Genomic DNA, 108735 nt, shown 5'->3' on the forward strand with positions numbered 1-108735 from the left:
GATGATGGCCTTGGTGTTGTCCCAGTCGCCGCGCTTGCGGGCGGATTCCAATCGCCACGACTGCTGGCCGTAGAGATTGGTGAAGATGCGGTCTTTGTCCTGAAGCATGGGGCTGGCTCCGCCTCAGTCGTCATTCCCGCCAGCCGAAGCTGCGGGATTGAAAGTGGTGAGAGTGGTGGCGCCGCCCTGCGGCTCGGACGAAAGCCGGCCGTTCTGCGGGCCGGGCTTGGGCGTCTCGCCGCGTTTCAGCGCCTCGAGGATCTTGCCGGTGCTTTCCTCGTCGAGATCCTCGTAGAAATCGTCGCCGAGCTGCAGCATCGGGGCATTCACGCAGGCCCCCAGGCATTCCACCTCGATCACGGTGAACTTGCCGTCCGGCGTGGTTTCGCCCGGACCGACGCCCAGATGTTTCTTGCAGGCGCTCAGCACCTTGTCGGAACCGCGCAGCCAGCAAGGCGTGGTCGTGCAGACCTGCACGAAATGCGTGCCAACGGGGGCGAGGTTGTACATCGTATAAAAGCTGGCCACTTCCAGCACGCGGATCGCCGGCATGCCCAGCAGATCGGCGATATAGCGGATCGCGGCCTGCGGCACCCAGTTGTTGTGCTGCCGCTGGGCGATGTCGAGCAGCGGCATCACGGCGCTCTGCTGCCGGCCTTCCGGATACTTGGCGATATGCTTCTTCGCCAGCGCCATGTTTTCTGACGTGAACTCAAAGCTGGCGGGCTGCAGCTCCGGGGGTGCGATATGGACGCCACTCATCGGTCGATCTCCCCGAACACGATATCCATGTTGCCGACGATGGAGACGGCGTCGGCCAGCATGTAGCCCTTCGACATGAAGTCGGTGGCCTGCAGATGCGGGAAGCCCGGAGCGCGGATGCGGCAGCGATACGGCTTGTTCGAGCCGTCCGACACCAGATACACGCCGAACTCGCCCTTCGGCGCCTCGACGGCGGCATAAACCTCGCCCTCGGGCACGTGATAGCCTTCGGTGTAGAGCTTGAAGTGGTGGATCAGCGCTTCCATCGAGCGCTTCATCTCGCCGCGCTTGGGCGGCACTATCTTGCGATCGTCGGACGCGACCGGGCCGCCGGGCAGGTTGGCAACCACCTGCTCGATGATTTTCGCGCTCTGGCGCATTTCCTCGATGCGGCAGAGGTAACGGTCGAAGCAGTCGCCGTTCTTGCCCACCGGAATATCGAAATCGTATTTCTCGTAGCCGTCATAAGGCTGCGACTTGCGCAGATCCCAGGCGATGCCCGAACCACGCAGCATGACGCCCGAGAAACTCCAGTCCATCGCGTCCTTGGCACCGATCACGCCGATATCGACGTTGCGCTGGCGGTAGATGCGGTTCTCGGTCAGCAGACCCTCGATATCATCGATCACCTTCAGCATGCGCGGCAGGTATTTGACGATATCCTCGGCCATGCCCTTGGGCAGGTCCTGGTGCACGCCGCCGGGCCGGAAATAGGCGGCATGCATGCGGGCGCCGGAAACGCCCTCGTAGAATTCCATCAGCTTCTCGCGTTCCTCGAACCCCCACAAAGCCGGCGTCATGGCGCCGCAATCGAGGGCATGCGTGGTCACGTTCAGCAGGTGGTTGAGCAGGCGGCCGATCTCGGCGAACAGCACGCGCACAGCCTGGCCGCGCGCCGGCACTTCCAGGCCCAGCAGGCGCTCGGTGGCGAGCGCGAAGGCATGCTCCTGGTTCATAGGCGCGACGTAATCCAGGCGGTCGAAATACGGCACCGCCTGCAGATAGGTTTTGTGTTCGATCAGCTTCTCGGTGCCGCGATGCAGCAGGCCGATATGCGGGTCGCAGCGCTCGACGATCTCGCCGTCGAGTTCCATGACCAGGCGAAGCACACCGTGGGCCGCCGGATGCTGCGGCCCGAAATTGACCATGTAGTTGGCAATGGAGACTTCGGCCATCTTACTTCTGCCCCTCGCCTGCCTTCTCGTCGCCCGGCAGCACGTATTTCGCGCCTTCCCACGGGCTCATGAAATCGAAGCGGCGGAATTCCTGGTTCAGCTGCACGGGCTCGTAGACCACGCGCTTCTGCGCCTCGTCGTAGCGCACCTCGACATAACCGGTGAGCGGGAAATCCTTGCGCAAAGGATGCCCCTCGAAGCCGTAATCCGACAGGATGCGGCGCAGATCCGGATGGCCGGAGAACATCACGCCGAACATGTCCCAGGTCTCGCGCTCGAACCAGTTGGCCGCCGCATAAACGCCGGTCACCGACGGCACCGGCGTCTCCTCGTCGGTGCTCACCTTGATGCGGATACGCTGGTTCAGCTTGAGGCTGAGCAGGTGGTAGACCACATCGAAGCGCTGCGGCCGCTGCGGCCAGTCGAGGCCGGTGATGTCGACCAGTTCGGCGAACTGGCAGTTGCCATCGTCGCGCAGGAAGGTCAGCACCTTGACGATACGCTCGGCCGGCACGCGGATGGTGAGTTCACCGCGCGCCACCGAGGTCTCGATCAGGTCGGCGCCCAGACCGGCCGACAGATGGTCGGCCAGGTCGCGCAGCGCCTGTTCCTGTTCGCGCAGAAGGGCCTTGGCTTCGCTCATCGCTTCAATCCCTTCAGCGGGCGATCGTGCCGGTGCGCCAGATCTTCTTCTGCAGCTGCAGAAGGCCGTAGACCAGCGCCTCGGCGGTCGGCGGACAGCCGGGGACGTAAACGTCGACCGGCACGATGCGGTCGCAACCGCGCACCACCGAATAGGAATAGTGATAGTAGCCGCCACCATTGGCGCAGCTGCCCATCGAGATCACGTAGCGCGGCTCGGCCATCTGGTCGTAGAGCTTGCGCAAGGCCGGCGCCATCTTGTTGGTCAGCGTGCCAGCCACGATCATCACGTCGGACTGGCGTGGCGAGGCCCGCGGCATCGCCCCGAACCTGTCGAGATCATAGCGCGCCATATAGGCGTGGATCATCTCGACGCCGCAGCAGGCCAGGCCGAAGGTCATCGGCCACATCGAACCGCTGCGCGCCCAGTTGGCCAGCTTGTCGAGCGTAGAGATCACCACGCCCTTGTCGGCCAGCTCGTCCGACAGATCCTTGAAGAACGCATCCTGCGAGGAACCAAGCTGCATGGCCGTATCGGTTTTCTGGGGCGCCGTCTGCATGGCGTTGCTCACTCCCATTCCAGCGCCCCCTTTTTCCACTCATAGATAAAGCCGATGGTCAGCACGCCCAGGAAGGCGAGCATGGACCAGAAGCCATAGACGCCGATCTCGCCCAGCGAGATGGCCCAGGGGAACAGGAAGGCGACTTCCAGGTCGAAGATGATGAAGAGGATGGCGACCAGGTAGAATCGCACGTCGAACTGCTTGCGGCTGTCGCCGAACGGCTCGAAGCCGCATTCGTAGGTGGAATTCTTTTCCGGGTCCGGCGCGCGCTTGGCGGCCACGAAGGGCAGCAGGGCCAGAACGGCGGCCAGCACGATGGCGAGGCCAAGGAATAGGAGTATCGGCAGATATTCCCGCAGCAGGGCGTCCACGGTCATTCCCCTCCGAAAAAAAACAAGTCTCCCCGGACTGGTCCCACCCCGCCCAAGGTCGGTGGCTGTTCTAGCCGTTTCCTTCTCGCGCTGCAACACGCTGGCCCGGCGCAAATAAATGGCAAGTCACGACGCTTTCATCGCTTTTTCTGATTGCCATCAAATAAATCACCTATCGCCGGTGGTAGCGACTCCGTCCACGGAGCGCATCGGCGCATGCCGGCGCCAAGTCGGCTGGTTTCGGGCAAACGAATCGCGTAGCCTGCATAGAGGGGTGGTAAGGCATGATGGTTGGGGGGCTCCGGTGAAGACTGCGCCGGCAAAAATAAGCGTTATCGTTTCCACATATAATTCGCCGGTTTTCCTCGAAATGGTGCTGCGCAGCCTGGCGCGGCAGCATCTCGACGGCCATACGGCCTATGAAGTCGTCGTCGCCGACGACGGCTCAGGCGGGGAAACCCGCGCATTGATTGAGCGGCTACGGCCCGAGATGCCCTGCCCGCTGCTGCATGCCTGGCAACCCGATACGGGTTTCCGCCTAGCCGAATCGCGCAACAACGCCCTGCTGCAGGCCAGCGGCGATTATGTCGTGTTCATGGACGGCGACTGCATGGTCCTGCCCGATTTCATTGCCACCCATGCCCGGCTGGCCGAGCGCGGCTGGTTCGTCGCCGGGGCACGCTGCTACATCAAGCAGGGGCAGACCCGCAAAATGCTGGCCGACCCCCTGGCCTGGACCCGCCCCGGCCGCCTGGCCTGGTTCGCCCGAGCCCTGCTTGGCGGGGCCAACCGCCCCTTCCAACTCATCAGCCTGCCAGGAAACTGGCGCCGCCATCGTCACCCTGACCGCTGGCAGAGGGTGCAGACCTGCAACCTGGCCGTCTGGCGCGACGACATAGACCGGGTGGACGGTTTCGACGCCACCTATGTCGGTCATGGCCTGGAGGATTCGGATTTCACCCTGCGGCTGCTGCGCGCCGGCCTGCGGCGCAAATCCGGCCGCTTTGCCTCGGTGGTGCTGCATCTGTGGCATCCGCGCCCCACCGGCACGCGCAGCCCGAATGTCGAACGGTTCGAAGCCCTGGTCGCCAGCGACCGCCAGCGGCCGGTGATCGGGATCAGCCACCTGGCCCCCGCCGGCAAGGAAATCGCCTGACCGCATTCATTTGAAGCAGGCAAACAAAAACCCGCTCCAAAGCATTGGGCGGGTTCCGTTTTTCCGGATTGCGCGGAAATGGCGAGAGTGACGGGACTTGAACCCGCGACCTCCGGCGTGACAGGCCGGCGCTCTAACCAACTGAGCTACACCCCCGCGGCAGGCGGCGGTTTACCCTTCGCCCCTTCCGATGTCAAGCACGGCTCCGGGCCGTCAGCGCAATTCCGGCAGATTTATGCGTGGGTGGGCTCGAAGGCCGTCAGGCCTTCCAGTTTGCCGACCAGCTTTTCGCCGGCCTGACGGGCACGGCGTTGCACCGCGCCCTGCAGCTTGCGGAAAGCCTTGGTCTCGATCTGGCGCACGCGTTCCTTGGTCACGCCCAGCCGACCGCCCAGTTCTTCCAGCGTCGCTTTCTCATCGTTGAGCATGCGCTCGACGATGATGAGCTGCTCGCGCGGGCTGAGTTCCCTCAACGATTCCGTCAGCCACACATGGCGCAGGCCGCCATCCATCTTGCTGGTGACGATTTCCTCGGGATTGGGGCCCGGATCGACCAGGAAATCCTGGAAGGCGTCGCCGCCCTCCTCGCCGCCGACGGTTTCGTTCAGCGAATGGTCGCGGGCCGCCAGGCGCTGGGCCATGTTGGTCACGTCATTCGGCGAAACCTTGAGCGCGGTGGCGATCTCGTCACGGGTGGCGTTGTCCAGCGTCAGCGTGCCGCCGCCGGCGCGTTCCAGTTTGGCGCGCAGCCAGCGCAGATTGAAGAACAGCGCCTTCTGGCCGGCCGAGGTACCGGAGCGCACGATCGACCAGTTGCGCAGCACATATTCCTGGATCGAGGAGCGAATCCACCAGGACGCATAGGTCGAAAACCGGACCCCGCGCTCGGGATCGAAGCGGTTCACGGCCAGCATCAGGCCGATATTGCCCTCCTGGATCAGGTCGGGCATCGGCAAGCCGTAATTACGGAAACGGGCGGCGGTGGCGACCACAAGACGCAGATAAGCCGTCACCAGCTTCTGCATCGCTCTTTGATCTCCATCAACGCGCCAGCGGCGCGCAAGGCTTAATTCCTCTTCCTCAGACAGCATGGCCTTGGTCATGACGGTCGAGAGGTAGCGCCGGTCGGCACTATCGAGAGTCCGGGGGGCACGCGCGATGGTCATTGTACGTCCTCCATCGACTTTCACCCTGCGCTGCACTACCATTATGTGTCGGCGACCGGGCGGGGGCTTTTGGTATCGTGTCGATACGACCAAATCCTACGCCTCGCCGCCCACCCGCCGCAAGGCTTAATAGCGAGTCGAAACAAAACTGTGATGCCTGTCACCGCACCGTCGCTCGCCACGGCCAAACAGCCGGGCACCGCTCCCCTCTCCGGCCCCTTTCCTGGTGAAAAAGACGCGCTGGCTCAAAGGGTTATCCTTCTATTGGATCGCTTGGGCCGCCTCACTCGCGAATTGCAGTTCGCCGATGGGCTGAACCCGGCCCAATGGGAAGCCCTGCGCTTCATAGCCCAGGCCAACAAATACTCCCGCTCGCCTACCGCCCTGGCCGAATATCTCGGTGCCACCAAAGGCACAGTTTCCCAGACCCTGATCGCCCTGGAAAACAAGGGCCTGATCACCCGCTGCAAAAAAACCTGCGACCGTCGCCAGGTGGACCTCTGCCTCACCGAGGCTGGCCAGGCGATGCTGGCCAAAGACCCGATGCAAACCCTTGAACAGGCCAGCCAGGAAATCGCCGAGGAACTCGGCGGCGCCATGGTAAAGGGCCTCACCCGCCTGCTGCACGACCTGCAGGCCCGCCATCAGGTGGGCGGTTTCGGCGTCTGCCAGGAATGCTCGCTGTTCTGCGTGAATTCCGGCAATGGCAGCCTGGATGCCGCGGACGGTACCTGCGGCTCGACCGGCGAAACCATCGACGGCGACGAGAAGTCGAAAATCTGCATCAATTACAAGACCGTCAGCTAGGTCGGATCGCAGGCTGCATCTCCGCCTGCCGCAGGCTTGACGTAACGTCACGGCTTGCACTGATGCCGTGTGCGACCTAGCGTTCTGGGCTGATCACAGCCTCCACAGAAAAGTCTGGGAAACGTCGCATGAAGTTCACCGGTACCGAGTCCTATGTCGCCACCAATGACCTGAAGGTGGCGGTGAATGCCGCCATCACGCTCGAGCGTCCCCTGCTGGTGAAGGGCGAGCCCGGCACCGGCAAGACCGTGCTGGCGATCGAGATCGCCAAGGCGCTGAACGCGCCGCTTCTCACCTGGCATGTGAAGTCGACCACCAAGGCCCAGCAGGGCCTGTACGAATACGATGCCGTCTCGCGCCTGCGCGACAGTCAGCTCGGTGACGAACGGGTGAAGGACATCCGCAACTACATCAAGAAGGGCAAGCTGTGGGAAGCCTTCACGGCGCCGCAGCGCCCCGTGCTGCTGATCGACGAGATCGACAAGGCCGATATCGAGTTTCCCAACGACCTGCTGCTCGAGCTCGACCGCATGGAATTCTTCGTCTACGAGACCGGCGAGACGATCAAGGCGGCCGTGCGCCCGATCCTGATCATCACCTCGAATAACGAGAAGGAACTGCCCGACGCCTTCCTGCGCCGCTGCTTCTTCCACTACATCCGCTTCCCCGAACGCGAGACGATGGAAGAAATCGTCGAAGTGCATTATCCGGGCGTGCAGAAAAACCTGGTGCGCGATGCCCTGAATGTCTTCTATGACATCCGCGAGACGCCGGGCCTGAAGAAAAAGCCTTCCACGTCGGAACTGCTCGACTGGCTCAAGCTGCTGATGGCGGAAGACCTGCCGGCCGATGCTCTGCGCACCAAGGATCAGGGCAAGCTGATCCCGCCGCTGGCCGGCGCGCTGCTCAAGAACGAGCAGGATGTGCATCTGTTCGAGCGGCTGGCCTTCATCGCCCGCCGGGAGCGTGGTTAAGCACGAGCGCGGCTAGGACATAGCCCCGCCGGGAGGATGCCATGTTCATCAATTTTTTCCTCGAATTGCGCAAGGCCAAGGTGCCCGCCACTTTGCGGGAATACCTCACGCTGATCGAGGCGATGGACAAGGGCGTGCCCGAGTATCGCGTCGAGGATTTCTACTACCTCTCCCGCTCTGCCTTGGTGAAGGACGAGCGTAATCTCGACAAGTTCGACCGCGTGTTCGGCCAGTGCTTCAACGGCCTGTCGTTTATCGGTGCCGGCAACGAAATCACGGCCGAGATTCCCGAGGAATGGCTGCGCAGGCTGGCCGAGAAGGTCCTGACCGAGGAAGAAAAAGCCCAGATCGAAGCTTTGGGTGGCTGGGACAAGCTGATGGAGACTCTCAAGAAACGCCTTGAGGAGCAGAAGGAACGCCATCAGGGCGGCAACAAGTGGATCGGCACCGCCGGCACCTCCCCCTTCGGTGCCTATGGCTACAATCCCGAGGGCGTGCGCATCGGCCAGGACAAATCGCGCAACCGCCGCGCCGTGAAGGTGTGGGACAAGCGCGAATACAAGAATCTGGACGACACCGTCGAGCTCGGCACCCGCAACATCAAGGTGGCCATGCGCCGCCTGCGCAAGTTCGCCCGCGAGGGCGCCGACCTGGAACTCGACCTGCCCGACACCATCAAGTCGACGGCGGCCAATGCCGGTTACCTCGATATCAAGATGGTGCCCGAGCGGCACAACAAGGTGAAGGTGCTGCTGCTGTTCGATATCGGCGGCTCGATGGACGACCATATCCGCGTGACCGAGGAATTGTTCTCGGCGGCCCGCGCCGAGTTCAAGCACATGGAGTTCTTCTATTTCCACAACTGCGTCTATGAGAAGCTGTGGAAGGACAACCGCCGCCGCCACAGCGAATTCCTGCCCACCTACGAGGTGCTGCGCACTTATCAGCACGAATACAAGATCATCTTCGTCGGCGATGCCACCATGAGCCCCTACGAGATCGTGCAGCCCGGCGGCAGCGTGGAGCACTGGAACGAGGAAGCCGGCGCGATCTGGCTGCAACGCCTGCTGGATGCTTATCCGAAGGCGATCTGGCTCAATCCGGTGCAGGAAAAATACTGGGACTTCACGCCTTCGGTGGGCGTGATCCGCCAGATCATGGGCCAGCGCATGTTCCCGCTCACCCTGGAAGGGTTGGAACGCGGGATGCGTGAGCTGAACCGCTGACGCGGTTCAGCTCACCCTGATCAGCGAATCCTGAATTGCCGGACCAGATCGGCCAGCTGTTCCGCCTGACCGTTCAGGGCCTGGGCCGCCGCTGAGGTTTCTTCCACCAACGCGCCGTTGCGCTGGGTCATCTCGTCCATCGAACCGACGGCGGTGTTGACCTGTTCCAGACCCGTCGCCTGCTCGCGGCTGGCGGCGGCGATTTCCGCCACGATATCACTCACCTTCTTGATGGCGGAAACGATCTCGGTCAGCGACGCGCCCGTCTGGTTCACCAGTCCGGCCCCGGTCTTCACCTGGGCGTTCGATTCCTGGATCAGCGCCTTGATCTCCTTCGAGGCGTTGGCAGAACGTTGCGCCAGGGCGCGCACCTCCTGCGCTACCACGGCGAAGCCCTTGCCGGCTTCGCCTGCCCGCGCCGCCTCCACACTGGCATTCAGCGCCAGCAGGTTGGTCTGGAAAGCGATCTCGTCGATCAGGCCCACGATGTCGGAAATCTTGCGGGCGCTTTCCTCGATCTGCGTCACCGCCGAAACCGCCTCGCGGACCACCTCGCCGCCCTTCTGGGCGGTTTCGCGCGCCGTCGTCGCCAGTTGGTTGGCGGCCTGGGCACTGTCGGCATTCTGCTTCACCGTCGTGGTGATCTCGTGCATCGATGCTGCCGTTTCTTCGATTGATGCAGCCTGGCTTTCGGTACGCTGTGCAAGATCCTGGCTTCCGGCCGAAATCTCGCCGGAAGCGCGGCTCACGGTATCGGTCGCCTCGCTGATGTGGCGCACCGTGTCGGCCAAGGTTTCGCTGGCCCGGTTCACATTGTCCTTCAGTTGTCCAAACACGCCGTGATATTCGCCTGTTACCCGGCGGGTCAGATCGCCCGATGCGATACCGGCAACGACATGCCCGACCTCATCGATGGCCTTGGCGACCGAGCCGAGCAGCACATTGATGCCCTCTCCCAGTTTTTTCATCACGCCCGCCAGCGTCGAAGTGTCGATCCGGGTGGTCAGGTTGCCTTCCGCCGCGGCAGAAACGACCTCACCCACCGACCGGTCCAGCATAGCCTCTTGCTCGGCCCGATCCCGTTCACGCTGCTGCCGTTCATTTTCGACATTGCGGCGAAGCTGCTCGTTCTCGATGCCGTTGTCCTTGAATACCTGCACGGCGCCGGCCATACCGCCGATTTCGTCAGACCGGCCGACGCCAGGAACCGCGACATCGTATTTTCCTTCAGCCAGGCTGCGCATGCAGGTCGTCATCTCGGCAATCGGCCGCAAAATCTGCCGGTTCGAAACGATGAATGCGATACCGATCAGGGCCAGCGCAATAAGGCCAACCACGACGGCAAAACCAAGTCCGATCATGCCCGTGACGGTGAGATCGTGGGCCACGGCATTTGCACGTTCGCCGGCCAGGGCCGACAGGGCCAGCACGGTATCGATGGCGGCCGTTGCCTCAGTGAACCATTGCTGTGCCGTCATTGGATAGGGTTGCCCAGCCCTGCCGGCAGCAACCACGGATTGGCGTGTTGCTGCGAACCGGTCCATCACGGCCCGCCGGGTTTCGTTTACACCTTTCACCAGCGCCGCCTCGGCCGGCATCATGGCGACCATCATGTCGAGTTCGGGCCACAGCAGGTCGATCCTGGCCTGCACGCCGGCAAGGAACGCAGCCTGTTCCGGACCAACCGGACGCCCTGCCACAATCAGGCCATTCACGTAGGCGCGTTCACGGCCAATGTTTTCCGAAATGCCCCAGGCAAGATGGGCAATGCCCTGCAACCGCTTCAGATCAAGACGAGCTGATTCCAGATCTTCCTCAACCGCACGCCGCAGCAATTGCGACATGTCGATCAGTTCCGTGAGTTGGGCGACCAGTCGCGGAGCGATTTCGGGCGATCGCTGGTCCAGCGGTTTGGCCATTTCTGCCTCGGCGGTGCGCCGCAGGGCCTCAACTGCAGCCAGCAGGGCCTGGGTCTGCGTCATCCGTTCGTCCACGGTCTTGGAATGCGGCAGCCCCTTCAGCACAGCCTGTGCTTCCCGCATCAGTGCGCTGCTTTTTTCGCGCTCTGCCCCAATCGCAGCCAAAGTCTGGCCGCTGGCAGCGGCCTGTCCGGCCAGCGCGCCATTGCTCAGTCCACGCTCGACGGCAAGGTGCTTGGCCGCGCCGATGAAGGCTGCGGCGATGGTGTTGATCTTCTCGCTGCGCCGAACATCCGAAAGTTCGCTCATCACTCCGGCGCCCAGCCAGGCTGTCAATCCAACAAGAACGAGTGAAATCACGCTCAACAAAATCATTAAACGTGCGCGAATAGTCATGCTTTCTCCCCAGCACACTTTCTGTGCATTTTAGTTAATTATTATCGATTCGATATTGTATATCCATTTTTCATACTACATCTATATGTTGAAAAAATAAAATATTGATTTTGCTTATATTATTTGGATATGCGGGGGATTTTACCGGTATCAGAAATAGAATTGCTGGCTGTTCAACCTGTGTTTTTCGGTATTTTAGTACCGCCAAATCCGCTTATTTTAAGCACAAAAAGAATAATAATTGAGCAATATCAATTTTCTTATTGCATACAATGAAGTGTAAATCTGGCGGGAATAAGGGCCCGGGGGCCCTGTCCAGGGGGAGCGTTTATACGGGGTCAGCCCACTTCGGCTGACAGCGCGTCTTTCACATCCCTGCTGCCGGGATCACGCGCCGGTTCGACGCTGTAGCCGTCGCGGGCCAGGAAACGGGCCTGCATCATCTCGACGGCATATTCCATGTTCGGCGCCGGCACATCGAACAGACGCCCCTCGATCCAGCGATGCGCCGGATGGCTGAACGAACCGGCATCCGCGCCCAGATCCGGGTTGCGCACCACGACCCGCCACGTGCGGTAACGCCGGTCTACGATATCAACCGGGGTGGCCGTATACCCTGCCGGCAAGTCTGTCTCGCGATGACGCTTGTGCAGGGCTTCCATATCCTGCTCGGCGCGCTGCACCTGGGATTGCAGGGTGGCGATATCGTCGCGCAACTGCTGCACCGCGCGCTCGCTCTCGGTGGCGGCGACTTCCAACTCGGCCTTCATGGCAATGAATTCCTCGGCGCGCAGACGCACCCTAGTCCAGGCCGCATGCGAGCGTTCGCCCAGCAGGATGATGATCATCAGCGCGATGCCGATATTGGCCGCCGCCGCCAGGATGCCGATGAATTGCGGAAGCGATATCTCAGGCATCGCCTAGCCGCAGTTTGCCGTCGAAAGGCCGGATCACCATGATTTCCGACAACGCGCCGAACGTCTTCTTGGCGCGCAGCCGGACGGCTTCTTCGTTCGGCAACCCCCAGATCACCAGCCGCGCGGCCCGCCGGCCAGGAAACGGACAGACGGTGGAGCCCGGACCGCTGAACATCTCGTGCATTTCCGGGCCGATCGCCTTCACATACCAGCCGGTCATGCGCGGTTTCGGGATGCCGATCTCGTAAACTACCATGTTGCGCGGATCGCTGAATTCCACCTCGCGCGCCATGATCGAACCATAGGCCGATTGCCGCTCGCCCAGACGCAGTTCCTGCTCGGCCTTGGCTTCCAGCAGATCGTCATACTCGACGCGGATCGTGTTGATGCGCGCCCGCGTCTGTTCGACATCGGCCGCCAGGCGGTCGAGTTCAAAACGGCCGCGCGCATAATTGAATACGTAGCGCTCCAGGCTGTTGGCCCCAAGCGAAACGGCGAAGAACATCAGCAGCGACGGCAGCAGCGCAAAAACGATATCGACGGGATCCATCCCGCGAGCCCCAGAAGTTTTCCCCTGGGGATGACTGTCGGGCAAAGGCCGGACCAAATCAACGGATCATTTGCCGGCGACTCGCCTAGGGCTGCTTTTAACCATAAATCGCAGAAAATGCCTGGAAAAGCGGCACCAATCCTAGTTCGCCGTGGGCGCGTTGGAGACGATGGCGCCAACCGCGACGATGGTGAAGCCGCGATGGCGCGGCAACAGGCGGTCCATCACCGACCGCGCCTCGGACTGGTTGACGGTGGCGACGATATAGGTGCGCCCGGAATCCCATTGGGCGGCGGGGTGATCGGCCGGCGCGCCTTCGGCCAGGGCCGGCTGGCGCGCCACGAAACGCCAGGTGGGGCCATACATGTCGCCACTGGCGATCGGCACGGTGGTATAGCGGAACGGCAGCTCGCGATTGTCGAGTTCGGCCTTGATCTTCTGTATCTCGCGCGCCAGTTCGCCGGCCTTGCCTTCCTTGTTCACCAGATCGGCCTTCTGCTCCTCCATCACGCGCTCCATATGCTGGATGCGCTCGGCCATATCCTCGTATTGGCGGCGCCGTGCCGTGGTTTCGGCAGCGGCCCGCGCCCAGCCCATGCGGCCACGGTCGATCACGATCGCAAGCGTCAGGCCGACCAGCGCAAGGATGATGATGATGGCGAGGATGGAAACGAGATCGGGCATCTTCAGGCCTCGTGCCAGAGCAGGCGTCCTTCGAAGGGCCGCACCGCCACCAGCCGCGCGCCATCGCCGGCCCAGTTCATGGCGAAGTTCTGCGCCTCGAGCTGCGCCAGCCCCCAGGTAACGAGCCGTACCTGGCGCCGGCCGCTCAGCGCTGTGGCCGTCGAGGCCAGACCTGCGAAGGGCATCTCTTTCGACGGGCCTTCCAGCTTGATGAAATAGCCCAGCGCGCCGACGGTGGGATATCCGGCCTCGGCGACGAAATTCGCGGTCACATCGGCCAGCGCCCGCTCCTGCCCCAGCAGATTGGCGCGTTCGCGTTGCAGGCCCTCGATGTGATCGTCCATGTCGGCGACCAGCACGCGCAGGCGCTCCTGCTCGCGCCGGCATTCGCCGTGACGGGTTTCCAACTGCACCGGCGACATGCCGTTGATGCTGCGCAGGTCGCCCGCGTCATGGAGATAATAGGCCATGCGCTCGATATGCGGTGCCAGACCGCCAGCAGCCAGCAGCAGCAGCAGGGCGGGAATCACCAGGATAAAGGCATCGGTCAGCGTCATGATGTCAGGATACAGGGCGGAGAACAGGGAAATTCCACAGCGAGAATCCGCCCGGTATCGTTAACCGGGCGTAAAAAAGGGGCCGGGATTGTGTCCCGGCCCCGTTCTGCACCGGACCGTCGGTCCGGGAATTTTTAACGCTTCGAGAACTGGAAGCTGCGGCGGGCCTTCGGCTTGCCGTACTTCTTGCGCTCGACCACGCGCGGATCGCGGGTCAGGAAGCCCTGGGCCTTCAGGGCCGGGCGCAGGCCCGGCTCGAAATAGGTCAGGGCCTTCGAGATGCCATGGCGCAGCGCACCGGCCTGGCCCGACAGGCCGCCGCCGACGACGGTGGCCATGATGTCGAACTGGCCGACCCGGTTGGTGACCACAAGCGGCTGCTGCAGCAGCATGCGCAGCACCGGACGGGCGAAGTAGTCGTTGCTTTCCTTGCCGTTCACGGTGAACTTGCCCGAACCGGGCTTGATCCACACGCGGGCAACCGCATCCTTGCGCTTGCCGGTGGCGTAGGCACGACCGAACTTGTCGAGCTTGCGCTCTTCACCAGTGGCCTTGGCGGCCACGGCAGCCTTGGCGGCGGCGTCGGCCTTGCTCAAATCGGCGAGTGTACGTCCCTCGGCCATGATCAGTCGTTCCTCTTGTTCTTCGGATTGAGCGCGGCGACATCCAGCTTCACCGGCTGCTGTGCCTCATGCGGATGCGTCGGGCCCTTGTAGACCTTGAGCTTGGTGAGCTGACGGCGAGCCAGCGGGCTCTCCTTCGGCAGCATGCGCTCGACGGCCTTCATTATGACGCGCTCGGGGAAACGGCCGGACAGGCTCTCGCCCACCGAACGGCCCTTGATGCCGCCCGGATGGCCGGTATGCCAGTAGAATACCTTCTGCTGTTCCTTGCGGCCGGTGACGCGCACCTTCTCGGCGTTGATCACCACGACATGATCGCCGGTATCGGCGTTCGGCGTGAAAATCGCCTTGTGCTTGCCGCGCAGACGCATGGCGATGAGCGACGCGAGGCGGCCCAGAACCAGGCCATCGGCGTCGATCAGCACCCACTTCTTGTCCACTTCGGACTCTTTGGCGTTGTAGGTCTTCATCGGACTTCCTAACGGGTAGAAATAACCGCCGGCGGACCGGCGATCGGATCGGCGCGCACTATGGCGATTTCTGGCGCGCTGTCAAACCCTTTCCACCCATATAAATCAATAGTTTATATTGCGGTATTATATTACCGCCACATCATTGCAATAAAATCAACCACTTATCTAAAATTCAGGCCTGCCCTTGGCTGCGCAATCTGCATTTTCTGCCGTCCGGCCGGTATTATCGCGCCGGCGGGATGGCGTAGGTCAGCACCGAATGGGCCACCGGCTCGTCCACCCCGGCGGAAAAAAGCCCGATCTCGATGATCGCCAGCGACTTGCCCAGCTTGAGCATGCTGGCCTCGGCCAACAGATCGCCCGGGCCAGGCTTGCGCATGAAATTGATGTTCAGATTGGTGGTGACGGCCAGCGCCACCGGACCGATGAGGCCCAGCAGCAGCAGATAGGCCGCGCAATCGGCCAGAGTCATCATGGTGGGGCCCGACACCGTGCCGCCGGGGCGCAACTGAGCTTCGCCGATCGGCATGGCCATGCGCAGGGTCATGCCGTCCCAATGCTCGATTCGCATCCGCAGCGGCGCCATCTGCGGAAATTCACGGTCCAAAAAGGCGGCCAGTTCGGCCTTGTCCATTTTCATGCTGCGGGCTCCTCCCCTCTCCCGCTTAGCATTGGCGCAAGACACGGAAAAGGGCCGTGAAATTTTTGAACACGAGGTCTTGCGGTCGGGGGCCCGGGTCGCTAGTTTGCGCGCCGCACTGATCCCAGGTAGCTCAGTGGTAGAGCAGGCGGCTGTTAACCGCCCGGTCGGGGGTTCGAATCCCTCCCTGGGAGCCATTCTTTCAAAATGGCTCACTGTTGTGCTTCAACTCCGATAAGTCCGATCTTGCCCTGTGACAGCGGTTCGGTCCATTCACCGGATCGCGCGATCGGCACCGCATCTGACGGTTGCGTCAATCGCACCCGATACAGAAAAGAAAACGCTTTCCACCGAGACAGGCGTCCTGCCGATCCAGTAAATTTTCTGGCACGGCAAAAACCTGGTTTTTGGCTTTGGGGAAATCGCAATGTTCCGGTCAATTCTTGTTCCAATCGATCTTGCCCATCCCTCAAGTTGGGAGCCGGTGCTACCCGAGGCCATCGCATTGGCCCGTCAGAATGCCGCAACCCTGACAGTGACCACTGTGGTCCGGGAAACAAGTTCGTTTTTTGAAAGCCGATATCTCGCCTTCCAGATGGAGGAAGCCGTAGCCGGGGCCCGCCGGGCTTTGGCCGCGATTGTCACACCTCTCGCGACGCAGGACCTGCCCATCCGTCAGGCCGTACGACTGGGAAATATTGGCGGCGAGATCCTTGCCGAAGCCGGCGAGTGCGGCGCCGACCTCATTGTCATGGCCTCGCATCGGCCGGAGATGAAGGACTATCTGATCGGACCAAATGCAGCCTATGTCGCGCGGCACGCGACCTGTTCGGTCCTGGTGCTTCGCCCACCGGCCCAGGCAGCGGCCGGCTGACGCCACCGCTTGATGCACCGCGCCCTGCCTGACGACCGGCTGGCCGCTTGCGGCAGAACTGGTCTTACCAGTATCGACGCTGCCGCTCGGCTCAAGCAGTTTGGCGAGAATATCGTCATCGAATCCGGCCGACATGGATTGGCCGTGCTTGCTGCCGATACGGCACGCGATCCGATGTTGTGGTTCCTGGTCGTCTCATCGCTGCTGTTCTTCTTCCTGGGCGATCATTTTGAAGCTGTCATCCTTGCTGTCGCCATCCTGCCCTTGCTGGGTATGGACGCTTTTCTGCACCTTCGCACGCAGGCCTCCAGCGAAAGTCTACACGGCCATATAGCCGATCATTGCCGGGTATGGCGCGATGAGCGCGACCAGATGGTACGAACAGCTTCCCTTGTCCCCGGCGATCTGGTGCTGCTTCAGGCGGGTGACAGCATCCCGGCCGATGGCCTGTTCGCAAGCGGAAGCAACATACAGATTGATGAATCGGCGCTGACCGGCGAAGCCTGGCCAGTGGCGAAAAAAACGCTTCCTGCCATTCTTGCCCTAAAAGGCGGTCATGGCATAGATGACGCCCATTGGGGCAAGGCCGGCACGCGGCTGCTCACCGGCGAGGCGCATCTGCTGGTGACTTTCACAGGCACGGCAACAATGTACGGGGAAATCGTCAGGCTTGCCCGGATCGGCAGCCATGCCCATACACCGCTGCAACAGGCGATCTCGAAACTGGTTGGCGTGTTGCTGGTGGCGGCCCTGGGGCTTTGCCTGCTGCTGGCGGCAGTCCGCTGGATGCAGGGCTTTGGTTTGGTCGATGCCCTTACCAGTGCGATGACACTCGCAATCGCCGCCTTGCCAGAAGAGTTCCCGGTCGTTTTCTCCTTCTTCCTTGGCGCCGGCATCTATCGTATGGCGCGACGGAACGCGTTGGTGCGCAGGGCCGTGGTGGTCGAAAGCATCGGGCGAACCACGGTGATTTGCAGCGATAAAACTGGCACGCTCACCGAAGGACGACTTCGCCTGACCGCCGCTCTGCCCGCGCAGCAGAATGGCGTGACAGAGCCACGGCTAACCGCCCTGGCGGCGCTGGCAAGCCGGTCAGAGAGCGGCGACCCCCTGGACGTCGCCATACTTGCAGCTTCGGCAACGCCGACGGAAATCAGGGTCCACAGCATCCCTTTCACGGAGGACCGGCGCCGGGAAACGGCTTTCTGCCGGGACGAAGCAGGACGGATTTTTGCCGTTACCAAAGGCGCGCCGGAGACCGTGATCGGCATGTGCCACGCGGACGCATCACTGGATATGAGCCACTGGCTGCGCATTATCGCGGGTCAGGCGGCTTTGGCGCATAAGGTGATCGCCGTTGCCGTGGCCAGGGTATCAGAAGGCATGGCTGGCGACGGCATCGCATCCGGCCAGATCTCGGATGCCAATCTGCCCTTCCGCTTTGCCGGCTTGCTGGCTTTCGAGGATCCATTGCGTCAGGGCGCCGCCGCCGCCGTGTCGGCCGCGCGTGCAGCAGGAATTCGCGTGATCATGGTCACGGGAGACCATCCGCAAACGGCCTTGGCGATAGCCGAACGGCTTGGCCTTGGCAAGCGACTGGTCGCCGCAGACAGCGACCCGACCTGGTTGACGCAGGATGTTGATATCGTTGCTCGCGCTGTTCCTGCACAAAAGCTTGATCTGGTTCGCCACCTTCAACAGCGGGGCGAGGTCGTCGCTGTTACAGGAGATGGCGTCAACGATGTGCCCGCCCTGCAGGCCGCAGACACCGGCATTGCGATGGGACAGCGCGGCACACAAAGCGCCCGGGAAATCGCATCGATCGTACTTCTGGATGACAACTTCCGCAGCATCGTCTCTGCGATTGCCGAAGGACAACAGCTGTTTCGCAATTTGCGTGCCTGTTTTGCGTGGCTCATAGCGGTCCACATCCCATTTGTGGTGACCGCCGCCCTTATCCCGCTGTTGGGATATCCGCTTCTCTACTTGCCGGTCCATATTGTCTGGCTTGAACTCATAATCCATCCAACGGCGATGCTGGCCTTCCAATTACCGGCACCGGATGGCACCGATGGCATGGCGGGGCTGAAAAAGCTTGGGGCACCAAGACGCGAGGCATTCTTCACGCCCCGGCAATGGCTCGCCATCAGCGGAGGCGGATTTCTCATCACCGCTCTTGTGTTCGGTGCCTATGCGGCCGCTCTGGCGGCGGGCCATGACGCCGGATATGCCCGGAGCATCAGCCTCGTGCTGCTCGTTCTGGGCAGCGTTGCCTGCGCCGCGATCCTTAGCGCTTTTGCGACGCAGGCAATGCGGGTGATCGCTGTGGCTGTTGCCATCTCCACGCTGGCGATAGTGTTGACGCCAGCGTTTGCGCAATCTCTGCACCTTGCTGTGTTGCACATAGACGACCTGCTTTTGACGATTGGTGCGGCGCTAGCCTCGAGCCTGCCGGCCTTCCTGATCCGCAGAACCCTGATCGCCGCCAACTAGGCAAACCTCACCGCTGTTGGCAGACTGGCTATCATCCGGACCGACGGCCCCTTCATCGAGAACAATCGCTTTGGAGAGCAATGTATCCACCGCGATGCGGCCGGCGTTCGTGCCAGCCGCATCATCGGTTCAGATATTCACGCCCTCACCAATCCCTGTACGATGCGCCGCGCCACCGGCGCGACCACCAGCACGACTGGGAAAGCCACCAGCCATGACGGCAACCAGGCCGATACCCACAAGCCGGCAAACCCGTCAACCAATCCGGCGGTGCGCAACGTGGCAATGCCCGAGACGATGAACGACATCAGGGCAGACAGCACGAAGCCGAAGACAACGGGTGCAAATCGGGGAGAGATCATCTGTGTTTTCCTTTCAGGTTTGAGAAGCCGTTCACAGCATCGCCGTCAGCCGGGCGGCGATGAAGAGTCCGGTGCCGAACACCAGATGGGTGATCAGGCTGCGCAGGCGCGACGCCGTCGGGTCGGGCATGCGCGATGAAGCGATGCCCATGCCGAAGGCCGGTTGCATCACCAGGAATGGCGCGGCCACGGTGACCAGTCCGGTCAGCAGGGCGGGCATGATCGTGGGCTCCTGTAGCCAGCCGGTGCCGAACACCGCAACAAGGCCAGCGGCAAACATGATGCCGATGGCGTAATGTGCGGCCCAGCCGATTACGGCCTCTCCCGTCACCGGCGGCGCCTTGCCGATGCCGGCATGGCGAAACTCCCCGCGCGGCAGATGTCCGAGCCAGCGGCCCACCATCCGGTAATCCAGCCCGGTCACGCCATAGACGCGCCGGAGCACAAGGCCCCACAGATCCATCGCCAGCGTGGCGCCAGCGCCGACGACGACAATACGCAACATAACCTCTGACATTTCATTCACCTTTTGCGGTTCGGTCCGGGCTTGCTTCAGCCGGGAATGGCGCTACCCTACAAATTCAAGTTCACTTGAGGTCAAGCATGCAATTGCTCGATATCGCCGAAGTTGCGCAGCGTTCCGGCCTGCCCGCCTCCGCCCTGCGCTTTTACGAGGAAAAGGGCCTGATCGTTTCGGTCGGCCGGCGCGGCCTGCGGCGCCTGTTCGAGCCGAATGTGCTGGAGCGGCTGGCCCTGATCGCCCTGGGCCGCACGGCCGGCTTCAGTCTGGAAGACATCGCCGCGATGTTCGGCCCCAATGGCAGGGTAAACATCCGGCGCGAGACACTAAACGCCAAGGCCGACGAACTGGACCGCACCATCCGGCACCTGGCCGCGATGCGGGACGGCCTGCGCCATGCCGCCGTGTGCAAGGCGCCCAGCCACATGGAATGCCCCAGTTTCCGCCGGCTGGTCCGGGTAGCCGGTGCCGGGCGACTTACCGCACCCGACAAGGGCAAACCGAACCGACGCCCCCACAAAACATAGGGGCAGAAGGGCATAGCGGCATTGTAGCGTTACATCTCTGTGCTTGCCTTTATGCAGCGGGCCCGACCAGATTTATGTCATGCTGAACGAGATCAACCTGCCTCTCATCCTGCTGGCCGCGCTGATGGCAACATCCAGCCCCGGCCCGGCCACCGTCACCATCGCCGGCACATCGATGAAAGCCGGCCGCAGATATGGCCTCGCCGTCGCCACCGGGATCAGCACCGGATCGCTGATGTGGTCGACGGCCGCCGCCTTCGGCCTCGGTGCGGTGATGCTCGCCAATGCCTGGGTGTTCGAGCTGCTGCGCTATTGCGGCGCCGGCTATCTGGTCTTCCTGGCCGTGAAATCGGCGAAGTCGGCTTTGACGCCGGGCGAGATTCAGCCCAGAGGTCTGGCGAACCCGACCTGGAAACGCGCTTATGCCGCCGGGTTGGGCCTGCATCTGACCAATCCGAAAGCGATCCTGTTCTTCGGTTCGCTCTATGCCGTGGGCGTGCCGGCCCATGCCGCGCCATCGACGCTGCTGGTCATCATCACCGCCGTGGCGGTCCAGAGCGCCCTGGTTTTCCATGGCTATGCCCTGCTGTTTTCCAGCCCGCCGGTGGCGCGCGGCTATATGCGCCTGCGCCGCTGGTTCGAGGCGACCTTCGCCCTGGCCTTTGGTTATGCCGGCGTGAAGCTGCTGACCACCCGCCTGCAGTGATCAAATATAGTCTTTTATAAACAATAAGTTATGTCTTGAAAATCGCTGCGCATCATGCATCGGCCCCGTTTTCATTAAATCCGCCGCTTTCTCCGAAAGTCATGCCGTCTACACGTTCCGGTTTGTCAAACTATCGGTTATTATGCGCGTGACACGGGAGACGGACCCCAGTGGCGGAAAACTCGCTGAACTTCATTGCTGAAACCCGACCTCCTGGCGGGCCAACCGACGGCTCGTCGCCGGAACGGCGGACGTGGAAAGTGCTGATCGTCGACGACGAGCCAGACGTCCATTCCCTAACCAAGCTGCTGCTCCGCAATTTTAACTACCGCAAACGCGGCCTCAGCTTCCTGAGCGCCTATTCCGCCACCGAGGCGCGCGACGTGATGCGCGAACATCCCGATACGGCGCTGGTGCTGCTGGATGTTGTGATGGAGACCGAGCATGCCGGGCTGGCGCTGGTCGATTACATCCGCAACGATCTGGCCAACAAGTCGACCCAGATCGTGATCCGCACCGGCCAGCCAGGCCAGGCGCCGCCGCTGACCGTGGTGTCCAACCACGGCATCAACGACTACAAGGAAAAGACCGAGATCACGCAGCAGAGCATGATCCTCACCGTGGTGAAGGCGCTGCGGCTGTACGAGGAATTCCTCCCCAGCTACATCGCGGCGGCGAAATTCGCCAGCCTGACCGACCGCGCCCGCAACGGCGCCGACGACCGCGAGCTGCTGCGCCTGCTGCGGCAGGAGGCCGATATCGGCGAGGATGGCGTATTGCCGCGTCCCAGCGAACCGGCCGATCCGCGCCTGGCCGCGCTGACTGACCGTGAGCGCGAAGTGCTGAAATGGGTCAGCCAGGGCGATTCCAACAAGGCCATCGCCATCCGCCTGGGCGTGCAGGAAGTGACCGTGAAGGCCCATCTGCGGCAGATTTTCGCCAAGCTGCAGGTGTTCAACCGCACCCAGGCCGCGTCATTGGCCCTGCGCCTGCTGGAACGCGACGCCGATACCGGCCGCTGAACCTCCATCCATCCGTCATCGGAAAAAATACCGCGCCGAACTGATCCGGCGGGCCGAATTTTGCGTATCAAATAGCGAACACTTGATACGACGTCGGCATGGCAGATTCCCGCTCCCCACTCATCCTCTGGTTCCGCCAGGACTTGCGCCTGAACGATAACCCCGCGGTGGCAGCTGCGGCCTTCTGCGGCCGGCCGGTCTTGCCGCTCTATATTCTCGACACGGCGCCGCATGCGCGCCAATTGGGCGGCGCCAGCATGTGGTGGCTGCATCATTCCCTCGCGGCGCTGGCCGCTGATCTAAAGCGGCGTTATGGCCTGGAACTGATCCTGCGGCGCGGCGATGCGGCGCAGGTCTTGCCAGCGCTGGTGCGCGAAACCGGCGCGGCGGCCGTGTACTGGAACCGCTGCTACGAGCCGGCGGCCATCACGCGCGACACGGCGCTGAAAGCCGCTCTGAAAGCCGATGGCATCGCAGCCGAAACCTTCAATGCATCGCTGCTGTTCGAACCCTGGCAGGTGAAGACGCAGACGGGCGGCTGGTTCAAGGTCTATTCGCCGTTCTGGCGCGCCTGCCGCGCTCTGCCCGCCCCCGGCGCGCCCACACGCGCGCCACAAACCTTGCATGGCTTTACCGAGCCGGTGCGCAGCGACCGGCTGGATGAGTGGCGTCTGCTGCCGCACAAGCCCGACTGGGCCGGCGGATTGCGTGCGGCCTGGCAGCCGGGCGAGGCCGGCGCAGCGAAACGCCTGCGGGATTTTCTCGATCGCGCGCTGCAGGGTTATGCCGATGGCCGCGACCGCCCCGATCATGCGCTCACTTCGCGTCTGTCGTCGCATCTGCATTTCGGTGAAATCGGGCCGCGCCAGGTCTGGCAGGCGGTGCAGATGGCCGCCGGACAAAACGGCGCGGCGGCACGCAATGCCGAGAAATTTCTAAGCGAAATCGGCTGGCGTGAATTCTCCCATCACCTGCTGTTCCATTTCCCCGACCTGCCCAAGCGCAACTTCCGCGCCGATTTCGACGCCTTCCCGTGGCAGGAGGATGCCGCGCTGCTGCGCCGCTGGCAGACGGGCCAGACAGGGTATCCCATCGTCGATGCCGGCATGCGCGAGCTGTGGCAGACCGGCTGGATGCATAACCGCGTGCGCATGATCGTCGCCTCCTTCCTGGTCAAGCACCTGCGCCAGCACTGGCGCCACGGCGAAGCCTGGTTCTGGGATACGCTGGTGGATGCCGACCTGGCAAACAACGCTGCCAGCTGGCAATGGGTGGCCGGTTCAGGTGCCGATGCCGCGCCGTATTTCCGCATCTTCAACCCGATCCTGCAGGGCGAGAAATTCGATCCCGATGGCGCCTATGTGCGCCGCTGGCTGCCCGCACTGGCGGGTCTGCCCGAGAAATACATTCACAAACCCTGGCTTGCACCGGCCACGGTGCTGCGTGATGCCGGCCTGCGGCTCGGGCAGGATTACCCGCAACCGCTGGTCGATCACGACGCTGCCAGAAAAGCGGCACTGGCGGCCTTTGCCCAGTTGCGCAATGATGACCGCCAGACAGCGGGGGCTGCATGAGCAGGCACGAAACCATCCGGCGACAGCGTATCGCCGTGATCGGCGCGGGCATCGCCGGACTGGGCGCGGCCTGGGCCCTGTCGCGCCGGCATGACGTCACCGTCTTCGAGGCGAATACCTATCCCGGCGGTCACAGCAACACCGCCGAGATCGACTATGACGGCATGCCGATCGCGGTGGATACCGGCTTCATTGTCTTCAACGACTGGAACTACCCCAACCTGACGCGGCTGTTCGCCCACCTGAAGGTGCCGGCGATCAAGAGTGACATGTCGTTCGCCGTCAGCGTTGGCGACAGTCAACGGCCCGGCCGGCTGGAATGGAGCGGCAGCAGCATCGCCACATTGTTCGCGCAGAAACGCAACCTGCTGAGTCCGCGTTTCCATCGTATGTGGCGCGACATCCTGCGCTTCAACCGTGCCGCCGTCGCCGACCTGGACTCCGGCCGCATGGCGAGCCTGAGCCTGGGCGACTATCTCGCCGCCGGACAATACGGCGAAGGCTTCATGCTGGATTACCTGCTGCCGATGGGCGCCGCGATCTGGTCCGCGCCGCTGGCCGAGATGCGGGCCTTTCCCGCCCAGACCTTCGCGCGCTTCTTCAAGAACCACGGCCTGCTCAGTATCAACGACCGGCCGCAATGGTACACCGTGCAGGGCGGCAGCCGGGAATATGTGCGCCGCCTGCTGGCCGATTCCGACATCACGCTGCGTCTCAACCGGCCGGTGCAGGCGGTGATGCGGCAGGGCGACGGCATCATGGTGGCCGGCCATGCCAATGCCGAGACTTTCGACCAGGTGGTGCTGGCCTGCCACGGCGATCAGGCGTTGCGTATGCTTGGCCATCATGCCACACCGGCCGAGCACGAGCTTCTCGGCTGCTTCCGCTTCCAGCCCAACCGGGCGGTGCTGCATCGCGATGAGAACCTGATGCCGGTGCGGCGATCGGTCTGGGCAAGCTGGAACTACCTGTCCGAACCGCGCCGCGACCTGCATCGACGCGTCGGTCTGACCTACTGGATGAACCGGCTGCAGTCGATTGACGACAGCCGACCGCTGTTCGTCACCATGAACCCGCTGCAGCCGCCGCGGCGCGACAAGGTTTTCGCCGAATTCGATTACGAACATCCGCTGTTCGACCAGGCCGCGGTTGCGGCCCAAACGCGGCTGCACGAGATCCAGGGCAAGGATCGCCTGTGGTTCTGTGGTGCCTGGTGCCGGTACGGCTTCCACGAGGATGGCTTCACGGCGGGGCTGACCGTGGCGAAGCAGCTCGGCGCCGACCTGCCCTTCGAGCCGGCGATCGACAGGCCGCTGGAGCCTGTCGCGTGAACGGCGCCGACCTTTACTGGTGCCGCGTGATGCACGAACGGCTGCTGCCGTTCCGCCACAAATTCGAATACCGCGTCTTTTCGTTGCTGCTGGATATCGACCGCCTGGGAGAACTGGATCGCGGCCTGCGGCTGTTTGGCTACAACCGCTTTGCGCTGATCGGCTTCAACGACCGCGACCACGGCCCGCGCGATGGCTCGCCATTGCGGCCCTGGGTGGAGGCGGCGCTGGCCGAATACGGCTTGCGGGATGCGGCAGCCCAGATTCGCATCTTCTGTTTCCCGCGCCTGCTCGGTTATGTGTTCAATCCGCTTAGCGTGTTCTTCTGCTACGACGCCGAGGGAAGGCTGCGCGCCACGCTGTATGAGGTGAAGAACACCTTCGGTGACCAGCATGCCTATCTGATCGACGTACCGCCGGGAAAGAACAGCGGCAAGACCGTGGACCAGAGCGTGACCAAGCGCTTCCACGTCTCGCCATTCCTGCCGCTGGAGGGGGAATACCAGTTCCGCATCCTGCCGCCGGGCGAGAAGATCGGCATCATGATTCGCCAGATCGGCCGAAGTGGCGCGCTGCAGATGATCGCCACCCAGAGCGGCCGCCGCGAGGATCTCAGCGATCACAGTCTGTTGAAGGCCTTCATCCGCCATCCGCTGATGACCGTAAAAGTCATGGCTGGCATCCACTGGGAGGCGCTGCAGCTCTGGCGCAAGGGCGCAGCCTTCTTCCGCTGGACGGCGCCGCCGCAAAAGGCCGTGTCGGCAGGAAAAAGCAAAGACGAAATCAGGGAGTCCCAAGCATGAGCGAAGCCTACGCCGAACGGCAGACCCGCCTGGACCGCGCAGCGGAAGCGGCCCTCGATGTCGCCGTCGACGCCATCGCCCATCTCCACCGCGCCGAACCGCGCCAGGCCGGCCAGGTCATGCTGCTGCGATCGGCGCAGGATGCCCTGCGACTGTCGCGCGTGCCGCGCTGGACGCGGCTGATGCTGTCGCTGGCAGCAAAGGTCAGTCATGGCAGCATCACGATCACCTTGCCCGATGGCCGCAGCCTGATGGCGCAGGGCCAGGAACCCGGCCCGGCCGCCACCCTGCATATCCGGCATCACCGCTTTGCCAAACGCCTGCTGCTGGGCGGCAATCTGGCGGTGGGTCAGGCCTATATCGATGGCGATTTCGACTGCGACGGCCTTGCCGCTCTGACCGAATGGGCCTGCCTCAACAGCGACCTCGACGCCACCCTGATGGGCAAACCCTGGCTGCGCGCCTTGCGCCGTTTTGGCTTTGCCCTTGCCGCCAATTCGCGACGCGGCAGCCGGCGCAACATTGCCTACCACTACGATCTGGGCAACGACTTCTATCGCCTGTGGCTGGACCCATCGATGACCTACTCGTCCGCCCTGTGGCACAATGGCGACGAGAGCCTGGAAGAGGCGCAACTCAACAAATACCGCCGGCTTGCTGGCGAGGTTCTGCGCCTGCAGCCGGATCAGCGTGTGCTGGAGATCGGCTGCGGCTGGGGTGGCTTTGCCTGCCTGGCGGCAAAGGAATATGGCGCCCGCGTGCATGCCGTGACGATCAGCCGCGAACAGCATGACCACGCCTGCCGCCGTGTGCAGCAGGAGGGCCTGAACGACCGCGTGCGGATCGAACTGCGCGACTATCGCGACCTGACAGAGCAGTATGATGCGGTAGCGTCGATCGAAATGATCGAGGCGGTGGGGGAGAAATACTGGCCGCTGTATTTCAGCCAGCTGCGCGACCGCCTGAATCCCGGCGGCCGAGCCGGCATCCAGGCCATCGTGATCGCGGACCGGTATTTCGAGGATTATCGCGGCACGATGGATTTCATCCAGGCTTACATCTTTCCCGGCGGCATGCTGCTGTCACCCGACACGGTGGCCCGCCAGGCCGCCGCCGCGGGTCTCGATATCGTCGATGATTTCAGCTTCGGCCGCGACTATGCCCGCACGCTGAATGACTGGCATCGCCGCTTTGAAGCGGCCTGGCCGCAGATCCGCGACGTGAAAGGCAACGGCCTGCCATTCGACGATCGCTTTCGCCGCATGTGGCGTTATTACCTGGCCTATTGCGAGGGCGGCTTCAACGCCGGCACCATTGACGTGCTGCAATACGGGTTCGAAAAACCGCTTTAGGCCAGATCGTTTCAGGAGTGTCGCAGCCGGTTGCGCACCCAGCGCACCAGCGCGCCGACGACGGGCAGCCGGGCATAGAACTGGCTGCCGGCATCCCAGTGATCGAGATGGGCCTTCACCCGGCCATCCGGCGTGAAATGCAGCTCGCTGACGCCGATGGCCTGCCAGGGCTCAGCCCCGCCGAAACGCCGCGGCGTGTAGAAGAACGTCCATTTCAGGAAAGCCTGGTCGCCTTCGCGCACCGAACCGTCGATGCGGAACTTCACGTAAGAGCAGTCGCGGAACATGTCAGCGAACAGCGTCTTCATGATCGAGCGGCCCCGCACGTCATTGAAGGGGTCGCGAAAATGCACGTCCTCGGTGACCAATGCGTCCAGTCCATCCAGAGTCTGCACTGTGATCCCGGCGAAGAAATCCGCATAGCGCTGCAAGCCGCCGGCAACTGGATCGGCCGTCATCGGGTGAATCTCCGCACCAGGGGGAAATAAGCCGCATAGGGCAGCAGCCGGAGGATTTTCAGAATCATCGCGAACTGCCATGGAAAGGCGATCTCGAAGCCGCGCTCGAAATCCAGACCGCGCCATAGCCGTTCGGCAGCCTCTTCCACCGGCATCAGGAAGGGCATCGGAAAGGTATTGCGGTCGGTCAGCGGGGTTTTGATGAAGCCCGGCGAGATCAGGCGCACCGCCACGCCGCTATTCTCCAGATCGAGCCTTAACGACTCCGCCATGTTGATCAGCGCGGCCTTGCTGGCGCCATAGGCCGACGCCAGCGGCAAACCGCCATATCCGGCCAGCGAGGCATTGATCGCCACCTGGCCGCTGTGACGAGCCAGCATGGCCGGCAGCACGGCTTCAAGTCCGTTGGCCACCGTCATCACGTTGCTGTCGAGCAGCGCGCGCACCGTCCCGGCCTTGAAAGCCTTGCCCGGCGATGGGATATGCGTGCCGGCGTTGAACACCGCCAACCGGATCGGCCCGATCTCGCCCTCGATCCGCGTCACCACATCCTGCACGGCAGCCGGATCGGTCATATCAGCCGGCATGGCGTGAAATTTGCCACCGGCGCCACGGGCTTCACCCGGAATGCTGTCCAGCGTATCGACACGGCGCGAGGTGCCGGCCACGATGGCACCCGCGCGCAGATAACGGACCGCCAATGCCCGGCCGATGCCTGATCCCGCTCCGGTGATCCAGACGATTCCCGGGGCGCTCATCGCAGGCGATACTCGACCTGCGAGCCGTCTTTGGCCCTGAATGCCGATTTCACCCAGTGCCCGTCACGGTCGTACCAGAGCGTGAGGTCGATATCGCCGGTCAGATGGAACCGGCGCGCCGGGATTTCGTCGCGGGCGGCGCTGGCCGTTTCGAAGGATTCCGGCTGCACCCGCAGATCCAGCACGCGACCGTTCTGGCTGTCCATGATGGTGTGGCGCCGCACGAAATCGCCGCGCCAGTAGCTGGTCGGCATGGTATCCGCCGGCAGCATGCCGGTGAAACGGGTGCCATTCACTTTCAGGCCGTCGCCTTCGGCCACGGCGCGCAATGTTTCCGCGTCTCCGTCGTTATCGGTGCTGGAAACCAGGCTGACCAGACGGTCGCCCCGCCATTCCTCGCGGGACTGGTGGACATACCGATACAGCGTCAAGGGACCAAAGGTTACCCGCAGGTTGATGTCGACATTCACCACGCTGCGTTCACCGTCGCGAGCGATCTCGACGCGGTGATGACCGATCCGCTCACCATTCCGGAAGACTTCGAAATCGCGGGTTTCAACCTCGGTCGCCAGCGCGGCGCCGAAGCCCGAGGTCGCGGTCAGAACCGCGACGCATAGCGCTAAGCCGACAGCCTTGCCCATTGGTTCAACACCCAGCCAAAAGAGCCGCGGAAATTCAGCGGCGCATCCGTCACGGCCAGGCAAATGCAGGGGCCGTCATTCATCGCCACCGGACGGTGTTCGGTATTGCCATCGGCGATTTCAACATCGCCGCGCGTGAAGGCGCCCCCCTCATCGGTGAAACCGCCGCTCAGCACCAGGGTCATTTCCTCGCCGCGATGGGTATGCAGCGGCATAGCCGCGCCAGGAGCGATCTTGAGCAGGCTGACCATGCCACCCCGCGCCTTGGCCACCGGCAGGGCCCAGGAATGCAGGCCAGCACCGCTCCAGCGCCAGTCGATGCGATCGATCCCGTCCCTCAGGTATTCGCGCAAGGGGGCCGGAATGCCGCCCCCCCTGCGGGCAGGTTGCGCCTTGCGAGCCGGGGCCGGCTCCTGCTCGCCCAGGCGCGCCTCGATGGCGGCGAAACCGGAGGATTTCAAGGTTTGCGGCGCTGTCTCGTCGAGCATCGCACCGGCGACCCGCTCGATGGCGGCCAGTTCGGCACGGCAATGGGGACAAAGTGACAGGTGGCAGGCCACCACCAGCGACCACGGTTCGGCCAGCGAGCCGGATGCGTAATCAAGCAGCAACTCGGCCGGAATATGATGAGTCGGCGCCTGACTCGCCGGGGGTATGGCGGATAAATCGTTCACAACCATGCTCTTTGCTAAGTCCCCGTCACTGGATTACTACATTAGGTACGCATCCGACACGAATTTGGATCACCCTTCAGACGCGTCAACCCGGCAGGCCATGGATTACTTCTTTTACGGTACTTTGTGCGACCCGGATGTCCACCGCCTGATTTTGGGCTATCGGCCCGGCCCCCGCCAGATCCGCCCCGCCAGCCTGGCCGGCTTTCGCCGCAAGGTTGCCCGCGGCCGCAGCTACCCGCTGTTGATCCGCGCTCCGGCCGGCCGGGTACAGGGCCTGCTGTTTACCCCGCACCGGCGCGGGGATGCCGAACGACTCGCGGCGTATGAAGGGCCGGAATACGTCACCCGCCGCCTGTGGGTACGCCCCCGGGGCGCCGATGGCTGCCAGCCGGCGCAGGTGTTCCTGCCCGCATCCGGCATGCTGCCGGCTGGCCTGGCGGACTGGCACCCGCAGATCTGGCGCCGCCGCGAGAAAGCCGCATTTGTTCTGTCTCTTCATCGCCAGGGTTCCATGCCATGCGCAAACCGTTAGATACCAGTCATCAGCCCTTTCCGGTCGAGGTCTCCCGCATCGACCCGGTGTTTCGGGGCCATTTGAATGTCGACGAGTTGCATCTGCGCCACGGCCTGTTCGCCGGCGGCATGAGCGACCAGATGAGCCGCGAGGTGGTCTCGCGGCGCGATGCCGTCTGCGTCATGCCTTACGATCCCAAACGTGACCAAGTCGTGCTGATCGAACAATTCCGCGCATCGGCCCTGTTCAATGGCGACCGGGCCTGGATGGTTGAGGCCGTCGCCGGCCTGATCGAGGATGGCGAAACCATCGAGGATGTCGCGCGCCGCGAATTGAAAGAGGAAAGCGGGCTGGAGGCCATCGGCGCGCTGCTGCCGATCAGCATGGTCTATTCCACGCCTGGCTTTTGCAGCGAGCGCTTCTACATGTTCTGTGCCCAGGTCGATGCCGGCAAGGCCGGCGGCATCCACGGACTGGACCACGAACACGAGGATATTCGGGTCTTCACCCTGCCCTTCACCGAGGCATTTGCACGCTGGGAAGCCGGGGAATTCCCCAATTCGCCCGCCACCATCGGCCTGCTCTGGCTTGGCCTGTATCGTGAGCGGCTGCAGCAAAACTGGGCCGACCCGCGCGGGTTGCGACCCTGATCCCCCCTCGGTATAGGATTGGATCGGGGGAATTAGCCCGATACCCAGATACCGAGAGTAAAATGGACATCCGGAAAGATTTCATCGACAGCATCGGCCGTACCCCGCTGATCCGCCTGCGCCGCGCCTCCGAACTCACCGGCTGCGAAATCTACGGCAAGGCCGAGTTCATGAATCCCGGCGGTTCGGTGAAGGACCGCGCCGCCCTCTATATTGTCCAGGATGCCATCAAACGCGGCACCCTGCGCCCCGGCGGCACCATTGTCGAAGGCACGGCGGGCAATACCGGCATCGGACTGGCGCTGGTGGGCAATGCGATGGGTTTCAGGACCGTGATCGTGATGCCGGAAACCCAGAGCCAGGAGAAAAAGGATTTCCTGCGCCTGTGCGGTGCCGACCTGCGGCTGGTGCCGGCGGTGCCCTACAAGGACCCGAACAATTATGTGAAATTTTCCGGCCGTCTGGCCGAGGAGATGGCGAAGACCGAACCCAATGGCGCCATCTGGGCCAACCAGTTCGACAACGTCGCCAACCGCGAGGCGCATTACCGCACGACGGGGCCGGAAATCTGGACCCAGACCGAGGGCAAAGTGGATGGCTTCACCTGCGCGGTGGGTTCGGGCGGCACCTTCGCCGGCGTGCTGATGGCCCTGAAGGAACGCAATCCGAAGGTGCAGGTGGCGCTGGCCGATCCGATGGGCGCGGCGCTGTACAGCTATTACAAGACCGGCGAGTTGAAAGCCGAAGGCAGCTCGATCACCGAAGGCATCGGCCAGGGCCGCATCACGGCGAACCTGGAAGGCATCACGCCGGACGACGCTTTCCAGATCCCGGACGAGGAAGCCCTGCCCGTGGTGTTCGACCTGATCCAGCATGAAGGTCTGGTGCTGGGCGGTTCCAGCGGGGTCAACATCGCCGCGGCGATCCGCCTGGCCAAGAAGATGGGCCCGGGCCATACCATCGTGACCATCCTGTGCGACGGCGGCGCGCGTTATCAGAGCAAGATGTTCAACCCCGAGTTCCTGCGGGCCAAGAACCTGCCCGTTCCGTCCTGGATGGCCTGAGCATGACTACCTTCCTGTTCCGCGACGACGCCTACCTCACCCATTGCGATGCCGTGGTGACCGCGATCGACGAACGCGGCTTCCAGACCAACCAGACGGTGTTCTATCCGCTGGGCGGCGGGCAGCCGGGCGATGTCGGCCGCTTCGTGCTCTCGACCGGCGAGATCGTCGAAATCACCGATACCGTGAAGGGCGACGGGCCCGATGGCATCATCCACAAGACCGGCACCGGCTCGGCCGCGCTGAAAGTCGGCAGCACCGGCAAGCTGGAACTGGACTGGGCGCGGCGCCATCGCCTGATGCGCATGCATACCTGCCTGCATCTGCTCTCGGCGCTGGTGCCCTTCCCCGTCACCGGCGGTTCGGTGGGCGACGGCAAGGGCCGGCTGGATTTCGACATGGCCGACAGCATCCCCGACAAAGATACCCTGACCGCGAAGCTGAACGAGTTGATCCGCGAGGACCATGCCGTGACGGCGCGCTGGATCACCGATGAGGAATTGCTGGGCAATCCCGAACTGGTGAAGACCATGGCGGTGAAGCCGCCGATGGGCCATGGCCGCGTGCGCCTGATCGAGGTGGCCGGCATGGACAAGCCGCTCGACCTGCAGGCCTGCGGCGGGACGCACGTGAAACAGACCGGCGAGATCGGTCCGGTGACGGTGCGCAAGATCGAGAACAAGGGAAAACAGAACCGCCGCGTGAATATCGAATTCGCGGCTTGAAAGCACTGGAGTTCAGGGAGCGTTACATGGCTTATGTGAATGCGGATGCGCTGGTTTCCACCGAATGGCTGGCCGAACACCTGAAGGCGCCAGACCTGCGCATCGTCGATGCTTCATGGTACCTGCCCTTCATGAACCGCAATGGCAAGGCGGAATACAATGAGGGCCATATCCCCGGCGCCGTGTATTTCGACATCGACGATATTTCCGATACCGACAGCAAGCTGCCGCATATGCTGCCCAGCCCGGAGAAGTTCGCTTCGCGCATGCGCCGGCTGGGCATCGGCGACGGCAACCGCATCGTGGTCTATGACGGTTCCGACAACCACCTCTCCGCCCCGCGCGCCTGGTGGATGTTCCGCGTCTTCGGCCACACCGATGTCGCCGTGCTGAATGGCGGCCTCAAGAAGTGGAAGGCCGAAGGCCGCCCGGTGGAAGACCTGCCGCCGCTGCCGCGCGAACGGCATTTCACCGCGCGCCGCAACGACCTGCTGGTGCGCGACGTGGAACAGGTGCGCGCCAACCTGGCCAGCGGCCGCGAGCAGGTGCTCGATGCCCGCAGCAAGGGCCGCTTTGACGGCAGCGAGCCCGAACCGCGCCCCGGCCTGCGCGGCGGCCACATCCCCGGCTCGAAATGCCTGCCGGCCGCCACCCTCACCGATCCCGCCACCGGACTGTTCCGCAACGGCCCCGAACTGAAGGCCCTGCTGCAGGATGCCGGCATCGACATGTCGAAGCCGGTGATCACCACCTGCGGCTCGGGTGTCTCGGCCTGCTCGCTGACGCTGGCGCTGCATCTGCTGGGCCATCGTCAGGTGGCGGTCTATGATGGCTCGTGGACCGAATGGGGCGGCCGCGCCGATCTGCCGGCGGAAGTGGCCTGAACGAGAGGCCCGGCATGGCGGAGGCGCGGGAGGGCCGCGTGGAACAGGCGATCTTCCGCCTGCCGCCGGCAAAGCTGCTGGACGACGGTCGCTACAACGTCACCGTCGTCTATCTCGACATGACCAGGGCGCCGCCCGAGGCACCCAATCCACCGCCGCTGGTGCCCAAGCTGGCGCTGCTGCGGCTCGACAAGCCAACGGTGGGGTTCTACCGCTACCTCTACGAGGCGGTGGGCAGCCGCTGGTACTGGGTCGATCGTCACCGCATGAGCGACGTGGCGCTGGGCCATATCATCAACGACCCGCTGGTGGAAATCTGGGTGCCCTATGTGGGCGGCGTGCCCGCCGGCTATATCGAGCTTGATCGCCGCGCCGAAGAGAGCGACGACACCAAACCGATCAACATCGCCTATTTCGGCCTGGCGCCGGAATTCTTCGGTCGCGGCATCGGCCCATGGCTGCTGCGCGCCGGCATCCGGCAGGCGTTTTCCTATGAGACGAAGCGCCTGACGGTGAATACCTGCAACCTGGATCACCCGGCCGCCCTGCCGCTGTACCAGAAGCTCGGCTTCCGCCCCTATCAGACGCGCGAGGCGCTGTTCGATCCGCGGCGCTAGCCGGCAGCTTTGACGCGCTGGTAATGCCGCCGCGCCTTGGCGCGGTTGCCGCAGGCTTCCATCGAGCACCAGCGGCGGCGCTTGTTCGGACTGGTATCGTGGAACAGCCAGCCGCAGCCCGGCCCGGCGCAACAGCGGATACTTTCCGGTTCCGCCGTCACCAGCAGGTCGGCCGCCAGCCGCGCGATGGCGCCGAGCGGCGAGCCGAGGTCGATACCGTCGCCATGGCTGCGCCAGACCAGGCGGCCATGCGAAGCGGCCAGCGCCCGTCCTTCGGGATATTCCAGCAGGCAGCGGTTCAGCACGGCCAGATCGGCTTTCGGTGCGCCGCGGCCATGGCGCGAGGCATCGGCCAGATGGAACAGTGCCTCGCGCAGGGCGATGGCCTCTTTGCACACGGCTGCCGCCCTGACCGGTGTATTGGCCGCCAGCCGCTCCAGCTCAGTCGCGGTGGACGCGCTCAGGATGCCGGCCCGCCGGCACCAGGCCAGCAGGGCCGCGTACGACACCAGGGTCTCTTCCGGTCCGCCCTCGGCCGGTTTGCGCCCGCGCCAGTCCAGCGTGTTAACGAAATCGAGCGCCGGATGGCCGCCGAGCAGGTCGAGAGTGAGGACGCGGAGCGGCTCTTTCATATAACCATCATACCGGTTGACTGCCCAACCGCCAATGCCTAGTTTCCGCCCGATGGAATCCGACGCCCAGCAATCCGCCAGCGAACAATCCGATGCCGAACCGGCCGTCTTCACCCGTGCCGGGGTCTGGCGCGGCATGAAGCTGACCCTGCCCTTCAGCGTCAGCGCGATGCCCTTCGGCCTGGCTTATGGCGCGGCGGCGGCCGGCGTGGGGGTGACGCCGGGCGAAGCCACGCTGATGAGCGCGCTGCTCTTTGCCGGCAGCGCGCAGTTCGCCGTGCTCAGCCTGTGGGTCTCGCCGCTGCCGCTGATGGCGATGGTGCTCACGGCGTTTCTGGTGAATGCGCGTCATGTGGTGATGGGCGCGGCCTTGCATCCCTTTATTTCCAACCTGCCGCGCAGGGTGGTGCTGCCGCTGGCCGGCGGCATGACTGATGCCGGCTGGGCCATCACCCTGCAGGAAATGATGCGCGGCCGGCGCGACCTAGGCATCCTGCTCGGCACCATCATCATGCAATGGCCGATCTGGACCGGCGGCACGCTGGCCGGCGCGCTGGTCGGCGGCGCCGGGCTGGAACCGAAACGCTGGGGCCTGGACGTGCTGATCGCAGGCGTGTTCGCCACCTCCGTCGTCGGCCTTTATCGCGGGCGTGGCGATGCGCTGCCCTGGGCCGCCGCCATTGCCGGCACGGCAGCCAGCCTGCTCTGGCTGCCCGGCAACTGGTATATCCTGATCGGCGGCCTCTGCGCCGGCCTCGCGGGGCTGCTGCGCCATGCCGACTGAGATACTGGGCATCAATACCATGGCGCTGCTGGCCATCGCCGGCATGGCACTGGCAACTTACATCACCCGTGCCGGCGGCTTCTGGCTGATGGGTTATGTCACCATCTCGCCGCGCATCGAACGCTTCCTGCGCCAGACCGCCGGCGGCGTGCTGATCGCCATCGTGACGGCGGCGGCGATGAACGGCGACTGGACCATGTGGTGCGGCCTGGGCGCCACTTTCGCCGTCATGCTGCTTTTCCGCCGGCCGATGACGGCGATCCTGATCGGCATGGCGGTGGCCGCCGGCCTGCGCTGGCTGCCACCACTATAGTGTTATTTCAACAGCAGATGTCTTGCTTGTTGATCACTTAAACGCGCCGATTTGCTTGATATGTATCTTTGTTAAACGGAATATTGAACTCTGGTAACAGTGCCTGATGAATGACAATTCTGCTTTTTAGATTGATCTCTGAATCATCTCTGAATGCAAATCGCATAGTATTATTTTCACGATTTCTATTTCCTATTGCCCCAAGTTTGTATAGCTCTCTGAGAATGTCTCCATGCTTTACAGCCTTTGAAAGCATCTCAACTTCAGTGTTTTCTTTAGCAAGTGAATTTAAGTGCCGAACAAACTCGTCATAACTGAATTCAGCTTTGAATTCAGTCAAAATTACAGGAAAAGCCTCTATCTGCTTTTTATCTTGGTACTTTACAGCCAATTCAGCCTGTATCTCGCGCCAACTGAATTTGGCGTATTTCTTTGCGACTGCATCGATAATCGTGTTGGTAAATACCCAAGCATTTGGGGCTTTATCTATACATAAATTCAAAAGACGAACCAAATCTCTAGGTTTAAACCACGTCTTATGCAGGATGTATTTAGGCGAGAGCCGATTGCCATTGTGAGAGAAATATCTATCCCAAATGCCCCGCAACTCACCGCTCACCGCAACTCCCTGAATCTGTTCACTGACCATAATTTTGTGACAAATCATCTTGATTAAAGGGTGAGATACGTCTTCTTCCGAGACTGAGGCCGTCCAATTCAATTCGCGGCCGAACCCCTGTATTAATTTCTCGATCTCTTTATCGATAGTATGAACAGCATGAACCACCTCAGATCTAACTGCGGCCACAATTTTTAACCAACGGCCTGCAGCATGAGACATTTCATTAAATTGATGGATGACAACAATAAGATCCCTTATTAAGCGAGCATCCCGCTCATATTGTCTTTTTGATGCGAGCTTTGGCTCAAGCTCATCGATAAAAAGATAAAATGAACCTGAGTTCATCGTAATATTTTTGAACAACTCATCCGCTTTGAACAAAATATCAGTGATTTTAAACTTCTTTTTATCTGAATCGTTCGCCCCCCATTCCAAAAAGAGTTTTGCGCTCGGCGTAGCAGAAACCTCAATTTCACCTTTTGTAATTTTTGGTATTAGACGCCGCAATCCGCTTACTCCGCTGGATTCCGATGAGATTTCAGTAACGAATTTGGCATAACGAGCGCAATCAGATGAAGAAGAACTAAAGCGCGACATATTACTCGCGATTGTGTCCGCTATAACTCTATGAAAATACCAACGCCAAATATTCTCAAAATCCTGATCAAAGATATTGCCTGTGTTGTCGTCGGTGACAGAGAAAGCACCTTCTTGAGATGCAAATTCTTCACGCTGCTCTTCAGAAATTTTGGACTTAAAAAGCACGAACTCCGCGAGATTATCTTTTCGGCGAACATTTAAGTCTATGTAACGAAGAAGCGCTGTCTTTCCGGTTCCTTTCAGGCCATATACGTAAAAACGACGACCTGAAATAAAATCATCCACATCAATATAATCGGGTTTGTAAAAAGTTTTCAGGAATAAGTCTTCAGCGGCCTTATCAGCAAAGATCAACTCGTCTTTAGCGTCAGGCTTTCCAATATAAACTTGAGATATCTTTAAATTATTCATTTCCGCCCTCAACTCATTGAATTCAAGGAATGATGCAAAATTACACTGATCGAATTAACTAGAAAACTAATTATTCGAGTCCCATTCCACCACCTGCCAGGTATTGCCGCGCCGCTGCACGCGATAGCGCGTGGGCGGCGCCGGCGTGGTGGCGCAGTCGGGCTCGGCCATCTGCAGGCCGCAATTGCGCCCGGCAATGGCGATCACCGCTTCATCCGGCGCGGCCTGCTCAGCGGCGGCGACGCGATAGCTCCACCAATAACGGATATGCGATGCCCCGGCGAAATCCAGTGAAGCCGCCTGCGGCCAGACGACGCGGCAAAGCGCTGGGTCGCGGCGGGCGAAACAGGCCAGTAGGGTTTCGACGGCGCAGAGCGGCGTGTCCGGCCGGCCGATGCAGCGGCTGTCGCTGCGCTCGGCCGGGCCGATCAGCCGATATTGCCCGGCCGGGTCAACAGCTGGCAGTTGCGCGACGGCCGTGATTGGGGCGGCCATGGGTAACAACGCAAGAAGTACGGCGACGATGCGGCGCATGACGCTCCTCCCCGGTTATCTGCGGGGAAGAGCATAACATAGATTCTGCCGGGATCAGTGCAGGATCTGGCTCAGGAACAGCTTGGTGCGGTCGTTCTGCGGGTTGGAGAAGAACGCATCGGGCGTGTTCTGCTCGATGATTTCGCCGCGGTCCATGAAGATCACCCGGTTGGCGACCTTGCGCGCGAAACCCATCTCGTGGGTGACGCAGAGCATGGTCATGCCGCCCTCTTCCGCCAGCCCGACCATCACGTCCAGCACTTCCTTGACCATTTCCGGATCGAGCGCCGAGGTCGGCTCGTCGAACAGCATGATCTTGGGATTCATGCACAGCGACCGGGCGATGGCGACGCGCTGCTGCTGGCCGCCGGAAAGCTGGCCGGGATATTTCTTGGCCTGTTCGGGGATGCGCACGCGCTCCAGGTATTTCATCGCCGTCGCCTCGGCTTCCGCCTTGGGCTTCTTCAGCACCCAGATCGGCCCCAGCGTCAGGTTCTCCAGCACGGTGAGATGCGGGAACAGGTTGAAATGCTGGAACACCATGCCGACCTCGCGACGGATGGCGTCGATGTTCTTGATGTCGTTGGTCAGTTCAGTGCCATCGACGATGATATGGCCCTGCTGATGTTCCTCCAGCCGGTTGATGCAGCGGATCATCGTGGACTTGCCCGAGCCCGATGGCCCGCAGATCACGATACGCTCGCCACGCGTCACGGTCAGGTTGATGTTCCGCAACACGTGGAACTCGCCATACCACTTGTTGACTTTCTGCAATTCGATAATCGGTGCGGCCATGGGTGAAGAATCCCCTTAACGCTTGTGTCCGGTGGCCAGGCGCTGTTCCAGCGACTGGCTGTATTTCGAGATGGAGAAACAGAAGATGAAGTAGATCGCCGACACGAAGACATAGGCTTCGATCGAGAACCCGCGCCAGGCGGGATCGGTGAGCGAAACCTTGGTCGACTGCATCAGGTCATAGATGCCGATGATCACCACCAGCGAGGTATCCTTGAATACCGCGATGAATAGGCTGACCAGCGGCGGGATCACGATCTTGAGCGCCTGCGGCAGAATCACGAACCCCATCTTCTGCGCATAGCTGAGTCCCAGCGAATCGGCGCCTTCATACTGCCCTTTCGGAATCGCCTGCAGGCCACCACGCACCACTTCGGCCAGGTAGGCGGCGGCGAACATAATGATGGCGATCTGGGCGCGCAGCAGCTTGTCGATGCTGAAACCTTCCGGCAGGAACAGCGGCAGCATCACCGACGACATAAACAGCATGCTGATCAGCGGCACGCCGCGGATCAGTTCGATATACATGATGCACAGCGTCTTGATCGCCGGCATCCGTGAGCGCCGGCCCAGCGCCAGCAATACGCCGAACGGAAACGCCAGGGCGATGCCGAAGGTGGCCAGGATCAGGGTCAGCGGTAAACCGCCCCACTGGGTATTCTCGACATAACGCAGGCCCAATACCCCGCCCCACATCAGAACCGCCACGGCGATCAGGCCACCGACCCAGATGCCCAGCAGGCTGAGATTCCAGAAGCGCGGCATGCAGCTCATGACGATCATCGCCACCAGCAGGATCGCGGCGATCAATGGCCGCCATTGCTCGTCGTAGGGATACAGGCCGAACAGGATCAGGCGGTATTTCTGGCCGATGAAGGCCCAGCAGGCGCCGCCGCTGGCGCGGCATTCCTGATAGGTGGAGGCCGTGAAATTCGCCTTGATCAAGGCCCATTCGATGAAGGGCGGAAACGCCATCAGCACCAGCCAGACCGACAGGATAGTCAGGATGGCATTCAGCGGCGTGGCAAATAGCCGCTCGCGCATCCAGGCAATCGGCCCAGTGGTGGAGGTCGGTGGCGGCAGGGATTCGGTCGCTGTCGTCATCTTACCGCTCCACCAGCGCAATATGCTTGTTGTACCAGTTCATGAAGAGCGAAATCGACAGGCTGATGCACAGATACACCGCCATGATGATCAGAATGCCCTCGATGGCCTGGCCGGTCTGGTTCAGTGTCGTATTGGCGATGGAGACGATGTCGGGATAGCCAATCGCCACGGCCAGCGAACTGTTTTTGGTCAGGTTCAGATACTGGCTGGTCATTGGCGGGATGATGACGCGCAACGACTGCGGCAACACGATCAGGCGCAGGGTCTGACCCCGGCTCAGCCCCAGGGCACTCGCCGCCTCCCACTGACCGTAATTCACGGCCTGGATGCCCGAGCGCACTACTTCCGCGATGAAACCGGCAGTGTAGAGCACAAGCCCGAACAGAAGCGCGGCGAATTCCGGCGACAGCGTGGCGCCGCCAACGAAGTTGAAGCCCTGCAGCTTGGGCACGTCCAGCTCCAGCGGCGCACCGCCGATCAGCCAGCCGAGGAACGGCATGCCGACCAGCAAGGCAATGCCGGTACGATAGACCGGAAAGGCTAGGCCGGTGGCATCCTGCCGCCTGCGGGCGTAACGCACGACCAGGATGATCAGCAGGATCGCCAGCAGGAAGCCGATGGCGGCGAGATCATAGGCGAAATGATCGGTCGGCGCCGGCACCTTTACGCCGCGATTGGAGACGAAAACCCCGGGCAGCAGGTTCAATGCCTGGCGCGGGCCGGGCATGCTTTCGGTGATGACCGCATACCAGAAGAACAGCTGCAGCAGCAGCGGGATGTTGCGGATCACCTCGACATAGATCATCGACAGCTTGGCGATCAGCCAGTTCTTCGACAGGCGCGCGATGCCGATGATGGTGCCAAGGATGGTGGCCAGCACGATGCCGACCACGGCCACACGGATGGTGTTCAGCAAGCCGACCAGGATGGCACGGGCATAGGTGTTTTCCGGGCCATAGGCGATCGGCGATTCGCCGATGGCGAAACCGGACTCCCTGGAGAGGAAGTCGAACCCGGTCGAGATGTTGCGGATCGAAAGGTTATGCAGCGTATTGGAAACCAGGAACCAACCGATGGTCACCACCAGAATGAGCGCGACTGCCTGATAGACAATCGACCGGACATCCGGATCGTTCCAGCTTAAACGCCGTGGCGGCGCAGCTTGTGCGCCGTTTACGCTACCTTTGGCCATGTGCCCCCCATGGCTGTTACAGACACGAACTCAAATCAGAAACGTCGGCTGGCACGCAGAGACCGGCGGCGCCCTGTTTCGCCGCCGGTCCTGCGCGTCAGTGCATCAGCGGATCGGCCAGGCGTACAGAGCGCCGCCCTTCGACCACTGCTGATTGACGCCGCGAGCCAGTTTCAGCGGGCTGCCCATGCCGACATTACGCTCGAAGCTCTCGCCGTAATTGCCGACCTGCTTGATGATGTTGTAGGCCCACTTCTCGTCGAGGCCGAGCGCCTTGCCGGCACCCGGCGTGACGCCGAGAATCCGCTTGATGTTCGGATTCTCGCTCTTCAGCATCTCGTCGACGTTCTTGGAGTCGACGCCGTATTCCTCGGCTTCGATCATCGCGTTCAGCGCCCAGCGAACCACGACCAGCCATTGGTCGTCACCCTGACGGACCATCGGGCCGAGCGGCTCCTTGGAGATGATCTCAGGCAGGATCAGGTGGTCGTCGGCCTTGGCGAGCTGGGTCGCGCGGGTGGCGGCCAGACCCGAGGCATCGGTGGTGTAGACGTCGCAACGGCCCGAATCATAGGCGGCCACCACTTCGTCCAGCTTCTCGATCACGACCGGCTTGAAGGTCAGTTTGTTGGCGCGGAAATAATCGGCGAGATTCAGCTCGGTGGTGGTGCCCGGCTGCACGCAGACGGTGGCGCCGTTCAGTTCCTTGGCGCTCTTCACGCCCAGGGACTTGCGGACCATGAAGCCCTGGCCGTCATAGTAATTCACGCCGACGCCGATCAGGCCCAGCGAAGCGTCGCGGGTGAGCGTCTGGGTGGTGTTGCGCGACAGCAGGTCCACTTCGCCCGACTGCAGGGCGGTGAAGCGCTGCTGCGCGGTGAGGCCGGTATACTTGACCTTGGTGGCGTCGCCGAACACCGCGGCGGCAACCGCGCGGCAGACATCGACATCGAGGCCCTTCCAGACACCCTGGCTGTCCGGCGCGGCAAAACCGCCCAGGCCGGTGTTGGTTCCGCACTGCACGAAGCCCTTGGCCTTGACGGCGTCGAAAGTCGCGCCCGCCTGCGCCCCGTGCGCAACGAACACCATCACCGCCGCGGCAGCGGCCGTTTGCAGAAGTTTCATCTTGTTACCCTTCCCTGTTGTGACTTGGACTGCGTTTCCGCAGAGCCGTGGTGAAATTATCACGACGCTGCAAAAACCGGCAAGACAAGCTCAGTTATCCACAGGACCGCCGCGTAACGGGCCGCCTTACCGAGACTGACTACTATCAAGAAACGGGCCAAAGGATAGCGCAACGCACCTGCAGCAAAGGTGAGAGGGTCGCCAATTATGGGAATCCAAGAGAAAAGCAGGGCTATCGCACCCCAGCGCTGAAATTGCATTTGCGCTTTGTGCAATTGCACAGACCTGATCGGAAACCAGCGCTTGTGCTCAAAGCGCAGGCACCACATGCCGAGACCCCAGTTAATCAGTGCACCGAGGACATTCCCGCCGGTCGCAGCCGCAAAAAGAATAAGGGGCGATGCGATTTCATGTGCACGTGCAGCCGCCAACGCGGCTTCCGACGACAGCGGCACCAGCGTTGCCGCCAGCAGCGACCACAGAAAGAGACCCGCGACGCCGAATTGCGCCGCCAGCGCCGGATCGAGCGTCACGCCGCGCGGCTGCCTGTCAGATCCAGGCTCGTCTCGCCCAGATCCCACAGCAGGCCCGCCATCATGGCGAGGCCCTCGCGCATCACCGGCAGCAGCACATGCTCGTTCGGCGCATGCTGCGAACAGGCGGCATAGGAATGCGGCATCCACACCGTGGGCAGGCCCATCGTGTCGGCAAAGACGTCGTTGGGCAGCGAACCGCCCAGATTGGGCAGCAGGGCCGGCCGGCGGCCCATGGTGCGCTCTACAGATTCAAGCGCGAAATGCACATAGGGATGATCGGGATCAAGCCGCGTGGCCTTGAAGATATCGGCGCGCGCCTGCGTCACCTGCACTTGCGGGAAACCGTGCCGGTCGAGATGGCGGCGCAACGCCGGCAGGAACTGGGTATGATCGGGACCGACGACGAAGCGGATCTGGCAATGCGCCGTGGCGATGCCGGGGATTGCGTTCACCGGCGCTTCGGGGTTGCCGGTCTTGAAGGCGAGAACGTCGAAGCTGCACCAGCCATAGACGCGTTCCGCCGGAGAAAGCCCCGGTTCACCCCACCATGTATCGATGGCCGGGCCGTCGCTGCCGCCCCCCACTGCGCAATCGGCGAGGGCGCGCCGCACGCCGGCCGGCAATTCCGTCGGCACCCATTCCGGAATGCGGATCTGCCCGGTCGGGCCGACGATGCTGGCAATCGCATGAGCCAGGATGATGCCGGGATCGGCCAGCAGGCCACCCCAGTTGCCCGAGTGGTGGGCGCCTTCGCGCAGGTTCACCGTGAGGTCGAAATTCAGGCCGCCACGGGCGCCGCAATACAGCGTCGGCCGCTCGGGCGACAGACGCGGCCCGTCCGAGGCCAGGAACAGGTTCGCACCCCACTCCGCCTTGTGGGCCGCGCAGAACTCGTTCAGGCCGGGCGAGCCGACTTCCTCGCCGGTTTCGATCAACAGCACGACATTGAAGCCCAGCTTGCCGCCGCGGGCCTTCAGCACGGCCTCCAGGGCCGCGATATTCACCGTATGCTGGCCCTTGTTGTCGGCTGTGCCGCGACCATAGAGCCTGTCGCCATCCTGCACGACCTGCCATGGATTGAGGCCGCTGCGCCATTGCGCATCCTGGCCGCGGATCACATCGCCATGGCCGTATGAAAATACCGTTTTTGTCGCGCCCGGCTCGCGCCGCGTGGCGACCAGGAACGGGCCGCCCTTCGGCGAGGGATTGTCATGGACCGCACAGGAGAAACCGAGTTTCTCCAGAGTGCCTCGCATCTCCTTTTCCAGGTAATCGGCCAGGGCCTGCCGGCGATCAGGATTCTGGCTCTCGGTCGGGATGGCGACGCGACGGGCAAGATCGGCTTTGAAACCGCCCTGATCGAGATAGTCGGTGGCGGCTTTGACGGCGGTTTCGCGGGTCATCGGCAAACTCCTTTGCCCTTTTCATAGCGCCGGGCCGCGCGGCTGGGAAGCCTGCCCCAGCCTGCTTGGCCAAGTCTTCTCATTGACGCCGGCCTTTGCGATAGTCGGGGCTCAGATTTGGAGTCCGCCATGAAAGACGAAACCAAGCTCGCCACGCTCGGCCGCGATCCGGAAGGCCACCACGGCGCGGTGAATATCCCGGTCTATCGCGCCTCGACCATCCTGCAGCCCGACCTGAAGACGCTGAAGGAAGTCTATGCCGCCCGCGAGCGCGACGAGCAGGTGACGTCTTATGGCCGCATCGGCACGCCGCTGACCTACGCCTTCGAGAATACCCTAGCCGAGCTGGAAGGCGGCTATCGCGCGATCAGCTTTCCTTCGGGCGCCGCCGCCTGCTCCGGCGCGATCCTCAGCGCGGTGAAAGCGGGAGACCACATCCTGGTCACCGACAGCGTCTATGGCCCGACCCGGCATTTCTGCGACACCGTGCTGAAGCGGCTGGGCGTCGAGACCGAGTATTTCCGCCCCACCATCAATGCCGGGATCAAGGATCTGCTGCGGCCCAACACATCGCTGGTCTTCCTGGAATCGCCCGGCTCGCTCACCTTCGAGATGCAGGACGTGCCGGCCATGGCCGAGATCGCGCACAAGCACGGCGCGAAGGTGGCGATGGACAACACCTGGGGCACGCCGCTCTATTTCAAGAGCTTCAGCCACGGCGTCGATCTCTCGGTGCATGCGGCGACGAAATACATTGTCGGCCATTCCGATGCGATGCTGGGCGTGGTGATCGCGACGAAGGAATCCTGGCCGATGCTACGCGACAGCGCCCGCGCGCTGGGCAACAATGCCGGCCCGGACGAGGTGTTTCTGGGGCTGCGCGGATTGCGCACCATGGCGGTGCGCCTGCCGCGTCACATGGAAAGCGGCATCACCGTGGCCGACTGGCTGCGCGGCCGCGCGGAAGTGACCAGCGTGCTGCACCCTGCCCTGCCGCAGGATCCGGGCCATGCGATCTGGAAACGCGATTTCCTCGGCGCCTGCGGCCTGTTCTCCTTCGAGCTGGACCGCAAATACAGCGACGACGCGGTGGCTGCCTTCGTCGATCACCTCGAACTCTTCGGCATCGGCTATTCCTGGGGCGGCTTCGAGAGCCTGGTCACCGTGGCCAAGCCCCACGGCATCCGCAGCGCCGAACCCTGGCGCGACCACGGGCCGCTGCTGCGCCTGCATATCGGCCTGGAAGCGACCGAAGACCTGATCGCCGACCTGAAAGCCGGTTTCGACCGCCTGAACAAGGCGCAAGGCTGATGACCGATATCCGCCTCCTTACGCCACAGGACCAGCCCAGGCTGGAGAATTTTCTGCGCGCTCATGTCGCCGAAACCATGATCCTGCGCGGCAACCTGGCACATGGTGGCATCCAGGACGGCACGCAGTCCTATCAGGGCCGTTATGCCGGCGCGTTCGAAGGCGGCCGCATCATCGGCGTCGCCGCGCATTACTGGCAGGGCATGCTGGCCGTGTTCGCGCCGGGCCATGCCGGTGCTGTCGCCAAGGCCGCCGTGTCGAATCGCGCCGTCGCCGGCATCCTCGGGCCCTGGCAGCAGGCGCTGGATGCCCAGGAGGCCCTGGCGCTGGACGACCGCTATCGCACCCTGCGGTCAAAGGAAGTGCTGATGGCCCTGAATCTGGGCGATCTGCGCCAGCCACCCCCGCTGCCCAACCAGGCCCTGACCTGCCGGCTTGCGACGCCCGCCGATCTTGAACTGCTGACCGAATGGCGTATCGCCTTCACCAAGGAAACGCTGGGGGGGACACCTTCGCAAGCCACCGCAGAGCATTGCCGCGCCGAAGTGGAACGCTGGGTTGCGGAAGGCAGCCAGTTCCTGTTGCTCGACGGTGCCCATGCCGTGGCCGGCTGCTGCTTCAACGCGCGCCTGCCCGATGCCGTGCAGGTCGGCAATGTCTGGACGCCGCCGCAATTCCGCAGCCGCCGCTATGGCCGGGCGGTGGTGGCCGGCGCGCTGGCAAGCGCGCGGAGCGAGGGCGCGTCCCTGGCGATCCTGTTCACCCCCACCGACCACGAGGCGGCAAAAACCGCTTACGCTGCGTTAGGCTTCACGGCCATCGGCGACTATGCGATCCTGCTGTTCAAACAGTAGGGGAGCTGCGCCGTGAGCGAGATTCTGACCAACAAGGCCGATGGCATCCTGACCATTGCCATCAACCGGCCCGACAAGAAAAACGCGCTGACCAGCGCCATGTATGCCGCGATGGCCGATGCACTGGAGGCCGCCGAGGCTGACGCCGCCGTGCGCGTGATCGTGTTCGCCGGCAATGGCGGCGCCTTCACCGCAGGCAACGACCTGCAGGATTTCCTCAACAACCCGCCGCAGGGCGACGACAGCCCGGTCTTCCGTTTCCTGCGCGCCATCAGCACGGCCTCCAAGCCGCTGGTCGCGGCGGTCAGCGGCGTTGCCGTCGGCGTCGGCACCACCATGCTGCTGCATTGCGATCTGGTCTATGTCGGTGCCGGGGCACGCCTGTCGCTGCCCTTCGTCAACCTCGCGCTGGTGCCCGAGGCGGCCTCCTCGCTGCTGCTGCCCGCCATGATCGGCTATCACCGCGCCGCCGAACTGCTGCTGCTGGGCGAGCCTTTCGATGCCGCGACGGCGAAGGACTACGGCATCGCCAATGCCGTGTATGCCGATGACCAAGTGCTGGCCGAAGCCATGAAGGTGGCCGCCAAGCTGGCCGCCAAGCCGCCAACGGCCATGCGCCTGACCAAGCAGCTTCTGCGCCAGACGCGCGGCGACATCGCCGGCCAGATGGCCGCCGAGGGCGTGTATTTCCGCAGCCAGCTCAAATCGGCGGAAGCACGCGAGGCGATGACCGCCTTCTTCGAAAAGCGGCCGCCCAAATTCGGCTGATAAAGAATACGGCTCAGTGCGCGGTGCCGATCCGGGCATGCATGGCCTGCGGCAGCAGGCGCTGCAGGTCGCGGCCGCGGATATGCACCAGGCTGCGGTGGTCTCCGCCTTCGAAATAGAGATCGTCGCAGCCATCCAGCCGGTCGTCGATCACCACCTCGATGCCATAGGGCGTGCCGAGTGCCGGAATCGCACCGGTCTCGCAATCCCCGAACAATTCGATCGCCTCGTTTTCCGTCGCCAGTCCGACCCGCCGGTGCAGCAGCTTGCCGAGCCGCCCGAGTTCAACGGCGCATGAGGCCGGCACGAGAGCCAGCATGTAGCCGTCTTCATCTTCCAGCAGAACCGCCTTGGCCACCTTGTCTTCCGGCACACCCGCGCAATGTGCCGCCGCGCGCATCGTGTTGGCGCGCTGATGTTCGATGACTTCGTAGGGTACATCGCAGCGGTCGAGATATTCCTGCAGGCTGATCGCGAGTCCCATCGCTTCCTCCTCTGGCAAGGGGGCCTCTGGCAAGGGAGCGGTCGCCGCCTGAATGTTGGAACAGTTTTCGGCCGCGCCGCCGATGCCCTACAGGCTACACCCGATCAGGCAATCCGCAAGAAAACTGTTTTGGCGGAATCCCGCCCCTCCGCCGCGCTTCAGCGGCAGTCGCGACAGATGCCGACGACCTCAATGGTCTGGCGCTCCACCGTAAAGCCCAGCCCCTTGGCATCCTGCAGGATACGCTGGCTCAGTTCAGGATCGTTGATCTCGATGGCCGTGCCGCAGGTTTTGCACAGGAAGATTTCCTGCTGCACGGCATGCCCCGGATGGGTGCAGCCGATGAAGGCATTGAGGCTTTCGACGCGATGCACCAATCCCTGCTCGACCAGGAAATCCAGCGCGCGATACACGGTGGGCGGCGCCACCTTCTGGCCGTCGCCACCCATCTGTGCCAGCAGGTCATAGGCGCCGGCGGGCTTGTGGCTCTGCCAGATCAGTTCCAGGACACGGCGGCGGATCGGCGTCAGCTTGGCGCCGGTCGTGGCGCAATGGGCTTCGGCCCGGCTCAGGGCATCACTGATGCAGGCCGCATGATCATGGCCGTGCCGGTGACTATGGGCGTGAGTATGGGGCTGAGGCGAGGCGCTGGACATAAAACCAGTATAGGGCGGCCGTCTGCCGGGGCCAACGGCCCGCCCGGGGTCCGGTATCCCCCTATTCGGCCAGGAATTGCGTGATCAGGGCCACCTGCTCGGCCGTATCCAGCGCCGGGGCATGGCCGATGCCGGGAATGTCGACGCGCCGCGCCTTTGGGCCGCGCCGGGTCATCTCGGCGGCGGTTTCATCGCTCAGCAGATCCGAGATGGCGCCCCGCAGCAGCAGCGTCCGGGCCAGAATCTGGTCGTAGATCGGCCAGGCATCGCCCGAGGCGCCCGCGCTCTGGCGGCCCAGCACGGCGGCGATCTCGGGGTCGTAATGGGTGGTCAGCCGGCCATCGGGCAGCCGGCGAGCCGAAGTCTCGGCCAGACGGCGCCAGCCTGCATCCGAGGCAATGCCGAACGGCGCATAGATAGTGCGGAAATACTGTTCCAGTTCGGGCAGGCTGGCAAAGCTGGGCGGCGTGCCGGCATAGGACAGGATGCGCTGCACGGCATTCGGCGCGATGGCCGGGCCCACGTCATTGAGCGCCAGATGGGTGATGCGGTCCTTCAGGGCCGTGGCGGCGCAAACCATGCCGATCAGCCCGCCCATCGAGGTACCCACCCAGCGCACGGTCTGCAGTTTCAGTAGATCGAGCAGCGCCACGGCCTGCCGGGCATAGAACGGCACGGTGTATTCCGTATCGGGTTCCGGACTCCAGGCGCTGAGGCCCCGGCCAATGGTGTCGGGGGCGATCAGGCGGTAGCGGTCGGCCAGGGCGGCGGCCAGATGTTCGAAGTCATGGGCATTGCGGGCAAAGCCGTGCCACAGGATCACCGCCGGCGCGGCCTCGTCGCCCCATTCCAGGCAATGGACCGAGCGGTCGAGCAGATCGTAATAGCGCGAGCGCACGGTCATGGCTTCAGGCCTCATGATTTCATCTGCCGAAGCTTGCCCACGATGCCGACCGGGAAGAAATAGACGCTGAGCACAAACAGGATGCCGAGCCAGAGCAGCCAGCGGTCGGCATGGAACAGGCCGGGCAGCAAGGGAATGCCGGCGGCTTCCAGCATGCCGCTGAACTGGCCCATCAGCACCTGCAGGTAATTCTGCGCCAGGATGAAAATGGTGGCGCCCAGCACCGCGCCATACAGCGTGCCCATGCCGCCGATCACCACCATCAGCAGGATGTCGATCATGATGGCGAAACTGAGCGTGGTGTCGGGCCCGGTATAGCGCAGCCACAGGGCCATCAGCACGCCGGCCAGCGTCGCCATGCCGGCCGACAGGCAGTTGGCGATGGAGCGATAGACCACGACACGATATCCAAGGGCCTCGGCGCGGAAATCATTCTCGCGGATCGCCTGCAGCACGCGGCCGAAAGGCGAATTCACCACCCGCAGGGCCAGCAGGAACAGGATCAGGGCGGCGAAGAAGATCAGGTAGTATGTGAGGATGCGGCCATTGATCATCACGCCCAGCACCGGCTCGTCGAACAGGCGGAAGGCCGGGCGCAGCATTTCCGGGATGCGGTAGCTGCGGCCGTCCTCGCCGCCGGTGATCTCGTTGAGTTGCGAGGCCAGGATGGCGAAGGCGGAAGCCACCGCCAGGGTGATCATGGCGAAGAAGATCGCCCGCACCCGCAAACTGAACAAACCGATCAGCAGGGCCAGCAGCATCGCCAGCACCAGCGCCGCCAGCACGCCCAGCCCCAGCGCACCCCAGCCGGCGTTGAAATTGTACATGGCGATCGCCACGCCATAGCCGCCGATGCCGTAGAACATCGTATGGGCAAACGAGACGATGCCGGTATAACCCAGCAGCAGATCGTAGCTGGCGACCAGGATCACGAAGACGCAGATCTTGGCGGCGACATTCAGCGGCTGGCTGCCCGGAAACAGGAAGGGCGCGAAGGCCAGGCTGAACAGCACGATGACCAGCGCGGCCGACAGCGCCTTCGAGCGCGGATAGTCGCCCGAAAGGATGCTGTGGATGGGATTGTTCGGCAGCATGAAGGCGTCCCTCCCTTACCGCTTGGCCACGGGATAGAGGCCCTGCGGCCGCCACAGCAGGACCAGCACCATCAGCAGGATACTGGACCCCAGCGCCAGCTTGGGCGCCAGGAAGCCGGTGTAATTCGCTACCAGCGCCACCAGGATGGCGCCGACGAAGCAGCCGCCGATCGAGCCCAGGCCGCCGATGATGATGACGATGAAGATCAGCACGTTGACTTCCATGCCCATGCCGGCGGTGAGCGTCTGACGGTAAAACGCCCAGAGCACGCCGCCCAGGCCGGCCAGCGCCGAACCGGCGATGAACACGCCGACGAACAGGCGACGGATCTTGTAGCCCAGCGCCTCCACCATCTCGGCATTCTCCACGCCGGCGCGGATCAGCAGACCGATCTTGGTGCGGTTGAGCAGCAGATGCATCAGGCCGAACACCACCAGCCCCAGAACCACGGCAATCACGCGATATTTCTCCATCGCCGCCTCGCCCACCACGATGGCGCCACGCAAACCTTCGGGCAGCCGCAGCGGGATCGGGCTGGCGCCCCAGATCACATGGATCATCTGTTCGGCCACGATCATGCCGCCCATGGTGATCAGGATCTGCTTCAGATGCTGCCCATAGACCGGACGGATCACCACCCGCTCGAAGGCATAACCCAGCGCGCCGGTCACCAGCATGGCAACGATGATGCAGGCCAGCAGCACGGCGATATTGAGCCAGATATTCGGGCTCTCGACCCAGCCGGCCAGCGGCCCCAACGCGATCAGGCTGACATAGGCGCCGAACGAGATGAACACGCCATGGCCGAAATTCAGCACATCCATCAGGCCGAAGACCAGCGTGAGGCCCGACGCCATCAGGAAGATCATCATGCCCATGGCGAGCGCCGCCACGGTGAGCGTGACCCAGGTGGAGAAACTGCCCACCAGCGGCAGGGCGGCCAGGGCCAGGATCGGCACCAGCAGGGCCGGCAGCCAGTCGGTCTTCACCTTGGGCAGTACGGCGGTTTCGGTGGTGGTGGCGGCAGCGGCGGTCATTGATGCGCGTCCATGCTCAGGCCCAGCAGTTTCTGCTGCAGCGCGGTGTCTTCTGCCAGTTCGGCCATGGCGCCGCGATGCACGACGCGACCGTCGTCCATCACGGCCACCGTATCGCCGAGCAGCTTGGCGGCCATGAAATTCTGCTCCACCAGCAGGATGGTGGCGCCGGTGGACTTCAGTTCGCGGAAAGCCTGGATCATGTTCATGATGATGGCCGGCGCCAGGCCCTTGGTCGGCTCGTCGATCAGCAGCAGTTCGCGCGGCTCGACGATGGCGCGGGCAATGGCCAGCATCTGCTTCTGCCCGCCCGACAGCGTGCCGGCGGCCAACGACCAGAATTTCTCCAGTGCCGGAAACAGGCCAAAAATCCATTTCAGGCGTTTTGGATCGATCTCGCCGTTGCGGGCGGCCAGGATCATGTTCTCGCGCACGGTGAGGTCGGCGAAGATGCCCATATTCTCGGGCACGTAGGCGATGCCGCCCTGCGCGATTTCCGGCGTGGGCAGCTTCGTGATGTCGCGGCCGTCGAAATGCACATGGCCTTTCGACGCCTGCCACAGGCCCATGATGGTGCGCAAAGTGGTGGTTTTGCCGGCGCCATTGCGGCCCAGCAGCATGGTGAGCTGGCCGCGCGGCACCACGAGGTCGACGCCGTGCAGGATGTGATACTGCCCGATATGGGTATGCACGCCTTCCAGGCGCAGGATGGCGTCCTTCATCGCGCGGCCTCCCCTGCTGATTCCGGCGACAGGCCCAGATAGGCTTCCTGCACCACCGGCGAGGCGATCACCGTCGCCGGCTCGCCATCGGCAACCAGTGTGCCGTTATGCAGCACGATGATGCGGTCGGCCAGCGAGCGCACCACATCCATCTTGTGCTCGACCAGCAGAACGGTCTTGTCGCCGCGCGCCTTGATGCCATGGATCAGGTCCAGCACGGTCGGCACTTCATCGACTGACATGCCGGCGGTGGGTTCGTCGAACATGAACACATCGGGCTCCAGCGCCAGCAGCAAAGCCACCTCCAGCTTGCGCTGGTCGCCATGGGGCAGCGCGCCGGCCATGGCGTTGCGCTTCTCCAGCAGCTTCACGGAATCCAGCAGGTTGTCGGCTTTTTCGATCAGGTCCCGGCGATGGCTCCACAGTTGCAGCAGTTGCATGCCGGCGCCGGCGCGCGACTGCACGGCCAGGCGCACGTTTTCCATCACGGTGAGATTGGGAAACAGGTTGGTGAGCTGGAACGCGCGCCCCATGCCGCGCTTGGTGCGCGCCGAAGCCGTGAGCCCGCTGACATCATGGCCGCGCAGCAGCACGTGGCCGGCGGTGGCCTTGAGCTGGCCCGAGATCAGGTTGAAATAGGTGGTCTTGCCGGCACCGTTCGGCCCGACGATGGCGGTCAGCGTGCCGGGGTGGAAGGCGCAACTGACGGCATTGACGGCGACATGGCCGCCGAAGCGGATCGTCAGGTTGCGGGTTTCAAGGGTTGGCGTCGCAGACATAAGACCGGATATGGAAATGGGGGCCGGATATGAAAATGGCCGGGACGACGGATCGTCCCGGCCGGGTGAGCGATAATCAGCGCTTGTTGCGGATCGGCAGCGGCATGGCCGATTCCGGGATCACCTGCACGAGATCGAGCAGATCGGTATCGTCCTTGCCGTCCTTCTTGACCCGGAAGTGATACATCTGCTGCATCGCCTGGTGGTCTTCCTTGCGGAAGAACATGGTGCCCTTCGGGGTGTCGAAGGCCATGCCTTCCATGGCGGCGATCAGCTTGTCGGTGTTGGTGCCGCCGGCCTTCTGGATGGCGGTCAGCGCAGCCGACGCGGCGGCAAAACCACCGGCGGTGAAGAAGTCAGGCGGGGCGCCGTTGTTGCGCTTCTTGTGCTCGGTCACCAGCCAGTCGTTCATCGGGTTTTTCGGGAAGTCGTAGTAGTAATAGATCGCGCCTTCCATGCCCGGATACGGCTTGTACAGCTTCATCACCGGGAGGATGTTGCCGCCCGGCGCCATCTCGATGCCGAAACGCTCCGGCTTCAGGTCGGCGATCTTGGGCAGCGGATGCGGGCCGGCCCAGACGATGGCGATGATTTTCTTGCCCGGCTTGTCCTTCAGCGCGTCGAACAGGCGCTGGGCCGAGGCGGTGAAGTCGGTGGTCTGGGTCGGGGCGTATTCCTCGAACACCACCTTCACATTCGGACGCAGGGTGGACAACGCATCCTTCATCGCCTTGATGCCGTCGCGGCCGAAGGCATAGTCCTGTGCCAGGGTGGCCACGTTTACTTCGCCCGACGTGGGGAAGGAAGCGGCCGCGGCATAGGCGTCCTGCATCGAGTTGCGCGCGGTGCGGAAAATATACTTGTTCCACTTCTCGCCGGTGATCGCGTCGGCCACGGCCGGCTCGACGATCAGGATCTTCTTGAATTCCTCGGCAACCGGCAGCATCGCGAGCGCGCCGCCCGAACCCGTGGTGCCGACGGCGAGATCGACATTGTCGTCGCCGTAGGCCTGCTCGAGCAGCGACTTCGCCACGTCGGGCTTGAACTGGTCGTCCTTGACGATCACCTGGATCTTGCGGCCCTGCCAGGTCATGGAACCCTTGGTCAGGTATTCCAGGCCCATCATGAAGCCGGTTTCGGTCTGCTTGGCATAGGCTTCAAGCGGGCCGGTCTTGCTGGCGATCAGGGCGATCTTGAGATCGGCGGCCTGCGCGGTCATGGCGCTGCCGGCGATCAGGGCGGCGGCGAACGCCGCCGTCTTCATCACGCGCTGCATTGTGTTCTCCCTTGCGACGATTGCGGACGATTGGCGATGGAGACGCGACTACAGGCGTGCGTTATGCGCGACATCGTGCTCCTCCCTTGGCTGCGGCCCGGGTGGTCCCGGTGCCGGTGACGGGGCGCCGTCCGCAATGGACGCCCGCCAAACATGACACTTGATTCATGTCTCGACTATTCGTAGCCTTGCGCCATAAGCCCGTCAAGCTGGATTCCGACGATTTCGGCCGTGGGCGGAGGAAACGACGGATAATCCAAACATGACGGATGAATCATGTTGAATACCGCGCCGAGAGCCAAGAAGCGCACCCTACCCCTGCCCAAGACGGGCCGGGGCGAGATGACCCGCCGCAAGATCCTGGATGCCGCCAAGCGCGAAATCGGCCGCCGCGGCTTCGCCGAGGCCTCGATCAGCACCATCACCTCTGAGGCCGGCGTCGCTCAGGGCACCTTCTATATCTACTTCCGCAGCAAGGAAGACGTGATGCGCGAGCTGGTCCTGCATATGGGCCGCATGCTGCGCCATCACCTGACCGAGGCCACCGAAGGGGCAAAGAACCGTATCGAGGCCGAACGGCTGGGCCTGCGCGCCTTCCTGGATTTCGTGCGTCGCAACCCCGACCTCTACAAGGTGGTCGAGGAATCGCAGTTCGTCGACGAGAAGGTCTATCGCCAGTACTACACCGAATTCGCCAAATCCTATCGGATCGCCCTGGCGGCGGCCGAGAAACGCGGCGAAATCACGCCTGGCGGCACCGAGAATGCCATCGAGGTGCGCGCCTGGATGCTGATGGGCATCGCCGTCTTCCTCGGCCAGCGCTACGGCCTGTGGGACCCGAAAGCGCCGCTCGATCCCATCGTCGATGTCGCCACCGCCCTGCTGGCGCATGGCATGGCGGCACGCTAATCCAATGCCTCTCACCCGTCTCGAGATTGCCGGAGCGGTCGCGCGGCTGACGTTCAATCGGCCCGAGCGGCATAACAGCCTGGTGCCGGACCTGATCGCCGCGCTGAAGCAGGATCTGGCGCGCGTTGCCGCGATCCCCGAGTTGCGCGCGCTGGTGCTGCAGGCCGAGGGGCGCAGTTTTTCCACCGGCGGCGATGTCGGCGGCTTCTTCGCCGTGCCGCAGGGCCAGCGCCGTGCCTATGCCGATGGGCTGGTCGGTGGCCTGAACGACTGCATCCTCGCCCTGCTCGACCTGCCGATCCCCGTGCTCGGCCGCATCCAGGGGCCGGTCACCGGCGGTTCGCTCGGCTTCCTGCTCGCCTGTGATCTGGTCGCGATCACACCGCAGGTCTTCGTCCAGCCCTATTACACCGAAGTCGGCTTCAGCCCCGATGGCGGCTGGACCGCCCTGCTACCCGCCCGCATCGGTGAATCTGCGGCACGCGAAATCCAGTTGCGCAACCGCCGCATCGGCGCCACCGAAGCCGTCCGGCTGGGCCTTGCCACCGCACTGGTCGAGCCGGACGCGCTGGATGCCACCATCGACGGCTGGCTGCAGGAGATGACGACCAAGCAGCCCGGCGCCATGCGCCACACCAAAGCCAACCTGCTGCCGCCCGCGCGTCGTGCCGCCATCGTCGCCGCACTGGAGCAGGAAAAGCAGTCCTTTCTGGAACAGATCGACAGCGAGGAGGCCCATCATGGCATGGCGCGTTTCCTCGGCAAGTCGGCATAACGGGGGAAACCATGCACAAGGTTTTCGACATCGCGGCGCGGCGTGCCGAACTGACGCCGGACAAGACCGCTTTCATCGAACCGGAAAGCGGCCGCGCCCTCAGCTACCGCGACCTGGACGACCGCGCCTGCCGCTTCGCCGCCTGGCTGGGCAACAGCGGCGTGACGACCGGCGACCGCGTCGCGATCCTGTGCCTGAACAGCGCGACCTTCTTCGAAATCCTGTTCGCCTGCGGCAAGCTGGGCGCCATCCTGGTGCCGCTGAACTGGCGCCAGCCGGCGCCGGAGCTTGGCCCCGTGGTGCAGGATGCCGCACCCAGGCTGCTGATCTTCGATGCCGACAATGCCGCCGTGGCCGATGAACTGGCGCGGATCTACGACCTCGATCTGCTCTCTTACGCCGATTATGAAGCCGTCGTCGCAAGCACCACGCCGGGTGTCTTCGACACCTACTGGGCCAGTGACCGCGTCTGGTACATGCTCTATACCTCGGGCACCACCGGCAAGCCCAAGGCGGTGATCCAGACACCGGGCATGGCCTATGCCAATGCCATCAATATCGGCCAGGCCATCGACCTCACCTCCACCGAGACGACCCTGAATTTCCTGCCGCTGTTCCACACCGCCGGCATCAACCTGCATACCCTGCCGGTACTGATGCATGGCGGCACGGTAGGGGTGTTGAAGAAATTCGAGATCGACCCGGTGATGACCGCCCTGCAGGCGGGCGACTGCACCGCCTTCTTCGGCGTGCCGGCCATCTACCAGGCGATCAGCCTGCATAAGGATTTCGGCACGGCCGATTTCTCGAAAGTACGGTCCTGGGGCTGCGGCGGCGCGCCATTGCCGGCCACGCTGATCGCGCAATTCGCCGCGCGCGGCGTGAAGGTGTGCAACGGCATGGGCATGACCGAGACCGGTCCGACGGTATTTCTGATGGATACCGCCCATGCCGAGGCCAAGATCGGTTCGGTCGGCAAGCCGCAGATCCTGGCCGAGGTGCGCGTCGTGGACCTGGACGACAATCCCCTGCCCGCCAACGAGGCCGGCGAGTTGCAGATCCGCGGCCCCGGCGTCACGCCCGGCTACTGGAACAACGAAGCAGCTACGAAAGCGGCCTTCACACGCGACGGCTGGCTCAAGACCGGCGACGTGGCCAGGCGCGATGCCGATGGCTATTACTACATCGTCGATCGCATCAAGGACATGTACATCTCGGGCGGCGAAAACGTCTATCCGGCCGAAGTCGAGATCGTGATCTACAAATTCCCCGGTGTGCTGGAATGCGCCGTGCTGGGCGTGCCGGACGAGAAATGGGGCGAGGTCGGCCGTGCCTGCGTGTTGCCGCAGCCCGGCGCCAGCATCGACCCGGAAGGCCTGCGCGCCTTCTGCCGGCAGAATCTCGCTGCCTACAAGGTGCCGAAATACATCGACGTCGTCGATGATTTCCCGCGCACCGCCGCCGGCAAGATCCAGAAACACGTGCTGCGCAACCGCGCCGCCGGAAAGTGAGTGCCATGCCTTCGATCAGCCATGACCGCACCCTGACCCAGGCCGAATTCGACCTGTTTGCCAGGGTGAGCGGCGACAACAACCCGATCCATGTCGACCCGGATTTTTCGGCCCGCACGCGCTTTGGCCGTACAGTCAGCCACGGCATGCTGCTCTATACCGTGCTGTGGGGCCTGCTGCAGAGACAGCATCCCGGTGCGCGCCAGATCAGCCACAGCATGATGTTCCCCAACCCCGCCTATGCCGGCGAAGCCCTGCGTTTCAAACTGGACGAAACCGCCGCCAGCGAAGGCCGCCGCAGCTATGCCGCCAAGGTCACCCGCATTGCCGATGGCGCCGTGGTGCTGGACGGCCAGACGGAGATCACCCTGTCATGACCGACACTGCCGTTACCCTGAAAGGCATGCGCGTCGGCGATCATGCCAGCGTCACCCGCAGCTTCTCGGCCGACGACCTGCGTCTGTTCCAGCAACTGGCAGCCCATGATGGCGCCGCATTGCAGGCCGTGCCCGAACCGCTGATCGGCGCGCTGTTCTCGTATCTGCTCGGTGTCGAGCTGCCGGGCTTTGGCACCAATTACCTGAAACAGGAAATGCAATTCGAACGACCCGCCCCTGTCGGCCAGCCTTTGACGGCAAAGGTCGAGATCACGCGCCTCCGCCCCGAGAAGCATCTGGTCGATCTCGCCACCACTTGCATGGACGCAACCGGCACCGTGATCTGCCGCGGCCGCGCGCTGGTGCTGGCCCAGGATGTCGGCGCTTAAGGGCTCCGCGATGTATGTTGCCGAAAGCGGGCTTCAAAACGGGCGCGCGCTGGTTTTCCTGCATGGCTGGGCCGCCCATGGCGGCTATTTCGCGCCGCAGATCGCCGCTTTCGGCGCGCGGTATCGCATCCTGCTGCCCGATCTGCCCGGTCATCGTCATTCGCCTGCAGCCCCTGCCGACCTGACCATTCCATATCTGGCCGACCAGTTACACGTCATGTTCAATGCGCATGATCTGCACGAGGCCGTGCTGGTCGGCTGGTCGATGGGCGCCATGGTGGCTTTCGACTACATCACCCGCTATGGCAGCGCATCGCTGGCCGGCCTGGTGATCGAGGACATGACACCCCGCATCGTCAACGACCGCGAATGGCAGTTCGGCATCCGCAACGGCTTCGACCAGGCGCAGAGCGAAACCGCCATGCAGATGATGCGCACCGACTGGGAATCCTACGCCCATAACGCCCTGCCCCATCTGTTCGCGCGCGACAGCCGGATCGATCCGGCCCTGGTGAGATGGATCGGTGAGGAGATGGCGCGGAACGATGGCGCGGCCATGGCGACGTTGTGGCAGTCGATGGCACAACAGGATTACCGCTGGCTGCTGCCGCAACTGGAATTGCCGGTTTTGATCCTGCACGGCAATGAGAGCCAGCTTTACGAACCCGCCGTCAGCCAATGGCTGGCGGCCAATATCGCCGGTGCCCAGCGCCGCTGCCTCGATGGCGCCGGACATTCACCGCATCTGGAGATGCCGGATACCTATAATGCCGCGCTGCGCGACTTCCTCGACAGGCTCTAGCGCCGGTCCGGTTCAGACCACGCCGTGCTGGCGCACGTCCAGCCGCACGATTGCCTGCTCCAGCGCCTCGCGGTCGGTCAGGTAATAGGTCTTGTCCTTGCGGGTCATCTGCCCGCCATGCAGCAGGTTGGCCAGCACGCGCGCCACGGTTTCGCGGGTGGTGGCGGCGCGGCGGGCGATCTCGTGCTGCTTGGGCATCGGATAGATCAGCCAGCCATCGGTATTCAACGGGTCGCGCCGCGCCAGCTTCAGCAATTCGCGATAGACGCGCTGGATCGCCCCCAGCGTCGCCAGATCCATGATGCGTTCGTTGTTGGCGCGGATGATGGTTGTCAGCCGCCGCATCACCTTCAATGCCACGGCCGGTTCGCGCGCCAGCAGGGCCTCGAAAGCCTTCGGCGGCAGGGTGGCAAGGCGGCAGGTGGTCTGCGCCACCACGCTGGCGGAACGACGCTCGCCGTCGATGGCGGCGATCTCGCCGAAATAGCTGCCGGCAGACACCAGGGCATAGGAGATCTCGCGGCCGTTGCCCGAGAAATTCACGACCTCCACCGTGCCCTCCACCACGAAATACACATCGCGGCTGTCGCTGTTGCGGTCGAGGATCTGTTCATGCGAGGCAAACCGGCGCCACTGGCAGGCCCGTTCCACCTCGGCGCGCGCCGCGGGGCTCAGGTCGCACAGCAGGTCGATCTTCTCCAGGCTGTCGGGTGCCGATAACGCGGCCGCCCGGCCCCTGCCGGTGGTCTTGACGGTCTCTTCGGTCATTGGATCCCCCTTGCCGCAAAACCGGCGGCAAACGGCCGGGGCAGCCAGCCTAGCGGGCGGCTCGCCCCAATGCCGCAAACAGATTGAGCAGCATCTGCTTCCGGTCGAGATTGACCGATTCCCCGCGATCGAGCAAGCGACCGAACTGTTCCCAGTCCTCGGCCCAGCGTTCCGGCCCCTGCCAGGTCGCCAAACGGCGGGCCAAAGCCGTCTCGCCCGGGAAGATTTCCGCCCAGCCGGCCCCGCCGATCCGGTCGGCGGCGGCGGCACGGGCCAGCCGCGCCAGCCACCAGCGGAACAATTCGGTCATCAGGTGGAATCCCGCCCCGCTCTTGTCGCGGTTGATGGCATCGCCGAAGGCATGCAGCTTGGCGATATCGGGTTTGGGCAGTTGCCCCACCATGTCGAGCAGGCCATGCAGCAGTTTCAGCCCGCCCTGCGCCGCCAGCATCACGGCGCGGCCCGGCGAACCCTCTGCCAGCACTGCGAGGCCACGCCGCTCGGCCGCATCCAGATCGGGCAGCAGGCGATCCAGCGCCGGCAGCAGAGCCCCGTCATCGAGTGGCTTCAGCGCCAGCCGGCGGCAGCGCGAACGGATGGTCGGCAGCAGGCTGCCCGGCGCATGGCTGATCAGCAGCAGGATCGCGTTGGGCGGCGGCTCTTCCAGGATCTTCAGCAATGCGTTCGCCGCATTCACGTTCATGTCGTCGGCGGCATCGACGATACACACACGATAACCGCCCTCGGCCGCCGTCATGCCGAACCGCTCGTTCACCGCGCGCACATCCTGCACCACGATGTCGCCGCGCCAGCGCTCGGCCTTGTCGTCCCAGCTGCGTTCCACCGTGATGAGGTCGGCATGGCCCGCACTGGCGATGCGGTGGAAGATCGGATGCTCTTCCGGAATCGCCAGCGTGTCGGGCAGAACCGGCGCATCGCCAAACAGGCTGGGGCCGCTGTCGATGGCGGAAGCCGGACCATGAGCCAGCAGGAAACGCGCGAAACGGAACGCCAGGGTCGATTTGCCCACGCCGCGCGGCCCGGTGATCAGCCAGGCATGCGGCAGCCGGCCCGAGGCCCATGCCTCGAGCAGGGCTTTCTCGGCCGCGGCATGGCCAAACAGCACGGAAGCATGGCGCGGCCCCCAGGTCGCAGCCTGTTGCGGATCGTGACCACTCATGGCTTCAGACTAAACCGCGCCACCACGACCTGCCACAGCGCCACGGCCACGCTGTCCACGTCGCGATCGGCATCGATCAGGTGGCAGCGCTGCGGTTCGCGCGCGGCGATGTCGCGGAAGGCGTCGCGCAGCTTTTCATGGAAGTCGCGGCCCATGCGCTCATACCGGTCTTCGGCGGCCTTATGGCCATGCATGCGCTGTTTCGCCCGCGCCAGCCCGGTTGCCACCGGCAGATCGAGCACCAGGGTCAGATCGGGTGCGAAATCGCCCAGCACCAGTTTGTGCAGCGCGGCCACCACGTCGCGTCCCACGGCGCCGGCATAGCCCTGATAGGCCATGGTGGAGTCAGCGAAGCGGTCGGAGATCACCCAGGCGCCGCGGCTCAGCGCCGGTTTCACCGTCTTTTCCACATGGGCGCGGCGCGCGGCGTAATGCAGCAGGGTTTCGGTCATGGCATCCCAGCGGTCGGGCTCGCCGGTCACCAGCAGGCTGCGGATCGCCTCGGCCCCCGCCGTACCGCCGGGCTCCCGGGTCAGCAGCGTTTCGATGCCGCGTTCGGCCAGCCGGTCTGCCAGCAGCCTGATCTGGGTGGACTTGCCGGCGCCCTCGCCGCCTTCCAGGGTGATGAAGCGCCCGGGAAAGCTGCTGGTCACTGCTTCTTCGCGCCCCACAGCAGATAGCCGACCGCCGCGCTGATGCGGCCGGTGAAACCAAGCTGCTGCACATCCGCGCCCGCCACCAGCGGCAGTTCCAGCAGCGGGCCATCCTTGCCGGCCACGGTGAGGGTCGCCACCGGCGTACCCTTGACGACAGGCGCCGGGATCGGATTGTCGTAAGACACCGTCACCTTCACGTTGTTCTTGGTCTGGCGCGGCAGGGTCAGGGTCACGTTCCGGTCGATGATCAGCGGAATGCGCGCCGCATCGCCCAGCCAGATATCGGCCTCGTCCACCACCGCGCCGGCGCTGAACAGCTTGTAATTGTCGAACTGGCTGAAGCCCAGTTCAAGCAGCCGCTCGGACTCGCGGGACCGCTCGTTCATGCTCTTCAGGCCGTTCACCACCAGGATCAGGCGGCGGTCGCTCCGCTTGGCCGAAGCCGTCAGGCCGTAACCGGCCGCATCGGTGTGGCCGGTCTTCAGGCCATCGGCGCCGATATCCTTGTACAGCAGCGGATTGCGGTTGCCCTGCGTGATCGGCTTCCTGGTCACCTGGTCGACGCCGTAGGTGAACTCCTTCTCGGAGTAGAAATGGTAATACTGCGGGAAATGCCGGATCAGCTGCTTGGCCAGGATCGCCAGGTCGCGCGCCGTGGTCAGGTGCTGCGGATCGGGCCAGCCCGAGGCATTGCGGAAGGTACTGTTCTTCAGGCCGAGCGCGCGGGCGCGGTCGGTCATCATCTCGGCAAATCGTTCCTCGGTGCCGGCGACGCCTTCGGCCAGCACCACGCAGGCATCGTTGCCCGACTGGATGATCACGCCGCGCAGCAGGTCTTCCACCTTCACGCGGCCGCCCAGCGGCACGAACATCTTCGAGCCCTGGATACGCCAGGCCTTCTCGCTGACCGGCAGCATGTCGTCCAGGCGCAGCTTGCCGGCGGCGAGCTGCTCGAACACCATGAAGGCCGTCATCAGCTTCGACATCGACGAGGGCGGCATCAACTCGTCGGCATTCTTCTCGAAGATCACCGTGTCGGTGTCGGCATCGATCAGGATCATCTGCCGCGCCACGGTTTCAACCTGTCCCAACTGGGCAAAGGCCGGGCGGGTCAGGCCCGCCGCCAGCACGGCGGCAAGGCAGAGGGCGGCAAACTTATTCAACGACGATACGCGCATTGGTCTGTCCGTTACTGAGTACTTGCTGCAAGGCCTGGTCGGCGGCGGTCACCTGGTTGAAGGGACCGAGGCGAACCCGGAAGAATTCCTGCTTGTTGACGAAGGTGGATGTCACGTTGGCCGGGCCGATCAGCGACATCTGGGCGGCCAGCTTGTGCGCATTCTCGTGCAGGGTGAAGGCCCCGACCTGCACATAGATCTGGCCGCCGCGCGCCGGGCCGATATCCACTTTCTGCTGCTTCAGGTCGGTGGAGGCGACCTCGACCGGCTTGGCCGCGACCGCCCCTTCCGCCGGCCGCTGCGCGGCGAGGATCTGCATCGGCGACGGCTGGCCTTCGGCCGGTTTGGTGATTTCCGCGGTTTTGCCCTTCACACCGGGCGGCGGCGGCAGGGCTTCGGCCGAGACGCCGCCACGCGGCGCGGCGGCGGGGCGTTCGTCTCCGCCGGCACTGCGCGAGGCCACCATGGTCGGCGCCGCTTCGCCACCCAGCGGAGCCGGACCGATATATTGCACGCGCACTTTCGCGGTGCCCTGGCGCTCGTAGCCGAGGAGCTGGGCCGAGCGGCGCGATAGGTCGATGATACGATTATTGGCATAAGGGCCGCGATCGTTCATGCGCACCACGATCGAGCGGCCGTTTTCCAGGTTGGTAACGCGGACCAGCGAGGGCATCGGCAGCGTCGGATGCGCTGCCGTCACTTCGTTCAGGTCGAAAACCTCGCCATTGGCGGTCTGCTTGCCATGGAACTGCTCGCCATACCACGAACCGATGCCGGTCTCGTCGTAATTCGGGTCTTCCTTGGGGTAATACCAGACGCCATTGATCTGATAGGGATTGCCGACTTTGTAGATGCCGCCCTTGCCCGCGCCCGAAGCCTGGGAATCACCCCCCCGGATGACCGACTTGGCGGCATGGTTGAACAGGGTGGTTTCGGCGCAGCCGGCCAGCCCGAATGTGGCGGCGAGGACCAGGCCGGCCAAGCGGGCACGCGTCGGCCAGGCGGTTCGGGACTCCCCCCGACCCCCCAGGATCAAGCAAGGGATGGCGTGCCGACGACGGTGCATGGTCTATATGTGGTGCATATTAACCGTCGCCCAGCCGGTCGGCAAGCAAACTGACGGTCAAAGCATAGTGATGGGCGCAGTTATAGCGCAGCACCGAACGGTAATTGCCATAGACCAGGAAGGATGCCCCCCCGGCCCCGTCCGGCTGCACCAGGGCGCCGGAAATCTGGGCCTTGGGCAGCTCGCCCCCATCGGTACGGCGCAATCCCAGCTTTTCCCATTCGGCAATCGGCAGGTCCCTGGTCATCTGGTCGATGGCGCGGCAGCCCGACTTGCCCTCCCGGGCCAGTTCCCCCAGCCGGGCCTGCAGCGCCGGAGGCACCTTCACCTCGCGGCCCCAGGTCTGCGCCGTGTTCCAGCCCGCCTTGGCTAGGTAGTTGGCGATGGAGGCAAACACGTCGGCGCGGTTGTTCCAGATATCGCGCTTGCCATCGCCGTCGAAATCTTCGGCATAAGCCAGATAGCTGCTGGGCATGAATTGCGGCTGGCCCATGGCGCCGGCCCATGAGCCTTTCATGGTGGCGAAATCGATATAGCCGCGATCCAGCATGGTCAGCGCGGAAAACAATTCGTTGCGGAAATAGCTCGACCGGCGGCGATCAAAGGCCAGTGTCGCCAGCGAGTGGAACAGCGGCACATCGGCCTTCACCGCACCATAGCGGGTCTCAATCCCCCAGATCGCCAGCACGAAACGCGGCTGCACGCCGTAACGCTGGGCCACCTGGCGCAGCAGGGCCTGCTGCTCATCGCGCAGCTTCTGCCCGCGCGACACGTTGGCCGGCGTGATCACGCGGTCGCGATAGGTGGCGAAATTGAGCTTGAACTCAGCCTGGTTGCGGTCGCGCTCAATGATGCGCATCACCGGCTGAACATCGGCCAGCGCGGTATTCACCACATCCGACTTGATGCCTTTTTGCAGCGCTTCACTGCGCACCTCAGCCAGAAACGCGTCGAACTCGGCGCGATTGAAGGCGATCGGTTCGCTCGGCTGGCCCGCAGGCGCGCCCGGCGCGGTCGCGGCGACATTCTGCGTGGGGACGCCCGGAGCGGCCTGCGGCACGGCCGCATCCGCCGGCTGGCCGGACTGCCGCATGCCGCAGGCAGCGACCACCAGACCGAGCACCACCGCGCCATACCGCATCCGCCGCATCATCCCGCCTCCGAATCCACACATCATTCTCACTCAGGGGTGTTACCCCGCGCCGCGCGCGGGGCCAAGACCTAACCTGTGATATTTCGCGTCTTGTCCTCTGCTGGCCGCGGCGGCAGGAAATCCTGCGTCTGTCCGGTCAGCCAATAGACCAGCAGGCCGATCCATTCCTTGCTGAGCGGCGTGAGGCTCGAGACAGCCCGCAATGGCTGGAACGCGAAGCCCCGCGACGCCCCGGAGACGTAATCGACCGGATAGGGCAAGACCGGCCAGCCGACCGCATTGAAGCAGTTGACTGCCCGCGGCATATGCCGCGCCGACGTCACCAGCAGCCAGGTTTCACCCGGCACCGGCCGGGCGATCTCCCTGGCAAACCGGGCATTCTCGATCGTATTGCCGGCCTTGGCGTCGTATTCGACACGGGACGGCTCCAGTCCCAGCAGGGCAAAGACCGCGGCGGCCACATCCGCCTCGTTACGGCTGCGGCCTTCGGCGGCAACCGCTGCCCCGCCGGTGAAAACCAGCCGGGCATCCGGATAGCGGCGCGCCAGGGCGGCGAAGGCGATCAGCCGGTCGGCATCACCATTCACCTCCGGCCAGCCATGGGTCGCAAAGACACCGGGTTCTTCCGCGCCACCCAGCACCACGATGCCGGCGATGCGCTCGGGCAGCGTGGGAACCGGGAAATACCGCTCCAGGGGCGAAACCAGCCAATCGCGCGGCGGAAACATGCCCAGCAGCACAAACACGCCCAGCATCGCGAGGCCAAGGCCGATGCCGAAGCGACGACCGCGACGCCACCACGACAACAGCAACGCCAGCGCCAGCAGGGCGAAGAGCAGATTGCCGGGATTCAGAAATCCCCACAGGATGGTATTCAACGTGGCTGACATGACTTTCCGGCAGGCCGATTCGGCTGGCGATGCGTAAACAGTGACATTGCCGGCACGGATGGTAAATTTCCGTTAACCACCTCGCAGTTCAGGCCACAGCATGACCGCCCTCGCCTCGCTATCGCTTACCGGCCGGCTGGCCGCCCTGATCGCCGCACGGCCAATCACGCCGCAGGACGAACGCGCCGCCGCGCTGTTCACGCTCGATGCCATGGCCAATGCATTGGCCGGCCGCAGGACCAGACCCGGCGCGATCCTGCTCGACTGGGCCGCCGCCGAGCCGCTGACCACGGGACGCGAGGCGCTGCTGCTCGGCGGCCTGACGCACATCCTGGAAGTCGACGACCTGCATCGCGCCTCCGTTGTGCATCCGGGCTGCGTGGTGGTGCCGGCGGCTTGGGCGCTGGCGCGGCGGCGCGGCATTCGCGGCCGTGCTTTCCTCGCCGCCGTGCTGCGTGGCTTCGATGCCTGCTGCCGTGTCGGCATGGCGGTCGGCCCGGCGCATTACAAAATCTGGCACAACACCGCCACCTGCGGTCCCTTCGGTTCGGCCTATGCCGCCGGCGACCTGCTTGGTCTCGATCATGCGGCGATGACCGATGCGCTGGGCAATGCCGGCACGCAATCTTCCGGCCTGTGGCAGTTCCTCGCCACCGGCGCGATGAGCAAGCACCTGCATGCCGGCCGCGCCGCCGAAGCCGGCCTGCTGGCCGCCGATCTGGCATCGCGCGGTTTCTCGGGTCCGCCGCAGATTCTGGAAGGCGAGAAAGGCTTCTTCAAGGCCACCTGCGCCGATCCGAGACCCGAGCGGCTGCTGGCCGACGCGGACGCGCCGTGGCAGCTCACGCTCACCTCGATCAAACCCTGGCCCAGTTGCCGCCACACGCATCCCACCATCGATGCCGGCCTGGAGATCGCGGCCAGGATCGGCAACCGCCCGATCGAACGCATTCATGTCGTCACCTACCAGGCGGCGCTGGATGTCTGCGACCGCGTGGTATCGAACAGCGAATACGAAGCGAAATTTTCCCTGCAGCACACCGCCGCGGCAGCGTTGACGGACGGCAGGGTCGACTTCGCCAGTTTCGACGCACCGGCGCGGGCACGGCTGGCCGCCACGGCCGCCACGGTCAGCATCGAGGCCGCCAAACCCTTCAGCACCCGCTATCCCGATGCCTGGGGGGCGCGCGTCACCGCCTGGCTGGGCGACGGCGCCACCATCAGCGCCGAGCGCGAACATGCCTATGGCGATCCGGAAAACCCGCTGGATGAATCCGCCATGCGGGCCAAGGCCGCGATGCTGCTGGAATATGGCGGCATCGCCCAGCCGCAGCGTTTCATCGATGCCGTTTTCGCCATGGCCGAAGACGCGCCGATACCGGAGCTGCCGCAATCCGTGCTATAAGCGTCCCGTCATGTACCGTCGTCTCGTTACCTTGCTGATCCTGCTTGCCGCACCGGCCTCCTGGGCGCAGGCGCCGAACCAGGGCAATCGCGGGCCCGGCCCCTGCTTCACGCCGAAGGAAGCCCAGGCCGAGGCGGAGGTGCGCACCGGCGTACAATTGCGCGAGATCCTGCGCCGCTGCGTGCAGATCGATCCGGCCGGCCAGGGCTCGCTGGATGACTGGTACGCTTTTGACCAGGAGAATGCCGACCGCCTGCGCGCCGCCGTCGATCTGCGCCGCCAGGCCATTGCCCGCATCTATCCGAACCGCAGCCAGGCCGCCCAGTGGGAAACCGATTCCATCGTGGCGACCATGAAGGCCGTGCAGGTGAACGAAGCCGTCTGCAAGGCCACCTATGATGTGATCGAGCGCATCAAAAAGGACAAATGGAAGGGCTTCGAATATTACGCCAGGCTGCAGACCAACCTGCTGGCCAACGAACTGCCGCTTTGCCGCCGCTGAAACAGCGGCGGCCATTCGCATCCCGTCCCGCCATTCCCTGCTGGGCAGCCGGACGTTCCGGCCTATAATCCAGGGCAGCACACCGTTCTGATCCCGAGGTGACTGCCATGCGGCATGGTCCGGTTTCGCGTCTGGTGGTTTTGTGTGTCGCGCTTCTTGCCCCGGGCCTCACCCTGCTGCCCGCACCGCTGCTGGCGGCCTGCCTCGGCGCCGTCGCCAGCCGTCCCCCCACCCAGATCATGCCGGCCCAGGTCATGCCGGCCAGCTATCGGCCGGCCACCGCCGAGGTCAACACGGCCCGCATCACCTTTATCGGTCACGCCACTTTCCTGATCGAAAGCCCGCAGGGCGTTTCGGCTGCCACCGACTACAACGATTACATCCGCCCGCCGGTGCGGCCCGACATCGTGACGATGAACTATGCCCATACCACGCATTTCACCGACAGCCCGGAACCCGGCATCGTGCATGTGCTGCGCGGCTGGACGCATCAGGGCAAACCGGCCCGTCACAATGTGCAATACAGGGACATGCGGGTGCGCAACGTGCCCACCAATCTGCGCAACTATGGCAGCGGCACGGAATACGACGGCAATTCGATCTTCATTTTCGATGTGTCTCAGCTCTGCATTGCCCATCTGGGCCACCTGCATCACAAGCTGACGCCGGGCCATCTGGCCGACCTGGGCAAGATCGATGTGCTGATGGTGCCGGTGGATGGCGGCTTCACCCTCAACATCTTCGACATGCAGGAGGTGATCGCACAGATCGGCGCGCCGCTGCTGATCCCGATGCATTATTTCAGCGACAGCACGCTGGAGCGTTTTCTGGTCCGCCTGCGCGACAGCCACGAGATCCGGTTGAACGAAGGCCCCAGCCTGGTGGTTTCGCGCGCCGCCCTGCCGAAAAAGCAGACCGTGGTGGTGCTGCCTGGTCCTCATTAAACTTGGCCCATTAAACGTGGTGCTCATTAAGTCCGGCCTCATGATCCGGTGGCCCGCGGGCTGCGTATAATCGGTTATGCCCCCGTTAGCCGGATATCATTCATGACCGCGTATAGCCCCCTGTCCTCTTCCACGAACCGCGCCTGGCTGAAAACCGGGGAACACCGGGATTTGCCGATTTCGGATCTGGTGACCTATCCGCTGTTGCGGCAGGCCACGGCGCTGTGGCAAGCCGAGTTTGACGCCGCCGGACGCCTGCCGGCCCGGCTCGATCCGCTCACCCTGCCGCGCGACCTGCTGCCCTACGTGATGCTGCTCGACCTGGAACAGGCCGGCCAACGCGCCTGCCTGCGCATCCGTCTGGCCGGCACCGAGGTCTGCGCCAAGCATGGCCGCGAGATGAAGGGCCTGACCACCGACGATTTCTTCCATGCCGACGATGCCGATGCCGTGGTGACCGCCGCCCTGACGGTGGCCGCCAGGCGCCAGCCCTCGCTGGCCCGGCGCAGCTACATCACCATCAACGACCGCGTCTGGTCGTATGTCAGGCTGATTCTGCCGCTCAGCCGCGACGGCGAGACGGTCGACAGCTTCTTCAAGGTCGCCGACCCGGCCAGCATGCGCGCCCTGTCGGCCTGACGCACCGCCTGACCTAGGCCGACCTGGGCCGGCCGGAGGGGCGGGGTACGGGTTGACGGACCCGCCCGCCGCGCCGTATCACCGCCGCACCCGCACAAGGATGGGTGGCCGAGTGGTTTAAGGCAGCGGTCTTGAAAACCGCCGTACCGGGAACGGTACCGTGAGTTCGAATCTCACCCCATCCGCCAAGCTGGCCGGCTTTTGCCCGCCACCCAGGAGACAATCGTGGACGTGAAAGACAGCAACGGCAACCTGCTGGCCGATGGCGACAGCGTCGTGCTCACCAAGGACCTGAAGGTGAAGGGCGCCAATACCACGCTCAAGCGCGGCACCGTGATCAAGAACATCCGCCTCACCGCCGACGAGGAAGAGATCGAAGGCCGCACCGACAAGGTGAAGGGCCTGGTGCTCAAGACCTGTTTCGTGAAAAAGGCCTGAGCCTACTCTCCAGCTACTCTCCGGCGCGCACGCAGTTCCGCCCGGCCTGCTTGGCCTGATACAGCGCCGCGTCGGCACGGGCGATCAGGCCCTGCATGTCCTCGGCCGCCGAGAGGTCAGCCCGCTGGGTCCTCAGGGTTTCTGCCGCTTTTGAGAACCTGACGGTTTTGGAACCATTATGGTCGGATCGCCGCGTCCGCCATACACAAGTATTCGCCGCGCCGCGCATCCAAAAAGCTCCTCGCTTCCCGGCCGGAACCGCTAGAATAGCGCCAAGAGCTGGCCCCGACGGATGGGGGATGGGCATGGCGGAATCTGCGCAAAACATCAAAGCTGCTCTTCGCGCGGCGTCACCGCCATTCATTCTTACATTACTCATGGCCGCAATCGCATGGTGGATCAGCCATACGGTGGACCGGATCACCAGCGCGCCGACCGTCAAATACAGCCTGGAAGAAGGCAGGGACAACAGTTGCCATCCGTCGCCATGCCTTACCGTCACTTTCAGAATCCATAACCTGTCCGACACGCTCTTCGAAAATCTGGTTTTCAACATCGAACCGGCGAATGCCGAAACGAAATCCAGACTTGAAGGGGCGACGCCGATCACAGAATCTCCTGCTATGACGCCACAGGTGGTCGAAGCCAACAACGCCTTCACTGTGGCCTTCAGCCAGCTTCACCCAGGCGCGAAAGCAACGGTTTCCGCGAGGATCAGCGAACTCACCCCGATAGTTGTAACCTTAATCAACTCCGACAAGGCCATTAACCTGGTGAAACCATCCATCGAAACCGTGTTCGTCGAGTGTGAAATGTGGCTGCTGCTGGCCGGTCTGATCGGGATGGGTGTCCTGACCTTCTGTGTATTAAGGAGGAAATAACATGATGCGCGCTGCATTCGGTCTGCGTTTACTTGCTGTCGGGGCGACCCTGGCTTGCATCTGCCAATCCGCACCTGCCCAAGCTATCGAGATCAGCCGGATCGAGATTTACGACGACCAGCAGCGCCCCATGCAGGCAGATGTCTATCTGATATCGCCCAAGCAAGGCGACACCCCTGTGCGTCTCGGCGTAACCAATTCCGATGGATTTCGGGAGTGGTCTCCTGCCAGTCAGTGTCCCCCCGGATATCGCCTGCGGCTGCAGGCCGTTGCAGGCCGATACCTGCCGAAGGACATTGAATGCGACGAAGCCAGGAATCCGATGAAGGAAAAGCTGTCGGCGTGGAAAACGGTGGAGAAACTGGGGCGCAACTTCGAAGAAGCAATGAAAAACGGCGACACAGGCGCCGCGCTGATCATTGCGAACGACCTTGCCTTCCGTCTGGCCCATCTTTCGATTGAGATCATGCGCGAACAGAGCAAGCTGGCGGAGCAGGCAAACGAGCCTGCCATCAAAATGCTGCTGGACCGCGAAATCGTTGCCCGCACCTCCAAGCAACCGGAAAAAGGCAGCGGGCTATGGTCGTTTCAGGCATATAAGCTGGCAGGTGATCTACTCAAGATCGAAACGCCGGTTATATATGACACCCAAAAATATAAATTCGTGATGAGCCAGGATATGGCCGATCGCATCATGACCTTCCAGGCCGGCAATCAACTCCCGGTAAACGGCAAGCTCGACTACAATACAGTTCAGAAGCTGACCAAGAGTCAGATCGGCAATTTCATACAGTAAGATTCATCTCCTCCGACCGCACGCGGTTTCGCCCGGCCTGCTTGGCCTGATACAGCGCCGCGTCGGCGCGGGCGATCAGGCCCTGCATGTCCTCGTCCGGCCGCAGCACGGCCACGCCCACGCTGACCGTCGCCGGAATGGCGCGCCCCTCGAAACTGAAGCCGGCATTCTCCACGGTCTGGCGGATCGTCTCGGCCACGCGCTCGGCATTGACCAGATCGCAGTTGCGCAAGGCCACCTGGAATTCATCGCCGCCCCAGCGGCAGATGATGTCGGAGGCGCGCAGGCTGGCGCGGATCGCGTTCGCCACGCCGCACAGCACACGGTCGCCGGCCAGATGGCCGAAGCTGTCATTGACCGTCTTGAACCAGTCGACATCGATCATGATCGCGGCCACCGGCTGCGCCAGCCGTCCGGCGTCGCGCACGGCCTGCTGCAGCAGGATATCGAAGGCATGCCGCGTCGCCAGCCCGGTCAGCTTGTCGGCCGCCGCCGTCGCATCCAGGCGTTTCTGGAACCGCGTGAGCGTCACCCACAGGGCCAGCAGCACCAGCACGGTGACCAGCAGGCAGATCGCGAGATTGACGTACAGCGCGTTGCGGATTTCGGCCAGGTCGCCATCGGCATCCTTCTCGACCAGCAGATACCAGCCCAGTTCGGGAATGAAGCGCACATTGAGAAACCGGGTGTGGCCGAGATAGTCGTATTCCAGGCTGCGGGTTTCGGTGCGCGACCATTGCGGCATCAGCCGGCCGAGATCGCCACGATCGGCAACCCTGTCTTCCGGCACCGCCTCGCCTTCGCCGATCAGCACGATGCGGCCAGTCTGGTCGGCGAAATAGACGGTGCGGCCGAAACGGCGCTGGTAATCGTTGATCAGGCCGCGCACGGCGTTGACCGTCAGGCCGATGCCGGTGGCGCCGATGAAATTGCCCTGGTAATCCAGCACCCGGTAATTGATGAAGATCGTCATCGCGTCCTGGTTCGCCAGATCGGGATCGACATTGATCTCGTAGGGCGCCGTCATCTGCCGCACGCGGAAATACCATTCGTCGCGCGGCTCGGTTTCCAGCACGGATTTCAGCACGCTGTCGGCATGGTAGTAGCGCCGCGTGCGTTCGGAGACGAAGAAACTGGTGAAGGCGCCATAACGCTGCTTGATGTCGTGCAGATACTGGATGATGCGGGTTTCATCGCCCTCGCCGTCCAGCACCCAGTTGCGCAGGAAGGTATCGGTGGCCATCACCGACGAGATCAGGATCGGCTGGATCAGATCCTTCTGGATTTCGGAATAGATGTTGTCGGAGGTCAGCGGCAATTCGGTGTCGATCACCGCATGGCGCAGGGATTGCCGCGAGACGAAATAACTGGCCAGGGAGGTCGCCAGGAAACCGCCGATCAGCAGGACACTGACTATTACCACCAGCCGCTGCCGGTCCATGCCGCCGTAATTCATAGGCCCTCTGCCGCAATCAACGCATATGCCGGGCGAAATTACCCGCGCAACGAGTGTTTAGTACAGAGACAGGGGCGTGTTTTTGATTTGGGTCAGAAGAAAAAGCTGAAAACGAAGCGGGCGCAAACAACTGAGAGGAACAGACCGAACAGAACCTCCAGTTTCCGCTTGGGCAGGGCATGGGCCAGGCGGGCACCGATCGGGGCGGTCCAGATGCTGGTCGGCACGAACAGGATGAAGCCGATCACCGAGACATAGCCGAGCGCCAGCGGCGGCTGCAGGGCGACGACATCGGGGAAGTCCGCCGCTTTCGGCCAGCCGGCATAGATGTAGCCGAGGGCGCCGGGGATCGAGATCAGCACACCCAGGCCCGACGAGGTCGCCACCGCCTGGTGGATCGGCCGGCCGTAGAAAGTCATGAACAGGTTGGAGAGCTGGCCGCCGCCGATGCCCATCAGCGACGACAGCACGCCGATCAGCACGCCATAGGCGCGCATGACGGAGTTGCCGGGCATGGTGTCGCTGATCTTCCACGACTCCCGGCCGAACAGCAGGCGGAAGGCGGAAATCCCCGCCACCACCACGAACACGCCCTTGAACACATCGGCCGGCGCGAAGCGGGCCACATAACTGCCCAGCACCACGCCGATGATTACCGGCAAGGCCCAGATCTTCACGATCGACATGTCGACGGCGCCCTTGCGCCGATGGGCATTGAAGGAGCGGATCGAGGTGGGAATGATCACCGCCAGCGAGGTGCCGACGCAAAGAGGCATGCGCACCTCTTCTGGAATGCCGATGATCACGAACAGCTCGTAGAGCACCGGCACCACCACGGCACCACCGCCAACGCCGAACACCCCGGCCAGGATGCCGGTGACGGCCCCGGCCGCCAGCAAAGCCACGGCCAGCCAGGCCAGTTCGGAAAACGGGATGCCGAAAATCATGGGAAACTCGCCGGTCGGGACAAAGACAAGGAACGGAGACAATGGATGGCACCGGCGCGGATTCGCCTCCGGCAACGCCCGGATTGTCGGCGTTGTGCCGGCCAGGGGCAACCCTCAGTGGAAGCCTGACCCCTAAAATTTGCATACAATTATCAATGGCAGGCTGTTTTCAGGGCATGCTGCAAATGGCGTCAGCGCAAAAAATCATCAAAACCGCGCTTGCGATGAATCAATGCGCGCCATGCCCATCGCGGTAGGGTGTTCATGCCCTCCCGATGGAGGGTGGGAGGTGCCCATGCTGAGCTATGAGGATTGCCTGGCCTTTTGCCGGCTCACGCAGGCGGAAATCGAGGCCATCGCCGAACATGAGCATATCCCCCAGATCGTCGCGGCCGAATTCGGCAACTACCTGCTCGCCGCCCCCGATGGCGGCATGCGGATCCGCCGGATCATCCTCGACGATATCGCCGCCGCCAGGGCACGCGGCGATACTGCCCATGCCCTGGCGCTGAAACTGATACTGTCTGAGTTCGTTAAACGTTATCCGCCGAAAGGAAAGGCCGTCCATGACTCTGAAGACCATTCGCCTTGAGCTGGCCCGCAACCCCGATTTCCCCGAGGGGAGTGCCGCGCATGGCTATGATCTGAAGGCCCCGCTGGATGCGGCCGGCCATCTGGACGCCGACGCCTGGCGCACGCAGCGGGCGGAATGCCGCGTGCGGCGCTTCTGGGCCGGTGAAGGCGACCGCAACGGCGAGCTGATCCATACCCGTCAGGGCTGGGCATTTTCCTACGAACCGGGCGATGCGGATGATGAGGCGATCTACAAGCTGGACCGCCATCTGTTCCGGACCGGCGAATACGTCACGATCACCGAGCCGGACGGAGACTACCACACCTTCCGGATCGCCAGCGTCAAATAAACGCCGGGATGCCGAAAGGCTGCGACATCACACATTGTAGGGGATATCGGGGAATGCTCGATGATGCGCCGGCGGGTCACTGCATCCCGCGTTACGGGCGGCGATCATCGTGGTCTTGACGACCTGTGAGTAAGATAGGCGCTTTGGTCCGGCATTCAAGCCCGCGATGCGCAGGTTATCGAGAATTCACATTCTTGCCTTATTTCGGCATCTGGCGCTGCCTCGTTGCAGGCCAGATGCCGGGATTGACAGGGCGGACTCCTGTCCTTTCTATGACTGGGCAATGATGTTTGCCCAGAGCGGCAGGCGATCATGCTGACCGGGTCCTCTGCGGACAATCCACGCCGCATGCCCTTTCAGCCGGCCTCCTTCCGCTCTGCCAACCCGCATTGCGCGGCATGCCGGCGGCATGCCGTTGCTTGACTATGCCGATCAGGAGTTTCCTATGGCGAATGGTACTGTGAAGTGGTTCAACAACACCAAAGGCTATGGCTTCATTCAGCCGGATGCCGGTGGCGCCGACGTATTCGTGCACATCTCCGCGGTGGAGCGTGCCGGCCTGTCGACCCTGAACGAGGGACAGAAGCTGGAATACGAACTGGCGACCCAGAAGGGCAAAACCTCGGCGGTCAATCTCAAGCCACTCTGATCGCTGCGCGACAGGAACACTCGGAACGGCGCCCCTGTGGCGCCGTTTTTGTTTGTCTACTCTCGTTTCTTTTTGATTTCCCGCTGCCCGCACGCCGCTTATAGTTGTTTTGTCTAGGGAGGGGATGGTCAGAATGACAGGTCCCAATATCGGCCTTGTCCTCGATCCGGATCTTGGTCACCTGCTGCCGACCGCGCAGGACCTGTTGACCTATTGGCAGGCCAACCGCAGCGTCAATGGCCTGCCGGACCGCACCGCTTTTGACCCGATCTCACTGCGCCGCTATCTCGGCAATCTGGTGATCGCCGATATCGAACGCGACGATCACACCCGGGTGCGTTACCGCTACCGCCTGATCGGCACCGATCTGGCCGAACGCAGCGGCCGCGATGCCACCGGCCGTTATTTCGAAGACATTTACGACCCGATATCCCTTGCCGAGATGAAATATTGCTTCGGCTGGGTGGCCGAGCATAAACGGCCGGCCCGTGTGTTCGGGACGTTCCGCCACGCCAATCGTGCGTATCAGGGCTTTGATGGCCTGTTTCTGCCCATCGCCACCGACGGCGGAAATGTCGTGAACCAGGTGATCGGCTACGTCGTGCCGACAGGCTGAGAAACCCGGTCGCGCCCGAACACCTCCTGCGGTTCCGGCAATCCGCGCAGGGGATGGAAACCCAGAGACACCAGCCCCTGCCCCGCGCCGGCCGCCTTCGCGAAGGACGCCGAAACCACAAGGCTGCGATCCAGCGAGGCACAGAGGTTCTCCAGCCGCGCCGCCTCGTTCACCGCCGGCCCGATCAGCGTGAAATCCAGCCGCGTCCCGGTGCCGACATTGCCATACATCACCTCGCCGCGATGCAGCGCGATATCCAGCGCCAGCACCGGCTGGCCTGCCTGATCGCGCGCCGCATTCAGCGCGGCGACGGCCTCCTGCGCTTCGTCAGCGGCCGCCAATACCGCACGGCAGACCGGCCCGGCATCCTGCCCCGCCTGCAACTGGAAACTGGCCAGCAGGCCATCGCCGAGGAATTTCAGCACCTGCCCGCCATGCCGTTCGATGGCCGGCCCCAGACAATCGAAATACGCATTCAGGGTTTCGGTCAGCGGCTCGATCGCCAGCCGGTCAGCCAGCGCCGTGAAGCCGCGCAGATCGGCATACAGGATTGCGGCGTCGATCTTCTGCGCCATGCCGCGCCGGATCGCACCGCTGAGCACACGGTTGGCGGCATCGCCGCCGAGATAGGCCGCCGTCACGTCGCGGCTCAGCCGGGTCAGCATCGATGCCTTCATCGCCAGGGCCAGCAGCGGCACCAGCCGGCGCAGGCGGGTCACATGATCGTCGCTGAATCCGCCGGGCCGGATGGTGGTGAAGGAAGCGATCATGCCGATGCCGGCGAAGCGGTCGGTGACGAACAGGCCCTGGTCGAAGGTCCAGCCGAAATTATGCGCCTGGGCGAACCAGTCGGTCAGGCCCTGCTCGGCGAATTCGGCGAAAACAGGAAAATCATAATGCGCGGCAGGCCCGCTCAGGCGCTGGCGCATTTCGGGCACGGTATTCGCCAACATGTGGCGCAGCGGGCTGGCGCGCCAGGCTTCGGGCTCATCGGTCGGATCACGATGGGGCATGGCATCGTTGCCGACCAGCCCGCCCTTCTCGACCCATGTATAGCCACGGGCCCGAACCAGGGGATGCAGCGTCGCGATGCCGACGAACACACGTTCCAGCGGAATGCCGGCCTCCAGTACATGGCTGCAGAAATCGGCGACCAGCATGTCGGGCGAAACATCGTCCAGCCCGGCCTTGACCAGCCACATCGCCACGGGGATATCGCTGGGCGGCATGGCATCGGTATTGGGAATCATCATGGCACCACCCTACACGACCTTGCCGCCGCTTTCCTGTGACGATGGCACATTTTCGGCGCGCAACGGCTGCAGCAGCATGCGGTCCAGCCTCAGGTCGGCGGGATCGCGAAAGTCCGCCAGGCCGATTGTCATGCCCTGATGGCCGTCCCGCGGCTGGTCGCGATAGGTGCCGAACACACGGTCCCACCACGACAGGCTGAACCCGAAATTGCTGTCGGTCTCGTCGCGGTGCCAGGAATGATGCACCCGGTGCATGTCCGGCGTTACCAGCAGTCGCCGCAGCACGCGATCCACCCGGCCCGGCAGGGCAAGGTTGGCATGGTTGAACATCGAGGTCGCGTTCAGCAACACCTCGAACAGCAGCACGCTGACGGCCGGCGCGCCAAGCGCCAGAACGGCAATCAGCTTGATGCCCAGCGACAGCAGGATTTCCGCCGGGTGGAACCGCGCCCCGGTGGTAACGTCGATGTCCAGGTCGGCATGGTGCATGCGATGCAGCCGCCACAGCGGCGCGATTCTGTGGAAAGCCACATGCTGGCCATAGATCAGCAGGTCGAAGGCCAGCACACACAGCGCAACCGCCAGCCAGCCCGGCGCGGCAACCATGTTGAACAGGCCGATCCCGTGCGCCGAGGCCCAGATCGCGACCCCCACCGCCGCGCCCGGCGCCACCAGTCGCAGCAGCAGCGTATTGAGAACGGCAACCCCCAGATTGGCCGGCCAGCGGCGCAATCGCCCTTGCCCCAGCGCACGCCGCGGTGCCAGCATTTCCGCCCCCATCAGCAGGCCGAGAATGCCCAGATAAACCGCCAGCCGGATGGCCGGTTCATGCGCAAGAATCAGATCGCCCATGGGCGCAATCTAGACCGGATCGCCGGCGCGACGAATGGTCCGGTCATGCCGCCTCGCGGCCATCTACGTTCCCGCTCCCCTCCTCGGCGCGCGGATCCAGATCGGCCCGCACCGGGGCGGTGGATGGCATCGGCACGAAATCCGTCTTTTCCGCCTGGGCGGGTGCTGCCCGCTGTCGCGTGCGATACAGCGCGAACAGGGCCATGGCGACATGCGTCACCGCCGTGAAGCCGAACAGGCCAAGCGGGCCGATCCGCTCCATGGCGATGCCCGCGATCAGCGGCCCGATCACCGAGCCGGCACCGTTGATCAGCAGCAAACCGCCGGCAATGGCGACGAAATCGACGTCCTTGGCCATGTCGTTGGTATGCGCGGCACTGAGCGCATAGAGCGGGAACGAGAAAACCCCGAACAGGAAGGCGGCGATCGGCAGCATGGCCGGCCATACGGCATAGCCGAACACGATCAGCAGTCCGGCCCCGGCAGCACAGGCACAGGCGATCAGGATGGTATGGCGGCGGTCCATGCGATCCGACAGGCGGCCGAATGGCCATTGCGACAGCGCGCCGCCGATCACCGTGGCGCTCATGAACCAGGCCACCTGCGATACGCCCAGGCCGGTCTGCGCCGCGAAGGCCGGCCCCAATGCCCAGAAGGCACCGTTGGCCAGACCGACGGTGAGCACGCCGGCCACGCCCACGGGCGAGACGTCATACAGCTTGCGCAACGACAGCCGGGTCGAGGAGATCGGCGCCGGGGCCGGCGAACGCGTCATCGCCACCGGCACGGCCGCCAGCGAGACCAGGATCGAGGCCAGGCTGAACAGGTGAAACCGCAGCGGATCGTCGGCCAGCATCAGCATCTGGCCCAGGGTGATCACGGAGAAATTCACCGTGGTATAGGTGGTGAAGATCAGGCCGCGGTTTTCCCGCGTCGCCCGCTCGTTCAGCCAGCTTTCGATAATCAGGTACAGGCCGGCCATGCAGAAGCCGGTCAGGCCGCGCAGCAGCCACCAGGGCGCCGGCACCACCAGGATCGCGTGCACCAGCGGGATCACCGAAGCCGCCGACACCATCGCCGTGAACAGGCGGATATGGCCGACGCGACGGATAAAGCGCGGTGTCAGCAGGCAGCCGCCGACAAAGCCGATGTAATAGGCCGAACCGAGCACGCCGATGGAAATCGCCCCGAAGCTTTCCAGGTTGGCGCGCACCGGCAGAAGGGTGCCTTGCAGGCCATTGCCGGTGAGCAGCAACGCAACGCTGAGCAGGAGCGCGCCAACGGGCGCAAGCGACGACACCATTCTGCTTCCACTTCGATCTGCTGGCCGGCACCAACCGGCACAAAGCGTTACATGATTTTTTCTCGCTGCGCTCAATCCGCCACAGGAATGCGGCCAGGCTGAGGCAAAAAGTTCAAACACAGCGGGAGGTTGTTTTTTGGCATTCGCGCTCCGGCATCGCTCCTCTCCGATTGAAGAAGTGTAGCGACCTAAGTTGAAGGAATAAATGAATTAATAACCATTTCTTCAAACCGGCCAAAAACTACTTACGGTATTTTAATGCGATGATTTGCAAGTATCCGGATAAACAAGGTTCAACCAGCCTCCGGATTACAAACACGCAATGTACATGCTTCCGCTCAAACCCCAGCAACGCACCCTTGGCCGTATGCTCAGGATCGCGCTCGGGGTCTTCCTGCTGGGCCTGTTCGGCTACGCGCTGCTGCCGGGTGTGGTGTTCAGTCAGTATCCGCTAGGCCGCGTGAATGCCGAATTGGTCACTTTGCGCGCGCCGATTGATGGCCAGATCAGTTTCGGCGACATCCGGGTCGGCGACCGCATCCAGCGCGGCCAGGTGCTGGCCACCCTGCGCGATCCGCCCGGCCGCGATGTGCGGCTTGCCAATCTGGAAGCCCAGCATGATGGCCTGAACGAACGGATTGCCGGTCTGCGGCAGCAGATCGCCGAGCTGGAGCCTTTCGTGCAGCGGCTCGGCAAGGACAGCCAGGTTTTCCGTATGGCGGTGATCAACAACCTGTCAGCCCAGATCGGTGAAGCCGAGGCGCGCGTTCGTCAGGCCGAAGCCAATGTCCGCCTGCTCGACGCCCAACTCAAACGGGTCGCACCGCTGGCCGCCAAGAACTATGCCAGCGGCGCCGAACTGGATCGCCGCCGTGCCGAGGCCGATGTCGCCCATGCCGAACTGGCGGCCCAGCGCCAGACCATGGCGCGCCTGCGCCAGGAACGCGCCGCTGCCGAACAGGGCGTTTATCTCAGCGACTCCTACAACAACGCTCCCTATTCCCAGCAACGGCGCGACGAAGTGGAATTGCAGCGCCTGACGCTTCAGACCCGCCTTGCCGAACTGGTCGCCGAGCAGGGCCAGTTGCAGCGTCAGGTCGAGGCCGAGCGCCGCCGCCGCGAACAGATGGGCGAAGCCGCCATCCATGCGCCGGTCGACGGCCTCCTGTGGCGGCAACTGGAGAGCAACGAAAGCACCATTGGCATCAGCGCACCGCTGTTGCAGGTGGCCGACTGCGCGCGGATTTTCTTCGAGGTGCCGCGCGACCGCCGCAATGATGAGACCCTCTCGCTGGGCGACCGCGTGACGGTGGAATTCGAACAGAACGGCCAGATGACCCAGCATCCGGCGCGCCTGGTTGGCCTGCGCAGCGATCAGGATGCCGACCGCCGCGAATTCGCGCTGGCGGGCGGTACCGGCAATGACCAGCTTCGCTGGATCTTCGCCGTGGATTTCACCGGCACTGCCGAAACCTGCCCGATCGGCCGTACGGGCCGGCTGCGCCACGGCGACAGCCTGATCGACCGCATTGCGCGGCGCTAGGCCATTGCGATTGTTTCAAGTCGCTATGGTCGTTTACCAATCAGGTGCAATTTCAGACCCGCGATCATTTATACTCCCCATAGCCGACCTCAAGTGTTATTTTCCAGATTGCAGAAATCGCAGAGCGAGTGGGATGTCATGTTTCCTCTCATGCCGGCTCCGACATGTATCTGTCGACGATAACAGCAACCAAAACCAACTTGGGGCGTCTGCTGCGCATTGCGCTCGGCCTCTTCCTGCTGGCGGTGTTTGGCTATGCCCTGCTGCCCGGCGTGTTCTACGCCCAATATCCCCTTGGCCGTGTCAACGCCGAACTGGTCACGATGCGCGCGCCCATTGAAGGCCAGATCGAGTTCAGTGGCGTGCGGACGGGCGAGATGGTGAGGTACGGCCAGACCCTGGCTGTGCTGCGTGACCCGCCCGGTCACGATGTGCGGCTGGCGGATTTGCAGGCGATCAGCGCCAGCCTTGCCGAACGGACCGCCGTGCTCGACCGGCAGATCGCCGCTCTTGAGCCGATCATGCAGCGCCTGCACGAAGACAGCCAGGATTTCCACCGCGCCGTGAACAACAACCTCTCGGCCCAGATCGCCGAAACGGAATCCCGCATCAGGGGCGCTGAGGCAAACCTGCGCCTGCTGGAAGCCGAGCTTAGGCGGGTGCAACCCCTGGCCAGCGCCGACTATGCCAGCCGCGCCGAACTCGATCGCCGGCGAGCCGAAGCCGAGATCGGCCAGGCTGAGCTGGCGACGCTGCGCAATACCCTGCAGCGTCTGACTTTCGAACGCGAGGCGGCGGGTCGCGGCATCTATCTGAGCGATTCATACAACAACGCTCCGTATTCGCAGCAGCGCCGCGACGATATCGAATTGCAGCGCTTGACCCTGCAAAGCCGGCGCGCCGAGCTGGAAGTCGAACGGCTTCAGACGCTGCAGCAGATCGAAACCGAGCAGCGCCGCCGCACGGTAGTCGATGAAGCGACCATCACCGCCACCGTGGATGGCATATTGTGGCGACGACTGGAAAGCGATGGCGCCATGATCGGCACCAGCGCCCCGCTGCTGCAGATCGCCGATTGCAGCCACATATTCTTCGAAGTCCCGCGCGACCGGCGCAGCGACGAAACGCTGTCGATCGGCGATGCCACCCAGGTGGAATTCGAGCAGAATGACAGGATGACCACCTATCCGGCCCGTCTGGTCGGGGTGCGTGGCGAGCAGGATGCCGGCAACCGCGAATTCGCCGTCTCCATGCCACTGGCTGCGGGACAGCTGAGCTGGATCTTCTCCGTCGATTTTTCCGACAACGACGAAGGCATGGCCTGTCCGATCGGCCGCATCGGCCGGCTGCGCCACAGCGACACCATGCTGGATCGCCTGACCCGCCGCGCGACGACCCTGTTCGACCGTTGAAGCGATGAATGATCTGCTGGCCACCCTGCCCGGCGTCGCCCTGCTGCTTGGTGCCGTCCTGCTGCTGCCCCTGATCCGGCCAACCAACATGCTGGTGCGCCGCGGCCTGATCCTGGCGACCTTCGTGCTCAGCCTGCGCTATTTCTGGTGGCGCATCAGCGAAACCCTGCCGCCGATGGACCAGCCGGCCGATTTCGCCTTCGGCCTGCTGTTCATGGTACTCGAGCTGATGCTGGCCTTCAGCACCTATATGTGCCTGCTGACCTTCTGGCGCCATCGCGATAACAGCCCCGCCGCCGATGAATACGAGCATGAAAGCCGCCGCGACGGCAACCTGCCTGCCGTCGACGTCTTCATCCCGACCTATAATGAACCCTGGGAGGTGCTGGAGCGCACGATCCTCGGCGCCAGCGCCCTCGATTATCCCCATTTCACTGTCTGGGTGCTCGATGATACGCGCCGCGACTGGCTGCGCGACAAATGCGCCCAGCTCGGGCTGCGTTACCTGACACGGCCGGGCAACGAAGGCGCCAAAGCTGGCAACATGAATAACGGCCTCCATGTGTCGAAGCAGGAGACCAATGCTCCCCTAATTATGGTGCTGGATGCCGACTTCGTCCCCCGCCGCAATTTCCTGCGCCGCGTGGTCGGCTTTTTCCGCGATCCGCGCGTCGCCCTGGTGCAGACCCCGCAATTCTTCTTCAACCCCAACATGCTGCAGCACAATTTCATGCTGTCGGAATCCTGGGTCGACGAGCAGCGCTTCTTCTTCGACACGCTGCAGCCGGCCAAGGATGGCTGGGATGTGTCCTATTGCTGCGGCACCTCCTTCGTGGCGCGCCGCGCCGCCGTGGAGGAGATCGGCGGCTATCCGACGGAAACCATCACCGAGGACATCCTGCTCAGCTTCAAGCTGATCGACGCCGGCTACGTCACCCGCTATCTGAACGAGAAGCTGTCCAGCGGCCTGGCGCCGGAGACCATCGGCGAATACATCAAGCAGCGCAGCCGCTGGGGCATTGGTGCCATCCAGTCGCTGTTCGTCCATTGCGGGCCGTTCGGACGCAACAACCTCGATTTCATTCATCGCCTGCTGTTCCTGGAGACCGCGAATTACTGGCTCAGCCTGCCCACCTTCTGCCTGTTCGGCCTGTTCGCGCCGCTGCTCTACTGGATCGGCGGTATCGCCATCCTGCGCGCCGAGGCCGCCGAGTATGCCTATCATTTCCTGCCCGCCTTCATCGCCTCCACCACGCTGTTCGTCTGGATCTCCGGCGGCCGCATCATGCCGCTGCTCACCGACCTGACCGAGTTCGTCTGCGCCTCGCGCGTGGCGCCGGCGGTGTGGAAAGCGCTGCTGTTCCGCAAGGCACAGCCCTTTCGCGTCACCGCCAAGGGCATGCTGTCCGACCGGGTGCAGATCAACTGGACGGTCATGCTGGAAGCCGGCGCCCTGTTCGTGCTGACCACCATCGCCCTGCTGTCCTATCGCACCGCGCTGGTGGACGGATTGCAGCCCGATGGCGGCGACCCGACCCTGTACACCTTCTGGAGCTGCTGGAACCTGCTGATCCTCGCCCTGGTGATGCTGCTGGCGGTGGAACGGCCGCGCCGGCGCCGCGAGGAGCGCTTCGACCTCAACGAACCAGCCCACCTGCTCTGGCGCGGCAGCCGCGAGCCGGCCCGGCTGCTCGACATGTCGGTTTCCGGCGCCCGGGTCGAAATTGCTCCGGCGCTGGCAACCCAACTGCGCGATGCCGACGTGATCATCGAGATCACCGGGATTGGCCCGGTCACCGCCCATGTCACCAATGCCGGTGGCGGCAATGTCAATCTGCGCTTTGGCGCCGGCGCGCCACGCGCCGCGATCATCGTCAAGCTGTATACCGGGGACTATGACAGCGTCGCGCTGCGGACCGAGATTGGCAGCGCCTTCAGCGGCATATTCCGGTGGGTTTTCGGGATGCGGTAGGATATTACCGGAAAAATAGGCGAAAATCCGGGCGGAATTTGATCCACTTCCCTTCCAATCGGTCCGCCGCTTTTGCCCGGGACCGGGCGTACGAACGAGAAAGCCATGCTACCCGAAGCCATCAAAGCCAAGGCCCTGCTGAAACTGGCGCGCGAGATCAGCCAGCACAAGGCCGGCTATTCCGCGTTGATTATCGACCTGTCCGGCGTGCCGGCGATCCGCAACCGGGTGCTGTTCCGCGCCTTCGTGCGGTTCGTTGAAGAACATGCGCTGGAACGGGCGACGCGGGTGCATCCATTGGCGATGAATGTGGTGGTGCTGGTGGCGCCGACCAACGACTGCCCGCAGATCGCCCGCCGCATCGAGGACCTGAACGACTTCCTGCTCAGCCAGCGTCACGGCCGGATCCAGCTGGTGCATTATGACCTGGAAGCCAGCCCCGACCGCTTTGTGGCCTATTGCACGCGGCTGATGGAACAGGCACCCGCGCCGGCGCCCGACCGCTCGGTGCCGATCACCGATCCCGCCGCGCCCGATATCGCCAGCCTCGACCGCATGATCGATATCCACCGCAGCATCGGCCAGGCCGATCTGACGCTGCAGATCCGCTCGCAGACCGTCTGGCAACTCGAACAGGAACGGCCGCCCGCCGCCTTCGCCGAGGAATTCTGGGTCTCGATCGCCGCCATCGAGCAGATCACCGGCCAGCTCATCCATTCCGATGCCTGGCTGTTTGGCCGCAGCACCGAACTGCTCGACCAGCGCATGCTGAGTCACCTGAGCAAGGACCCGCCGGTCACGCCGCTGCGCCTGTTCCTCAACCTCAATCCCTCCAGCATCGTCGGCGGCAATTTCCGCAAGCTGGTCGCCAACCTGCCGGCCGAGCAGCTGCGGCGTCTCACCATCGAAACCGCCCTGCTCGACTGGCGCCGCTCGGCCGACGTGGCCGGCCGCATCCTCGATCAGTTGCAGCGTCTGGGCATCGCCCTTGCGCTGGATGGCATCCGCGCCCAGGATATCGCCACGCTGACCCCGGAAGAGCTGGCCGCCGCCGACTACCTGAAACTCGATGCGGTGGCACAGGACGAAGCGGCGCTCGACAAGGCGCTAGCCGGTGTCGCGCCGGAGATCGCGGCCAAGATCGTGCTGTGTCATTGCGAAAGCACGGCGCAGCTCCGCATCGGCCTCCAGCACGGCATCGCGCTGTTCCAGGGCAGCCATCTGGCCAGCTTCCTCGACAATCCGGCCGAGATCGAAAGCCTGCTCGGGCGCGCGGCGGCCGAAGCCACGCCGCAGGCGGTGAAAACCGGCCAGTTGCCGGAAAACTGAACCGGCATCGCCCCGATTCTGAAGCCGAATTAAGCAAAAGCCCTCTTGCCGGCTTTTCCGCCTTGCCGCCATAATCCCGGCCAACCGGGGGATGCATGCAGGCCGAGGCCATCAAGATACAGGGGCTGATCAAGCTCGCGCACGAGATCAGCAACCGCAAATCGCAATGCTGCGCCCTGCTGGTCGATTTCTCGGGCATTCCCGGCATCCGCAACCGCGTGCTGTTTCGCGCCTTCGTCAGTTTCGTGGAAGAACGCTGCCTCGACCACGCCCTGCATGCCCATCCGCTGGCGCGCAACGTGATCGTGGTGATCCTGCCCCATGCCGAGGAGACCACGGTTCTGAACCGCCTCTCCGAACTGAACCATTTCCTGCTGCAACAGCGCCATGGCACGATCGGCCTGCACCGCTTTCATCTCGACACCGAAGTCAGCGAATTCATCGCCTTTGCCAGCCGCCTGATGGAACAGGCGCCGGCGCCACCGGTGCATCGCAGCATCCAGACCGTCGATCCCGCCCCGCCGGATATCGTCGCGCTCGATCACCTGATCGGGATCGAGCGCAGCATCGGCCAGGCCGACCTGACGCTGCAGATGCGCAGCCAGACGATCTGGGACCTGCAGAAAGACCAGCCGCCGGGCGACTTCGCCGAGGAACTCTGGGTCTCGATGAGCGCGGTCGAGAAGATCACCGGGCAGGACCTGCACGACGATGCCTGGATGCTGGGCCGCAGCACCGATCTGGCCGACAAGCGCCTGCTGGCGTTTCTGGTGAAGGAAATCCCGCTCGCCGATGCCCGCCGGGTGCGCCGCTTCATCGGCCTGACGCCGGCGAATGTGGCCGGCAGCGACTTCCACCGTCTGATCGGCGAGCTTTCGGCGGCGCAGCTCAGCGATCTGGTGATCGAGCTGACCCTGCTGGACTGGCGCATGGACCCGCAGGCGGGCCGCGAGGTCGCGGCCATGCTGCGGCGGAATGGCATCGGCCTCGCGCTCAGTTGCCTGCGCGCCGAGGACCTGCCGCACCTGACCCGCGAGGATATCGAAGCCGCGCAATTCCTGAAGCTGGATGCCTCGGCCCAGCCGATCGAGCAGCTCGCCACCGGGCTGAAGACCCTGAACGGCCCGCTGCTGTCGAAGACCATCCTGGGCCATTGCGACACCGAGGAACAGATCGCCGTCGGCATCCTGTGCGGCATTCGCCTGTTCCAGGGTTCGCGGCTGACGCATTTCCTCGACAACCCCGACCTGGTCGAGAAACTGCTCGGCCGCAGCGCGGCGCTGCACACGGCCGCCGCCATCCGCACGGCGCACAAGGACTAGCCCACAAAAAAACAGGCGGGCTTTTGCCCGCCTGTCCAGAGAAGACCTGTCCAGAGAAGAGATGCGGCCGTCGCTTAACGGTCGCTGTGATGGGCCTTGGCCTTCAGGCCGGCGGCGCGGATGTCAGACAGCGACGCGCGCGGCGTCAGCGCCTCGGGGTCCAGCTTCACCTCGATGATCGCCGGCTTGCCGGCGGCCTGGGCGCGCTGGAAGGCGGCGGCGAAATCCTCGGTGCGCTCCACCGTCTCGCCATGGCCGCCGAAGGCGCGCGCATAGGCGGCGAAATCGGGGTTGACCAGCTGCGTGCCGCTGACGCGGCCGGGATAGTCGCGCTCCTGGTGCATGCGGATGGTGCCGTACATGCCGTTATTCACCACCACCACGATGATGTTCACGCCATACTGTATGGCGGTGGCGAATTCCTGGCTGGTCATCATGAAGCAGCCGTCGCCGGCGAAAGCAACGACCGTGCGCTGCGGATTGGTCAGCTTGGCCGCGATCGCCGCCGGCACGCCATACCCCATCGAGCCCGAGGTGGGTGCCAGCTGGCTGGTATGTCGGCGATAGCGATGGAACCGATGGAGCCAGGTGGCGTAGTTGCCGGCGCCGTTGCAGAACACCGCATCGGCCGGCAGCGTATCGGTCAGCCAGCGCATGAGGCTGGTCATCTGGATATTGCCGGGCGAGACCACCGGCGCCTGCCAGGCTTCGTAATCGGCACGTGCCTGCTTGGTTTCGGCGGCCCAGGCGCGGCCATCCACCGGACCGATCTTTTGCAAAGCGGCGGCAAAAGCGGCGGCGGAAGCATGGATCGGCAGATCGGCGGTGTAGACGCGGTTCAGTTCCTCCGCGCCGGCATGCACATGCACCAGGGCCTGCTTCGGCACCGGGATGTCGATCATGGTGTAGCCGCCGGTGGCCATCTCGCCCAGCTTGGCGCCCATCACCAGCAGCAGGTCGGCCTCCTTGATGCGCGCCTGCAGCTTGGGATTGATGCCGATGCCGACATCCCCCACGTAATTCGGCCAGTCGTTGTCGATGTAGTCCTGGCGACGGAACACCGCGCCGACCGGCAGGTTGGAAGCACCGGCCCAGGCCTGCACCTGCTCGCGCACGCGCTCGCTCCAGCCCGAACCGCCGACGATCAGCATCGGCTTTTTCGCCGCCTGCAGCATCGACTTCAGCTTCGCCATCTGCTCGTCGGAGGGATGCGCCTCGGCCGGGATCACCGGCTTGCCGTCCTCGCATTCCACCTCTTCGGTCAGCATGTCTTCCGGCAGCGCCAGCACCACCGGCCCGCGCCGGCCCGACATCGCCACGCTGAAGGCGCGGCTGATGAATTCGGGGATGCGGCGGGCATCGTCGATCTCGGCCACCCACTTGGCCATCTGGCCGAACATGCGGCGATAGTCGATTTCCTGGAAGGCCTCGCGCTCCATCATGTCGCGGCCGACCTGGCCGATGAACAGGATCATCGGCGTCGAATCCTGATAGGCGACATGCACGCCGGCCGAAGCATTGGTGGCGCCGGGGCCGCGCGTCACCATGCAGATGCCCGGCTTGCCCGTGGTCTTGCCATAGGCATCGGCCATCATCGCCGCGCCGCCTTCCTGGCGGCAGATCACGAAGCGCATGGCATTGGCATGGTCATGCAGTCCGTCGAGCACGTTGAGGAAGCTTTCGCCGGGCACGCCGAACATGGTGTCGACGCCCTGGATGCGAAGCTGCTCGACCAGGATATGCCCGCCTGTACGTTTCATGACTCTAACTCTCTTCGTCTGTTGGTTCGGGAGGCTTTGGTGTTATCGCTTGATCGGCGCGAAGGAGGCTGGCGTCATCAGGCGGTTTTCCTGCGCCACCAGGTTGCCGGCCTCGGCGCTGCGGCGCAGGTAATCCTGCCATTCGGGATCGGCCTGCATCGCCGCGCGTCTCGTCTCGCGGTCGCCGGCATTCTCGTAAGCCCAGATGTGGATATAGGTGTTGATCGGTCCGGTTTCGGTGATCAGGAAGGCGAAAGGCTGTCCCAGGTGGCGCGTCTGCGCCTTGAGGCCGTATTGCTCATAAAGTTCAAGCTGCGGCTTCAGCCGGCCGGGCCGGCAGGTATAGGTGCGAACATCGAGCAGCATGTTTCAGGGTCCCCCTCGATCGTGCGGAAGGACACTAGGCAAGCCGTCCCGGCCTCGCAAGGCATACTCCGGCATGGGCACCGAATAACCCCGGGATCATACTTCCCGCGCATGACGTCATGCTGAAAACGCGGTCGAACTGATGCTGCACCGCCGCGCCAGCTTGCCGATAGGCCGGAATCCCGTCATAAGCAGCCGGAGAAACCGGGAGGAAAACATGCAGATTGCCGCGTGCATGTCGCGACTGGGCACGGAAAGCGCCTTTGAGGTTCTGGCCCGCGCCAAGGCTCTTGAGGCCCAGGGGAAGAGCATCATCAACCTCGGCATCGGCCAGCCCGATTTTCCCACCCCGCCCCATGTGGTGGAGGCCGCGATCAAGGCCCTGCGCGACGGCCATCACGGCTACACGCCGGCCAACGGCATCCTGCCTCTGCGCGAGGCGGTCTGCGCCGAGATCGCGCAGCGCTACAAAACCACCGTGTCGCCCGACCGCATCGTGATCGTGCCCGGCGGCAAGGTGACCATGGCCACCGCGATCATGATGTTTGGCGAACCCGGCGCCGAGATCATGTATCCAGATCCCGGCTTCCCGATCTATGAAAGCCTGGTGAAATTCACCGGCGCCACGGCGGCCGGCTATCCCCTGCTGGAAAAGAACGGCTTCGCCTTCCGCGCCGACGACCTGCTGGCCCGCATCACGCCGAACACGCGCCTGCTGATCGTCAATTCGCCGGCCAATCCCACCGGCGGCGTCGCCCCGGCCGAAGAAGTGAAAAAGCTGGTCGAAGGGCTCCAGCGCTTCCCCCATGTCGCCATCATGGCCGACGAGATCTATTCCCGCCTGGTGCTGGATGGCGATGGCGCCTATGCCAGCTTCATCCCGTATCTTCCGCTGCTGCAGGATCGCCTGATCATCCTGGAAGGCTGGTCGAAGACCTATGCCATGACCGGCTGGCGTCTGGGCTGGGGCCTGTGGCCGGCGAAGCTGGCCGAGATCGCGACACGGTTCGCGATCAACACCCATTCCTGCGTCAACGCCGCCACGCAATATGCCGGCATCGCGGCCCTGCAGGGCCCGCAGGATGCCGTGGAACAGATGCGGCTGGCCTTCCGCCGCCGGCGCGACCTGTGCGTCGCCGGCCTGAACAGGATTCCCGGCCTGAGCTGCATCAAGCCCGAAGGCGCCTTCTATGCCTTCCCCAACATCGCCGGCACGGGGCTGACGGCGCGGCAGATGCAGGATGGCCTGCTGGAACAGGCCGGCGTCGCCACCATTGCCGGCACCAGTTTCGGCCGCCATGGCGAAGGGTATCTGCGGTTGTCCTTTGCCGCGTCCGATGAGGCAATCACCGAGGCTTTACAACGGATTGCCAACTTCCTCGGCCAGAACCAGCCAAAACAATAGGCAAATTTCAGCCTATTTTTCGATCATATGGGTTATTTTCTATGCAAATAGAGCCGAAAACCTATCCACAGCCCCCACCTGACGGCGGGAATCCAGCACGTTAAGCCCTGGTTAATACTGGCACAAAGCGTGCATACTCCCACCCGTCTTTCAAATCTGGCCAAAAAGCGTTGTCGCACCCATGAAAAAGATCGAAGCCATCATCAAGCCCTTCAAGCTCGACGAAGTGAAAGAAGCCCTCCACGAGATCGGCCTGCAGGGCCTGACCGTGACCGAGGCCAAGGGCTTTGGCCGCCAGAAGGGCCATACCGAGCTCTATCGTGGCGCCGAATATGTCGTCGACTTCCTGCCGAAGGTGAAGATCGAAGTGGTGCTGGACGACGCGATGGTCGAAAAGGCCGTCGAGGCCATCACCCAGGCGGCCCGCACCGGCCGGATCGGCGACGGCAAGATTTTCATCTCGACAGTCGAAGAGGTAATTCGCATCCGCACCGGCGAAAAGGGCGCGGAAGCAGTCTGACGGCGGGGCAGTCCATCCCCGCCATTCCATCTCATCGAGTAGCCCGTATCGAACATTCCGCGCGGGACCCCTCCGTGAGCATTACCAACCCAGGGAAGAAGCAGCAGGAAAACAGCCATGGCTGATGCAAAATCCATTGTGAAGCAGTTGAAGGAAAAGGACGTCAAGTACGTCGATTTCCGGTTCACCGACCCGCGCGGCAAGTGGCAGCATGTCGCTTTCGACATCACCATGTGCGACGAGGCGACCCTGAAGGAAGGCATCATGTTCGATGGCTCCTCGATCGCCGGCTGGAAGGCGATCAACGAGTCCGACATGCTGCTGAAGCCGGACCTCGATAGCCTCACGTTCGACCCCTTCGCGGCCCAGACCACCGCGATCCTGTTCTGCGACGTTCTCGAGCCGCATGAAGGCACCCCGTATAACCGCTGCCCGCGTTCGATCGCCAAGGCCGCCGAAGCCTTCGTGAAGTCGAGCAAGGTCGGCGACGTCGCCTATTTCGGCCCGGAAGCCGAGTTCTTCGTGTTCGACGATGTCCGCTTCAAGACCTCGATGAACGAGACCTTCGTCTACCTCGACGACATCGAAGGCGACTACAACTCGGGCAAGGTCTACGAAGGCGGCAACATGGGCCACCGCGCCCCGATCAAGGGCGGCTATTTCCCGGTTGCCCCGCTGGATCAGGGCGGCGACCTGCGTTCGGAAATGCTGTCCACCATCGCCGCGATGGGCGTGACGGTCGAAAAGCACCACCACGAGGTGGCGAACAGCCAGCACGAACTGGGCATCAAGTTCGCCACGCTGCTGAAGTCGGCCGATGGCATGCAGATCTATAAGTACTGCGTGCACAACGTGGCCCATGCCTGGGGCAAGACCGCGACCTTCATGCCGAAGCCGATCAAGGGCGACAACGGCTCGGGCATGCACGTGCACCAGTCGATCTGGAAAGGTGGGAAACCGCTCTTTGCCGGCAACAAGTATGCCGGCCTGAGCGAGCTGGCGCTGTTCTACATCGGCGGCATCATCAAGCACGCCAAGGCGCTGAACGCCTTCACCAACCCGCTGACCAACAGCTACAAGCGCCTGATCCCCGGCTTCGAGGCCCCCGTGCTGCTCGCCTACTCGGCGCGCAACCGTTCGGCTTCCTGCCGCATCCCGTTCGGCGCCGGCGAGAAGGCCAAGCGCGTCGAGGTCCGCTTCCCCGATCCGGGCGCGAACCCCTATCTCGCTTACGCCGCCATGCTGATGGCCGGTCTGGACGGCATCAAGAACAAGATCCATCCCGGCGCGGCCATGGACAAGAACCTCTATGACCTGCCGCCCGAGGAACTGAGCAAGGTGCCGCAGGTTTGCGGCAGCCTGCGCGAAGCCCTGGAGAGCCTGGACAAGGACCGCGCCTTCCTGAAGGCCGGCGGCGTGTTCAACGACGACTTCATCGACGCCTACATGGAGCTGAAGTGGGAAGAGGTGTATGCCTTCGAGCACACCCCGCACCCGATCGAATTCTCCATGTACTACTCGGTCTAAGACCCGCTTCCCTGGGCCCGCGGCCTAACAGCCGAGAGTCCAACGAGCCCCGCCGGTTCCTGCCGGCGGGGCTTTTCTTTTGCGCCCGCTTTTGCCCTTAGGGGGCGGGCGGGAAAGGCATTATGATGGGCTTCCCCACAGGGAGGATAAAACCATGCGCCTGAACCGCCATCTTGCCCTCGCCATCGCGGCCCTGTTCAGCCTCGGCCTGTTCGCCGCCGCCGGCCCGCTCAAGGCCCAGACCGCCACGCCGGCCAAGCCGCCCGCCCAGGCTCAGAAGGGCCCAGAAAAGAAAACTGAAAAGAAAGCTGAAAAGAAAACCGAGACTTCGAAAGACAAGGCCACCAGCGCCAAGAAAAAGGCCGAGACCGAAAAAGGCCGCACCCATGGCATGGACCAGGGCCAGAAGAAGGGTATGGACAAGGGCCAGAAGAAAGGCATCGAAAAGAAGAGCTGAGCCGGGATCACCGCGCCGGCGGGCCGCACTGCCCCTTGATTCCGGCAGGCGGCCCGACGACACTCCGCCGCCATGACCGCCACCGTTACTGCCCCAGGCCGCCGCAGCGACAGTCCTGTCACGCTTGCACCGATTCTTTATTTCGTCAGCATCATTGTCTGCTGTTTCGGCATTGCCATGTTCGCGCCGATGCTGATCGATCTGGTGGACGGTCACGAGGACTATCGCATTTTCCTCACCTGCGCGACCGGCACACTGTTTGTCGGCGGCGGCATTGCCATGGCCAACCGGGGCCGCAATGTGAAGATGAACCTGCAAGAAACCTTGCTGGCCATTCCAATCGCCTGGCTGACCGTTACCTTCACCAGCGCGATCCCGTTCATGCTGTCGGATTTCCACCTGAGCATGACCGATGCGGTATTCGAAACCATGTCGGGCTTGTCGGCCACCGGCTCAACCGTGATCGTCGGCCTGGATACCGCACCGCGCGGCCTGCTGCTGTGGCGTTTCCTGCTGGTCTGGTTCGGTGGCTTTGGCGTGGTGACCATCGCCGTGCTGCTGCTGCCCTTCCTGCGTATCGGCGGCCTGCAGCTGTTCAGCATCGATCTCTCGGCCCAATCAGGAAAATTCCTGCCGCGCATTACCGAGGTGGTGACGCAGATCGGCTTCATCTATATCGGCCTCACGGTTGCCTGCTCGATTTGCTACTGGCTCGCCGGCATGGAAAGCTTCGACGCCATCGGCCATGCCATGGCGGCGGTGGCGACCGGCGGGTTCTCTTCAAAGGATGCCAATATAGGGCATTACCAGAGCGCTGCGGTGGAGTGGATCAGCGTGATATTCATGGCACTGTCTGCGATGCCCTTTGTGCTGATGCTGCAGACTGTGTACGGCCGGCTCGATGCGCTGTGGCGCGACAGTCAGGTGCGGCTGTTTCTCGCCTTGATCGTTATCGGCATCGCCCTGATCGCTTTCTGGCGTGTCAGCGTCAACAATACGCCATTCGGCCAAGCGATCCGCGAGGCGGCCTTCAATGTGGTTTCGATCATCTCCTGCACCGGCTTCACCAGCCAGGATTTTTCCTCCTGGGGTGCATTTCCGGAATTGCTGCTTTTGATCGCCATGTTGATTGGTGGCTGCACTGGCTCGACTGCCGGTGGAATCAAGATATTCCGCATCCTTACCCTGATGCAGCTGCTGCGCGCCCAAGTGCGCCGCCAAGTGATGCCGCATGCCACCATCCGCATCACGTTCAACGGTGACAACATCCCCGATTCCGTACGTGCCGGCGTCACCAACTATTTCTTCGTCTACCTGCTCAGTTTTTTCCTGTTATCGTTGGCGATCAGTTTCACAGGCCTAAGCATTCCGGAAAGCATGGGTTCCGCCGCTACTGCGCTGGGCGGTGTTGGTCCCTCGCTCGGGCCGAATATCGGCCCGTGCTGCACCTTCCGGGATATTCCAGATCCGGCGAAATGGTTCATGGCCCTGGGTATGCTGGCCGGGCGGCTGGAAATCCTGATCCTGCTGATCCCCTTCAGCCGCTCCTTCTGGCGCCATTAGGCGTTCTGCCGCCATCAGGCGGAACCGGCTGCGATCCCGGGCGTTTATCGCGGGAGACCCGAGCCCGAGGATCCGAGGAAGAGTCATGTCCAGCGAGAAATTGCACGCGCCGCGCGACCGGCTGAGTGCGAAGACCATCGCGATGCACCACGCCATCGTTTCGCTGATGGAAGAGCTTGAGGCCGCCGACTGGTATCGCCAGCGCGCCGACGATTGCGATGATTCATCGCTGCGCAGGATCCTGCTGCACAACATGCGCGAGGAAATCGAGCATGCCGCCATGGTGCTGGAATGGCTGCGCCGCAACGACCGCGACTTCGCCAAGCAGCTTGGCGAGTATCTGTTCACCGACAGCGATATCGCCGTCCGCGAGGAACAGGCCGCCGGAAAAAGCTGAACGGGAAAAAGCCGATCAGCCGTTCAGCCGCGCCACCGCCCGCGCATCGGTTTCCGCCATCGCCGTGGCATAGGCCCCCAGCCGGCCGCGCAGGCTGGCCACAATGGCGGGATCGGCCGTTTCCGGCGAGCCACCGTAAGGCGGCTGCGGCTCGTATTCGATCTGCAGCTGGATTTCCCGCGCCAGCGTCTCGCCGGCCAGCATCGCCACCAGCGTCAGCCCGAAATCGATCCCCGCCGTGACGCCGCCGCCGGTGACGCGGTTGCGGTCGATCACCACACGCTGGGAGACGGGCGTGGCGCCGAAGGCGGCCAGGCGGTCGAGCGACATCCAGTGCGTGGTGGCGCGATAGCCGCGCAGCAGCCCCGCCGCCGCCAGCACCAGCGCGCCGGTGCACACCGCCGTCACGAAACGGCAGCCCGGCGCCTGGCTTTTGAGGAAATCCAACGTGGCGGCATCTTCCATCGCCTGCAGATGCCCCGGCCCGCCGGGCACGCAGACCACATCCAGCTGCGGGCAATCGGCATAGCGCGTGGTGGGCAGGATGGTCAGCCCGGCGCTGGAACTGCGCACCGGCTCAAGCGTTGGCGCGAGCAGATGGCAGGTGGCGCCGGGCAGCTTGGCGAAGACCTCCCACGGCCCGGTCAGGTCGAGCTGGGTCAGGTTGGGAAACAGCAGCAAACCGATCTGCAACGCCATGGTCTTTGCCCCGCGGGATGAACAGCGCACCGAGCCTGCCGCAGGCCCGCCGGCGCGGCAACAGCGGAATTGTCGCCATCCATTCCCGCCGCTTTCGTGGCAATGACGAGTATGTCAGAGTTTCCGGAATCATCATCCGCGGAGCCGCCCATGGCCCATGCCCTCGATCCCCGCCCTTCCCCGAACACCGGCCATAACCGTCCCGATCTCGACACCCCCGAGATCCGCCAGGCCCGCATCGACCTCGCCGCCTGTTTCCGCATGGCGGCGAAGCACGGCATGCATGAGGGCATCTGCAATCATTTCTCCGCCGTGCTGCCGGGCCATGACGACCTGTTCCTGGTCAATCCCTACGGCCAGGCTTTCTCGGAGGTCAGCGCCTCCAGCCTGCTGGTCTGCGATTTCCATGGCAACGTGATCGCCGGCCAAGATCAGACCTGGGGTCAGCCCGAGGCGACGGCCTTTTTCATCCATGCCCGCATGCATCTGCGCGTGCCGCGCGCCCGCGTCGCCTTCCATACCCACATGCCCTATGCCACCGCGTTATGCATGACGGACCTATGTGCGAATGGCGGCGATCCACTGGTCTTCGCCGGCCAGACCGCGCTGAAATTCTACGGCCGCACCAAAGTCGACGCCGATTATAACGGCCTGGCGCTGGATCATGCCGAGGGCGACCGCATCGCCGCCAGCGTCGGCGACGCCGACATCATCTTCATGCGCCACCACGGCGTGATGGTGCTGGCGCCCAGCATCGCCGAAGCCTGGGACGACCTGTATTACCTGGAACGCGCCTGCCAGGTGCAATGCATCGCCATGGCGACCGGCCGCAAGGTGGTGCCGGTGCCGCGGCAGATCGCCGAGGCGACCTATGCCCAGATGCGCGAGGGCGACCGGGAATCCGCCCGCCTGCATCTGGAAAGCTGCAAACGCCAGCTCGACCGCGAACAGCCGGATTACCGCTTCTGAGGCTCGGCCCGTCCAACCACCCGCTGAGATCAGCAATATCTGTCTGGAACATAGACAAAAAGGATAGTCACCCCGGGGCATCCTCTTGAAAAAAGGGCGCATGCTCGCGTAGCGTGTAGATGGGTCTGGAGGCAGGCCCATTTGAAAAAGAACTGCTACCTTTGGGGGATGAATGAAGAAACTGGCCGTATTTTCGGCCGTCGCGGCGATGGTCGCCGTGACGGGCTGCTCGACCATTGTCGAGGGAACATCGCAGACCCTCTCCTTCAACACCGATCCGTCCGGCGCCACCTGCTCCCTGGTGCGCAATGGCGCCACCATCGGCAAGGTGGTGACGCCCGGCGCGGTGCGGATCGACCGCACCAAGCATGGCATCGATGTGACCTGCAACCTGGATGGCTATGAGCCGGGGACCATGCATCTGAAGTCGCATGCTTCGGCTGCCACCTTCGGCAACATCATCGCTGGCGGCGGCATCGGCTGGGCCATCGACTCAGCCGCCGGTTCCGACAACAAGTATGATGAAGCAACCTTCATCACGCTGAACAAGAAGGTCGCCTCACGCTGACCTTTGCCAGGCCGGGGACGCACCCATGGCCGAACAGACCAGCGGGCAGTCGGGAAACCGGCTGCCCGTTCTGTTTCAGCTCTCGCTGTCCGGTTTTGCCACGGCCAGACGCCAGCCGCGGCGTAACGCGGCGATGCGGATGACGAAACACAGCACGCCGCCGGCGATCACGCCGGCATGCAGGTCCAGCCCGGCGGCATCCATCGCCACCACCAAAGCGGCGCCGGCCAGAGCCGCCACGGCATAGACCTCGGCGCGCAGCACGGTGGGGATTTCCGCCAGCAGGATGTCGCGCGCCATGCCGCCGCCGATACCGCTGAGCGTACCCAGCAAAGCGGCGGCCAGCGGGTTGAGCCCGTAGACCAGCGCCTTCTGCGCGCCCAGCACGGCGAACAGCGCCAGGCCGGCGGCATCGAAGATCTGCACCGGATGCTTCAGCTTCTCGACCTGGGCATGGAAGAAAAACACGATCAGGCCGGCGACCACGGCAATCGCCAGATAGGGCCAGTCGCGCAGGGCCGCCGGCGGCAGCGCGCCGATCAGCACGTCGCGCAGGATGCCGCCGGCCGAAGCGGCGGCGAAGGCCAGCACCAGCACGCCGAACACGTCCAGCCGGCGGCGCACGCCGGCCGTGGCGCCAGAGAGCGCGAAGACGAAGGTGCCGATATAGTCGAACAGCGTGAGCAGCATGGCTTAGTCATGCCATGGCTTGGCCGCTCAGTCAGTTACTTTTACGCCTTGTGGTCGCGTTTCTTGAATTTCGGCTTGCCGGCGAACTTTGGCTTAAAGGGCTTGTGATCGCCGTCCGTGCCGTCTGCGCCCGGCTTGCCTCCGGAGAATTTGCCGCCGCCAAACTTGCCCTCGCCGCCCTTGTACTGCCCCGGCTTGTAGGGCGTCTTCTTGTACGGCTTGGCATCCTCGCGCGGCCGCGCCTCGGCGGCCTGTTCGGTCGGCCCGTTGGGCAGCCGCGTGATGGTGATCTGCTTCTCGCCGGTGCCCTCGCGGGCGATCTGCGCGGCGAAGCGTTCGGCGGCCTCGGCCGAAATCTCGAACTGGCTTTCGGTGTGGAAAATCTTGATCGCGCCGACATCGCGGCGCGTGACATGGCCGACCCGGCAGATCAGCGGCAGCAGCCAGCGCGGCTCGGCATTCTGCTTGTGCCCGGCCGAGATGCTGAACCACGCGCCGCCCCTGCTCTCGCCGCTACCGTATTCGCGACGCGGACGCGGCTGGAACTCGGGCTCCGGCGCGATGTCCAGCAGCTCCTCGGGCGCCGGGCGGCTGGCCTGCTGCAGGCGCAGGTAGGCCGCCGCAACTTTCTCGGCGCCATGCAGGGCCAGCAGCTCGGTGGCGAAGCTCCGTTCGTCCTCGCTCACCTCGGCCAGCAGGCTGGCATCGTTGAGCATGCGCGTGCGGTCGGCAGCCAGGATGTCGGCGGCGCGCGGCGGCGTGCCCCATTGCGCCGTGATCCTGGCTTCCTGCAGCAGGCGCTGCACCCCGCGCTTGCGGTTATGCGGTGCCAGCACCACGCAGATGCCCTTGTTGCCGGCCCGGCCGGTGCGGCCCGAACGATGCAGCAAAGTCTCGGCATTCACCGGCGGATCGGCATGCACCACGAGATCCAGGCCCGGCAGATCGATGCCGCGCGCCGCCACGTCGGTCGCCACACAGACCCGCGCCCGGCCGTCGCGCATCGCCTGCAGGGCATGGGTGCGCTCGGTCTGCGACAACTCGCCCGACAAAGCCACCACGGCAAAGCCGCGATTGCCCAGCCGGGCGGCCAGATGGGTCACCGCCATGCGGGTGCCGCAGAACACCATGGTGCTCTTGGCATCGAAATAGCGCAGCACGTTGATGATGGCATTCTCGCGTTCGTTCGGCGCCACGGCCAGCACGCGGTATTCGATATCCACATGCTGGGATTTTTCCTGCGCCGTGGAAATGCGCACCGCCTCGCGCTGGAAGCGTTTGGCCAGCATGGCGATGGGTTTTGGCACGGTGGCCGAGAACAGCAGGGTGCGGCGCTCGGGCGGCGCCGCGTCGAGGATGAATTCCAGGTCCTCGCGGAAGCCGAGGTCGAGCATCTCGTCGGCTTCGTCCAGCACCACGGCGCGGAGCGCGCCGATATCCAGGGCGCCGCGCTCGATATGGTCGCGCAGGCGGCCCGGCGTGCCGACCACGATATGGGCGCCGGCATTCAGGGCCTGGCGCTCGGTGCGCATGTCCATGCCGCCGACACACGACACCACGCGGGCGTTGGTGGGGGCATAGAGCCATTCCAGTTCGCGGCAGACCTGCAGGGCCAGTTCGCGCGTGGGCGCGATGATCAGCGCCAGCGGCGGCGCCCAGCCGCCGGGGCGGAAGGGTTCGAAGCCATCGGAGCCCTGCAGCAGCGTGGGCGCGATGGCCATGCCGAAGGCCACCGTCTTGCCCGAGCCGGTCTGGGCCGAAACCAGCAGATCGGATTCAGTGAGATTGGGGCCCAGCACGGCGAGCTGCACGGGGGTGAGCGTGGCATAGCCGCGCGCGGACAGGGCCTGCGCCAATGGCGGCACGACGCCGGCAAAAGCGGCGTTTTCGGAATCGGTCATGGAATCAGTCTTCCGGGAAACAGAGGGCGGCGATATCGCAACGGCCCACCCAGCATAGTCAGGGCCGATCAGGGAATGGCGACAATCATCCGCCGGCCCTGCTGCGGCGGGGTATAGGCGCAGACGCGGCAGGCGTCAAGCGGAGGGTGGGAGGAACAGGTGGTTCAGGGGGTTAGGCCCACCTCTCCACCTCCTCAATCGTCATGCCCCGCCTTGGGCGGGGCATCCACGAGTTATTTTCTATGGCATCAGGGAAGATTGTTATTTTTCGCAGGGCGGCAATCTATTCTCATCAGGCACAATGCTAAATTTCTTAATTGATAGCCTCGCCCCAAAGGTGATCGCAGTGGAATATTTTTCAGCAACCATTGCCCTGATCGATTCAATAGATGCTTGGCAATTTACACCTAAGATGACCTCAGCAAGCCGAACATCTTTGCCAAATTCATAAAAATACAAACTAGCTTCTTTCTTCATGTCCGCAAGAGCAAGAAAAACTCTATGCTCTTCCTCATACTTCCAATTATCAAACTTGGTACAACGAATTTTATCTTCCTGCTCACGGGTGAGGCGTGGCTTAGAAATATCCTCGACTTCAGCTAGATCCCTCTCCCCTACATAATGAACCGCTTGAGCAATGTCTCTTTTTACGTCAAATCCTAGACAAACTCCTTGGTGCTTCGCACCGTAATGACTCCACAAAACAGGATTCGTCCAGTCCCCACTAAAGCAGAGCAGTCCTGTCTGCTCATTTTGAATCGCTTTCAGATCTTGCAACGCTTTCTGCCCTGATAGACCACCTTTTAATTTTAACGCCATATATTCGAACGGGTCATTTACTTCTGAAATTCGAGCTACTTTTAAGCGCCCTAGGGCGAGATTATTAATCGCGTATTCCAATGTGGTTAGGTGATACAAACGAATGAACTCCTTTGGCGGAGGCTTCATTGCGGTAACGCTACCCATGTTTCCACGATATCCGGCAGCTTCCCATTCTCTACGTAAATCTTCGTTCAGCTTCATTCTCTATCCTTAAATTTTAGCTTTACCTTCAAATGTAAAAACAAACTCGTGGATGCTCGGGCCAAGCCCGAGCATGACGATGGTGGGCGCGGTGGTACTCGCCTTCACCGCCCGAGTATGATGGGTGGTGGGGGGACTTCCCTACCTTCGCTACCCGAGCATGACGGATGGGGTTCAGGGCACGAAGAAAAACCCCTTGCCCGCCGTTTCGCGCCACGCAATCCTGCCGCATGTCTGGTGGCTGGGTCTATATCGTTTGCAACAAACCCAACGGCACGATCTATGTCGGCGTCACGGCCGATATCCGCCGCCGCGCCCATGAGTATCGCGAAGGACTGGTCGAAGGCTTCAGCAGGACATACGGTCTTAAGCGGCTGGTCTATGCCGAAGAGCATGCCAGCATCACCGATGCGATCAGGCGCGAGAAGACGCTGAAGCGCTGGCCGCGCGCCTGGAAGGTGCGGCTGACCCATGCGGTCAATCCAGACTGGGCTGATCTGTATGAGACGCTATAGCTGAAAAAGCCAACTCGTGGATGCCACACCCAAGGCGTGGCATGACAATTTGGGAGGTTAGCCCGCCTCATCCTCCTGCCCGCGCCGGAAGCGCGGCATGTCTTTCGGGAAGATCTGTCCCGCCAGCAGCAGCGGCATCTCGCCGTCGCCATGGGAGAGCGGCAGGATCAGGGTTTCGCAGGCCCAGGCCTGCTTGAAGGATGAGAGCTTGTAGGTGAACCGCACGGCGCGCTGGCCGCGCCAGGCCAGGCTCAGCGCCGCCGCGATCTGGTCGATGCGGCCGGCATCGGGATGCTGGTCGAGCCAGGAGCCGGTGAGTTCGACGCCCAGGTGATCCACCACCTCGGTGCCCACCAGGCGATAGCGGAAACGCAAAGGCTCGGGCTGCACATCCATCAGCACGATCATGCCGATCATGAAGCGCAGCCGCAGCGGATCGACGAAAGCGCGGCCGGGCGCCCGCAGGCCATGGGCATGGGCCTCACGCCACAGGCCGTAGAGCCGGCGCAGGCGTTCGTCGCCCAGCACCACCGGCGCATCCACGGTTTCTATTTTTGTCGAGCCCACCGTCAGCATGGCATGCCCCCTGCCACGGAAACATGCTAGCAGTTTCGCGCGCCGGCGGCAGCGGCGAATTGCAGGCGTATGTTAATACCGCCGATCTTCAGACAGACAATTCGTATGCGGTATTACAGCGTCTCCCCAAGTTTCCCGAGCAGCCATGTCGTGCCTTCCTCGCGGGCCTTCGCATCGTCGTAGCCGTCGAGATAGACGCCCTGTTCGGTGAAGGTGAGCTTCGTCTTGCCGCCCGCCTCCGCCTGCAGGTCGATGGTGGTGAGCGACACGGAAATGCGTTTCTCGTTCAGATGCATGTCATAGGCATAGACGATGCGCGCATCCGGCACGATGTCGTAATAGATCGAATCGAAGACATGCATCACGCCGCTGCTGTCGCGCGCGCTGCTATGCTCGCGGCCGCCGACGCGGAACTCGACGCTCTGTTTCACATCCACCCAGTCCGGGGGCGGCGAAAACCATTTCGCCTTGGCCTTCGGATCGGCGAAGGCGGCGAACACGCGGGCCGGCGGCGCGTCGTAGACGCGGGTGATGGTGAAGGTGTTGTGCAGGGCGGAACGCGGCTTCGGCGTGGCGGTCTGGCTCATGGGTCTCTGTTTCACTCCTGATCGGGTTTGGTCGCATTGAGGAAATCGCCCAGCGCATCGAGGCGGCGTTCCCACATCGCCTTGCGCTCGGCGATCCAGCGTTCCGCCTGGGTCAGCGGCGCCGGATTGAAACTCAGCAGATGCTCCCGCCCCTGCTTGCGCCGGCGCACCAGGTCGGCGCGTTCCAGCAGGCGGATATGCTTCGACACCGCGTTGAGCGACATGGCAAAGGGCAAGGCCAGGTCGGTGACGCGGGCCTCGCCGCCCTGGTCACACAGGCGTTGCAGGATGGCCCGCCGGGTCGGGTCGGCCAGCGCCAGCAGGGTGTGATCCAAAGCTGTGATCTGAAAATCGGGTATCGGGCTCGCGGTCTGCATGGCGACTAAATATTCAACCTTTTGGTTTAATGTCAAGCCGCGATCTTGCCTCAGGACATATTCACCCTATGTTCTCATTTGCGGCTGTTGCGCATCGTGAATCCGTGTCATCCACCACCCGCCGCACGGGTGCACTCCCCGGACAAGCCCGGACGGAATTGGCGACGATTGGCCAAAGTTGGCAATCATTGTCGATAATTGGCGATTACTGGCAGGCCTCTGGCGACGGCTTGCCGCTCTCCGGCCGGTCTTGGCTGGATAATTTCCATTCCCGATCAAGGGCATGCCGGCAGCCGGACGGAGTCCGGCCCACCGGCTGCCCGCCCATCCCTACTTCCGGCTGTGCCGGCGGCTAGCCCTGCGGCGCCAGCACATCCCGGTTCGGACAGAAGGCCGGCGCGCCGGCGCCCTCGTTCGCCGCCAGCCAGTCCCGGCATTCCGGCCGCTCGGCGCAGAAGGCGCAGTTATGCTGCATGTCGCGCAGCAGTTCCGGCGCCAGCCGGGCTTTGCCGGCGGCAGCCCGCCGGGCCAGCAGTTCCTCCAGCTCGGCGCTGCCGCCGCCATCGCGCACCAGGGCCGCCAGGTCGCCGTCGCTCATCGCCATATCCTGGGCGATGCGGTGGCGGTCCTCGCTGGCCAGGCCGCGCCATTCCTGCTCCTCGGCCAGTTTGTTCCACACGGCCTTCAGCCAGCAGCCGAGGCCGGGTTTCTGATATGTGTGCTGCGCCTGCATGGGTCTCCTCCCGCTGCTGCTGCATTGCTGCACACCAGCCTAGACCCGCCCGGTTTAGCGGCTTTGTTCCAGATCAAACTATCGCGTCAGCCCAACCCTGCTAACCCTTGGCGTAACGCAGGAACACCTCGCCGGCCAGCAGATGGGCGATCTCGCCGCGGCCGTCCAGCAAAGGCAGGATCAGCCGGTCGTATTGCAGGATTTTCGGCCCGTCCCAGCGCGTCACGCTCACATGCACCGGCCGGCGTTCGGTCACCGCCAGGTCGAAATGCTGGCGCACCACCGGCCGGGTTTCGATCACGGTGCCATCCGCGCCCACGCTCAGCGCCTCGCCCGCCACATGGCGATAGCCGTTGCCCATGGCCAGATAGCGGTAACGCCCGTCGGCCAGCGCCTCCACCAGCGCCAGGTCGGCGACGCCGGGCAAAGTCTCCACCGGCGGCAGCGCGTCATAGGCCAGCAGCGGCTGCCGCCCGCGCCGCTCGTCATACAGCGCCTGCAGCGCGATCAGCTCGGGCGCGACGATCTCGTCGGCCGCGTAATGCCGGGGGCCGTTACTCATGCGCCCTCTTTGGGGACTGGCCGCGGCCTGCCGTTCTCGTCGATGGCGACGTAGGTGTAGACGCCCTCGGTCACCTTGATCTCGGTGGGGTCCAGCCGGCGCGCCACGATGGTCTCCAGCTTCACCGCCATCGAGCTGCGGCCGACGCGGATCACGCTGCCGTAGATCGACACCACGTCGCCCACCTTGATCGGCTGGTGGAAGGTCATGGCATCCACCGCCACGGTCACCACCCGGCCCTGGGCGCGCCGGGCCGCCACGATGCCGCCGGCGATGTCCATCTGGCTCAGCACCCAGCCGCCGAAGATGTCGCCGTTGCCGTTCATGTCGGCCGGCATCGGGGCCGAGCGAATCACCGGTTCGCCGCGCGTCGAGGTCTGGGTCATGGTCCTATATTCCTACCATATGTTGGTTGTGCCGCCGGCACGGGCCCCACTATACTGCGGCGCAAATCCGAGTCACCCCTTAATCGAAATCCGTGAATAGTATGAACGACTTGTTCCAGCAGGGAAGCAAGGGCGGCAGCGATTACACCGCCAAGGACATCGAAGTTCTCGAGGGCCTGGAGCCGGTGCGGCGCCGGCCCGGCATGTATATCGGCGGCACCGACGAACGCGCCCTGCACCACCTGTTCGCCGAAGTGCTCGACAACGCGATGGACGAGGCCGTGGCCGGCCATGCCGACCGCATCGAGGTGACCCTGCAGGCCGATGGCAGCCTGAAGGTGTTCGATAACGGCCGCGGCATCCCGATCGACAAACATCCCAAGTTCAAGGACAAGTCGGCGCTGGAGGTGATCCTCACCACGCTGCATTCGGGCGGCAAGTTCTCGTCGAAAGTCTATTCCACCGCCGGCGGCCTGCATGGCGTGGGCATCTCGGTGGTGAACGCCCTGTCCGACCGGCTCACCGTGGAAGTGGCGCGCGACCGCGAGCTGTGGCGGCAGGAGTATTCGCGCGGTGCGCCGCAGGGCAAGCTGGTCAAGGTGGGCAGCGTGCCGAACCGGCGCGGCACCACGGTGATCTTCCATCCCGACGAGCAGATCTTCGGCAAGGGCGCGCATTTCCGCGCCGCGCGCATCTTCAAGATGGCGCGCTCGAAGGCCTATCTCTATCCGGGCGTGAAGATCTTCTGGGCCTGCGCGCCCGAACTGCTCAAGGATGGCGACGAGACGCCGGCCGAGGCTGTGCTGCATTTTCCCGGCGGGCTTCAAGACTATCTGAACGAACAGCTCGAGGGCCAGCAGACCGTGACGCCGACGCCATTCGCCGGCCGCGCCGAGCTGGCGGGCGAACGCGGCAAGGTGGAATGGGCGATCCACTGGCCCAGCGACATCGACGAAGGCTGGCTGCAATCCTACTGCAATACCGTGACCACACCCGAGGGCGGCACGCATGAAGCCGGTTTCCGCAGCGCCCTGATGCGCGGCCTGAAGGATTACGCCGAGCTGACCAACAACAAGAAGGCGGCGCAGATCACCGCCGACGACATCCTCACCGCCGGCACGGCGATGCTTTCGGTCTTCATCAAGGACCCGCAGTTCCAGGGCCAGACCAAGGACAAGCTGGTGACGGTGGAGGCGCAAAAGCTGGTCGAGACGGCCGTGAAGGACCATTTCGACCATTGGCTGGCCGGCGCGCCGCAACATGCCAATGCCCTGCTCACGCGCCTGATCGAACGCGCGGAAGAACGCCTGCGCCGCCGCGCCGAAAAGGAAGTCAACCGCAAGTCGGCCACGCGCAAGCTGCGCCTGCCCGGCAAGCTGGCCGACTGCGCCGACGAAGCCGCCAACGGCTCGGAGATCTTCATCGTCGAAGGTGACTCGGCGGGTGGTTCGGCCAAGCAGGCGCGCGACCGCCGCCGCCAGGCCGTGCTGCCGCTGCGCGGCAAGATCCTCAACGTCGCCTCGGCCGGTTCGGGCAAGCTGGCCGCCAACCAGGAGCTGGCCGACCTGATCCAGGCCCTGGGCTGCGGCACCGGCGGCAAATACCGCGAGGAAGAACTGCGCTACGACAAGGTCATCATCATGACCGACGCCGATGTCGACGGCGCGCATATCGCATCCCTGCTGATGACCTTCTTCTTCCGCGAGATGCCCAAGCTGATCGAGCACGGCCATCTCTATCTGGCGCAGCCGCCGCTGTATCGCCTCTCTGCCGGCGGCAAGACCTTCTACGCCATGGACGACGACGACAAGGACCGCCTGATCAAGCAGCATTTCGGCAGTCGCAAGGTGGAGATCAGCCGCTTCAAGGGCCTGGGCGAGATGCCGCCCGCGCAGTTGAAGGAAACCACCATGAACCCGAAGAACCGCACCCTGCTCCGCGTGCAGGTGCCGGTGGACGAGGCCAAGGAAGCCGACGACCTGGTGGAACGCCTGATGGGCCGCAAACCTGAACTGCGCTTCCAGTTCATCCAGGAACGCGCCGCCTTCGCCACCGATATCGACGTGTGAATCTGCATGCCGGGGATGATTGGTGTCGACAACCTGCCGATCATCGCCCTGGCAACCATCGCGGTCGCCGTGATCAACACGGTGATCATGGCCGGTGTCAGCGCGGTGCATCCGCGCGAGTCTGGCCCGTCCACCTGGGCATTGGCCAATATCACCTTCGGCGTCGGCCTCGCCATCCTGGTGCTGCGCAAGCCCGGCAACGAACCCATCGTGGCCCTGTCGGGCAACGCGCTATTCGTGATCGGCTATATCCTGTTCTGGTTCGGCAGCCGCCAGTTCAAGGGCCTGCCCCTGCCCTGGCGCAGCGCGGGCCTGCTGTTCGTCATCTTCTTCGGCCTGTTCTCCTGGTTCCTACTGGCCAGTCCCGACATTGCCATTCGCGCCGCCATCGTCGCCGCAGCGATCGCCCTGATCTGCATCTGTATCGCATGGACCATGCTCTATCGCATCGAGATCGGGCTGATGCAGACCCAGGCTTTCGTCGGCCTGCTGTTCGGCATGCTGGCGGCGCTTTACATCATGCGGAGCTTCGCCGCGCTGGCCGGCCAACTGAACGTGGATGGCCTGCGCGACGGTCCGATCGGCAACGGCATCTTCCTGATCCCGGCGATGGCGGCCCTGCTCGCCACCATTGCCTGCGCGCTGATGGTGAGCCAGCGCCTGCTGCAACGGCTGCAGACCAGCGTACGCACCGACCAGGTGACCGGCCTGGTCAATCGCGGCCTGCTGAACGAGATCGGCGCCAAGGAAGTTTCGCGGGCGCGCCGGCATGGTTATGGCCTGTCGGCGATTATACTGGACATCGATCATTTCGAGGCCCTGATCCGCGAGCAGGGTTATGCCCTGGGCGATGCCGTACTGCGGCAGATTGCCGGGATCATCAGTTCCAGCATGCGGCGCGAGGATTACCTGGCGCGGGTCGATGGCGCCGCGTTGTGCATCCTGCTGCCCAGCACCCGACTGGCCGGCGCGCAGCAACTGGCCGAGCGCCTGCGCCAGCAGATCGCTTCCATGCGGCTCGAGGGCAATCCCGACACAGCCATCACCGCCAGCTTCGGAATCGCCACGCTGGGCCTGCATGGCGATGACTGGACCAGCCTGATGCAGCGTGCGGAGACCGCGCTGAATCACGCCAAGACCGATGGCCGCAACCGGGTGTCGGTCGCCCGGCTGGCTGAAGTCAGCCCCGATCCCGCCTAGATCAGGCCGCCAGCCATTCGCGCAGGGCCGCCGCCGTCTCGTCGGGCTTTTCCATCGGCGGCAGGTGGCCGCAATGCTCGATCACCTTCAGCTTCGCCCCGGGAATCAGCGCGGCCATTTCCTCATGCAGTTCCAGCGGCGTGAGCGCATCCTGCCGGCCGCACAGCACCAGAGCCGGCAAGCGGTATGCCTTCAGATCCTCGCGGCCATCGGGCCGGGCGATGATGGCGGTCTGCTGCTTGATGAAACCGTCACGGCCGATCTGCTCGGCCATCGCCATCAGCCGATCGGTCATCGCCGTATTCGACAGGTTGTCGGGATGCAACAGAACCGGCAGCAATTGCGGCGTCACGCCGCGAAACCGGCCGATCTGGCCCAGCTTGATAAGAGCGCGGCGGCGCTCGGTCTGTTCCGGCGTATCGGCACGGGATGATGTATCCATCAATGTGATCCGCGTGACACGCTGCGGCGCCTGTCGCATGATTTCCTGCGCAACATAACCGCCCATCGAAAGGCCGCAGAGCGCAAAAGTCTCGGGCGCCTCGGCCAGGATGGCGCGCGCCATGTCGCTGAAATTATCCATATCGTAATGGCAGGACGGCACGATGCATTGCGCGACATCGGACAGGCGGGCAATCTGCTCGCGCCAGAAATCGTCAGTCAGCAACAGGCCTGGAATCAGCACCAGCGGCTGGCGCATGGCGGCATCCTTTCGTTTCAGATTACTTGATCAGGCGGGACAGGCTCTTGAAATCCGGATGCGCCGCGCTGCCCAGCCATTCGAACAGGCACATTTCGGTGGTGACGAGTTCCGCGCCTGCCGCCTGCAGGCGTTGCAACGCCACGGATACGCTGTCGGCATGACGCGAAGATACCGCATCGACAACAACGGCAACCTGGCGGCCGGCCTCCCGCAAGGTCAAGGCCGTCTGCAACACACAGACATGCGCCTCGAT

At 63.6% G+C, this 108735-nt stretch carries 121 protein-coding genes and 3 tRNA genes (2 of these 124 only partly in view); 59 read left to right on the top strand and 65 right to left on the bottom strand.

What is annotated here, in order from left to right:
* The 6 genes in view from nuoF to ACE3OO_RS00285 are tightly spaced (at most 15 nt apart) and all read right to left on the bottom strand, a layout consistent with a single transcriptional unit that may run on beyond the window.
* A protein-coding gene (gene nuoF / locus ACE3OO_RS00260) for an NADH-quinone oxidoreductase subunit NuoF (protein ID WP_374298472.1) crosses the window boundary here: on the bottom strand, positions 1-108 show its beginning. Its footprint begins 1191 nt before the window's first position; 108 of the gene's 1299 nt are visible here — the first part of the coding sequence; it begins with the start codon at positions 106-108; its stop codon lies off the left edge, out of view.
* Between the two features lie 15 nt (positions 109-123).
* Positions 124-762 (bottom strand): NADH-quinone oxidoreductase subunit NuoE, encoded by a 639-nt coding sequence (gene nuoE / locus ACE3OO_RS00265; protein WP_374298473.1) that lies wholly within the window; start codon positions 760-762, stop codon positions 124-126.
* The gene (locus ACE3OO_RS00270) at positions 759-1937 is read right to left on the bottom strand and encodes an NADH-quinone oxidoreductase subunit D (RefSeq protein WP_374298476.1); all 1179 of its coding nucleotides are present in this window, start codon (positions 1935-1937) and stop codon (positions 759-761) included. The genes nuoE and ACE3OO_RS00270 overlap by 4 nt, the downstream gene beginning before the upstream one ends.
* 1 nt (position 1938) lies before the next feature.
* Positions 1939-2580, bottom strand: a complete 642-nt coding sequence (locus ACE3OO_RS00275; protein WP_374298478.1) for an NADH-quinone oxidoreductase subunit C — start codon at positions 2578-2580, stop codon at positions 1939-1941.
* Between the two features lie 13 nt (positions 2581-2593).
* Entirely contained in the window at positions 2594-3157 is a 564-nt protein-coding gene (locus ACE3OO_RS00280) for an NADH-quinone oxidoreductase subunit B family protein (RefSeq protein ID WP_374298479.1), read from the bottom strand.
* Positions 3148-3513 (bottom strand): NADH-quinone oxidoreductase subunit A, encoded by a 366-nt coding sequence (locus tag ACE3OO_RS00285; protein WP_374304642.1) that lies wholly within the window; start codon positions 3511-3513, stop codon positions 3148-3150. Before ACE3OO_RS00285 ends, ACE3OO_RS00280 begins: the two co-directional genes overlap by 10 nt.
* 118 nt (positions 3514-3631) lie before the next feature.
* On the opposite strand from ACE3OO_RS00285, the gene ACE3OO_RS00290 reads away from it, so the two are divergent.
* The gene (locus tag ACE3OO_RS00290) at positions 3632-4669 is read left to right on the top strand and encodes a glycosyltransferase (protein WP_374298481.1); all 1038 of its coding nucleotides are present in this window, start codon (positions 3632-3634) and stop codon (positions 4667-4669) included.
* 79 nt (positions 4670-4748) lie between these two features.
* Here ACE3OO_RS00290 and ACE3OO_RS00295 read toward each other — a convergent pair.
* Together ACE3OO_RS00295 and ACE3OO_RS00300 are read right to left on the bottom strand one after the other, a co-directional pair.
* A tRNA-Asp gene (locus ACE3OO_RS00295) sits at positions 4749-4825 on the bottom strand.
* A gap of 77 nt (positions 4826-4902) precedes the next feature.
* Positions 4903-5835: an RNA polymerase factor sigma-32 gene (locus ACE3OO_RS00300; protein WP_374298483.1), complete on the bottom strand. Its 933-nt coding sequence runs from the start codon at positions 5833-5835 to the stop codon at positions 4903-4905.
* Positions 5836-6108: 273 nt separating this feature from the next.
* Here ACE3OO_RS00300 and ACE3OO_RS00305 point away from each other — a divergent pair, with 273 nt between their 5' ends.
* The 3 genes from ACE3OO_RS00305 to ACE3OO_RS00315 all read left to right on the top strand — a co-directional run bounded on the left by ACE3OO_RS00305 (position 6109) and on the right by ACE3OO_RS00315 (position 8842).
* Positions 6109-6642: a MarR family winged helix-turn-helix transcriptional regulator gene (locus ACE3OO_RS00305; protein ID WP_374298485.1), complete on the top strand. Its 534-nt coding sequence runs from the start codon at positions 6109-6111 to the stop codon at positions 6640-6642.
* 128 nt (positions 6643-6770) lie between these two features.
* Positions 6771-7616 carry an AAA family ATPase gene (locus tag ACE3OO_RS00310; RefSeq protein ID WP_374298487.1) on the top strand — a complete coding sequence of 282 codons (846 nt, stop codon included), beginning with the start codon at positions 6771-6773 and terminating at the stop codon, positions 7614-7616.
* A gap of 41 nt (positions 7617-7657) precedes the next feature.
* The gene (locus ACE3OO_RS00315; protein WP_374298489.1) at positions 7658-8842 is read left to right on the top strand and encodes a VWA domain-containing protein; all 1185 of its coding nucleotides are present in this window, start codon (positions 7658-7660) and stop codon (positions 8840-8842) included.
* A 20-nt stretch (positions 8843-8862) separates the two neighbouring features.
* Here the strand turns inward: ACE3OO_RS00315 and ACE3OO_RS00320 are convergent, their stop codons facing one another.
* From ACE3OO_RS00320 to ACE3OO_RS00355, 8 genes are all read right to left on the bottom strand, one after another.
* Positions 8863-11070 (bottom strand): methyl-accepting chemotaxis protein, encoded by a 2208-nt coding sequence (locus tag ACE3OO_RS00320; RefSeq protein WP_374298490.1) that lies wholly within the window; start codon positions 11068-11070, stop codon positions 8863-8865.
* Positions 11071-11495: 425 nt separating this feature from the next.
* The gene (locus tag ACE3OO_RS00325) at positions 11496-12074 is read right to left on the bottom strand and encodes a hypothetical protein (protein ID WP_374298492.1); all 579 of its coding nucleotides are present in this window, start codon (positions 12072-12074) and stop codon (positions 11496-11498) included.
* Positions 12067-12624, bottom strand: coding sequence for a hypothetical protein (locus ACE3OO_RS00330; protein ID WP_374298494.1), 558 nt, complete (start codon positions 12622-12624; stop codon positions 12067-12069). The genes ACE3OO_RS00325 and ACE3OO_RS00330 overlap by 8 nt, the downstream gene beginning before the upstream one ends.
* Positions 12625-12765: 141 nt before the next feature.
* Positions 12766-13308, bottom strand: coding sequence for a hypothetical protein (locus tag ACE3OO_RS00335; protein WP_374298496.1), 543 nt, complete (start codon positions 13306-13308; stop codon positions 12766-12768).
* A gap of 2 nt (positions 13309-13310) precedes the next feature.
* A complete protein-coding gene (locus ACE3OO_RS00340; RefSeq protein ID WP_374298498.1) occupies positions 13311-13865 on the bottom strand; it encodes a hypothetical protein in 555 nt (184 codons plus the stop codon).
* A gap of 134 nt (positions 13866-13999) precedes the next feature.
* Positions 14000-14488 (bottom strand): 30S ribosomal protein S9, encoded by a 489-nt coding sequence (gene rpsI, locus ACE3OO_RS00345; RefSeq protein ID WP_374298500.1) that lies wholly within the window; start codon positions 14486-14488, stop codon positions 14000-14002.
* A 2-nt stretch (positions 14489-14490) separates the two neighbouring features.
* The gene (gene rplM, locus ACE3OO_RS00350; RefSeq protein WP_374298502.1) at positions 14491-14958 is read right to left on the bottom strand and encodes a 50S ribosomal protein L13; all 468 of its coding nucleotides are present in this window, start codon (positions 14956-14958) and stop codon (positions 14491-14493) included.
* A 226-nt stretch (positions 14959-15184) separates the two neighbouring features.
* A complete protein-coding gene (locus tag ACE3OO_RS00355) occupies positions 15185-15601 on the bottom strand; it encodes a PaaI family thioesterase (RefSeq protein ID WP_374298504.1) in 417 nt (138 codons plus the stop codon).
* 122 nt (positions 15602-15723) lie between these two features.
* On the opposite strand from ACE3OO_RS00355, the gene ACE3OO_RS00360 reads away from it, so the two are divergent.
* The 3 genes from ACE3OO_RS00360 (at position 15724) to ACE3OO_RS00370 (ending at position 18968) form a co-directional block, all read left to right on the top strand.
* Positions 15724-15798, top strand: a tRNA-Asn gene (locus ACE3OO_RS00360).
* Positions 15799-16028: 230 nt separating this feature from the next.
* Positions 16029-16475: a universal stress protein gene (locus ACE3OO_RS00365; protein ID WP_374298506.1), complete on the top strand. Its 447-nt coding sequence runs from the start codon at positions 16029-16031 to the stop codon at positions 16473-16475.
* A gap of 12 nt (positions 16476-16487) precedes the next feature.
* Complete coding sequence (locus ACE3OO_RS00370) at positions 16488-18968, top strand: cation-translocating P-type ATPase (protein ID WP_374298508.1); 2481 nt, start codon at positions 16488-16490, stop codon at positions 18966-18968.
* 137 nt (positions 18969-19105) lie between these two features.
* Here the strand turns inward: ACE3OO_RS00370 and ACE3OO_RS00375 are convergent, their stop codons facing one another.
* Both ACE3OO_RS00375 and ACE3OO_RS00380 read right to left on the bottom strand, forming a co-directional pair.
* Positions 19106-19330 carry a DUF2798 domain-containing protein gene (locus ACE3OO_RS00375; protein ID WP_374298510.1) on the bottom strand — a complete coding sequence of 75 codons (225 nt, stop codon included), beginning with the start codon at positions 19328-19330 and terminating at the stop codon, positions 19106-19108.
* Positions 19331-19361: 31 nt separating this feature from the next.
* Positions 19362-19847: a DUF2938 domain-containing protein gene (locus ACE3OO_RS00380; protein ID WP_374298513.1), complete on the bottom strand. Its 486-nt coding sequence runs from the start codon at positions 19845-19847 to the stop codon at positions 19362-19364.
* A gap of 86 nt (positions 19848-19933) precedes the next feature.
* Between ACE3OO_RS00380 and ACE3OO_RS00385 the strand changes: the two genes are divergently transcribed.
* From ACE3OO_RS00385 to ACE3OO_RS00415, 7 genes are all read left to right on the top strand, one after another.
* Positions 19934-20377: a helix-turn-helix domain-containing protein gene (locus ACE3OO_RS00385; protein ID WP_374298515.1), complete on the top strand. Its 444-nt coding sequence runs from the start codon at positions 19934-19936 to the stop codon at positions 20375-20377.
* Between the two features lie 79 nt (positions 20378-20456).
* Positions 20457-21083, top strand: coding sequence for a LysE family translocator (locus ACE3OO_RS00390; RefSeq protein ID WP_374298517.1), 627 nt, complete (start codon positions 20457-20459; stop codon positions 21081-21083).
* A gap of 260 nt (positions 21084-21343) precedes the next feature.
* A complete protein-coding gene (locus ACE3OO_RS00395) occupies positions 21344-22105 on the top strand; it encodes a LuxR C-terminal-related transcriptional regulator (RefSeq protein WP_374298519.1) in 762 nt (253 codons plus the stop codon).
* A 98-nt stretch (positions 22106-22203) separates the two neighbouring features.
* Positions 22204-23679 carry a deoxyribodipyrimidine photo-lyase gene (locus ACE3OO_RS00400; RefSeq protein WP_374298521.1) on the top strand — a complete coding sequence of 492 codons (1476 nt, stop codon included), beginning with the start codon at positions 22204-22206 and terminating at the stop codon, positions 23677-23679.
* A complete protein-coding gene (locus ACE3OO_RS00405; protein WP_374298524.1) occupies positions 23676-25010 on the top strand; it encodes an NAD(P)/FAD-dependent oxidoreductase in 1335 nt (444 codons plus the stop codon). The genes ACE3OO_RS00400 and ACE3OO_RS00405 overlap by 4 nt, the downstream gene beginning before the upstream one ends.
* Positions 25007-25813 carry a DUF1365 domain-containing protein gene (locus tag ACE3OO_RS00410; RefSeq protein ID WP_374298526.1) on the top strand — a complete coding sequence of 269 codons (807 nt, stop codon included), beginning with the start codon at positions 25007-25009 and terminating at the stop codon, positions 25811-25813. The genes ACE3OO_RS00405 and ACE3OO_RS00410 overlap by 4 nt, the downstream gene beginning before the upstream one ends.
* A complete protein-coding gene (locus ACE3OO_RS00415) occupies positions 25810-27165 on the top strand; it encodes a class I SAM-dependent methyltransferase (RefSeq protein ID WP_374298528.1) in 1356 nt (451 codons plus the stop codon). The genes ACE3OO_RS00410 and ACE3OO_RS00415 overlap by 4 nt, the downstream gene beginning before the upstream one ends.
* Positions 27166-27176: 11 nt before the next feature.
* Here ACE3OO_RS00415 and ACE3OO_RS00420 read toward each other — a convergent pair whose 3' ends face one another.
* Genes ACE3OO_RS00420 through ACE3OO_RS00435 form a run of 4 tightly spaced genes read right to left on the bottom strand, consistent with a single transcriptional unit; the run spans position 27177 to position 29696 of the window.
* The gene (locus ACE3OO_RS00420) at positions 27177-27623 is read right to left on the bottom strand and encodes a nuclear transport factor 2 family protein (protein WP_374298531.1); all 447 of its coding nucleotides are present in this window, start codon (positions 27621-27623) and stop codon (positions 27177-27179) included.
* Positions 27620-28381 (bottom strand): SDR family NAD(P)-dependent oxidoreductase, encoded by a 762-nt coding sequence (locus ACE3OO_RS00425; protein WP_374298533.1) that lies wholly within the window; start codon positions 28379-28381, stop codon positions 27620-27622. Before ACE3OO_RS00425 ends, ACE3OO_RS00420 begins: the two co-directional genes overlap by 4 nt.
* Complete coding sequence (locus ACE3OO_RS00430) at positions 28378-29022, bottom strand: DUF6134 family protein (RefSeq protein ID WP_374298535.1); 645 nt, start codon at positions 29020-29022, stop codon at positions 28378-28380. The genes ACE3OO_RS00425 and ACE3OO_RS00430 overlap by 4 nt, the downstream gene beginning before the upstream one ends.
* Positions 29001-29696: a ChrR family anti-sigma-E factor gene (locus ACE3OO_RS00435; RefSeq protein ID WP_374298537.1), complete on the bottom strand. Its 696-nt coding sequence runs from the start codon at positions 29694-29696 to the stop codon at positions 29001-29003. Before ACE3OO_RS00435 ends, ACE3OO_RS00430 begins: the two co-directional genes overlap by 22 nt.
* A 100-nt stretch (positions 29697-29796) precedes the next feature.
* Here ACE3OO_RS00435 and ACE3OO_RS00440 point away from each other — a divergent pair, with 100 nt between their 5' ends.
* The 6 genes from ACE3OO_RS00440 to ACE3OO_RS00465 all read left to right on the top strand — a co-directional run bounded on the left by ACE3OO_RS00440 (position 29797) and on the right by ACE3OO_RS00465 (position 34153).
* Entirely contained in the window at positions 29797-30231 is a 435-nt protein-coding gene (locus ACE3OO_RS00440) for a gamma-glutamylcyclotransferase family protein (protein ID WP_374298540.1), read from the top strand.
* Positions 30216-30863, top strand: a complete 648-nt coding sequence (locus ACE3OO_RS00445) for an NUDIX domain-containing protein (protein ID WP_374298542.1) — start codon at positions 30216-30218, stop codon at positions 30861-30863. Before ACE3OO_RS00440 ends, ACE3OO_RS00445 begins: the two co-directional genes overlap by 16 nt.
* Before the next feature lie 62 nt (positions 30864-30925).
* Positions 30926-31927 carry a cysteine synthase A gene (locus tag ACE3OO_RS00450; protein ID WP_374298544.1) on the top strand — a complete coding sequence of 334 codons (1002 nt, stop codon included), beginning with the start codon at positions 30926-30928 and terminating at the stop codon, positions 31925-31927.
* Between the two features lie 2 nt (positions 31928-31929).
* On the top strand, positions 31930-32652 hold the full coding sequence (locus ACE3OO_RS00455) for an alanyl-tRNA editing protein (RefSeq protein ID WP_374298547.1): 723 nt from the start codon (positions 31930-31932) through the stop codon (positions 32650-32652).
* A gap of 26 nt (positions 32653-32678) precedes the next feature.
* Positions 32679-33536, top strand: coding sequence for a 3-mercaptopyruvate sulfurtransferase (sseA, locus tag ACE3OO_RS00460; protein ID WP_374298549.1), 858 nt, complete (start codon positions 32679-32681; stop codon positions 33534-33536).
* Positions 33537-33550: 14 nt separating this feature from the next.
* The gene (locus tag ACE3OO_RS00465; protein ID WP_374298551.1) at positions 33551-34153 is read left to right on the top strand and encodes a GNAT family N-acetyltransferase; all 603 of its coding nucleotides are present in this window, start codon (positions 33551-33553) and stop codon (positions 34151-34153) included.
* Here ACE3OO_RS00465 and ACE3OO_RS00470 read toward each other — a convergent pair.
* A complete protein-coding gene (locus ACE3OO_RS00470) occupies positions 34150-34785 on the bottom strand; it encodes an ABATE domain-containing protein (protein WP_374298553.1) in 636 nt (211 codons plus the stop codon). The two genes, ACE3OO_RS00465 and ACE3OO_RS00470, sit on opposite strands and share 4 nt — an antisense overlap.
* A 34-nt stretch (positions 34786-34819) precedes the next feature.
* Between ACE3OO_RS00470 and ACE3OO_RS00475 the strand changes: the two genes are divergently transcribed.
* Positions 34820-35569 (top strand): AzlC family ABC transporter permease, encoded by a 750-nt coding sequence (locus tag ACE3OO_RS00475; protein WP_374298555.1) that lies wholly within the window; start codon positions 34820-34822, stop codon positions 35567-35569.
* On the top strand, positions 35559-35882 hold the full coding sequence (locus ACE3OO_RS00480; protein WP_374298557.1) for an AzlD family protein: 324 nt from the start codon (positions 35559-35561) through the stop codon (positions 35880-35882). Before ACE3OO_RS00475 ends, ACE3OO_RS00480 begins: the two co-directional genes overlap by 11 nt.
* Positions 35883-35919: 37 nt before the next feature.
* Here the strand turns inward: ACE3OO_RS00480 and ACE3OO_RS00485 are convergent, their stop codons facing one another.
* The 8 genes from ACE3OO_RS00485 to ACE3OO_RS00520 form a co-directional block, all read right to left on the bottom strand.
* Positions 35920-37515: a P-loop ATPase, Sll1717 family gene (locus tag ACE3OO_RS00485; protein ID WP_374298559.1), complete on the bottom strand. Its 1596-nt coding sequence runs from the start codon at positions 37513-37515 to the stop codon at positions 35920-35922.
* A 66-nt stretch (positions 37516-37581) separates the two neighbouring features.
* A complete protein-coding gene (locus tag ACE3OO_RS00490; protein WP_374298561.1) occupies positions 37582-38049 on the bottom strand; it encodes a hypothetical protein in 468 nt (155 codons plus the stop codon).
* A 54-nt stretch (positions 38050-38103) separates the two neighbouring features.
* Positions 38104-38844, bottom strand: coding sequence for an amino acid ABC transporter ATP-binding protein (locus tag ACE3OO_RS00495; RefSeq protein ID WP_374298563.1), 741 nt, complete (start codon positions 38842-38844; stop codon positions 38104-38106).
* Between the two features lie 15 nt (positions 38845-38859).
* Complete coding sequence (locus ACE3OO_RS00500; protein WP_374298565.1) at positions 38860-39948, bottom strand: amino acid ABC transporter permease; 1089 nt, start codon at positions 39946-39948, stop codon at positions 38860-38862.
* Between the two features lies 1 nt (position 39949).
* Entirely contained in the window at positions 39950-41143 is a 1194-nt protein-coding gene (locus tag ACE3OO_RS00505; protein ID WP_374298567.1) for an amino acid ABC transporter permease, read from the bottom strand.
* Positions 41144-41248: 105 nt separating this feature from the next.
* Complete coding sequence (locus tag ACE3OO_RS00510) at positions 41249-42268, bottom strand: amino acid ABC transporter substrate-binding protein (protein WP_374298569.1); 1020 nt, start codon at positions 42266-42268, stop codon at positions 41249-41251.
* 59 nt (positions 42269-42327) lie between these two features.
* Entirely contained in the window at positions 42328-42801 is a 474-nt protein-coding gene (locus ACE3OO_RS00515; protein WP_374298573.1) for a YqaA family protein, read from the bottom strand.
* Positions 42798-44207 (bottom strand): M20 family metallopeptidase, encoded by a 1410-nt coding sequence (locus tag ACE3OO_RS00520; protein ID WP_374298576.1) that lies wholly within the window; start codon positions 44205-44207, stop codon positions 42798-42800. Before ACE3OO_RS00520 ends, ACE3OO_RS00515 begins: the two co-directional genes overlap by 4 nt.
* Positions 44208-44336: 129 nt before the next feature.
* Here ACE3OO_RS00520 and metC point away from each other — a divergent pair, with 129 nt between their 5' ends.
* Genes metC through ACE3OO_RS00535 form a run of 3 tightly spaced genes read left to right on the top strand, consistent with a single transcriptional unit; the run spans position 44337 to position 47140 of the window.
* On the top strand, positions 44337-45518 hold the full coding sequence (gene metC, locus ACE3OO_RS00525; protein ID WP_374298578.1) for a cystathionine beta-lyase: 1182 nt from the start codon (positions 44337-44339) through the stop codon (positions 45516-45518).
* Positions 45518-46372, top strand: a complete 855-nt coding sequence (locus tag ACE3OO_RS00530; protein ID WP_374298581.1) for a GNAT family N-acetyltransferase — start codon at positions 45518-45520, stop codon at positions 46370-46372. Before metC ends, ACE3OO_RS00530 begins: the two co-directional genes overlap by 1 nt.
* A 12-nt stretch (positions 46373-46384) precedes the next feature.
* Positions 46385-47140 (top strand): enoyl-CoA hydratase, encoded by a 756-nt coding sequence (locus ACE3OO_RS00535; RefSeq protein ID WP_374298584.1) that lies wholly within the window; start codon positions 46385-46387, stop codon positions 47138-47140.
* Between the two features lie 13 nt (positions 47141-47153).
* Here ACE3OO_RS00535 and ACE3OO_RS00540 read toward each other — a convergent pair whose 3' ends face one another.
* From ACE3OO_RS00540 to ACE3OO_RS00575, 8 genes are all read right to left on the bottom strand, one after another.
* Positions 47154-47624 (bottom strand): aminoacyl-tRNA deacylase, encoded by a 471-nt coding sequence (locus ACE3OO_RS00540; protein ID WP_374298587.1) that lies wholly within the window; start codon positions 47622-47624, stop codon positions 47154-47156.
* Positions 47625-47782: 158 nt separating this feature from the next.
* The gene (locus ACE3OO_RS00545; protein WP_374298590.1) at positions 47783-48280 is read right to left on the bottom strand and encodes a Fur family transcriptional regulator; all 498 of its coding nucleotides are present in this window, start codon (positions 48278-48280) and stop codon (positions 47783-47785) included.
* Between the two features lie 61 nt (positions 48281-48341).
* Complete coding sequence (locus ACE3OO_RS00550; protein WP_374298592.1) at positions 48342-49199, bottom strand: alpha/beta fold hydrolase; 858 nt, start codon at positions 49197-49199, stop codon at positions 48342-48344.
* A complete protein-coding gene (locus tag ACE3OO_RS00555) occupies positions 49196-50278 on the bottom strand; it encodes a branched-chain amino acid ABC transporter permease (RefSeq protein WP_374298596.1) in 1083 nt (360 codons plus the stop codon). The genes ACE3OO_RS00550 and ACE3OO_RS00555 overlap by 4 nt, the downstream gene beginning before the upstream one ends.
* Positions 50279-50293: 15 nt before the next feature.
* Positions 50294-51316 (bottom strand): branched-chain amino acid ABC transporter permease, encoded by a 1023-nt coding sequence (locus ACE3OO_RS00560; protein ID WP_374298599.1) that lies wholly within the window; start codon positions 51314-51316, stop codon positions 50294-50296.
* Positions 51313-52038 carry an ABC transporter ATP-binding protein gene (locus ACE3OO_RS00565; protein ID WP_374298602.1) on the bottom strand — a complete coding sequence of 242 codons (726 nt, stop codon included), beginning with the start codon at positions 52036-52038 and terminating at the stop codon, positions 51313-51315. The genes ACE3OO_RS00560 and ACE3OO_RS00565 overlap by 4 nt, the downstream gene beginning before the upstream one ends.
* Positions 52035-52817: an ABC transporter ATP-binding protein gene (locus ACE3OO_RS00570; protein WP_374298605.1), complete on the bottom strand. Its 783-nt coding sequence runs from the start codon at positions 52815-52817 to the stop codon at positions 52035-52037. Before ACE3OO_RS00570 ends, ACE3OO_RS00565 begins: the two co-directional genes overlap by 4 nt.
* Positions 52818-52893: 76 nt before the next feature.
* A complete protein-coding gene (locus ACE3OO_RS00575) occupies positions 52894-54093 on the bottom strand; it encodes a substrate-binding domain-containing protein (RefSeq protein ID WP_374298607.1) in 1200 nt (399 codons plus the stop codon).
* Between the two features lie 276 nt (positions 54094-54369).
* Here ACE3OO_RS00575 and ACE3OO_RS00580 point away from each other — a divergent pair, with 276 nt between their 5' ends.
* Genes ACE3OO_RS00580 through ACE3OO_RS00605 form a run of 6 tightly spaced genes read left to right on the top strand, consistent with a single transcriptional unit; the run spans position 54370 to position 58856 of the window.
* Entirely contained in the window at positions 54370-55002 is a 633-nt protein-coding gene (locus ACE3OO_RS00580; RefSeq protein ID WP_374298609.1) for a TetR/AcrR family transcriptional regulator, read from the top strand.
* 4 nt (positions 55003-55006) lie between these two features.
* On the top strand, positions 55007-55777 hold the full coding sequence (locus ACE3OO_RS00585) for an enoyl-CoA hydratase/isomerase family protein (protein ID WP_374298611.1): 771 nt from the start codon (positions 55007-55009) through the stop codon (positions 55775-55777).
* Positions 55778-55788: 11 nt separating this feature from the next.
* Positions 55789-57288, top strand: coding sequence for a long-chain fatty acid--CoA ligase (locus ACE3OO_RS00590; protein ID WP_374298613.1), 1500 nt, complete (start codon positions 55789-55791; stop codon positions 57286-57288).
* A gap of 5 nt (positions 57289-57293) precedes the next feature.
* Positions 57294-57665, top strand: a complete 372-nt coding sequence (locus ACE3OO_RS00595; RefSeq protein ID WP_374298616.1) for a MaoC family dehydratase — start codon at positions 57294-57296, stop codon at positions 57663-57665.
* A complete protein-coding gene (locus ACE3OO_RS00600; RefSeq protein WP_374298618.1) occupies positions 57662-58054 on the top strand; it encodes a hypothetical protein in 393 nt (130 codons plus the stop codon). Before ACE3OO_RS00595 ends, ACE3OO_RS00600 begins: the two co-directional genes overlap by 4 nt.
* The gene (locus ACE3OO_RS00605; protein WP_374298621.1) at positions 58041-58856 is read left to right on the top strand and encodes an alpha/beta fold hydrolase; all 816 of its coding nucleotides are present in this window, start codon (positions 58041-58043) and stop codon (positions 58854-58856) included. The genes ACE3OO_RS00600 and ACE3OO_RS00605 overlap by 14 nt, the downstream gene beginning before the upstream one ends.
* A gap of 12 nt (positions 58857-58868) precedes the next feature.
* Here ACE3OO_RS00605 and ACE3OO_RS00610 read toward each other — a convergent pair whose 3' ends face one another.
* The 7 genes from ACE3OO_RS00610 to ACE3OO_RS00640 all read right to left on the bottom strand — a co-directional run bounded on the left by ACE3OO_RS00610 (position 58869) and on the right by ACE3OO_RS00640 (position 65747).
* Positions 58869-59624 carry a Crp/Fnr family transcriptional regulator gene (locus tag ACE3OO_RS00610; protein WP_374298623.1) on the bottom strand — a complete coding sequence of 252 codons (756 nt, stop codon included), beginning with the start codon at positions 59622-59624 and terminating at the stop codon, positions 58869-58871.
* Between the two features lie 49 nt (positions 59625-59673).
* Positions 59674-60804 (bottom strand): DNA polymerase III subunit delta', encoded by a 1131-nt coding sequence (locus tag ACE3OO_RS00615; protein WP_374298627.1) that lies wholly within the window; start codon positions 60802-60804, stop codon positions 59674-59676.
* Positions 60801-61457 (bottom strand): dTMP kinase, encoded by a 657-nt coding sequence (gene tmk, locus ACE3OO_RS00620; RefSeq protein ID WP_374298630.1) that lies wholly within the window; start codon positions 61455-61457, stop codon positions 60801-60803. Before tmk ends, ACE3OO_RS00615 begins: the two co-directional genes overlap by 4 nt.
* Positions 61454-62638, bottom strand: a complete 1185-nt coding sequence (locus ACE3OO_RS00625; RefSeq protein ID WP_374298631.1) for a D-alanyl-D-alanine carboxypeptidase family protein — start codon at positions 62636-62638, stop codon at positions 61454-61456. Before ACE3OO_RS00625 ends, tmk begins: the two co-directional genes overlap by 4 nt.
* Positions 62616-63620, bottom strand: a complete 1005-nt coding sequence (locus ACE3OO_RS00630; protein ID WP_374298633.1) for a septal ring lytic transglycosylase RlpA family protein — start codon at positions 63618-63620, stop codon at positions 62616-62618. The genes ACE3OO_RS00625 and ACE3OO_RS00630 overlap by 23 nt, the downstream gene beginning before the upstream one ends.
* Positions 63621-63723: 103 nt before the next feature.
* Complete coding sequence (locus ACE3OO_RS00635; RefSeq protein ID WP_374298635.1) at positions 63724-64857, bottom strand: lytic transglycosylase domain-containing protein; 1134 nt, start codon at positions 64855-64857, stop codon at positions 63724-63726.
* 68 nt (positions 64858-64925) lie between these two features.
* Positions 64926-65747, bottom strand: a complete 822-nt coding sequence (locus ACE3OO_RS00640; protein WP_374298638.1) for a YdcF family protein — start codon at positions 65745-65747, stop codon at positions 64926-64928.
* Between the two features lie 100 nt (positions 65748-65847).
* Between ACE3OO_RS00640 and ACE3OO_RS00645 the strand changes: the two genes are divergently transcribed.
* From ACE3OO_RS00645 to ACE3OO_RS00680, 8 genes are all read left to right on the top strand, one after another.
* A complete protein-coding gene (locus ACE3OO_RS00645) occupies positions 65848-67152 on the top strand; it encodes an MmgE/PrpD family protein (RefSeq protein ID WP_374298641.1) in 1305 nt (434 codons plus the stop codon).
* 10 nt (positions 67153-67162) lie between these two features.
* Positions 67163-67654, top strand: coding sequence for a hypothetical protein (locus tag ACE3OO_RS00650; RefSeq protein WP_374298644.1), 492 nt, complete (start codon positions 67163-67165; stop codon positions 67652-67654).
* Positions 67655-67761: 107 nt separating this feature from the next.
* Entirely contained in the window at positions 67762-68598 is an 837-nt protein-coding gene (locus ACE3OO_RS00655) for an MBL fold metallo-hydrolase (protein ID WP_374298646.1), read from the top strand.
* Positions 68599-68700: 102 nt separating this feature from the next.
* Positions 68701-69237 carry a PAS domain-containing protein gene (locus ACE3OO_RS00660; RefSeq protein WP_374298648.1) on the top strand — a complete coding sequence of 179 codons (537 nt, stop codon included), beginning with the start codon at positions 68701-68703 and terminating at the stop codon, positions 69235-69237.
* 98 nt (positions 69238-69335) lie between these two features.
* Positions 69336-69425: transfer RNA gene (locus tag ACE3OO_RS00665), tRNA-Ser, on the top strand.
* Positions 69418-69675: an alkylphosphonate utilization protein gene (locus ACE3OO_RS00670; protein WP_374304643.1), complete on the top strand. Its 258-nt coding sequence runs from the start codon at positions 69418-69420 to the stop codon at positions 69673-69675. The genes ACE3OO_RS00665 and ACE3OO_RS00670 overlap by 8 nt, the downstream gene beginning before the upstream one ends.
* Before the next feature lie 95 nt (positions 69676-69770).
* Positions 69771-70556, top strand: a complete 786-nt coding sequence (locus ACE3OO_RS00675; RefSeq protein WP_374298651.1) for a hypothetical protein — start codon at positions 69771-69773, stop codon at positions 70554-70556.
* Between the two features lies 1 nt (position 70557).
* Entirely contained in the window at positions 70558-71352 is a 795-nt protein-coding gene (locus tag ACE3OO_RS00680; protein ID WP_374298653.1) for a hypothetical protein, read from the top strand.
* Here the strand turns inward: ACE3OO_RS00680 and ACE3OO_RS00685 are convergent.
* Together ACE3OO_RS00685 and ACE3OO_RS00690 are read right to left on the bottom strand one after the other, a co-directional pair.
* Positions 71342-72808: a diguanylate cyclase gene (locus ACE3OO_RS00685; protein WP_374298655.1), complete on the bottom strand. Its 1467-nt coding sequence runs from the start codon at positions 72806-72808 to the stop codon at positions 71342-71344. The two genes, ACE3OO_RS00680 and ACE3OO_RS00685, sit on opposite strands and share 11 nt — an antisense overlap.
* A gap of 92 nt (positions 72809-72900) precedes the next feature.
* Positions 72901-73755 (bottom strand): sulfite exporter TauE/SafE family protein, encoded by an 855-nt coding sequence (locus ACE3OO_RS00690; protein ID WP_374298658.1) that lies wholly within the window; start codon positions 73753-73755, stop codon positions 72901-72903.
* Positions 73756-74050: 295 nt separating this feature from the next.
* Between ACE3OO_RS00690 and ACE3OO_RS00695 the strand changes: the two genes are divergently transcribed.
* The 4 genes from ACE3OO_RS00695 (at position 74051) to ACE3OO_RS00710 (ending at position 75943) form a co-directional block, all read left to right on the top strand.
* Positions 74051-74347 carry a hypothetical protein gene (locus tag ACE3OO_RS00695; protein ID WP_374298659.1) on the top strand — a complete coding sequence of 99 codons (297 nt, stop codon included), beginning with the start codon at positions 74051-74053 and terminating at the stop codon, positions 74345-74347.
* Positions 74322-74678 (top strand): hypothetical protein, encoded by a 357-nt coding sequence (locus ACE3OO_RS00700; RefSeq protein WP_374298661.1) that lies wholly within the window; start codon positions 74322-74324, stop codon positions 74676-74678. The genes ACE3OO_RS00695 and ACE3OO_RS00700 overlap by 26 nt, the downstream gene beginning before the upstream one ends.
* A gap of 445 nt (positions 74679-75123) precedes the next feature.
* Positions 75124-75327, top strand: coding sequence for a cold-shock protein (locus tag ACE3OO_RS00705; protein ID WP_374298662.1), 204 nt, complete (start codon positions 75124-75126; stop codon positions 75325-75327).
* A 133-nt stretch (positions 75328-75460) separates the two neighbouring features.
* Positions 75461-75943: a PAS domain-containing protein gene (locus tag ACE3OO_RS00710; RefSeq protein ID WP_374298664.1), complete on the top strand. Its 483-nt coding sequence runs from the start codon at positions 75461-75463 to the stop codon at positions 75941-75943.
* On the opposite strand, the gene ACE3OO_RS00715 is transcribed toward ACE3OO_RS00710, so the two are convergent.
* From ACE3OO_RS00715 to ACE3OO_RS00725, 3 genes are read right to left on the bottom strand one after another with little or no spacing between them, the layout of a single operon-like run.
* Entirely contained in the window at positions 75922-77196 is a 1275-nt protein-coding gene (locus ACE3OO_RS00715) for an adenylate/guanylate cyclase domain-containing protein (protein WP_374298666.1), read from the bottom strand. The genes ACE3OO_RS00710 and ACE3OO_RS00715 overlap by 22 nt on opposite strands.
* A 9-nt stretch (positions 77197-77205) precedes the next feature.
* Positions 77206-78048, bottom strand: coding sequence for a sterol desaturase family protein (locus tag ACE3OO_RS00720; protein WP_374298668.1), 843 nt, complete (start codon positions 78046-78048; stop codon positions 77206-77208).
* A 43-nt stretch (positions 78049-78091) separates the two neighbouring features.
* Positions 78092-79351, bottom strand: coding sequence for an MFS transporter (locus tag ACE3OO_RS00725; protein ID WP_374298670.1), 1260 nt, complete (start codon positions 79349-79351; stop codon positions 78092-78094).
* 322 nt (positions 79352-79673) lie between these two features.
* On the opposite strand from ACE3OO_RS00725, the gene ACE3OO_RS00730 reads away from it, so the two are divergent.
* From ACE3OO_RS00730 to ACE3OO_RS00750, 5 genes are all read left to right on the top strand, one after another.
* Positions 79674-80894, top strand: a complete 1221-nt coding sequence (locus ACE3OO_RS00730; RefSeq protein ID WP_374298672.1) for an HlyD family secretion protein — start codon at positions 79674-79676, stop codon at positions 80892-80894.
* 164 nt (positions 80895-81058) lie between these two features.
* A complete protein-coding gene (locus tag ACE3OO_RS00735) occupies positions 81059-82306 on the top strand; it encodes an HlyD family efflux transporter periplasmic adaptor subunit (RefSeq protein ID WP_374298674.1) in 1248 nt (415 codons plus the stop codon).
* 4 nt (positions 82307-82310) lie between these two features.
* A complete protein-coding gene (locus ACE3OO_RS00740) occupies positions 82311-84278 on the top strand; it encodes a glycosyltransferase family 2 protein (RefSeq protein ID WP_374298676.1) in 1968 nt (655 codons plus the stop codon).
* Between the two features lie 105 nt (positions 84279-84383).
* On the top strand, positions 84384-85607 hold the full coding sequence (locus tag ACE3OO_RS00745) for a hypothetical protein (protein WP_374298679.1): 1224 nt from the start codon (positions 84384-84386) through the stop codon (positions 85605-85607).
* A gap of 95 nt (positions 85608-85702) precedes the next feature.
* Complete coding sequence (locus ACE3OO_RS00750; RefSeq protein WP_374298681.1) at positions 85703-86929, top strand: hypothetical protein; 1227 nt, start codon at positions 85703-85705, stop codon at positions 86927-86929.
* Positions 86930-87003: 74 nt separating this feature from the next.
* On the opposite strand, the gene ACE3OO_RS00755 is transcribed toward ACE3OO_RS00750, so the two are convergent.
* The gene (locus ACE3OO_RS00755) at positions 87004-88689 is read right to left on the bottom strand and encodes a thiamine pyrophosphate-binding protein (protein ID WP_374298683.1); all 1686 of its coding nucleotides are present in this window, start codon (positions 88687-88689) and stop codon (positions 87004-87006) included.
* 42 nt (positions 88690-88731) lie between these two features.
* A complete protein-coding gene (locus ACE3OO_RS00760) occupies positions 88732-89055 on the bottom strand; it encodes an NIPSNAP family protein (RefSeq protein ID WP_374298685.1) in 324 nt (107 codons plus the stop codon).
* A 217-nt stretch (positions 89056-89272) separates the two neighbouring features.
* Here ACE3OO_RS00760 and ACE3OO_RS00765 point away from each other — a divergent pair, with 217 nt between their 5' ends.
* The 6 genes from ACE3OO_RS00765 to ACE3OO_RS00790 all read left to right on the top strand — a co-directional run bounded on the left by ACE3OO_RS00765 (position 89273) and on the right by ACE3OO_RS00790 (position 94924).
* Positions 89273-90460, top strand: a complete 1188-nt coding sequence (locus ACE3OO_RS00765) for a pyridoxal phosphate-dependent aminotransferase (RefSeq protein ID WP_374298687.1) — start codon at positions 89273-89275, stop codon at positions 90458-90460.
* 181 nt (positions 90461-90641) lie between these two features.
* Complete coding sequence (locus tag ACE3OO_RS00770; protein WP_144258114.1) at positions 90642-90980, top strand: P-II family nitrogen regulator; 339 nt, start codon at positions 90642-90644, stop codon at positions 90978-90980.
* 117 nt (positions 90981-91097) lie between these two features.
* Positions 91098-92507, top strand: coding sequence for a type I glutamate--ammonia ligase (glnA, locus tag ACE3OO_RS00775; RefSeq protein WP_374298689.1), 1410 nt, complete (start codon positions 91098-91100; stop codon positions 92505-92507).
* A 154-nt stretch (positions 92508-92661) separates the two neighbouring features.
* Positions 92662-92964 (top strand): hypothetical protein, encoded by a 303-nt coding sequence (locus ACE3OO_RS00780; protein WP_374298691.1) that lies wholly within the window; start codon positions 92662-92664, stop codon positions 92962-92964.
* Between the two features lie 72 nt (positions 92965-93036).
* Entirely contained in the window at positions 93037-94527 is a 1491-nt protein-coding gene (locus ACE3OO_RS00785; protein ID WP_374298692.1) for a TrkH family potassium uptake protein, read from the top strand.
* Positions 94528-94612: 85 nt separating this feature from the next.
* Positions 94613-94924, top strand: a complete 312-nt coding sequence (locus tag ACE3OO_RS00790) for a ferritin (protein WP_374298695.1) — start codon at positions 94613-94615, stop codon at positions 94922-94924.
* Between the two features lie 15 nt (positions 94925-94939).
* On the opposite strand, the gene ACE3OO_RS00795 is transcribed toward ACE3OO_RS00790, so the two are convergent.
* Entirely contained in the window at positions 94940-95623 is a 684-nt protein-coding gene (locus tag ACE3OO_RS00795; protein ID WP_374298697.1) for a DJ-1/PfpI family protein, read from the bottom strand.
* Between the two features lie 150 nt (positions 95624-95773).
* Between ACE3OO_RS00795 and ACE3OO_RS00800 the strand changes: the two genes are divergently transcribed.
* Together ACE3OO_RS00800 and ACE3OO_RS00805 are read left to right on the top strand one after the other, a co-directional pair.
* Entirely contained in the window at positions 95774-96592 is an 819-nt protein-coding gene (locus ACE3OO_RS00800; protein ID WP_374298700.1) for an aldolase, read from the top strand.
* Between the two features lie 172 nt (positions 96593-96764).
* On the top strand, positions 96765-97160 hold the full coding sequence (locus tag ACE3OO_RS00805) for a hypothetical protein (RefSeq protein WP_374298703.1): 396 nt from the start codon (positions 96765-96767) through the stop codon (positions 97158-97160).
* A gap of 75 nt (positions 97161-97235) precedes the next feature.
* On the opposite strand, the gene ACE3OO_RS00810 is transcribed toward ACE3OO_RS00805, so the two are convergent.
* The 3 genes from ACE3OO_RS00810 to ACE3OO_RS00820 all read right to left on the bottom strand — a co-directional run bounded on the left by ACE3OO_RS00810 (position 97236) and on the right by ACE3OO_RS00820 (position 100774).
* A complete protein-coding gene (locus ACE3OO_RS00810) occupies positions 97236-97850 on the bottom strand; it encodes a trimeric intracellular cation channel family protein (protein WP_374298705.1) in 615 nt (204 codons plus the stop codon).
* Positions 97851-97891: 41 nt separating this feature from the next.
* Positions 97892-99751, bottom strand: a complete 1860-nt coding sequence (locus ACE3OO_RS00815) for a DEAD/DEAH box helicase (RefSeq protein ID WP_374298708.1) — start codon at positions 99749-99751, stop codon at positions 97892-97894.
* Between the two features lie 261 nt (positions 99752-100012).
* Positions 100013-100774: a DUF2971 domain-containing protein gene (locus tag ACE3OO_RS00820; protein ID WP_374298710.1), complete on the bottom strand. Its 762-nt coding sequence runs from the start codon at positions 100772-100774 to the stop codon at positions 100013-100015.
* Positions 100775-101004: 230 nt separating this feature from the next.
* Between ACE3OO_RS00820 and ACE3OO_RS00825 the strand changes: the two genes are divergently transcribed.
* Positions 101005-101289 carry a GIY-YIG nuclease family protein gene (locus ACE3OO_RS00825; protein ID WP_374298712.1) on the top strand — a complete coding sequence of 95 codons (285 nt, stop codon included), beginning with the start codon at positions 101005-101007 and terminating at the stop codon, positions 101287-101289.
* A gap of 57 nt (positions 101290-101346) precedes the next feature.
* Here ACE3OO_RS00825 and ACE3OO_RS00830 read toward each other — a convergent pair whose 3' ends face one another.
* The 6 genes from ACE3OO_RS00830 to ACE3OO_RS00855 form a co-directional block, all read right to left on the bottom strand.
* Positions 101347-101865 (bottom strand): PAS domain-containing protein, encoded by a 519-nt coding sequence (locus ACE3OO_RS00830; protein WP_374298715.1) that lies wholly within the window; start codon positions 101863-101865, stop codon positions 101347-101349.
* Positions 101866-101978: 113 nt separating this feature from the next.
* Positions 101979-102452, bottom strand: coding sequence for an SRPBCC family protein (locus ACE3OO_RS00835; protein WP_374298718.1), 474 nt, complete (start codon positions 102450-102452; stop codon positions 101979-101981).
* A gap of 11 nt (positions 102453-102463) precedes the next feature.
* Positions 102464-102829, bottom strand: a complete 366-nt coding sequence (locus tag ACE3OO_RS00840) for an ArsR/SmtB family transcription factor (protein WP_374298720.1) — start codon at positions 102827-102829, stop codon at positions 102464-102466.
* A gap of 352 nt (positions 102830-103181) precedes the next feature.
* Positions 103182-103562: a DUF6455 family protein gene (locus tag ACE3OO_RS00845; RefSeq protein WP_374298724.1), complete on the bottom strand. Its 381-nt coding sequence runs from the start codon at positions 103560-103562 to the stop codon at positions 103182-103184.
* 100 nt (positions 103563-103662) lie between these two features.
* A complete protein-coding gene (locus tag ACE3OO_RS00850) occupies positions 103663-104124 on the bottom strand; it encodes a hypothetical protein (protein WP_374298726.1) in 462 nt (153 codons plus the stop codon).
* Positions 104121-104510 (bottom strand): acyl-CoA thioesterase, encoded by a 390-nt coding sequence (locus tag ACE3OO_RS00855; RefSeq protein WP_374298728.1) that lies wholly within the window; start codon positions 104508-104510, stop codon positions 104121-104123. Before ACE3OO_RS00855 ends, ACE3OO_RS00850 begins: the two co-directional genes overlap by 4 nt.
* Before the next feature lie 101 nt (positions 104511-104611).
* Here ACE3OO_RS00855 and parE point away from each other — a divergent pair, with 101 nt between their 5' ends.
* Both parE and ACE3OO_RS00865 read left to right on the top strand, forming a co-directional pair.
* Positions 104612-106579, top strand: coding sequence for a DNA topoisomerase IV subunit B (gene parE / locus ACE3OO_RS00860; RefSeq protein ID WP_374298731.1), 1968 nt, complete (start codon positions 104612-104614; stop codon positions 106577-106579).
* 15 nt (positions 106580-106594) lie between these two features.
* Entirely contained in the window at positions 106595-107779 is a 1185-nt protein-coding gene (locus ACE3OO_RS00865) for a GGDEF domain-containing protein (RefSeq protein ID WP_374298734.1), read from the top strand.
* Position 107780: 1 nt separating this feature from the next.
* On the opposite strand, the gene ACE3OO_RS00870 is transcribed toward ACE3OO_RS00865, so the two are convergent.
* Positions 107781-108479 (bottom strand): alpha/beta fold hydrolase, encoded by a 699-nt coding sequence (locus ACE3OO_RS00870; RefSeq protein ID WP_374298736.1) that lies wholly within the window; start codon positions 108477-108479, stop codon positions 107781-107783.
* A 22-nt stretch (positions 108480-108501) separates the two neighbouring features.
* Positions 108502-108735 carry the final stretch of an isochorismatase family protein gene (locus ACE3OO_RS00875; RefSeq protein ID WP_374298738.1) on the bottom strand. Its footprint extends 321 nt past the window's final position, so 234 of the gene's 555 nt are visible here — the last part of the coding sequence; its start codon lies off the right edge, out of view — the gene reads right to left on this strand; the stop codon is at positions 108502-108504.

This window comes from Ferrovibrio sp. (genome assembly GCF_041906005.1).
In the GTDB taxonomy this organism is placed as follows: Bacteria; Pseudomonadota; Alphaproteobacteria; order Ferrovibrionales; family Ferrovibrionaceae; genus Ferrovibrio.

Coding starts and splice junctions, on each gene's coding strand:
- ACE3OO_RS00635 (WP_374298635.1), bottom strand. CDS start 64,857: ATGATGCGGCGGATGCGGTATGGCGCGGTGGTGCTCGGTCTGGTGGTC.
- ACE3OO_RS00640 (WP_374298638.1), bottom strand. CDS start 65,747: ATGTCAGCCACGTTGAATACCATCCTGTGGGGATTTCTGAATCCCGGC.
- ACE3OO_RS00655 (WP_374298646.1), top strand. CDS start 67,762: ATGCGGCATGGTCCGGTTTCGCGTCTGGTGGTTTTGTGTGTCGCGCTT.
- ACE3OO_RS00560 (WP_374298599.1), bottom strand. CDS start 51,316: ATGACCGCCGCTGCCGCCACCACCACCGAAACCGCCGTACTGCCCAAG.
- ACE3OO_RS00415 (WP_374298528.1), top strand. CDS start 25,810: ATGAGCGAAGCCTACGCCGAACGGCAGACCCGCCTGGACCGCGCAGCG.
- ACE3OO_RS00650 (WP_374298644.1), top strand. CDS start 67,163: ATGTACCGTCGTCTCGTTACCTTGCTGATCCTGCTTGCCGCACCGGCC.
- ACE3OO_RS00510 (WP_374298569.1), bottom strand. CDS start 42,268: ATGAAACTTCTGCAAACGGCCGCTGCCGCGGCGGTGATGGTGTTCGTT.
- ACE3OO_RS00590 (WP_374298613.1), top strand. CDS start 55,789: ATGCACAAGGTTTTCGACATCGCGGCGCGGCGTGCCGAACTGACGCCG.
- ACE3OO_RS00730 (WP_374298672.1), top strand. CDS start 79,674: ATGTACATGCTTCCGCTCAAACCCCAGCAACGCACCCTTGGCCGTATG.
- ACE3OO_RS00715 (WP_374298666.1), bottom strand. CDS start 77,196: ATGATGATTCCCAATACCGATGCCATGCCGCCCAGCGATATCCCCGTG.
- ACE3OO_RS00340 (WP_374298498.1), bottom strand. CDS start 13,865: ATGACGCTGACCGATGCCTTTATCCTGGTGATTCCCGCCCTGCTGCTG.
- ACE3OO_RS00855 (WP_374298728.1), bottom strand. CDS start 104,510: ATGACCCAGACCTCGACGCGCGGCGAACCGGTGATTCGCTCGGCCCCG.
- ACE3OO_RS00755 (WP_374298683.1), bottom strand. CDS start 88,689: ATGAAACGTACAGGCGGGCATATCCTGGTCGAGCAGCTTCGCATCCAG.
- ACE3OO_RS00325 (WP_374298492.1), bottom strand. CDS start 12,074: ATGCCTGAGATATCGCTTCCGCAATTCATCGGCATCCTGGCGGCGGCG.
- ACE3OO_RS00430 (WP_374298535.1), bottom strand. CDS start 29,022: ATGGGCAAGGCTGTCGGCTTAGCGCTATGCGTCGCGGTTCTGACCGCG.
- ACE3OO_RS00335 (WP_374298496.1), bottom strand. CDS start 13,308: ATGCCCGATCTCGTTTCCATCCTCGCCATCATCATCATCCTTGCGCTG.
- ACE3OO_RS00785 (WP_374298692.1), top strand. CDS start 93,037: ATGACCGCCACCGTTACTGCCCCAGGCCGCCGCAGCGACAGTCCTGTC.
- ACE3OO_RS00370 (WP_374298508.1), top strand. CDS start 16,488: ATGCACCGCGCCCTGCCTGACGACCGGCTGGCCGCTTGCGGCAGAACT.
- ACE3OO_RS00565 (WP_374298602.1), bottom strand. CDS start 52,038: ATGAAGGACGCCATCCTGCGCCTGGAAGGCGTGCATACCCATATCGGG.
- ACE3OO_RS00750 (WP_374298681.1), top strand. CDS start 85,703: ATGCAGGCCGAGGCCATCAAGATACAGGGGCTGATCAAGCTCGCGCAC.
- ACE3OO_RS00695 (WP_374298659.1), top strand. CDS start 74,051: ATGCTGAGCTATGAGGATTGCCTGGCCTTTTGCCGGCTCACGCAGGCG.
- ACE3OO_RS00595 (WP_374298616.1), top strand. CDS start 57,294: ATGCCTTCGATCAGCCATGACCGCACCCTGACCCAGGCCGAATTCGAC.
- metC (WP_374298578.1), top strand. CDS start 44,337: ATGAAAGACGAAACCAAGCTCGCCACGCTCGGCCGCGATCCGGAAGGC.
- ACE3OO_RS00385 (WP_374298515.1), top strand. CDS start 19,934: ATGCAATTGCTCGATATCGCCGAAGTTGCGCAGCGTTCCGGCCTGCCC.
- ACE3OO_RS00680 (WP_374298653.1), top strand. CDS start 70,558: ATGATGCGCGCTGCATTCGGTCTGCGTTTACTTGCTGTCGGGGCGACC.
- ACE3OO_RS00420 (WP_374298531.1), bottom strand. CDS start 27,623: ATGACGGCCGATCCAGTTGCCGGCGGCTTGCAGCGCTATGCGGATTTC.
- ACE3OO_RS00735 (WP_374298674.1), top strand. CDS start 81,059: ATGTATCTGTCGACGATAACAGCAACCAAAACCAACTTGGGGCGTCTG.
- ACE3OO_RS00500 (WP_374298565.1), bottom strand. CDS start 39,948: ATGACGACAGCGACCGAATCCCTGCCGCCACCGACCTCCACCACTGGG.
- ACE3OO_RS00275 (WP_374298478.1), bottom strand. CDS start 2,580: ATGAGCGAAGCCAAGGCCCTTCTGCGCGAACAGGAACAGGCGCTGCGC.
- ACE3OO_RS00605 (WP_374298621.1), top strand. CDS start 58,041: ATGTCGGCGCTTAAGGGCTCCGCGATGTATGTTGCCGAAAGCGGGCTT.
- ACE3OO_RS00850 (WP_374298726.1), bottom strand. CDS start 104,124: ATGAGTAACGGCCCCCGGCATTACGCGGCCGACGAGATCGTCGCGCCC.
- nuoE (WP_374298473.1), bottom strand. CDS start 762: ATGAGTGGCGTCCATATCGCACCCCCGGAGCTGCAGCCCGCCAGCTTT.
- ACE3OO_RS00495 (WP_374298563.1), bottom strand. CDS start 38,844: ATGGCCGCACCGATTATCGAATTGCAGAAAGTCAACAAGTGGTATGGC.
- ACE3OO_RS00625 (WP_374298631.1), bottom strand. CDS start 62,638: ATGCGCGTATCGTCGTTGAATAAGTTTGCCGCCCTCTGCCTTGCCGCC.
- ACE3OO_RS00870 (WP_374298736.1), bottom strand. CDS start 108,479: ATGCGCCAGCCGCTGGTGCTGATTCCAGGCCTGTTGCTGACTGACGAT.
- ACE3OO_RS00615 (WP_374298627.1), bottom strand. CDS start 60,804: ATGAGTGGTCACGATCCGCAACAGGCTGCGACCTGGGGGCCGCGCCAT.
- rpsI (WP_374298500.1), bottom strand. CDS start 14,488: ATGGCCGAGGGACGTACACTCGCCGATTTGAGCAAGGCCGACGCCGCC.
- ACE3OO_RS00795 (WP_374298697.1), bottom strand. CDS start 95,623: ATGGCGTTGCAGATCGGTTTGCTGCTGTTTCCCAACCTGACCCAGCTC.
- ACE3OO_RS00820 (WP_374298710.1), bottom strand. CDS start 100,774: ATGAAGCTGAACGAAGATTTACGTAGAGAATGGGAAGCTGCCGGATAT.
- ACE3OO_RS00740 (WP_374298676.1), top strand. CDS start 82,311: ATGAATGATCTGCTGGCCACCCTGCCCGGCGTCGCCCTGCTGCTTGGT.
- ACE3OO_RS00545 (WP_374298590.1), bottom strand. CDS start 48,280: ATGTCCAGCGCCTCGCCTCAGCCCCATACTCACGCCCATAGTCACCGG.
- ACE3OO_RS00310 (WP_374298487.1), top strand. CDS start 6,771: ATGAAGTTCACCGGTACCGAGTCCTATGTCGCCACCAATGACCTGAAG.
- ACE3OO_RS00330 (WP_374298494.1), bottom strand. CDS start 12,624: ATGGATCCCGTCGATATCGTTTTTGCGCTGCTGCCGTCGCTGCTGATG.
- ACE3OO_RS00780 (WP_374298691.1), top strand. CDS start 92,662: ATGCGCCTGAACCGCCATCTTGCCCTCGCCATCGCGGCCCTGTTCAGC.
- ACE3OO_RS00800 (WP_374298700.1), top strand. CDS start 95,774: ATGGCCCATGCCCTCGATCCCCGCCCTTCCCCGAACACCGGCCATAAC.
- ACE3OO_RS00530 (WP_374298581.1), top strand. CDS start 45,518: ATGACCGATATCCGCCTCCTTACGCCACAGGACCAGCCCAGGCTGGAG.
- ACE3OO_RS00675 (WP_374298651.1), top strand. CDS start 69,771: ATGTCCTCGGCCGCCGAGAGGTCAGCCCGCTGGGTCCTCAGGGTTTCT.
- ACE3OO_RS00690 (WP_374298658.1), bottom strand. CDS start 73,755: ATGATTTTCGGCATCCCGTTTTCCGAACTGGCCTGGCTGGCCGTGGCT.
- ACE3OO_RS00470 (WP_374298553.1), bottom strand. CDS start 34,785: ATGAAAGAGCCGCTCCGCGTCCTCACTCTCGACCTGCTCGGCGGCCAT.
- rplM (WP_374298502.1), bottom strand. CDS start 14,958: ATGAAGACCTACAACGCCAAAGAGTCCGAAGTGGACAAGAAGTGGGTG.
- ACE3OO_RS00810 (WP_374298705.1), bottom strand. CDS start 97,850: ATGCTGCTCACGCTGTTCGACTATATCGGCACCTTCGTCTTCGCGCTC.
- ACE3OO_RS00600 (WP_374298618.1), top strand. CDS start 57,662: ATGACCGACACTGCCGTTACCCTGAAAGGCATGCGCGTCGGCGATCAT.
- ACE3OO_RS00745 (WP_374298679.1), top strand. CDS start 84,384: ATGCTACCCGAAGCCATCAAAGCCAAGGCCCTGCTGAAACTGGCGCGC.
- ACE3OO_RS00580 (WP_374298609.1), top strand. CDS start 54,370: ATGTTGAATACCGCGCCGAGAGCCAAGAAGCGCACCCTACCCCTGCCC.
- ACE3OO_RS00825 (WP_374298712.1), top strand. CDS start 101,005: ATGTCTGGTGGCTGGGTCTATATCGTTTGCAACAAACCCAACGGCACG.
- ACE3OO_RS00485 (WP_374298559.1), bottom strand. CDS start 37,515: ATGAATAATTTAAAGATATCTCAAGTTTATATTGGAAAGCCTGACGCT.
- ACE3OO_RS00380 (WP_374298513.1), bottom strand. CDS start 19,847: ATGTCAGAGGTTATGTTGCGTATTGTCGTCGTCGGCGCTGGCGCCACG.
- ACE3OO_RS00770 (WP_144258114.1), top strand. CDS start 90,642: ATGAAAAAGATCGAAGCCATCATCAAGCCCTTCAAGCTCGACGAAGTG.
- ACE3OO_RS00375 (WP_374298510.1), bottom strand. CDS start 19,330: ATGATCTCTCCCCGATTTGCACCCGTTGTCTTCGGCTTCGTGCTGTCT.
- ACE3OO_RS00760 (WP_374298685.1), bottom strand. CDS start 89,055: ATGCTGCTCGATGTTCGCACCTATACCTGCCGGCCCGGCCGGCTGAAG.
- ACE3OO_RS00645 (WP_374298641.1), top strand. CDS start 65,848: ATGACCGCCCTCGCCTCGCTATCGCTTACCGGCCGGCTGGCCGCCCTG.
- parE (WP_374298731.1), top strand. CDS start 104,612: ATGAACGACTTGTTCCAGCAGGGAAGCAAGGGCGGCAGCGATTACACC.
- ACE3OO_RS00805 (WP_374298703.1), top strand. CDS start 96,765: ATGAAGAAACTGGCCGTATTTTCGGCCGTCGCGGCGATGGTCGCCGTG.
- ACE3OO_RS00845 (WP_374298724.1), bottom strand. CDS start 103,562: ATGCAGGCGCAGCACACATATCAGAAACCCGGCCTCGGCTGCTGGCTG.
- ACE3OO_RS00835 (WP_374298718.1), bottom strand. CDS start 102,452: ATGAGCCAGACCGCCACGCCGAAGCCGCGTTCCGCCCTGCACAACACC.
- ACE3OO_RS00710 (WP_374298664.1), top strand. CDS start 75,461: ATGACAGGTCCCAATATCGGCCTTGTCCTCGATCCGGATCTTGGTCAC.
- ACE3OO_RS00505 (WP_374298567.1), bottom strand. CDS start 41,143: ATGGCCAAAGGTAGCGTAAACGGCGCACAAGCTGCGCCGCCACGGCGT.
- ACE3OO_RS00465 (WP_374298551.1), top strand. CDS start 33,551: ATGGCGGAGGCGCGGGAGGGCCGCGTGGAACAGGCGATCTTCCGCCTG.
- ACE3OO_RS00575 (WP_374298607.1), bottom strand. CDS start 54,093: ATGCAGCGCGTGATGAAGACGGCGGCGTTCGCCGCCGCCCTGATCGCC.
- ACE3OO_RS00550 (WP_374298592.1), bottom strand. CDS start 49,199: ATGAGGCCTGAAGCCATGACCGTGCGCTCGCGCTATTACGATCTGCTC.
- ACE3OO_RS00400 (WP_374298521.1), top strand. CDS start 22,204: ATGGCAGATTCCCGCTCCCCACTCATCCTCTGGTTCCGCCAGGACTTG.
- ACE3OO_RS00355 (WP_374298504.1), bottom strand. CDS start 15,601: ATGAAAATGGACAAGGCCGAACTGGCCGCCTTTTTGGACCGTGAATTT.
- ACE3OO_RS00390 (WP_374298517.1), top strand. CDS start 20,457: ATGCTGAACGAGATCAACCTGCCTCTCATCCTGCTGGCCGCGCTGATG.
- ACE3OO_RS00720 (WP_374298668.1), bottom strand. CDS start 78,048: ATGGGCGATCTGATTCTTGCGCATGAACCGGCCATCCGGCTGGCGGTT.
- ACE3OO_RS00320 (WP_374298490.1), bottom strand. CDS start 11,070: ATGAGCGAACTTTCGGATGTTCGGCGCAGCGAGAAGATCAACACCATC.
- glnA (WP_374298689.1), top strand. CDS start 91,098: ATGGCTGATGCAAAATCCATTGTGAAGCAGTTGAAGGAAAAGGACGTC.
- ACE3OO_RS00700 (WP_374298661.1), top strand. CDS start 74,322: ATGACTCTGAAGACCATTCGCCTTGAGCTGGCCCGCAACCCCGATTTC.
- ACE3OO_RS00685 (WP_374298655.1), bottom strand. CDS start 72,808: ATGAATTACGGCGGCATGGACCGGCAGCGGCTGGTGGTAATAGTCAGT.
- ACE3OO_RS00440 (WP_374298540.1), top strand. CDS start 29,797: ATGGATTACTTCTTTTACGGTACTTTGTGCGACCCGGATGTCCACCGC.
- ACE3OO_RS00270 (WP_374298476.1), bottom strand. CDS start 1,937: ATGGCCGAAGTCTCCATTGCCAACTACATGGTCAATTTCGGGCCGCAG.
- ACE3OO_RS00315 (WP_374298489.1), top strand. CDS start 7,658: ATGTTCATCAATTTTTTCCTCGAATTGCGCAAGGCCAAGGTGCCCGCC.
- sseA (WP_374298549.1), top strand. CDS start 32,679: ATGGCTTATGTGAATGCGGATGCGCTGGTTTCCACCGAATGGCTGGCC.
- ACE3OO_RS00555 (WP_374298596.1), bottom strand. CDS start 50,278: ATGCTGCCGAACAATCCCATCCACAGCATCCTTTCGGGCGACTATCCG.
- ACE3OO_RS00830 (WP_374298715.1), bottom strand. CDS start 101,865: ATGCTGACGGTGGGCTCGACAAAAATAGAAACCGTGGATGCGCCGGTG.
- ACE3OO_RS00405 (WP_374298524.1), top strand. CDS start 23,676: ATGAGCAGGCACGAAACCATCCGGCGACAGCGTATCGCCGTGATCGGC.
- ACE3OO_RS00280 (WP_374298479.1), bottom strand. CDS start 3,157: ATGGGAGTGAGCAACGCCATGCAGACGGCGCCCCAGAAAACCGATACG.
- ACE3OO_RS00425 (WP_374298533.1), bottom strand. CDS start 28,381: ATGAGCGCCCCGGGAATCGTCTGGATCACCGGAGCGGGATCAGGCATC.
- ACE3OO_RS00365 (WP_374298506.1), top strand. CDS start 16,029: ATGTTCCGGTCAATTCTTGTTCCAATCGATCTTGCCCATCCCTCAAGT.
- ACE3OO_RS00475 (WP_374298555.1), top strand. CDS start 34,820: ATGCCTAGTTTCCGCCCGATGGAATCCGACGCCCAGCAATCCGCCAGC.
- ACE3OO_RS00455 (WP_374298547.1), top strand. CDS start 31,930: ATGACTACCTTCCTGTTCCGCGACGACGCCTACCTCACCCATTGCGAT.
- ACE3OO_RS00450 (WP_374298544.1), top strand. CDS start 30,926: ATGGACATCCGGAAAGATTTCATCGACAGCATCGGCCGTACCCCGCTG.
- ACE3OO_RS00660 (WP_374298648.1), top strand. CDS start 68,701: ATGACCGCGTATAGCCCCCTGTCCTCTTCCACGAACCGCGCCTGGCTG.
- ACE3OO_RS00725 (WP_374298670.1), bottom strand. CDS start 79,351: ATGGTGTCGTCGCTTGCGCCCGTTGGCGCGCTCCTGCTCAGCGTTGCG.
- ACE3OO_RS00570 (WP_374298605.1), bottom strand. CDS start 52,817: ATGTCTGCGACGCCAACCCTTGAAACCCGCAACCTGACGATCCGCTTC.
- ACE3OO_RS00765 (WP_374298687.1), top strand. CDS start 89,273: ATGCAGATTGCCGCGTGCATGTCGCGACTGGGCACGGAAAGCGCCTTT.
- ACE3OO_RS00520 (WP_374298576.1), bottom strand. CDS start 44,207: ATGACCCGCGAAACCGCCGTCAAAGCCGCCACCGACTATCTCGATCAG.
- ACE3OO_RS00540 (WP_374298587.1), bottom strand. CDS start 47,624: ATGGGACTCGCGATCAGCCTGCAGGAATATCTCGACCGCTGCGATGTA.
- ACE3OO_RS00610 (WP_374298623.1), bottom strand. CDS start 59,624: ATGACCGAAGAGACCGTCAAGACCACCGGCAGGGGCCGGGCGGCCGCG.
- ACE3OO_RS00445 (WP_374298542.1), top strand. CDS start 30,216: ATGCGCAAACCGTTAGATACCAGTCATCAGCCCTTTCCGGTCGAGGTC.
- ACE3OO_RS00300 (WP_374298483.1), bottom strand. CDS start 5,835: ATGACCATCGCGCGTGCCCCCCGGACTCTCGATAGTGCCGACCGGCGC.
- ACE3OO_RS00480 (WP_374298557.1), top strand. CDS start 35,559: ATGCCGACTGAGATACTGGGCATCAATACCATGGCGCTGCTGGCCATC.
- ACE3OO_RS00585 (WP_374298611.1), top strand. CDS start 55,007: ATGCCTCTCACCCGTCTCGAGATTGCCGGAGCGGTCGCGCGGCTGACG.
- ACE3OO_RS00790 (WP_374298695.1), top strand. CDS start 94,613: ATGTCCAGCGAGAAATTGCACGCGCCGCGCGACCGGCTGAGTGCGAAG.
- ACE3OO_RS00705 (WP_374298662.1), top strand. CDS start 75,124: ATGGCGAATGGTACTGTGAAGTGGTTCAACAACACCAAAGGCTATGGC.
- ACE3OO_RS00865 (WP_374298734.1), top strand. CDS start 106,595: ATGATTGGTGTCGACAACCTGCCGATCATCGCCCTGGCAACCATCGCG.
- ACE3OO_RS00815 (WP_374298708.1), bottom strand. CDS start 99,751: ATGACCGATTCCGAAAACGCCGCTTTTGCCGGCGTCGTGCCGCCATTG.
- ACE3OO_RS00290 (WP_374298481.1), top strand. CDS start 3,632: ATGGCAAGTCACGACGCTTTCATCGCTTTTTCTGATTGCCATCAAATA.
- ACE3OO_RS00490 (WP_374298561.1), bottom strand. CDS start 38,049: ATGCGCCGCATCGTCGCCGTACTTCTTGCGTTGTTACCCATGGCCGCC.
- ACE3OO_RS00840 (WP_374298720.1), bottom strand. CDS start 102,829: ATGCAGACCGCGAGCCCGATACCCGATTTTCAGATCACAGCTTTGGAT.